This is a genomic window from Micromonospora lacuserhaii (assembly GCF_036902735.1).
GTDB lineage: Bacteria > Actinomycetota > Actinomycetes > Mycobacteriales > Micromonosporaceae > Micromonospora.
Window position 1 is genome coordinate 56683 of sequence record NZ_JBAKHO010000011.1, and the last position, 99201, is coordinate 155883.

General features: G+C 73.1%; 106 protein-coding genes, 1 tRNA gene and 5 pseudogenes. 43 read left to right on the plus strand and 69 right to left on the minus strand.

Annotated features, from left to right (window positions below):
- Positions 1–25: 25 nt before the first annotated feature.
- Positions 26–595, minus strand: coding sequence for a GNAT family N-acetyltransferase (locus V6U81_RS10450; protein ID WP_334487302.1), 570 nt, complete (start codon positions 593–595; stop codon positions 26–28).
- Complete coding sequence (locus V6U81_RS10455; RefSeq protein WP_334487304.1) at positions 592–1989, minus strand: cobyrinic acid a,c-diamide synthase CobB; 1398 nt, start codon at positions 1987–1989, stop codon at positions 592–594. The genes V6U81_RS10450 and V6U81_RS10455 overlap by 4 nt, the downstream gene beginning before the upstream one ends.
- A gap of 171 nt (positions 1990–2160) precedes the next feature.
- Between V6U81_RS10455 and V6U81_RS10460 the strand changes: the two genes are divergently transcribed.
- Positions 2161–2976, plus strand: a complete 816-nt coding sequence (locus V6U81_RS10460; protein ID WP_334487306.1) for an SURF1 family cytochrome oxidase biogenesis protein — start codon at positions 2161–2163, stop codon at positions 2974–2976.
- A gap of 69 nt (positions 2977–3045) precedes the next feature.
- Here V6U81_RS10460 and V6U81_RS10465 read toward each other — a convergent pair whose 3' ends face one another.
- From V6U81_RS10465 to V6U81_RS10485, 5 genes and pseudogenes are all read right to left on the minus strand, one after another.
- Entirely contained in the window at positions 3046–4629 is a 1584-nt protein-coding gene (locus V6U81_RS10465) for an ATP-dependent DNA ligase (RefSeq protein ID WP_334487308.1), read from the minus strand.
- Between the two features lie 77 nt (positions 4630–4706).
- Entirely contained in the window at positions 4707–4913 is a 207-nt protein-coding gene (locus tag V6U81_RS10470) for a hypothetical protein (protein WP_334487310.1), read from the minus strand.
- Between the two features lie 77 nt (positions 4914–4990).
- Entirely contained in the window at positions 4991–6343 is a 1353-nt protein-coding gene (locus V6U81_RS10475; RefSeq protein WP_334487541.1) for a dipeptidase, read from the minus strand.
- Positions 6344–6379: 36 nt separating this feature from the next.
- The gene (locus tag V6U81_RS10480) at positions 6380–7495 is read right to left on the minus strand and encodes a M48 family metallopeptidase (RefSeq protein ID WP_334487312.1); all 1116 of its coding nucleotides are present in this window, start codon (positions 7493–7495) and stop codon (positions 6380–6382) included.
- A 101-nt stretch (positions 7496–7596) separates the two neighbouring features.
- Positions 7597–8220, minus strand: a pseudogene (locus V6U81_RS10485) (uridine kinase family protein); the annotation flags it as partial.
- A 112-nt stretch (positions 8221–8332) separates the two neighbouring features.
- Here V6U81_RS10485 and V6U81_RS10490 point away from each other — a divergent pair.
- Positions 8333–8734 carry a rhodanese-like domain-containing protein gene (locus V6U81_RS10490; protein WP_334487544.1) on the plus strand — a complete coding sequence of 134 codons (402 nt, stop codon included), beginning with the start codon at positions 8333–8335 and terminating at the stop codon, positions 8732–8734.
- 69 nt (positions 8735–8803) lie between these two features.
- On the opposite strand, the gene V6U81_RS10495 is transcribed toward V6U81_RS10490, so the two are convergent.
- The 3 genes and pseudogenes from V6U81_RS10495 to ssb all read right to left on the minus strand — a co-directional run bounded on the left by V6U81_RS10495 (position 8804) and on the right by ssb (position 12368).
- Positions 8804–10348, minus strand: a complete 1545-nt coding sequence (locus V6U81_RS10495; RefSeq protein WP_334487316.1) for a cobyric acid synthase — start codon at positions 10346–10348, stop codon at positions 8804–8806.
- Between the two features lie 116 nt (positions 10349–10464).
- Positions 10465–11442 (minus strand): annotated as a pseudogene (locus V6U81_RS10500) (cobalamin biosynthesis protein); the annotation flags it as partial.
- 149 nt (positions 11443–11591) lie between these two features.
- The gene (ssb, locus tag V6U81_RS10505) at positions 11592–12368 is read right to left on the minus strand and encodes a single-stranded DNA-binding protein (RefSeq protein WP_334487320.1); all 777 of its coding nucleotides are present in this window, start codon (positions 12366–12368) and stop codon (positions 11592–11594) included.
- 338 nt (positions 12369–12706) lie between these two features.
- Between ssb and V6U81_RS10510 the strand changes: the two genes are divergently transcribed.
- Positions 12707–13129, plus strand: a complete 423-nt coding sequence (locus V6U81_RS10510; protein ID WP_334487322.1) for an HPF/RaiA family ribosome-associated protein — start codon at positions 12707–12709, stop codon at positions 13127–13129.
- Positions 13130–13222: 93 nt separating this feature from the next.
- Positions 13223–14281, plus strand: a complete 1059-nt coding sequence (locus V6U81_RS10515) for an alpha/beta hydrolase (RefSeq protein WP_334487324.1) — start codon at positions 13223–13225, stop codon at positions 14279–14281.
- Positions 14282–14336: 55 nt separating this feature from the next.
- Here the strand turns inward: V6U81_RS10515 and V6U81_RS10520 are convergent, their stop codons facing one another.
- Positions 14337–14999 carry a hypothetical protein gene (locus tag V6U81_RS10520; RefSeq protein ID WP_334487326.1) on the minus strand — a complete coding sequence of 221 codons (663 nt, stop codon included), beginning with the start codon at positions 14997–14999 and terminating at the stop codon, positions 14337–14339.
- 150 nt (positions 15000–15149) lie between these two features.
- Between V6U81_RS10520 and V6U81_RS10525 the strand changes: the two genes are divergently transcribed.
- Positions 15150–15225, plus strand: a tRNA-Arg gene (locus V6U81_RS10525).
- A gap of 4 nt (positions 15226–15229) precedes the next feature.
- On the opposite strand, the gene V6U81_RS10530 is transcribed toward V6U81_RS10525, so the two are convergent.
- A complete protein-coding gene (locus V6U81_RS10530; protein WP_334487328.1) occupies positions 15230–15601 on the minus strand; it encodes a hypothetical protein in 372 nt (123 codons plus the stop codon).
- 150 nt (positions 15602–15751) lie between these two features.
- Between V6U81_RS10530 and V6U81_RS10535 the strand changes: the two genes are divergently transcribed.
- On the plus strand, positions 15752–16468 hold the full coding sequence (locus V6U81_RS10535) for a TIGR02391 family protein (protein WP_334487329.1): 717 nt from the start codon (positions 15752–15754) through the stop codon (positions 16466–16468).
- A gap of 33 nt (positions 16469–16501) precedes the next feature.
- Entirely contained in the window at positions 16502–17110 is a 609-nt protein-coding gene (locus tag V6U81_RS10540; protein ID WP_334487331.1) for a hypothetical protein, read from the plus strand.
- Between the two features lie 195 nt (positions 17111–17305).
- On the opposite strand, the gene V6U81_RS10545 is transcribed toward V6U81_RS10540, so the two are convergent.
- From V6U81_RS10545 to V6U81_RS10635, 19 genes are all read right to left on the minus strand, one after another.
- Entirely contained in the window at positions 17306–17473 is a 168-nt protein-coding gene (locus V6U81_RS10545) for a hypothetical protein (RefSeq protein ID WP_334487333.1), read from the minus strand.
- A 605-nt stretch (positions 17474–18078) separates the two neighbouring features.
- Positions 18079–18321: a hypothetical protein gene (locus V6U81_RS10550; RefSeq protein WP_334487334.1), complete on the minus strand. Its 243-nt coding sequence runs from the start codon at positions 18319–18321 to the stop codon at positions 18079–18081.
- Complete coding sequence (locus tag V6U81_RS10555; RefSeq protein WP_334487336.1) at positions 18318–18578, minus strand: hypothetical protein; 261 nt, start codon at positions 18576–18578, stop codon at positions 18318–18320. Before V6U81_RS10555 ends, V6U81_RS10550 begins: the two co-directional genes overlap by 4 nt.
- Positions 18579–18749: 171 nt before the next feature.
- Positions 18750–19004 (minus strand): hypothetical protein, encoded by a 255-nt coding sequence (locus tag V6U81_RS10560; RefSeq protein ID WP_334487339.1) that lies wholly within the window; start codon positions 19002–19004, stop codon positions 18750–18752.
- Between the two features lie 14 nt (positions 19005–19018).
- A complete protein-coding gene (locus tag V6U81_RS10565) occupies positions 19019–20281 on the minus strand; it encodes a tyrosine-type recombinase/integrase (RefSeq protein WP_334487341.1) in 1263 nt (420 codons plus the stop codon).
- Positions 20281–20988, minus strand: coding sequence for a recombinase family protein (locus V6U81_RS10570; RefSeq protein WP_334487343.1), 708 nt, complete (start codon positions 20986–20988; stop codon positions 20281–20283). Before V6U81_RS10570 ends, V6U81_RS10565 begins: the two co-directional genes overlap by 1 nt.
- Entirely contained in the window at positions 20985–21257 is a 273-nt protein-coding gene (locus V6U81_RS10575; RefSeq protein WP_334487345.1) for a hypothetical protein, read from the minus strand. The genes V6U81_RS10570 and V6U81_RS10575 overlap by 4 nt, the downstream gene beginning before the upstream one ends.
- A complete protein-coding gene (locus V6U81_RS10580; RefSeq protein ID WP_334487348.1) occupies positions 21257–21832 on the minus strand; it encodes an HU family DNA-binding protein in 576 nt (191 codons plus the stop codon). The genes V6U81_RS10575 and V6U81_RS10580 overlap by 1 nt, the downstream gene beginning before the upstream one ends.
- Positions 21833–22335: 503 nt before the next feature.
- Entirely contained in the window at positions 22336–22887 is a 552-nt protein-coding gene (locus V6U81_RS10585; protein WP_334487350.1) for a hypothetical protein, read from the minus strand.
- A gap of 122 nt (positions 22888–23009) precedes the next feature.
- Positions 23010–24149, minus strand: a complete 1140-nt coding sequence (locus V6U81_RS10590) for an AAA family ATPase (protein WP_334487352.1) — start codon at positions 24147–24149, stop codon at positions 23010–23012.
- Positions 24146–24781: a hypothetical protein gene (locus tag V6U81_RS10595; protein WP_334487354.1), complete on the minus strand. Its 636-nt coding sequence runs from the start codon at positions 24779–24781 to the stop codon at positions 24146–24148. Before V6U81_RS10595 ends, V6U81_RS10590 begins: the two co-directional genes overlap by 4 nt.
- 119 nt (positions 24782–24900) lie before the next feature.
- Positions 24901–25071: a hypothetical protein gene (locus V6U81_RS10600; protein WP_334487356.1), complete on the minus strand. Its 171-nt coding sequence runs from the start codon at positions 25069–25071 to the stop codon at positions 24901–24903.
- Between the two features lie 226 nt (positions 25072–25297).
- The gene (locus V6U81_RS10605) at positions 25298–25648 is read right to left on the minus strand and encodes a hypothetical protein (RefSeq protein ID WP_334487358.1); all 351 of its coding nucleotides are present in this window, start codon (positions 25646–25648) and stop codon (positions 25298–25300) included.
- 85 nt (positions 25649–25733) lie between these two features.
- Positions 25734–26300, minus strand: a complete 567-nt coding sequence (locus tag V6U81_RS10610; RefSeq protein ID WP_334487360.1) for a hypothetical protein — start codon at positions 26298–26300, stop codon at positions 25734–25736.
- An 11-nt stretch (positions 26301–26311) separates the two neighbouring features.
- Positions 26312–26494, minus strand: a complete 183-nt coding sequence (locus V6U81_RS10615) for a hypothetical protein (protein WP_334487362.1) — start codon at positions 26492–26494, stop codon at positions 26312–26314.
- 161 nt (positions 26495–26655) lie between these two features.
- A complete protein-coding gene (locus V6U81_RS10620) occupies positions 26656–26880 on the minus strand; it encodes a hypothetical protein (RefSeq protein ID WP_334487364.1) in 225 nt (74 codons plus the stop codon).
- Between the two features lie 238 nt (positions 26881–27118).
- Positions 27119–27316, minus strand: coding sequence for a helix-turn-helix domain-containing protein (locus tag V6U81_RS10625; protein ID WP_334487366.1), 198 nt, complete (start codon positions 27314–27316; stop codon positions 27119–27121).
- Between the two features lie 513 nt (positions 27317–27829).
- Complete coding sequence (locus tag V6U81_RS10630; protein WP_334487368.1) at positions 27830–29035, minus strand: serine hydrolase domain-containing protein; 1206 nt, start codon at positions 29033–29035, stop codon at positions 27830–27832.
- Between the two features lie 545 nt (positions 29036–29580).
- The gene (locus V6U81_RS10635; protein WP_334487370.1) at positions 29581–30144 is read right to left on the minus strand and encodes a dihydrofolate reductase family protein; all 564 of its coding nucleotides are present in this window, start codon (positions 30142–30144) and stop codon (positions 29581–29583) included.
- Between the two features lie 1256 nt (positions 30145–31400).
- On the opposite strand from V6U81_RS10635, the gene V6U81_RS10640 reads away from it, so the two are divergent.
- Together V6U81_RS10640 and V6U81_RS10645 are read left to right on the plus strand one after the other, a co-directional pair.
- Positions 31401–31580: a hypothetical protein gene (locus tag V6U81_RS10640; RefSeq protein WP_334487372.1), complete on the plus strand. Its 180-nt coding sequence runs from the start codon at positions 31401–31403 to the stop codon at positions 31578–31580.
- 340 nt (positions 31581–31920) lie between these two features.
- Positions 31921–32229: a hypothetical protein gene (locus V6U81_RS10645; protein ID WP_334487374.1), complete on the plus strand. Its 309-nt coding sequence runs from the start codon at positions 31921–31923 to the stop codon at positions 32227–32229.
- A gap of 48 nt (positions 32230–32277) precedes the next feature.
- Here the strand turns inward: V6U81_RS10645 and V6U81_RS10650 are convergent, their stop codons facing one another.
- A complete protein-coding gene (locus V6U81_RS10650) occupies positions 32278–32916 on the minus strand; it encodes an SAM-dependent methyltransferase (protein ID WP_334487376.1) in 639 nt (212 codons plus the stop codon).
- Positions 32882–33460 carry an alpha/beta hydrolase gene (locus V6U81_RS10655; RefSeq protein ID WP_334487378.1) on the minus strand — a complete coding sequence of 193 codons (579 nt, stop codon included), beginning with the start codon at positions 33458–33460 and terminating at the stop codon, positions 32882–32884. Before V6U81_RS10655 ends, V6U81_RS10650 begins: the two co-directional genes overlap by 35 nt.
- Positions 33461–33642: 182 nt before the next feature.
- Between V6U81_RS10655 and V6U81_RS10660 the strand changes: the two genes are divergently transcribed.
- Entirely contained in the window at positions 33643–34029 is a 387-nt protein-coding gene (locus tag V6U81_RS10660; RefSeq protein WP_334487380.1) for a VOC family protein, read from the plus strand.
- Between the two features lie 152 nt (positions 34030–34181).
- Here the strand turns inward: V6U81_RS10660 and V6U81_RS10665 are convergent, their stop codons facing one another.
- Positions 34182–35075 (minus strand): aminoglycoside phosphotransferase family protein, encoded by an 894-nt coding sequence (locus V6U81_RS10665; RefSeq protein WP_334487382.1) that lies wholly within the window; start codon positions 35073–35075, stop codon positions 34182–34184.
- A 6-nt stretch (positions 35076–35081) separates the two neighbouring features.
- Positions 35082–35831, minus strand: coding sequence for an alpha/beta fold hydrolase (locus tag V6U81_RS10670; protein WP_334487384.1), 750 nt, complete (start codon positions 35829–35831; stop codon positions 35082–35084).
- A 152-nt stretch (positions 35832–35983) separates the two neighbouring features.
- Here V6U81_RS10670 and V6U81_RS10675 point away from each other — a divergent pair, with 152 nt between their 5' ends.
- Positions 35984–36523 (plus strand): DUF4240 domain-containing protein, encoded by a 540-nt coding sequence (locus V6U81_RS10675; RefSeq protein WP_334487385.1) that lies wholly within the window; start codon positions 35984–35986, stop codon positions 36521–36523.
- A gap of 187 nt (positions 36524–36710) precedes the next feature.
- Here V6U81_RS10675 and V6U81_RS10680 read toward each other — a convergent pair whose 3' ends face one another.
- Positions 36711–37238 carry a hypothetical protein gene (locus V6U81_RS10680; protein ID WP_334487387.1) on the minus strand — a complete coding sequence of 176 codons (528 nt, stop codon included), beginning with the start codon at positions 37236–37238 and terminating at the stop codon, positions 36711–36713.
- 294 nt (positions 37239–37532) lie between these two features.
- Here V6U81_RS10680 and V6U81_RS10685 point away from each other — a divergent pair, with 294 nt between their 5' ends.
- Positions 37533–38342, plus strand: coding sequence for a class I SAM-dependent methyltransferase (locus V6U81_RS10685; protein WP_334487389.1), 810 nt, complete (start codon positions 37533–37535; stop codon positions 38340–38342).
- 42 nt (positions 38343–38384) lie between these two features.
- On the opposite strand, the gene V6U81_RS10690 is transcribed toward V6U81_RS10685, so the two are convergent.
- Positions 38385–39263, minus strand: a complete 879-nt coding sequence (locus tag V6U81_RS10690; RefSeq protein WP_334487391.1) for an NAD(P)-dependent oxidoreductase — start codon at positions 39261–39263, stop codon at positions 38385–38387.
- A gap of 161 nt (positions 39264–39424) precedes the next feature.
- Between V6U81_RS10690 and V6U81_RS10695 the strand changes: the two genes are divergently transcribed.
- The 4 genes from V6U81_RS10695 to V6U81_RS10710 all read left to right on the plus strand — a co-directional run bounded on the left by V6U81_RS10695 (position 39425) and on the right by V6U81_RS10710 (position 43266).
- The gene (locus V6U81_RS10695; protein WP_334487393.1) at positions 39425–40603 is read left to right on the plus strand and encodes a sensor histidine kinase; all 1179 of its coding nucleotides are present in this window, start codon (positions 39425–39427) and stop codon (positions 40601–40603) included.
- Positions 40593–41789: a hypothetical protein gene (locus V6U81_RS10700; protein ID WP_334487395.1), complete on the plus strand. Its 1197-nt coding sequence runs from the start codon at positions 40593–40595 to the stop codon at positions 41787–41789. Before V6U81_RS10695 ends, V6U81_RS10700 begins: the two co-directional genes overlap by 11 nt.
- Positions 41759–42475 (plus strand): response regulator, encoded by a 717-nt coding sequence (locus tag V6U81_RS10705; RefSeq protein WP_334487397.1) that lies wholly within the window; start codon positions 41759–41761, stop codon positions 42473–42475. Before V6U81_RS10700 ends, V6U81_RS10705 begins: the two co-directional genes overlap by 31 nt.
- Before the next feature lie 74 nt (positions 42476–42549).
- Positions 42550–43266 carry a hypothetical protein gene (locus V6U81_RS10710; protein ID WP_334487398.1) on the plus strand — a complete coding sequence of 239 codons (717 nt, stop codon included), beginning with the start codon at positions 42550–42552 and terminating at the stop codon, positions 43264–43266.
- Here V6U81_RS10710 and V6U81_RS10715 read toward each other — a convergent pair.
- The 3 genes from V6U81_RS10715 to V6U81_RS10725 form a co-directional block, all read right to left on the minus strand.
- The gene (locus tag V6U81_RS10715; RefSeq protein WP_334487400.1) at positions 43221–44216 is read right to left on the minus strand and encodes a GlxA family transcriptional regulator; all 996 of its coding nucleotides are present in this window, start codon (positions 44214–44216) and stop codon (positions 43221–43223) included. The two genes, V6U81_RS10710 and V6U81_RS10715, sit on opposite strands and share 46 nt — an antisense overlap.
- A 5-nt stretch (positions 44217–44221) precedes the next feature.
- Complete coding sequence (locus V6U81_RS10720; protein WP_334487401.1) at positions 44222–44797, minus strand: isochorismatase family protein; 576 nt, start codon at positions 44795–44797, stop codon at positions 44222–44224.
- A 94-nt stretch (positions 44798–44891) separates the two neighbouring features.
- The gene (locus tag V6U81_RS10725) at positions 44892–45641 is read right to left on the minus strand and encodes a lysophospholipid acyltransferase family protein (RefSeq protein ID WP_334487402.1); all 750 of its coding nucleotides are present in this window, start codon (positions 45639–45641) and stop codon (positions 44892–44894) included.
- Between the two features lie 126 nt (positions 45642–45767).
- On the opposite strand from V6U81_RS10725, the gene V6U81_RS10730 reads away from it, so the two are divergent.
- Positions 45768–46415, plus strand: coding sequence for an alpha/beta hydrolase (locus tag V6U81_RS10730; protein WP_334487404.1), 648 nt, complete (start codon positions 45768–45770; stop codon positions 46413–46415).
- A 54-nt stretch (positions 46416–46469) separates the two neighbouring features.
- The gene (locus V6U81_RS10735) at positions 46470–46832 is read left to right on the plus strand and encodes a VOC family protein (RefSeq protein WP_334487406.1); all 363 of its coding nucleotides are present in this window, start codon (positions 46470–46472) and stop codon (positions 46830–46832) included.
- Between the two features lie 25 nt (positions 46833–46857).
- Here the strand turns inward: V6U81_RS10735 and V6U81_RS10740 are convergent, their stop codons facing one another.
- Together V6U81_RS10740 and V6U81_RS10745 are read right to left on the minus strand one after the other, a co-directional pair.
- Positions 46858–48918 carry an amylo-alpha-1,6-glucosidase gene (locus V6U81_RS10740; protein WP_334487409.1) on the minus strand — a complete coding sequence of 687 codons (2061 nt, stop codon included), beginning with the start codon at positions 48916–48918 and terminating at the stop codon, positions 46858–46860.
- Positions 48918–49289, minus strand: coding sequence for an SCP2 sterol-binding domain-containing protein (locus V6U81_RS10745; RefSeq protein WP_334487411.1), 372 nt, complete (start codon positions 49287–49289; stop codon positions 48918–48920). Before V6U81_RS10745 ends, V6U81_RS10740 begins: the two co-directional genes overlap by 1 nt.
- A 151-nt stretch (positions 49290–49440) precedes the next feature.
- Here V6U81_RS10745 and V6U81_RS10750 point away from each other — a divergent pair, with 151 nt between their 5' ends.
- Positions 49441–50547 (plus strand): DNA glycosylase AlkZ-like family protein, encoded by a 1107-nt coding sequence (locus V6U81_RS10750; RefSeq protein WP_334487413.1) that lies wholly within the window; start codon positions 49441–49443, stop codon positions 50545–50547.
- 78 nt (positions 50548–50625) lie between these two features.
- On the opposite strand, the gene V6U81_RS10755 is transcribed toward V6U81_RS10750, so the two are convergent.
- From V6U81_RS10755 to V6U81_RS10775, 5 genes are all read right to left on the minus strand, one after another.
- Positions 50626–51042, minus strand: coding sequence for a CBS domain-containing protein (locus V6U81_RS10755; RefSeq protein ID WP_334487415.1), 417 nt, complete (start codon positions 51040–51042; stop codon positions 50626–50628).
- Positions 51043–51149: 107 nt separating this feature from the next.
- Positions 51150–51590, minus strand: coding sequence for a PPOX class F420-dependent oxidoreductase (locus V6U81_RS10760; RefSeq protein ID WP_334487417.1), 441 nt, complete (start codon positions 51588–51590; stop codon positions 51150–51152).
- Between the two features lie 116 nt (positions 51591–51706).
- The gene (locus V6U81_RS10765) at positions 51707–52732 is read right to left on the minus strand and encodes an aspartate-semialdehyde dehydrogenase (protein ID WP_334487419.1); all 1026 of its coding nucleotides are present in this window, start codon (positions 52730–52732) and stop codon (positions 51707–51709) included.
- A gap of 72 nt (positions 52733–52804) precedes the next feature.
- The gene (locus V6U81_RS10770; protein WP_334487421.1) at positions 52805–54151 is read right to left on the minus strand and encodes a M16 family metallopeptidase; all 1347 of its coding nucleotides are present in this window, start codon (positions 54149–54151) and stop codon (positions 52805–52807) included.
- Positions 54148–55440 carry a M16 family metallopeptidase gene (locus V6U81_RS10775; RefSeq protein WP_334487423.1) on the minus strand — a complete coding sequence of 431 codons (1293 nt, stop codon included), beginning with the start codon at positions 55438–55440 and terminating at the stop codon, positions 54148–54150. Before V6U81_RS10775 ends, V6U81_RS10770 begins: the two co-directional genes overlap by 4 nt.
- 100 nt (positions 55441–55540) lie before the next feature.
- Between V6U81_RS10775 and V6U81_RS10780 the strand changes: the two genes are divergently transcribed.
- A complete protein-coding gene (locus V6U81_RS10780; RefSeq protein ID WP_334487425.1) occupies positions 55541–56281 on the plus strand; it encodes a phosphodiesterase in 741 nt (246 codons plus the stop codon).
- Here the strand turns inward: V6U81_RS10780 and V6U81_RS10785 are convergent.
- Both V6U81_RS10785 and V6U81_RS10790 read right to left on the minus strand, forming a co-directional pair.
- On the minus strand, positions 56248–56463 hold the full coding sequence (locus V6U81_RS10785) for a hypothetical protein (protein WP_334487427.1): 216 nt from the start codon (positions 56461–56463) through the stop codon (positions 56248–56250). The genes V6U81_RS10780 and V6U81_RS10785 overlap by 34 nt on opposite strands.
- Before the next feature lie 26 nt (positions 56464–56489).
- On the minus strand, positions 56490–57644 hold the full coding sequence (locus V6U81_RS10790) for an alkaline phosphatase PhoX (protein WP_334487429.1): 1155 nt from the start codon (positions 57642–57644) through the stop codon (positions 56490–56492).
- Between the two features lie 316 nt (positions 57645–57960).
- On the opposite strand from V6U81_RS10790, the gene V6U81_RS10795 reads away from it, so the two are divergent.
- Genes V6U81_RS10795 through V6U81_RS10805 form a run of 3 tightly spaced genes read left to right on the plus strand, consistent with a single transcriptional unit; the run spans position 57961 to position 59552 of the window.
- On the plus strand, positions 57961–59046 hold the full coding sequence (locus tag V6U81_RS10795; RefSeq protein ID WP_334487431.1) for a 3-deoxy-7-phosphoheptulonate synthase: 1086 nt from the start codon (positions 57961–57963) through the stop codon (positions 59044–59046).
- 29 nt (positions 59047–59075) lie between these two features.
- Positions 59076–59309, plus strand: coding sequence for a hypothetical protein (locus V6U81_RS10800; protein ID WP_420884008.1), 234 nt, complete (start codon positions 59076–59078; stop codon positions 59307–59309).
- A 30-nt stretch (positions 59310–59339) separates the two neighbouring features.
- Positions 59340–59552, plus strand: coding sequence for a hypothetical protein (locus V6U81_RS10805; RefSeq protein ID WP_334487436.1), 213 nt, complete (start codon positions 59340–59342; stop codon positions 59550–59552).
- A gap of 57 nt (positions 59553–59609) precedes the next feature.
- Here the strand turns inward: V6U81_RS10805 and V6U81_RS10810 are convergent, their stop codons facing one another.
- Genes V6U81_RS10810 through V6U81_RS10820 form a run of 3 tightly spaced genes read right to left on the minus strand, consistent with a single transcriptional unit; the run spans position 59610 to position 60827 of the window.
- Positions 59610–60152: a DUF1360 domain-containing protein gene (locus V6U81_RS10810; RefSeq protein ID WP_334487438.1), complete on the minus strand. Its 543-nt coding sequence runs from the start codon at positions 60150–60152 to the stop codon at positions 59610–59612.
- A gap of 40 nt (positions 60153–60192) precedes the next feature.
- Positions 60193–60507: a hypothetical protein gene (locus V6U81_RS10815; protein WP_334487439.1), complete on the minus strand. Its 315-nt coding sequence runs from the start codon at positions 60505–60507 to the stop codon at positions 60193–60195.
- Positions 60507–60827 (minus strand): DUF6158 family protein, encoded by a 321-nt coding sequence (locus tag V6U81_RS10820; RefSeq protein ID WP_334487440.1) that lies wholly within the window; start codon positions 60825–60827, stop codon positions 60507–60509. Before V6U81_RS10820 ends, V6U81_RS10815 begins: the two co-directional genes overlap by 1 nt.
- A 131-nt stretch (positions 60828–60958) precedes the next feature.
- On the opposite strand from V6U81_RS10820, the gene V6U81_RS10825 reads away from it, so the two are divergent.
- Positions 60959–61375, plus strand: a complete 417-nt coding sequence (locus tag V6U81_RS10825) for a hypothetical protein (RefSeq protein WP_334487442.1) — start codon at positions 60959–60961, stop codon at positions 61373–61375.
- A gap of 25 nt (positions 61376–61400) precedes the next feature.
- Positions 61401–61727 carry a DUF3817 domain-containing protein gene (locus tag V6U81_RS10830; RefSeq protein ID WP_334487444.1) on the plus strand — a complete coding sequence of 109 codons (327 nt, stop codon included), beginning with the start codon at positions 61401–61403 and terminating at the stop codon, positions 61725–61727.
- Between the two features lie 22 nt (positions 61728–61749).
- On the opposite strand, the gene V6U81_RS10835 is transcribed toward V6U81_RS10830, so the two are convergent.
- Positions 61750–62253, minus strand: coding sequence for a DUF6232 family protein (locus V6U81_RS10835; protein ID WP_334487446.1), 504 nt, complete (start codon positions 62251–62253; stop codon positions 61750–61752).
- A gap of 493 nt (positions 62254–62746) precedes the next feature.
- Between V6U81_RS10835 and V6U81_RS10840 the strand changes: the two genes are divergently transcribed.
- Positions 62747–63739, plus strand: coding sequence for a C40 family peptidase (locus V6U81_RS10840; RefSeq protein WP_334487448.1), 993 nt, complete (start codon positions 62747–62749; stop codon positions 63737–63739).
- An 83-nt stretch (positions 63740–63822) separates the two neighbouring features.
- On the opposite strand, the gene V6U81_RS10845 is transcribed toward V6U81_RS10840, so the two are convergent.
- The 3 genes from V6U81_RS10845 to V6U81_RS10855 all read right to left on the minus strand — a co-directional run bounded on the left by V6U81_RS10845 (position 63823) and on the right by V6U81_RS10855 (position 67144).
- On the minus strand, positions 63823–64812 hold the full coding sequence (locus tag V6U81_RS10845) for a sigma-70 family RNA polymerase sigma factor (protein WP_334487451.1): 990 nt from the start codon (positions 64810–64812) through the stop codon (positions 63823–63825).
- Positions 64813–65243: 431 nt separating this feature from the next.
- Complete coding sequence (gene murQ / locus V6U81_RS10850) at positions 65244–66233, minus strand: N-acetylmuramic acid 6-phosphate etherase (RefSeq protein ID WP_420884007.1); 990 nt, start codon at positions 66231–66233, stop codon at positions 65244–65246.
- Positions 66230–67144: a MurR/RpiR family transcriptional regulator gene (locus tag V6U81_RS10855; RefSeq protein WP_334487453.1), complete on the minus strand. Its 915-nt coding sequence runs from the start codon at positions 67142–67144 to the stop codon at positions 66230–66232. The genes murQ and V6U81_RS10855 overlap by 4 nt, the downstream gene beginning before the upstream one ends.
- 158 nt (positions 67145–67302) lie before the next feature.
- Here V6U81_RS10855 and V6U81_RS10860 point away from each other — a divergent pair, with 158 nt between their 5' ends.
- Positions 67303–67995 (plus strand): SDR family oxidoreductase, encoded by a 693-nt coding sequence (locus tag V6U81_RS10860; RefSeq protein WP_334487455.1) that lies wholly within the window; start codon positions 67303–67305, stop codon positions 67993–67995.
- On the opposite strand, the gene V6U81_RS10865 is transcribed toward V6U81_RS10860, so the two are convergent.
- Positions 67980–68744, minus strand: a complete 765-nt coding sequence (locus tag V6U81_RS10865; protein ID WP_334487457.1) for a dTMP kinase — start codon at positions 68742–68744, stop codon at positions 67980–67982. The two genes, V6U81_RS10860 and V6U81_RS10865, sit on opposite strands and share 16 nt — an antisense overlap.
- Positions 68745–68906: 162 nt before the next feature.
- Between V6U81_RS10865 and V6U81_RS10870 the strand changes: the two genes are divergently transcribed.
- The 5 genes and pseudogenes from V6U81_RS10870 to V6U81_RS10890 all read left to right on the plus strand — a co-directional run.
- Positions 68907–69512 carry a nucleotidyltransferase gene (locus V6U81_RS10870; RefSeq protein ID WP_334487459.1) on the plus strand — a complete coding sequence of 202 codons (606 nt, stop codon included), beginning with the start codon at positions 68907–68909 and terminating at the stop codon, positions 69510–69512.
- Positions 69509–69775, plus strand: a complete 267-nt coding sequence (locus tag V6U81_RS10875) for a hypothetical protein (protein WP_334487461.1) — start codon at positions 69509–69511, stop codon at positions 69773–69775. The genes V6U81_RS10870 and V6U81_RS10875 overlap by 4 nt, the downstream gene beginning before the upstream one ends.
- A gap of 13 nt (positions 69776–69788) precedes the next feature.
- A pseudogene (locus tag V6U81_RS10880) lies at positions 69789–70564 on the plus strand (metallophosphoesterase family protein).
- The gene (locus V6U81_RS10885) at positions 70555–70698 is read left to right on the plus strand and encodes a GPGG-motif small membrane protein (RefSeq protein ID WP_167179460.1); all 144 of its coding nucleotides are present in this window, start codon (positions 70555–70557) and stop codon (positions 70696–70698) included. The pseudogene V6U81_RS10880 and the gene V6U81_RS10885 overlap by 10 nt, the downstream one beginning before the upstream one ends.
- A gap of 117 nt (positions 70699–70815) precedes the next feature.
- A pseudogene (locus V6U81_RS10890) lies at positions 70816–70896 on the plus strand (tryptophan-rich sensory protein); the annotation flags it as partial.
- A 100-nt stretch (positions 70897–70996) separates the two neighbouring features.
- Here V6U81_RS10890 and V6U81_RS10895 read toward each other — a convergent pair.
- Positions 70997–71773 carry a peptidoglycan DD-metalloendopeptidase family protein gene (locus V6U81_RS10895; protein ID WP_334487470.1) on the minus strand — a complete coding sequence of 259 codons (777 nt, stop codon included), beginning with the start codon at positions 71771–71773 and terminating at the stop codon, positions 70997–70999.
- Between the two features lie 294 nt (positions 71774–72067).
- Here V6U81_RS10895 and V6U81_RS10900 point away from each other — a divergent pair, with 294 nt between their 5' ends.
- The 5 genes from V6U81_RS10900 to V6U81_RS10920 all read left to right on the plus strand — a co-directional run bounded on the left by V6U81_RS10900 (position 72068) and on the right by V6U81_RS10920 (position 78341).
- On the plus strand, positions 72068–73408 hold the full coding sequence (locus tag V6U81_RS10900; RefSeq protein WP_334487472.1) for an ABC transporter substrate-binding protein: 1341 nt from the start codon (positions 72068–72070) through the stop codon (positions 73406–73408).
- A gap of 71 nt (positions 73409–73479) precedes the next feature.
- The gene (locus V6U81_RS10905) at positions 73480–74529 is read left to right on the plus strand and encodes a carbohydrate ABC transporter permease (RefSeq protein WP_334487474.1); all 1050 of its coding nucleotides are present in this window, start codon (positions 73480–73482) and stop codon (positions 74527–74529) included.
- Between the two features lies 1 nt (position 74530).
- Entirely contained in the window at positions 74531–75496 is a 966-nt protein-coding gene (locus V6U81_RS10910; RefSeq protein ID WP_334487477.1) for a carbohydrate ABC transporter permease, read from the plus strand.
- 66 nt (positions 75497–75562) lie between these two features.
- A complete protein-coding gene (locus V6U81_RS10915) occupies positions 75563–76627 on the plus strand; it encodes a LacI family DNA-binding transcriptional regulator (RefSeq protein ID WP_334487479.1) in 1065 nt (354 codons plus the stop codon).
- 43 nt (positions 76628–76670) lie between these two features.
- Positions 76671–78341 (plus strand): glycoside hydrolase family 13 protein, encoded by a 1671-nt coding sequence (locus tag V6U81_RS10920; protein ID WP_334487550.1) that lies wholly within the window; start codon positions 76671–76673, stop codon positions 78339–78341.
- 386 nt (positions 78342–78727) lie between these two features.
- On the opposite strand, the gene V6U81_RS10925 is transcribed toward V6U81_RS10920, so the two are convergent.
- From V6U81_RS10925 to xylA, 3 genes are read right to left on the minus strand one after another with little or no spacing between them, the layout of a single operon-like run.
- Positions 78728–80158 carry an MFS transporter gene (locus tag V6U81_RS10925; RefSeq protein ID WP_334487481.1) on the minus strand — a complete coding sequence of 477 codons (1431 nt, stop codon included), beginning with the start codon at positions 80156–80158 and terminating at the stop codon, positions 78728–78730.
- Positions 80159–80207: 49 nt separating this feature from the next.
- Positions 80208–81710, minus strand: coding sequence for a xylulokinase (locus V6U81_RS10930; RefSeq protein WP_334487483.1), 1503 nt, complete (start codon positions 81708–81710; stop codon positions 80208–80210).
- Between the two features lie 11 nt (positions 81711–81721).
- On the minus strand, positions 81722–82909 hold the full coding sequence (gene xylA, locus V6U81_RS10935; RefSeq protein WP_334487486.1) for a xylose isomerase: 1188 nt from the start codon (positions 82907–82909) through the stop codon (positions 81722–81724).
- Positions 82910–82960: 51 nt separating this feature from the next.
- Here xylA and V6U81_RS10940 point away from each other — a divergent pair, with 51 nt between their 5' ends.
- The 3 genes from V6U81_RS10940 to V6U81_RS10950 all read left to right on the plus strand — a co-directional run bounded on the left by V6U81_RS10940 (position 82961) and on the right by V6U81_RS10950 (position 87052).
- On the plus strand, positions 82961–84223 hold the full coding sequence (locus V6U81_RS10940) for an ROK family protein (RefSeq protein ID WP_334487489.1): 1263 nt from the start codon (positions 82961–82963) through the stop codon (positions 84221–84223).
- A gap of 130 nt (positions 84224–84353) precedes the next feature.
- On the plus strand, positions 84354–86030 hold the full coding sequence (locus V6U81_RS10945) for a PP2C family protein-serine/threonine phosphatase (protein WP_334487491.1): 1677 nt from the start codon (positions 84354–84356) through the stop codon (positions 86028–86030).
- Entirely contained in the window at positions 86027–87052 is a 1026-nt protein-coding gene (locus V6U81_RS10950; RefSeq protein ID WP_334487496.1) for a cobalamin B12-binding domain-containing protein, read from the plus strand. Before V6U81_RS10945 ends, V6U81_RS10950 begins: the two co-directional genes overlap by 4 nt.
- Before the next feature lie 30 nt (positions 87053–87082).
- On the opposite strand, the gene V6U81_RS10955 is transcribed toward V6U81_RS10950, so the two are convergent.
- Positions 87083–87589, minus strand: a complete 507-nt coding sequence (locus V6U81_RS10955; RefSeq protein ID WP_334487553.1) for a MarR family winged helix-turn-helix transcriptional regulator — start codon at positions 87587–87589, stop codon at positions 87083–87085.
- 95 nt (positions 87590–87684) lie between these two features.
- Between V6U81_RS10955 and V6U81_RS10960 the strand changes: the two genes are divergently transcribed.
- Entirely contained in the window at positions 87685–88815 is a 1131-nt protein-coding gene (locus V6U81_RS10960) for a PP2C family protein-serine/threonine phosphatase (protein ID WP_334487498.1), read from the plus strand.
- 16 nt (positions 88816–88831) lie between these two features.
- On the opposite strand, the gene V6U81_RS10965 is transcribed toward V6U81_RS10960, so the two are convergent.
- The 7 genes from V6U81_RS10965 to V6U81_RS10995 form a co-directional block, all read right to left on the minus strand.
- A complete protein-coding gene (locus V6U81_RS10965) occupies positions 88832–90319 on the minus strand; it encodes a sugar transferase (protein WP_334487500.1) in 1488 nt (495 codons plus the stop codon).
- Positions 90320–90529: 210 nt separating this feature from the next.
- Positions 90530–92266 (minus strand): VWA domain-containing protein, encoded by a 1737-nt coding sequence (locus V6U81_RS10970; protein ID WP_334487503.1) that lies wholly within the window; start codon positions 92264–92266, stop codon positions 90530–90532.
- Positions 92267–92430: 164 nt separating this feature from the next.
- Entirely contained in the window at positions 92431–93471 is a 1041-nt protein-coding gene (locus tag V6U81_RS10975; protein WP_334487506.1) for a lactonase family protein, read from the minus strand.
- A gap of 138 nt (positions 93472–93609) precedes the next feature.
- A complete protein-coding gene (locus tag V6U81_RS10980) occupies positions 93610–94212 on the minus strand; it encodes a GTP-binding protein (RefSeq protein ID WP_334487508.1) in 603 nt (200 codons plus the stop codon).
- Complete coding sequence (locus V6U81_RS10985) at positions 94193–94582, minus strand: DUF742 domain-containing protein (protein ID WP_334487511.1); 390 nt, start codon at positions 94580–94582, stop codon at positions 94193–94195. The genes V6U81_RS10980 and V6U81_RS10985 overlap by 20 nt, the downstream gene beginning before the upstream one ends.
- On the minus strand, positions 94572–94994 hold the full coding sequence (locus V6U81_RS10990; RefSeq protein ID WP_334487514.1) for a roadblock/LC7 domain-containing protein: 423 nt from the start codon (positions 94992–94994) through the stop codon (positions 94572–94574). The genes V6U81_RS10985 and V6U81_RS10990 overlap by 11 nt, the downstream gene beginning before the upstream one ends.
- On the minus strand, positions 94994–97318 hold the full coding sequence (locus V6U81_RS10995; protein ID WP_334487517.1) for a sensor histidine kinase: 2325 nt from the start codon (positions 97316–97318) through the stop codon (positions 94994–94996). The genes V6U81_RS10990 and V6U81_RS10995 overlap by 1 nt, the downstream gene beginning before the upstream one ends.
- Positions 97319–97913: 595 nt before the next feature.
- Between V6U81_RS10995 and V6U81_RS11000 the strand changes: the two genes are divergently transcribed.
- Positions 97914–98507: a hypothetical protein gene (locus V6U81_RS11000; RefSeq protein ID WP_334487519.1), complete on the plus strand. Its 594-nt coding sequence runs from the start codon at positions 97914–97916 to the stop codon at positions 98505–98507.
- A gap of 13 nt (positions 98508–98520) precedes the next feature.
- Positions 98521–99201 (plus strand): annotated as a pseudogene (locus V6U81_RS29165) (hypothetical protein); the annotation flags it as partial.

The following is a 99201-nucleotide window of genomic DNA, read 5'->3' on the forward strand; positions in this document are numbered from 1 at the left end:
CGGGCGGTGGCCCCGGCCGGCCGGGCTAGTGCAGGTCGGCGGCGACCAGTGACCACAGCTCCAGGTCGACCCGGGCGCCCCGGACGTAGCCCGCGTTGCGCAGCAGGCCCTCGTAGCTGAAGCCGGCCTTCTCGGCGACCCGGCGGGACGCCACGTTGCCCGGCGCCACCCGCAGCTCGACCCGCTGGAAGCCGTGTTCCAGGATCAGCGCGATGGCCAGCGCGTCCACCGCCTCGGCGGCCAGCCCGAAGCCCCGCGCGTGCGGGGCCAGGGCGTACGACACCTCGGTGAGCCGGGCGCCCCAGTCGGTACGCCGGGTCCAGAGGCAGCCGACCACCCGGTCGTCCTCCCGGCGGAGCACCGCGTAGTGGTCGCCCTCACCGCTGTCGCGCCGCTGCCGGGCCAGCTCGGTGCACCAGGCGCGCCCCTCGATCCGCCCCGACGACTCGGCCAGCGGCAGCCAGCGCTGGGTCTGCCGGTCGGCGAAGATCTCGTCGACCGCCTTGGCGTCCCCGGCCGCCAGCGGACGCACCTCGGTCCGCGGGGTGGAGACGGTCAGCTGCGGGAAGCGACGTACCGCCACCTGTCCGATCACGCCGGGGCTCCCACGCCCTCGGCGCCCGCGGCCACCCCGGCCGCCGCGACCAGCCGGGTCGCGACCTCCGGGTGCGCCGCCCAGTGCAGGCCCAGCTGCGAGGCGTGCACGCCCCGCCAGACGAAGCCCTCGGGAGAGCCGCCGTCCCAGCTCCACGCCGGGCGCTGACCGGCCCGCGGGGTGAGCACCGCGGCGTGCTGCTTGTAGCCCACCGCCACCGCGCCGGCGTCCGCGAGCACGCTGTCGCTCACCGCGGTCGCCTCCCGGTAGCCGACCACCAGGCCGTCCCGGCTCTCCCCGATCGCGTCCAGCACCCCGCACATCGGCAGCCCGTCCAGCTCCCGGGCCAGCCAGAGCAGGCCGGCGCCCTCGACGAGCACCGGCCGGCCGGTGCGGGCCAGCTCCGCCACCGCGATGCAGAGCCGGCGGTTGGCGGAGAGCTCCCGGGCGTACGACTCGGGCAGGCCGGCGCCGACGACCAGCGCGCGGACCCCGGCCGGCAGCGCCTCGTCGCTCAGCGGGTCGACGGTGACCACCCGGGCCCCGGCGGCGCGGATCAGCTCGGCGGTCTCCGGGAAGCTGTAGCTGCCGCCCGGGCCGCCCGCCAGCGCGACCAGCGGCGCCTCCGCGGGCGGCGGCGCCTCACCCGGCGGGTTCGCGGCCGGCGACGGGGACCACGCCGGCACCGGCAGCGCGGGCGCGGAGCGGGCCAGGGCGAGCAGTCGGTCGAGGTCGACCGTGCCCGCGACCGCCTCGCCGAGGCGGCGCACCGCACGGACCGCCTCGCCGTCGCGGCGGAGCACCGGCACGACGCCGTGCCGCCGCGCGGGCAGCACCGGCGGCAGTTCGTGCCGGCGCAGGGCGCCGTAGACCGGGACGTCGACGTCGTCGAGCGCCTCACGCAGCATCGTCTCGTGCCGCTGCGAGGCGACCTGGGTGAGGATCACGCCGCCCAGCCAGAGCTGCTCGTCGTACGAGCGGAAGCCGTGCACCAGCGCGGCCACCGACTGGCCCATCGCGGCCACGTCCACCACCAGCACGACGGGGCTGCGCAGGGCGGTGGCGACGGCCGCCGTGGACTCCGCCTCGGGCCGGCCGGCCACCGAGTCGTAGAGGCCCATGGTGCCCTGCACCACGGCCAGCCCAACGCCCTCGGCGCCGTGCCCGAAGAGCGGTACGAGCCGGTCGGCGCCGACCAGCCGCGCGTCGAGGTTGCGACCGGGCCGACCGGCGGCCAGCCCGAGGTAGGCGGCGTCGATCTGGTCCGGGCCGACCTTGAAGCCGGCCACGTCCACCCCGCGGTCGGCGAGCGCGGCGAGCAGCCCGATGGACAGCGCATTGGTGCCGTGGCCGGAGGAGGGCGCGCTGAGCACGAGGCGCGGCACGGCGGTCATCATCGACTCCTCGCTGGCGGCGGTGGCGGCGCGCGGACCGACCGGGAGGAACGGGACGGCGATCCGCTCGCGTGACCATACCCGCCCCGACCGACGTCCGGCGGCCGCCGAGTGGTCGCTGCCCCGGGCCGTCGCGGTCAGTGGGCCCGGTCATACGGGTAGCCTCGTACCGTGTACCGGTTCCTGCTGACGCCACGCTGGCTGGGCTATCTCGCGCTGACCCTGGTCGCCGCCGCGGTGATGGTGCTGCTCGGCAACTGGCAGCTGGCCCGCTACCACGAGCGCACGGCGGTCAACGAGCGCATCGACGCCGGTAGCCAGGGCACACCCGCGCCGCTGCGCGACCGGCTCCCGGCCCCCACCGGCGCGGCCGGCTCGGTCGGCCCGGCCCCCGCAGAGCGCGACGAGTGGAGCCGGGTCACCGCCACCGGCCGGTACGACGCATCGAACGTGGCCCTGATCCGCGGCCGGACCGTCGACAGCCAGGTCGGCTTCGAGGTGGTCGCCCCCCTGGTGCTGGCCGACGGCACGGCCGTGCTGGTGGACCGGGGCTGGATCCCGCCCGCGCCGGGTGGTGCGGTGGCGGTTCCCCAGGTGCCCGCGCTGCCGACGGGCGACGTGACGGTGGTCGGCCGGGTGCGCCCGACGGAGTCCGGTGGCGGCGCCGTCGACCGGCGCGACGGCCGGCTGGAAGCCCGCCGGATCGTCGTCGGCAAGCTGGCCCGCGAGCTGCCGTACCCGGTGCACGGGGCGTACCTGCTGTTGGACGAGCAGACCCCGGCGAACGACCCGGCGTTCAGCGCGGTGCCGATCGGGCACACGAACAACTGGCAGAACTTCGGCTACATCGTGCAGTGGTGGCTCTTCGCGGGGATGTCGCTCTTCGGCTACGGCTGGGTGGCGCGGCGCGAGGCACGCCGGCTGGCCGGGGGCGACGCGCCGGCGAAGCCGCTGGACCGGGCCGCCGAGCCCGCCCCCTCCGCCTGACTGGCGACCACTGCCCGACCCTCGGCGGGGTCTGACCTGCTCGTCAGGTGCGACGCCTCCCGGGCCGGGTCAGCCGGGCGCCCGGCCGGCGTGGATGGCCCGGACCATGTCGATGGTGTCGGCCTCGGCCGCGGCCTTGTCGTCGCGGTAGCGGACCACCCGGGCGAAGCGCAGCGCCATCCCGCCCGGGTAGCGGGAGCTGGTCTGCACCCCGTCGAACGCGATCTCCACGACCTGCTCCGGGCGGACCCGGACCACCCAGTCGCCGCGCTCGACGGCGAGGGCGAGGAAGCGTTCGGTCTGCCAGCGCAGCAGCTCGTCGGTGAGGCCCTTGAAGGTCTTGCCGAGCATGACGAACTCGCCGGTGCGCGGATCACGGGCGCCGAGGTGCAGGTTGGAGAGCCAGCCCTGCCGCCGGCCGCTGCCCCACTCCACGGCCAGCACCACCAGGTCGAGGGTGTGCCGGGGTTTCACCTTGACCCAGGCGGCGCCGCGCCGGCCGGCGTCGTAGGGCGCGTCCGGGGCCTTCACCACGACCCCCTCCTGGCCGGCGTCGAGGGCGGCGGCGAACGCGGCCCCCGCCTGCTCGGGCCCGTCGACCTCCAGCCGGCCGACCAGCAGCGACTCGTCGACCGCGCCGGCCAGGGCGGCCCACCGCTCCCGGCCGGGCAGGTCGATCAGATCCGCGCCGTCGAGGTGCAGCAGGTCGAAGAAGTACGGCGTGAGCACCGTCGTGCCGGTGGTCTCGGCGGCGGCGAGCACGGCCGGGGCGACCGGGGCGCGGCCCGTGGTGCTGGGGGTGGTGCGCCGGGCCGCCCGGCTGGAGGTCTGCTGGAACGGCAGCGGCCGCCCGGTGGCGTCCAGCCCGATCGCCTCGCCGTCGAGCACCAGCTCCCGGCCGGGCAGCGCGCGCACCGCGGCGACCACCTCGGGCACCCGCGGGGTGATGTCGTCCAGGCTCCGGGTGAAGACCGCGATGTCGTCGCCCGAGCGGTGCACCTGGATCCGGATGCCGTCGAGCTTGACGTCGACCACCGCCGGTACGCCGGTGGCGTCGAGCGCCGCGTCCACCGACGGGGCGCTCTGCGCCAGCATCGGGGCGAGCGGCCGCCCCAGCTGGAGCCCGAAGGCGGTCAGCGCGGCGGCGCCCCCGGAGAGCGCGGCCACCGCCACCGCCCGCAGGTCGCCGGCGAGCAGCAGCGCCCGGCGCACGACCGCGACCGGCACCTCGGCGGCCCGGGCGATCGCGTCGGCGAGCAGCCCCGCCTGGGCGCCCTGCCGCAGCTCGCCGCTGAACAGGCCGACCAGCAACCGCTGCTCGTCGGCGGTGGCGGCGGCGAGGAGGGCGCCCAGCAGCTCCCGCCGGCGGGACTGCGAGCCGGGGCCGTGGACCGCCGCGATCCCGTCGATCGCCGCGTCGACGGCGGCCACGGTCAGGGTCGGCTCGGCCGCCGGCGGGGGTAGGTCACGCAGGCTGGCCCAGCCGACGCCGGTCTGCCGCTGGCGCAACTCACCGGCGAGGTAGCCGGAGCCGGCGGGCACCTCGGCCGGGTCGAGCGAGCGCAGGGCGGCGGCGAGCAGCTCCACCTTGGCTCGCCGGGCGCCGGTGGCGCCGACGGCCGCGGAGGTGGCTGCCAGGTCGAGGAACCGCACGGCCCCATCCTGCCAGCCACCCCCGACACCACCCGGACATTGCCGTGCCCGGGCCGCCGTCGGCCGCCACGCGGAGGTCAGGCGGAGACGGGCTCCTCGATGCGCAGGCCCCGGGCGCGCACCTCCTCGGCGACCCGGGAGAGCACGCCGTCGAGGGCGACCAGCGCGGCCGAGAGCTCGCCGAGCTGATCCTTGAGCGTGTCCTCGGGCCACGCGGAGACGTCGACGTCCCCCAGAGCACTCACGGCGGCCTCGAGCCGCGCCATCACGTCGTTCGTACGCATGTTCGAAAGGCTATAACACCCCTGCGCCCGACACATCGGAAACTCCGACATCGACCCCGAAGTTACGGTTCCGCGACCTAACCGACCTGGCGGCCGGCCTCGGCGACCTTCGCCAGCAGCAGCGCCTCGGCCAGGCAGACCCGGGCGAACTCCCCCAGGTGCAGGCTCTCGTTCGGGCCGTGCGCCCGGGCGTGCGGGTCCTCCACGCCGGTCACCAGGATCGCCGCCTGCGGAAACATCTCCTGGAAGGTGGCGATGAACGGGATCGAGCCGCCGACGCCGATGTCCACCGGGTCGGTGCCGTCCCAGGCGCCCCGAAAGGCGGCGCGCGCCGCGTCGAACATCGGCCCGGTGGCGTCGATGACGCAGGGGTCCCCGTCGTGCTCGAAGGTGACCGTCACCTGCGCGCCCCACGGGGCATGCTTCTCCACGTGGGTGCGGAGCGCGTCGTACGCGCGCGTCCGGTCGTCGCCCGGCGCCAGTCGTACGCTGAGCTTGGCCTTTGCCGCCGGCACCAGCGCGTTCGGCGCCTCGCCGGTGGCCGGGGCGTCGATGCCGAGGACGGCGAGCGCCGGCTTGGTCCAGAGCCGGTCGGTGATCCGGCCGGTGCCGAAGAGGGAGGCGCCCGCGACCAGGCCGGCCTCGGTGCGGAACCGGTCCTCCGGGTAGTCGACGCTGGCGCCCTCCCGGCCGACCAGCCCCTCGACGGCGACGTCACCGGCGTCGTCGTGCAGGGTGGCCAGCAGCCGGGCCAGCGCGGTCAGCGCGTCCGGCACCGCGCCGCCGAACATGCCGCTGTGCACGGCGTGGTCCAGGGTGCGCACCTCGACGAAGCAGTTCACGATGCCGCGCAGCGAGGTGGTCAGGGCGGGCACGCCGACGTCCCAGTTGGTGGAGTCGGCGATCACGATGACGTCGGAGGCGATGTCCTCCCGATGCTCGGCGAGCAGCCGCTCCAGCGAGTCGGAGCCGTACTCCTCCTCGCCCTCGATGAAGAGGACCACGCCGACCGGGAGCTGGTCGCCGAAGGCACGCAGCGCGGCGACGTGCGCCATGATGCCGGCCTTGTCGTCGGCGGCGCCCCGGCCGTAGAGGCGGCCGTCCCGCTCGACCGGCTCGAACGGGTCGGACTCCCACAGCGACAGGTCGCCGACGGGCTGCACGTCGTGGTGGGCGTAGAGCAGGACGGTCGGCGCGCCGGCGGGGGCGGCCCTCTTCCCGATCACCGCGGGCTGACCGCCCGAGCGCACAACTTTTGTGTCGAGGCCGCAGCCGCGCAGCAGCTCGGCCACCGCCTCGGCGGAGCGCTCCACGTGCGAGTGGTCGAAGCCCTCGAAGGCGATGCCGGGGATCCGGACGAGGCGTTCCAGGTCGGCACGGACACCGGGCAGTTCCCGCTCGACGGCGGCCCGTACCTCGGACTCGGACATGATCGGAGTGGTCATGACCGGCATCGTATGCCGGCCTTACCCCGGCGTACCCTCCGAGCCCGCGTCGGCGCCGTTCGGGCGGGCGGCGCCGGCCCGCCGGGCCCGGCCGGCGGCCTCGCTCGCCGCGCCCATCCAGGACCGGGCCCGGCCGGCAGTGCCGCCCACCCACTCGCCGACGTCGGCGGCGCCGTCGCCGAGCCGGCGCAACAGCCCGACCAGCGGGTCGGTGGAGTGCTCGAACGCCTCCCGGTACGACTCGGCCGCCGCTCTGATCTCCTCCGAGACGCTCGTCGTGGCGTCGTCGTCGCGGCGCGGGTACTCCCCGGCCAGCACCCGCCCGTACGCGCCGGAGTCGATCCACCGGCGCAACTCGGCGGCCCGGGCCACCGGCACCGGGTGGGTGCTCCACGCGGTCATCCGCAGCTTGTGCAGGCTGTCCCGCAGGTCGCCGCCGCCGGAGTACTCGGCGGCCTGTTCGAGGAAGGCGGCCGTGTCGGTCTGGGTGAGGTCACCGCCGCCGGCGAGCTTCATCAGCAGCCGCAGCGCGGCGGCCGGGTCCTGCCCGGCGAGCAGGCCGGCCCGGTCGGCGGAGAGTTCCGCCTTGCGCCACCACTCCAGCATCGCCGCGATGATCGCCCGCAGCGCGATCGCGCCCACCGGCAGCCAGCTCAGGTTGGCCGCCCAGCGGGTGACGATCATCAGGATGGTCTTGTACACCGCGTGCCCGCTGAGCACGTGACCCAGCTCGTGGCCGAGCAGGCAGCGCAGCTCGTCGTCGTCGAGCTGCTGCACGCAGGCCGAGCTGACCACCACGAACGGCTTTTCCAGTCCGATCGCCTCGGCGCGCAGCCACGGCGACTGGGTCACGTACAGCTCGGGCAGCTCGGCCACGTCGAGCGCGGCGGCGGCCTCCGCCCAGCGCTGGTGCACCGCCGGGTACTGCCGGTGGTCGACCCGGATGCCGGCGGCGAGGAACTGCAACCGGAAGGCGCGCTCGTTCCACATCCCGAAGAACGCCTTGACCACCTCGTCGAAGCCGCGCAGCTCGCGCAGCGCGACCAGGGCACCCCGGTCGGCCGGGTGTTCCCAGGCCCGGGAGCTGACGCCGGTCAACGTGATCCGGCGCCGCGCGGGCGTCTCCGCTGCTGCCATCTGGGCTCCCCGTTCCCCCGGTACCGGTGTTCCCGCATCGTGCCGCAGGCGCCGGCCCGCGTCCATGCCCCGTTCGCCCGGCCCGGCTCGGCGGTTCCGCCTCAGGGCCGCCGCATGTAGTAGCGCCGCGCGTCGTGCGGCAGGGTCGGCGCGCCGTCGACCACCAGGTCGACGTGGGCGGCGGTGTCGTCGGCGGCGAAGTGCGACCGCTCCCCGGCGTGCCAGCGGCGCAGCTCGGGCAGGATCTCCGGGCCGTCCCGGGCCACCGCGCGGGCCAGCCGCAGCGACGACGGCGCGGTGACGAGGACGGCGAGGCTCAGCTCGGGCCGGATCGCCGCCCGTGCCGCGCTCACCCCCTCGACCAGCAGCACCGGCGCGACCGGCACCGGCACGGCCCGGGGTAGGAATGCCTTCCGCACCCAGCTGTACCGCCGGTAGTCCCCCGGCCGGCCGGCCCGCAGGGGCGCGAGCACGCACTCCTCCAGCCGCGCCCAGAAGGTGAACTGGTCGTCCCAGCCGTCGAGCAGGTCGTCGGTGTGCACCACCGGCGGCGGTCCGTCACCGGCGAGGTCGCCGAGGGCCTCCGCGAGGCGCGCGGCGAAGACGCTCTTGCCCGCGCCGCTCGGCCCGTCGACAGCCACCAGTCGGGTACGCCCCAACCGCGCCGGCCCGGCCAGCACCCGCCGGGCCAGCGTCGCGTACGCCTCGACCAGCGCCACCGTCACGGGTGCGACGCTAGTGGGTGTCCCCCGTCAGCCTGGTTCCGGCACCGGAGCCGGCGTTCGCCGCGCGGTCGACCCTGGTGAGCGGCATGATCTGGACGTGCTCAATGACGTGATGAGTCCCGGGGTGGACGCCCTGCTGGAACAGGCCCGTTCCGGGCTGCGCCGGTTGACTCCGCAGGCGACGGTCGAGGCGGTGCGGGCCGGTGCCCTGCTGGTCGACACCCGTCCCGAGGCGCAGCGCCGCGAGCAGGGCAACCTGCCCGGCGCGATCGTCATCGACCGGACGGTGCTGGAGTGGCGCCTGGACCCGGCCAGCGAGTCGCGCATCCCCGAGGCGACCGGGTACGACCGCGCGATCGTGCTGATCTGCCGGCACGGGTACAGCTCCAGCCTCGCGGCGGCGAGCCTCCAGGCGCTGGGGCTGCGCAACGCCACCGACGTGATCGGCGGGGTGGAGGCGTGGCAGGAGGCGGGGCTGCCGTTCTCCGACGACCCTGCCGACATCCGCCCCTGACCCGCCCTGGCGCACGTCGGCCCGGCCCACGCCGCCCTGGCGCCCGGATCGAGCCCGGCAGGGGTGGGGTCAGCTCCCCGGCGGGGCGCCGGGCGGGATGAAGGGCAGGCCGGCGGGCGCGCCGCTCTCGATCAGCCGCCACAGCGCGTCGGTGTCCAGGTGCTCCTCGACCAGGTCGCCGAGCAGGTCCAGGGAGCGTTCGCGAGCGGCGGCGAAGGCGGTGTCCGGGGCGACGGTGAAGCCGGAGCGGCCGGCCCCCCGGGCCACCTCGGTGAGGAACCGGCGGCGGAACTCGTCGGACTCGAACGCGCCGTGCCAGTGGGTGCCGTGCACCGCGCCGAGCCGGACCCCCTCGCCGGTGCCGTCGGCGTAGGTGAGCAGCGGGACCAGGGTCGGGTCGGCGGTCGAGACGTACCCGTGGTGGATCTCGTAGCCGCGGACCGGGACGCCGTCGGCGGCCGTGCCGGCGGCCTGGCGGACGGTCTTGCGCGGGTCGAAGGTGATCTCGACGGGGAGCAGCCCGAGCCCGGGGACGCTGCCCCGCCGGCTCTCCACCGGGTCGTGGATGGCGCGGGCGAGCATCTGGAAGCCGCCGCAGATGCCGAGCAGCGGCCGGCCGGCGGCGGCGTGCGCGGTGACCGCGTCGGCGAGCCCGGTCTCCCGCAGCCAGGCCAGGTCGGCGACGGTGGACTTGGAGCCGGGGAGGACGACCAGGTCGGCGGCGGCCAGTTCGGCGGGTTCGACGGTGAGCCGGACCCGGACGCCGGGCTCGGTGGCCAGCGCCTCCACGTCGGTCGCGTTGCTGATCCGGGGTAGTCGGACCACGGCGACGTCCAGCCAGTCGGTGCCTCGCGGGGCCGCGGGCCGGCCGAGCACCCGGCCGTAGGCGAGGGAGTCCTCGGCGTCGAGCCAGAGGTCGAGGTGCCAGGGCAGCACGCCGTACGTGGGCCGCCCGGTGACCCCGCACAGCATCTCCAGCCCCGGCTGGAGCAGCCCCAGGTCACCCCGGAACTTGTTGATCACGAAGCCGGCGACCAGCGCCTGGTCGGCCGGGTCGAGCAGGGCGACGGTGCCGAACATCGAGGCGAAGACGCCGCCCCGGTCGATGTCACCGACGACGATGGTGGGCAGACGGGCGTGCCGGGCCAGCCCCATGTTGACGTAGTCGCCGGCCCGCAGGTTGATCTCGGCCGGGCTGCCAGCGCCCTCGCAGATCACCACGTCGTACGCGGCACGCAGCTCGGCCAGCGCCGCGTACGCGGTCTCGGCGAGCCGGGGCCGTAGCTGCCGGAAGTTGCCGGCGGTGACCGTGTCGACGGCCTCGCCGAGCAGCACCACCTGGCTGGCCAGGTCGCTGCCGGGCTTGAGCAGCACCGGATTGAAGCGCAGGTCCGCGGCGAGGCCACAGGCGGCGGCCTGCATCGCCTGCGCGCGACCGATCTCGCCGCCCCGGCCGTCGGCGCCGACCACCACAGCGGAGTTGTTGGACATGTTCTGCGCCTTGAACGGCGCCACCGAGACACCCTTGCGGTGCAGCCATCGGCAGATGCCGGCGGTGAGCACGCTCTTGCCGGCATCGGAGGTGGTGCCGGCGACCAGCAGCCCGCCGCTCACCGGGCCCGCCCGTCGCCGGCCCGGCCGCCGACCGACCCGGCCCGCCCGACAGCCCCGCCTCGACCGGTCGACCCGGCCCGACCGACCGACCCGCTCCGACCCGTCGGCGTGAGCGCGTTCAGGCCGCGCCGGCCGGCGGCGGAGACCAGCCGGCCGGCGGTCAGCGGCCAGGCCGCGGCCAGCCCGAGGGCGGCGAGTCCGACGGCGCCGGAGACCCGGGCGGCCCGCTTGAGGTGGCGTGCCTCGGGGCGGGGGCCGTCACCGAGGAACGGGCGCACCTCGGAACGTCCGAAGTAGACGTTGCGCCCGCCGAGGCGGACGCCGAGGACGCCGGCCATCGCCGCCTCGCACTGCCCGGCGTTGGGGCTGGGGTGGTCGGCCCGGTCCCGCCGCCAGACCCGCCAGGCGGCGGCCCGGTCGCCGGGCGCGGCGGGGGCGACCGCGATCGTGAGCAGCCCGGTGAGCCGCGCCGGCGCGAGGTTGAGCAGGTCGTCGAGGCGGGCGGACGGGGTGCCGAAGCGGGCGTAGCGCGGGGAGCGGTGCCCGACCATCGCGTCGAGGGTGTTCGCCGCGCGGTAGCCGAGCAGGCCGGGCAGCCCGGCGAGCGCGCCCCAGACCAGCGGCGCCACCACCGCGTCGGACGTGTTTTCGGCGACCGATTCGACGGTGGCCCGGGCCAGCTCGGGCTCGTCGAGGGTGGACGGGTCCCGCCCGCAGAGGTGGCCGAGGCGTCGCCGGGCGGCCGGCAGGTCGCCGCGGCGCAGGGCCCTACCCATCACCTCGGACTCGTGCCGCAGGGTGCGCCCGCCGAGCACCGTCCAGGTGCCGGCCGCCATCAGCGTGGCGCGGGCCGCCGGGTGGCGGCGGGTGGCCAGGGTGGCGGCCACGCCGAGCAGCACGGGCGCGCCGACCGCGAGGCTGGTGAAGAGCGCGCCGGCCGCCCGGTCGGGCCGGTAGACCCGCCGTTCCAGTGCCCCGGCAGCCCGGCCGAACCCGGCCACCGGGTGCCACCGGCGCGGGTCGCCGAGCAGGCTGTCCAGGGCGTATCCCGCCACCAGCCCTGCCGCATTCGCCACCGCGGTCGAGTGCCGCACCCGCACCACCTCCGGCCGGCCAGCCTAGCCGTACGGCGGGGTGGCCACATTCACCGTCGCCACCCCGCCCCCTCGTACGCTCACCCGGTCCTCCCCTCCCGGGCGGCCCGGCACCGCCTTCCTCGCCCTCGGCCGGCGCGGGCCGGACCTCAGGCCGGTACGGGCACCCGGCCGCGACCGCGCCGGCCCCGCCCGGACGGCGCGACGGCCGTCTCCTCCGAGGCCGGGTCCAGTTCGTCCGCCCCGCCGGGCGGGTCGGCGTCACCGTCCCCGCCGTCGCCGGGCAGCGGGGTGAGGTCGTCGCCCGCCTCGCCCCGGTCGTCGGTCTCCTCGTCGAACGGGTCGACGATCGGCGGGAGGTCGACGCCGGAGCCGGGCAGACCGGAGCCCGGCAGGCCGTGGCCGGCGCGCGGGTCGGTGAAGCCGGAGAACTCGAACTCCTCGTCGAACGGCCGGTCGTCGGGGGTGGCCGGGGCCTGCTCGTGTGGCACCGGCTCGGTCGGCTCGCCGTGCACCCGGGCCGCCGCCTCGGCGTCCTCGACGCTGCTGGTGGTCATGCTGGGCTTGTTGCGCAGGAACCGGGCCCGACCGCGGGACAGGTCGTGCCCGACCGCGACGGCCTCCAGCTCGTAGAGGGTGCGGTGGTTGCCGGCGTCGTCGGTCCAGTCCCGGGTGTAGAGGCGACCGGCCACCACCACCGGGTCGCCGACCATCACCGAGGCGGCCACCCCCTCGGCGAGCTTGCGCCAGCAGTTGACCCGTACGCGCAGGCTGTTGCCGTCGACCCAGCGCCCGCTGTCCCGGTCTAGCCGGCGGGCGGTCGAGGCGACCTTGAAGTTGGCGACGAGGGTGTTGCTCTGCGTGGTGCGCCGCCACTCCGGCGCGGTCAGCACGTTGCCGACGATCGTGACGTAGGTGTCGAACATCGTCCCCTCCCAGGGGTCCAGGGCCGGCCGTGGCGAGCCGACCTCGTGCCGAGACTGGCCGGGCGGCAGGGCCCGCCGCGACCGGTCGGGCCCGGCCTGTGGACGACGGGACCGGCTGTGGACGAACACCTGATCAAGGTCCCGGTGTGCTAGGGCCGGCCGGCCCTGGGACGGCGTACGGCCGACCACCACGATCGGAACCCGGGGTCACCCGGAGTGAGGACGACCCCGGCTGGGTACTGAATTGATCAACCGTCCCGACGAGAAAGGTCAGCGCTGATGACTCTCCGCTCGCTACCCATGATCGGCTCCGCCCGCACCGAGCGGGAGGTGCGGCGATGAGCGCGGTGACCAACCCGGCGACCGTGGCCGAGTGCCTGCGGGTCGGCACCGGCTTCTCCCAGGGCGACCGGAACTGGATCGTCGAGCAGTTCGCGACGCTGGACGCGCGGCTGGCCGCCTTCCACGCCGACGCCACCGAGCTGGAGGTGTCGGTCAAGGACCGCGAGGCGCGCGGACAGAAGGTCACGCTGGAGTGCTGGATCGCCGGGCGGCAGAAGCTCGTCACCACCTCCAGCGAGGAGGACCTGCGGGCGGCGCTCAACGACGCCCGCGACGACCTGCGGCGCAAGCTCAACGACGCCAAGACCCGGCAGGAGCCGCGGCACAACAAGCACGTCCGGGAGATGGGCCAGCCCGTGCCGGAGCAGCCCGCCGACGCCGAGACCGACGCCGATCGGGTCGACGCCGAGACGGCCTGACCACGTCCGGTTCGTCCCCGTCCGACCGGTGCGGTTGGACGGGGACGCGCCGGGGGCTACCGCCGGGTAGCGTCCGGGCGTACCGTCGCGGACGTGGAACAGGACGTGCTGGGGCCGCCCTACGAGCGGCAGACGATCGACCTGGGCACCGACGACGAGGGGCCGGTGGTCGCGACCCTGGTCCGGCGGCGCGCCGAGCGCCCCACCGGCCGGGCGGTGCTCTACGTGCACGGCTTCGTCGACTACTTCTTCCAGACCCACGTGGCGGACTTCTTCGCCGAACGGGGCTGGGACTTCTACGCCCTCGACCTGCGCAAGTACGGCCGCAGCCTGCTGCCGCACCAGACCCCGAACTTCTGCCGCGACCTCGGTGACTACTTTCCCGAGCTGGACGCCGCCGCGAAGATCATCCGCGAGGACGACGGGCACGACACCCTGCTCGCCATGGGCCACTCCACCGGCGGTCTGATCACCTCGCTGTGGGCGGACGCCCGTCGCGACGCCGGCCTGGTCGACGGGCTCTTCCTGAACAGCCCCTTCTTCGACATCAACGCTCCCTGGCTGGTCCGTCGACCCCTCGCGGCCGCCGTCTCCCGGCTGGGCCGCAGGGCGCCGCAGCGCATCCTCCCGTTCGGCCTGGGCACCGTGTACGGCGAGAGCCTGCACGCCGAGCACCGCGGCGAGTGGACGTACGACCTGGCCTGGAAGCCGCTCGCCGGGTTCCCCGTCCGGGCCGGCTGGCTGGGTGCGATCCGCAGCGGTCAGCAACGGCTGCGCGCCGGCCTGGACATTCCGGTGCCGGTGCTGCTGGCCTGCTCGACCCGGAGCTTCAAGGGCACCAGGTGGCACGACTCGGCCGCCCTCGCCGACGCCGTGCTGGACGTGGAGCACATGGTCCGCTGGGCGCCCCGGCTCGGCCGGCACGTCACCCTGACCCGCTTCGACGGCGGCATGCACGACCTGACACTCTCCGGCCCCGCCGTACGGGAGAAGGTCTTCGCCGAGGCCGGACGGTGGGCCGAGGCGTTCCTCGGCGCCGGCCCCACCTCGACCTCGACCTCGGCCGCCGCGGACGCTCCCGGGCGGGAATCGGCCATCCCCGCCGGCCGCACCCCCGCCGAGGCGGACGAGCCGGCGGCGCAGGGCACCTGAGGTCAGGTTCCGGCGGCAGGATCCGCCGGGTGAGCGACCGGCCCGGCGGGTCCGGTCAGGCGGGCAGGCCGGCGACGATCCGGTCGAGGGTGGCCAGTGGGTGGCTGCCCTCGCCGGGCAGCACCAGGCCGAGGCAGCGCAGGCCGACCTCGCCGGCGGCGTCCGGCCGCACGGCGAAGACCGGCGCTCCGACGTACCCCTCGGGCAACCCGGCGGTGATCCGCAGGCCGGCGTCGTCGCGGACGGCGCGCTCGACGGCCACCTCGAGTGGCCGTGACCCGTCGGGGCGGACGCCGAGGGCGAGCACGATCGCGGAGACCGGCTCCGCACCCAGCGCGTCGACCTCGTCGGGCCGGACGGCCACCGCGTCGGGCACCGGCTGGGTACGCCAGCGCCAACCCTGCTCGGCCGCGTCCGCGTGCAGGCCGGCGGAGGCCATGATCGCCGCACCCACCTCGGACCGGTGCGCCCAGCGCGCCGGGAAGTCCGGCAGGACCAGCTCGTCGGGGGCGACGCCGGAAGGCTCGGTGAGGCTGGGCCGCAACCCGATCCCGCCAACCTCGGCGGTGGTGACGGCGTCGGCGGTCAGCAGGTACTCGCCGGTCGGGTGCGCGAAGAAGAACGCCGTCCCGGACCTGCCGAGCGGCACGATCGCCCTCCCCAGGAGCTGGCACAGCTCGTAGGCGACCTCGTTCTCGGCATCCGGCTCCAGCAGCACGAACCCGAGGGTACGGGCCGCCCGGCACCGGAACCCGGGTGACCTCCGGACCGGTCGCGTGAGAACCTGATCATCGGCGTCGAGACGGCGACCCGTTCCCCCGCCACCGGCGGGGTCGGCGGTACCCTCTTGGCGCGACACGTACGCCGCGCGCCCGTAGCTCAGCGGATAGAGCAGGGGACTTCTAATCCCAAGGCCGCAGGTTCGAATCCTGCCGGGCGCACCACCTCCTAGCTGCAGAAACGCTGATCGGCGCTGTTGGGCGACCGGGGCCGGACCCACCCGGAGCCCACCGCGTCAGCCGCGGCCAACCGCAGCAAGCGCCGCAGCAGGTGCACGGTGATGGCGGCCTGCCGGGTGCTCAGCACCACCACCGACAGCGGGTTCGGGTCCTTGGTGGGGTCTTGGTCGTAGCCCTCGATTGTCAACACAGGCAGGGCTAGCGGGTGGCTCGTCCGGCTCATCAGCAGCCGTACGTGCATGGCCTCGCCGTCCTCCGGCCGCAGCAGCACGGGCCGTGAGTCGTGGGTGCCAGCGGGGTCCGCAGCGGCGGTGCACTTCTGGCGGTCGCACCACTGAGGATGCGCAGGTACGTTGGTCATGGGCCGGGGCTCCTTCCCGGTCAAGGCCCCGTCCGGTGCAGCCACACCGCGTGCGGGGCCGCTTACATTGCGTGACCGCACCGTAGTCGCGCCAGCCGACGGCGAGCAAGGAAAGCGGCACTGTCGCAGGTGGCCCGTAGACTCCCGTCCATGCGCCCTGCTGTTGCAATTGAGGAGCTGGAGAAGCTCAAGAAGGAAGCCGCCGAGGCTGACCACTTCGCTCGGCGTGCGGGCTTCGATGCATGGAAGGCGCGGACGCGTGCCATCTTCGTCCGCACCCTCGGAGCGGACAACAATCTTGTGCAGCGCTTCGACAAGATCCGTTACAGCCTGGGCATCGTCACCGAGCGCACCACTCAGTCCGCCTTCGACCAGGCGACCCGCAGCGGAGTGAGAAGGGCGTGCGAGCTCATTGACGCCGCGATCTGGGAGCTCGGCCTCGTGGGCGGGGATGAGCCGGTGGACGAGCACGCCTACGACCCGGAGCTGTGGGCGCACGTCAAGACCGAGGTGGAAGACGGGGAGTGGGGCAAGGTCGCCAGCCAGACGGCGATCTTCGTCGAGAACCACATCCGGACGTGGGCGGGCAACCCGCAGGACGGCAAGGGCAACAACCTCGTTGGCAAGAACCTGTATCTGGATGTGTTCGGGGACGCCAGCGACTACCGGCTAGGCCGACAGGCCAGTGAGCGTGAGGGCTGGCGGTACCTCGGGATGGGCTTCGCCCAGGCGCTGAGCAACGTTGATCGGCACCGGATTCAGACGCGGGACGACGCCAAGCGGTATGCACTCGGCGTGCTCGGTTTGGGAAGCCTGCTCCTGACGCAGCTCCGGTACGAGCACGGCGACATCCTCAAGACCGAGTAGCGGGCGCTTGACCGGGCCGGAGACCATGTCGGCATGTCGTCCGGAACGCCCGTGTGGGCGGTGCTCATCGTCGCGGCATTTGGCGTCCTGGGAACGCTGGCGGCTGCGGTCACTACTCAGATCCTGAGCGGACGCCGTGAGGCCCGGCAGTGGGAGCGGCAGCGCGCCCACGAGCGGGAGCGGTGGGACCGAGAGCGCGACGAGCGGCGAGAACAGTGGGAGCGAGAAGACCACGCCCGGTGGCATCAGGAGCGGCTCCCCCTGTACACCGAAATCCTCAAGCGCATCGAGGAGTGGGACGAGGTCGTGAATCACGTGCTGCCCCGGCTGGACCCCGGCCCAGCCGTCGTGTCGGAAGAAGACCAGCACCTGCTCGGCGCGGCGCTGGCCCGAGTTGCCGATGCCGACAGAAAGCTCAGTCTCTTCGCCTCCAAGGAAACCGACCAAGCGGCCAGTCGCTTCTTCATGGACGCGATGTTCTGCCACATGCAGATAGGCGCTGGTGGGCTAGACGATCCAGAGCGGCTAAAGCAGGTGCGCTTCGAGGTGCGAGCGTTAGCAGACAGGCAGAGTGAGCTCCTGACGTCGATCCGCCGCGACCTGGGACTGCCGCCAGGACTAGAGACACGAAAGGTTTCGTAGCGGTCGGGGCCGCCACCCGAAGGCAGACGGCCCCGATACCTGCGGTTCGCGGGCAGGCGGTGTGCGGCGGGTAGGTTCGAGCGGCTGGGACGACGCCGGCTCCGGCCCGACGGCAGTTCTACCGCCGCGAGCCGGAGCCGACTCTGACGCTGGGCGTCAGCAATCAGGACCGTGACCCGTTCAGGTCATCGATCGTCAGGCGAGGCGGGTGAGCTCCCACGTCACGGCCTGACCGTTGTACGGCGGCATGACGTTGCCCCGCGCGATGGGCGCGGTCGTGGTCGGGTACCCCACGACCTTCCAGACACCGCTCTCCGGGCAGCGCTCGCCCGTCCGCGCCTGCGTTCCGATAGCTGCCGTCATGGCAACCCCTCCTCTTAAACGTTTGCGCCAAACGCCGAGAAGGACCAATCGCCCACACGGGACGACCGAAGCCTGTTACCGTAGCCGCCTCACTGCCAATGAGAACGGACCCCGGCTCGACGTCCAGACCTTCGGTCACGGAACGTCCGTGCTCGGGGTCTGCTTTTTGCGCAGGCACCTCGCGTTGACGTGCCGGGATCAGAGTCTAGGCGACCAGGCGACACTGATCTTGCGGTCACGGTGAGCAATGTGGACCGGCCCCCTGGGTGCCCATATCGTGAGATGTGCCTGAATCGATCTTCCATTGTTTGGACATACGTTCTAACGATTGAGATGAATGGGCGCTCGGGGCGCACGGGGCCAGAGCGGAGCCCTGAACAGGGCGTTTGTCCTCTGTGCTGGCTCTAGCTGGATGGGGGGCGCACATTGGAGTCAGTGGATACCGCCCAGTAACCTTGCAGTTCTGGACCGAGTCCAGAAAAGGCTCTCATCTTTACCTACTGTTCGCCGGATCGAAATGGGATCGCTCCCGCGAGTTGGGGCTTTGCGGCGAGTGGCCGCCAGCCCCGTCCCTCCGATCTCGCGCATGCTCCGCCTTGATGGCGTTACCGGCCGCCGCTTGACCCGTATACGGGCGGTTCGGGGTCGCCGGTCTCTCGTGCGGCTTCGCGTTCGGCTCGCGCCTGGCGCTCGTACGGCGTGGGCACGCCCGGGTCGTACTCGCTGGCGTACGGCCGACCGAACCGCCCGACGGCTGCGGCTAGCTCCTGGTCGCGCTGGGGCTTGGTCAGCGCCGCGTACCGCTCAGGGTCGGCACCCTTGAGGGCCTCCAGCTCCTCCGGGGTCACGCCTTCACCGCCCAGCGACCCTGCTGCCCGGCCGTGCCCTGCGGCACGTTCTGGATGAAGTGGTTGGCGGTGCCCCGGAGCTGCACCCGCAGGTCCACGACGCCGCCGCCGTACTCGAACATGACGACCGCCGGGAGCTTGTCGCCGGCCTTCGGCAGGACGCCGGGCTGCTGGCCACGAGCCCCGCCCGGGTTCCTCAGAGTGACGTTGTACGCCTGCGCGTCGTCGAAGGTGTAGTGCACGATGTCGCCGATCACGGCTGTCCTCCTATGTCCTTGCGCTTAGTGCCCCTTGTGCGGCACGTATAGAAGGCTATGGATGAAATGGGGTCGTCCAGTCGTCTTTTCTGGGCAGCAAGAAGGCCGCCCACCAGCGGCGGACGGCCTCGATGCCAACCCTTCGGGCGCTAGCCCGCCCTGCGCCTGCGTTCACGACGCCGCTTTCGCTTGCGCGGCCTTCCTCCGGCGCACGACCTGCCGCCGGAACTCGTCCATCGTCTGGAGTGCTACTTCGGCACCGGCCAGCCAACCCTCGTCGTCGGGTAGTTGGCTTACCGGGATGCCGTCGAGCTCAACGATGCCGTTGTCGTACGCCACCAGGCGCAGGGTCAGCACTAGCCCCTTATCCTTCGCAGTGGGCTTCACGTCCATCGACTCGCGGATGCGCTTCAGGCTTGCTCCCATGGGCTTCCTCCTCACTAGCCAGCTTGGCGGGTGCGGCGGTACGCGGCAAGGTCAACGACGCCGCCCGCTGTGGTCGACGCTGCGGGCTGAACAGGCGTGGGCTCGGCCGTGGCTGCCTGGCGTCGCCCCTCAGCCCGCAGCGCGGCGAAGGCGGCCGACACGTCGCTGCCCTGGTGGTCGAGCACATGCCCGTACACCTTCAGCGTGACCGACGGGTCGGCGTGCCCTAGCCGCTTGGCCGTGCGGACCGCGTCGCCAGTCAGCAGCAGGTACGCGCTGGCGTGGTAGTGCCGCAGGTCGTGGAACCGCACGCCGACCAGCCCGAGCGCGTCCACTGTCGGTCGCCATACCCGGTTGTTCCACGCGTTGTGCCGGTACGGCGTAGCCCCGTCACCGAACACGTAGTCATCCGGCCCCGTGCCCGCGACGTGGGCGGCGAGGCGCTGGCACAGGTCGGCGTTCAGCCCGTCCACCGTGCGGAGCCCGGCCTTGCTCTTCGGCGTGCCGATCCGCATCTCCCCGTTGATCTCCTGCGCGGTGGCCTCCACCCGCAGCAGACGACCGGCCGTGTCCAGGCACCGCACCCGCAGCCCGGCAAGCTCACCGGCCCGGCAGCCGCTCTCCACCGCCAACTCGACCAGCAGCCGCCAGCGGTCCGGGCGCGACCCGCGCGCGTCGGGCATGGCGGTGATGATGCGCTCCACGTCCGGTGGCTGTAGGACCACCGCCTCCCGCTTGGCGCGGAGCTTCGGCTTGGCCACCTCTCGCGCCGGGTTCGCCCGCAGGTAGCCGCTCCGCACCGCGTGGTCCAGCACGCACCGCAGCACGTGGAGGATGTGCCCGACGGTGCTAGGCGCGCGGCCGTCCATCACCTGCCCGATGAGCGTGGAGCACTCGGCGTAGCCGAGCCGACCGACCTGCACCCGGTGGAACGGCGCGAGGTAGTTGTGCAGGATCCGCGTGTAGCCGTAGCGGGTGGACGGCTTCAGCCCCTGGACGCGCGGGCTGGCGAGCCACGCCTGACCCACCTCCAGGAACCGCACCTCCCCGGCGCTCTTGGCGACGTACGCCCCGGCCTGCACGGCTGCCCGCGCGTCGACGCTGGCTCGGCGGGCCTCGTCCTTCGCCTCGTACGTGCCGACGTTGTGCAGCTTGCCCAACGCGTCCTTGACGCGCACCTCCCACCGCACCACCTGGCGGCCGTCGTCGTAGCGGCGGATTACCTTGCGGACGCCAGGTATCTCGGTCCCCTCGCGGGACACCTTCGGTCGTGCCATCACTTCTCCTTCGAACGCGATCGGCCGCCCGAACGCGATTGGCTGGCATCGCGGGCGGCTGCGGTGGCCAGGTCGATGGCGTAGCTGTTCAGCAGGCGTCGGACGGTGCTGTGCCGCCACGGACCACCGCCCACGGTCGGCACAGCGCGCCTAGACAGCTCGGCCGCTGCCCGGCGGTGGCTTAGCCCCTCTACACCCACCAGATCGGCCACCAGGGCCACCACGTCGGCCGGGTACTGCCGGGGCCGCCCCAGCCGTACGCCGTTGGCCCGCGCTGCGGCCAGGGCCTCGCGGGTGCGCTGGGCGATGATCTCCCGCTCCCACTCCGCTATCTGGGCCATCAGGCCGGCGACGAGCTTGCCGTTGGGCGTGCTGGTGTCCACGCCTAGGTCGAGCAGCACCACCGACCAGCCCTGCCGTTTCGCTGTCGCGAGGGTGTCCGCGAAGTCCACGACGCTGCGGCTCAGGCGGTCCAGCTTGGCCACCGCGAGCCCGGCGTGGGTGTGGGCGGCGAGCAGGGCCAGGGCCTCCCGCAGCGCGGGCCGGTCGAGGGAGGCCGCGGAATACCCGTCGTCCACCATCCACGTCAGCGACCAGCCGTGCCGGTCGCCGTGGTCCTGTATGCGGTTGCGCTGCGCGTCGAGGCCAAGGCCGCTGTCCGCCTGGCGGTCGGTGCTCACCCGCAGGTAGCCGATCATCGGAGTCATCGGCCTTCCTCCTTCGGGCGGTACACGGGCGGGTCCTCCAGGTACAGCGGGGCCACCTCCCACAGCGGCTCGTCCAGGTCAGCGCGGGCCACCTCGATACGCACCAGCCCGGCCGGGCCGTGGTCGGCGTCGTACTGCGGGCGCAGCAGGTACACCGCCACGCCCTCCGCCGTCTGATACCGCTTGTGCAGTTCCAGCCGCTCCCCGTCCAGGAGGACCACCGCGCCCACCGGGTAGGCGGCCAGGTCGTTAGTGCTGACCGTTGGCATCAGGCGTCCTCCCCGTCCTCGGCGCCGAACACGATCTCGGTCACGTCCTCCGCGTACAGGTCGTCGTGCAGGCCGTCCGTGATCTCGTCTATGAGCGCCAGGGTGTTCAGCGCCCGGCGCACGGTGGCCTTGCTGGTGCCGCAGTCCTCGGCAACCTGCCGCACGGTCGCGCCCTGGTCGACGCGCAGCCGGTACCACTCGGCGGTCTCCAGGGCCTCGCCGGCGAGCCAGGGCAGCCGCCGCATCGTGCCGCTGGCCCGCAGGCGGAACAGCTTGACGGTGCCAGCCGCGCACGCGGCGGCGAGCGGGCTCGGGCCGGTGGTGTCCTCCTCGTCGTGCCAGGCGTCGATGGCCTCGGCCATCTCCTCAGCCGTGGGCAGGGGCAGAGCGGGGCCTTCCTCCTCCGGAGCCGTCACGTTCAGGTCGACGTGCCCGAACGCCTCAGCGGGCGCAGGGGCCTCGGCGGGTGCCTGCTCGGCCGCCAGGGCTACCGGGGCCGGTTCGGGCGTCTGCGTCGGGATGGGGTCGGTTGCCTCGGTAACCGGGGCGGTGGTGTGGTCGGTGCTGGTGGACATGCTGGGCTCCTTGGCCTCCGTGGCGCTTGGTCAGCGCCGTGCATGACCAGTACATAGACGAATGTCGATGATGTTCAGGACATCAGCGAGATCCAGTCGGGCAATCTCCGCAAGCGCCGATCACCGGGAGCTCTAGGTAGCAGGACGAACAGACCTGGCGGATCGGCCTCCGGCTGCGCTCACGCTTCGGCTTGCGGACCGGGATCGCCTTCGGCTTGGCCGGGGCCGGGTCGGGCTTCGGTCTTGGTTTGGCCGCCTGGCACTGCGTAGCGGTAGTCGGAGCAGGTGTGGCACCACACCCGCTCTCCGCCTCGTGGCGGCACCTCGGCCCGGAAGGCGTGACCGCACATGAGCGGCGTAGCCCTGAGCCCCATGCATCTCCTCCTGACTACGCTGCGTGTGCGCCCTGTCGAACGCGATACGTCGGACTCGTGGGCGAGGGCGGTGGGGGCGGGCCAAGGATCCACTCAAAACCCGCCCCCTGCCGCAGCGTATGGAGGCCGCTAGTCCTCCGGTTCGTCTTCCTCGGGCAGGGCGTAGCGGTTGCGCCGCCAGGCGGGCGGCTCCTCGCCCTCCTCGCTGATGAGCGACACTTCCTCGACCACGTCCTCCCACCGCTTCGCTTCCAGTTCGATCTTGGAGCTAGGCCCGAGGCCGGCTCGGTCGAGGACCCCGAACCCGGCGCGGATGTGGTCACGGGGGTCCAGGCTGTCGTTATCGACGATCTTCTCCAGCCGGTCCAGCACCGGATCGACCATCGCGAGCAGCCGCCGGGCCGCAGCCTTGCGCGCGTCGGTCGTGCTGCCGCCGTGGGTGGCGCAGACGCCGCCGCCGGGGATCGGCCAGCGACGGCACGGGTCGCCGGTCTGGGAACTGCTCGCGTAGCAGCGCCCGCAGGTCGGGCAGGGCTGGCCCTTGGCGACCTTCTGGTGGTCCGTGCACATCTCCCGGCCCTTGCTGTCCAAGGGGACGCCGGATCCATGGGTGGACGATTCTGCGGGCGGTGGCACGGCAGCGAGGCGGGTACGCCTGCGCTTCCTTCCCTCGGTGGTCATCGATGCTCCTTTGTTCGTTTCCCAAGGCCAGCCCGCAGCCTGTCTGTGTATAGACACAGACAGACAGGCTTGCGGCGGCTTGTCTGTCTGGCGGGCAGACAGGCCCAGACAGACCAGACAAGCTAGGGGTAGATGCGTGTTTGTCCCGGCTTTAGCTCCACCGGATAGTGATGCTTGCTGTTGTTCTTGCCTGGCTCCACGCGGATCAGTTCAAGATCGATCGCCTTCTGAATGGCCTCGTTCTTGTACTTCGTGTCACCCGGTAGCCGCTTCCGCAGCTCACCGCTGTTGATGCCTGGCTCCGCCTCCACGGCGTTGACCACACTGGACACCAGGCCGTTGGAGCGCCCCTGTGAGCGGCTGACCATCGCAGCGACGTGCAGGGAGTTGTCCTCCTGAGAAAACCCGATCTGCCGCTCTGCCAGCGCCACGCCCCGACCGTCCGCCCGCAGGTACCGCTGTCCGTACTTCCGGCCGTCCTCCTTCACCTCGAACTGCTTCGTGTACAGCCACCGCACGTCGGCCCAGTCATCTACCGAGCTCGCGCCGCGTACGTGTTCGCCGCCCTCCTCGGCCTCGCCGCGCCCGGTGTGGGCGGGCAGCCACAGGTCCTGGACGCCGGACGCCTCCTTCAGCGGGTCCACGCAGTCGAGTAACCACATACGCGCTTCGCTGTTGTCGTTCTCGTTGCGTAGGCGGGCAGCCGCGCCGAACGGATCCAGGATCAGCCCGGTGCAGTCCCGCTCCGCCAGCCAGTCCGCCGCCCAATCGAACGCTCGCGGGCTGCGCAGGTCGAACCGCTTGCCGCGCAGGTGCAGCACGCAGATCCGCTCGGGATGCCGTAGGCCCAACGGCCGGGCGTAGTCCAGGAACTGCTGCTCAGTCAGCTCGTAGTTGAAGATGGCCAGGTTGCCGCCATCCGTGCTCATCTCGAACTCGTCAAGGAACGGTTCGTCATCGGCCCAACTGCGGGCCAGGTTGAGGATGAGCGTGGTCTTGCCGACCTTGTACTGAGCCGCGATCAGTCCGTTACCGCCGCGCGGGTGCAGCTCCTTGATCGTGTACTGCAAGGGCTCCTGCGGCTTGGCCAGCATCTCGGCCAGCGTGCCGCCCGAGTCCGGCGGGGTGAACTCCGCATCGGCCTTCTTCTCGTCGTGCTTGCTCCGCGCCCACTCCCGCGCCTCCAGTTGCTCCAGGGCGGCCTGACGCATCTTCCGGACGTGCGCCCGGCGGTCGGTCTTCGGAGTGATGGGCCGGGTCACAGCGCACCGACCCAGCCGTAGCCGTGCTGTGCGGCAATCTGCGCGCTGTGCTTGGCTGCCTGCTCCCGGAGCCACTTCTCGTTGATCACACGCCAGTCCCTGCGCCCGAGCCCGGCCGCGTAGTGGTCAGCCAGGTCGTTACCGGCGGGGCTGTGCAGGACCTTGATCTGCTCGCGAGCGAGCCCGGCGTACAGCATCAGCCCGTCCAGGCGGCAGGCCGCGTCGTAGTAGCCGGGTACGTCTCGGTCGGCCACCACATACACGCGGGCTGCGCCCGTGAGCCAGCGGCACTGCTCGGGGAAGACCTTGCCCGCCCCGCCGTGGTGGCTGGTGGCGATGAGCCCGTGCCCGCGCGCTACCTCGGCGTCCTTCTCGCCCTCCACCCACCAGATCGCCCGACCCTGCCGGACCGCACGCAGCACGTCGGGCAGCCGGTACAGGTACGCGTCGGCGTTCCATGGCTTGCGCGGCGACCACGAGTACTCCCCGCGCGGCTGCCGGTAGAACAGCTCCTTGTCCCGGCCGTCGCCTTCGACCAGGCGGTACCGCAACTTCTGAAAGATCAGCTCGCCGTGCTCGTTGTGGAAGTCGTAGGCGCAGACGAACTCCAGCAGCCGCCCGCGTCGCTTCATCCTCTGGGGAGGGGCGAGGCGGGGAATTGGACCAGAGCCGCGCCACTCGGCGGCGCTATGCTGTGTCACGGATACCTTCTTTCTGTCCGGGCCGGTCCGCCACAGACCGGCCCTGACGCTTACTTGTCGCGGTCAGGTGAGCCCTGTTCGCTGCTGCGCTTGGCCCGAGCCCGACGCCGCCCCTCGGCCAGGGCGCGACCCTGTGCCGCACGCTGCTCCGGGGTGGCCTTAGCCCAGCGCTTCTGCGCGAGGTACCGACCAACGTCGCTCGGGTTGATCTGCTGTTCCATCGCTTCTCCTCAATGCGTGGAGCTTGCTGCAAATAGGCTATAGAGCCCGCAGCCCTGTTCTTCCGTCTATTCCTGCGAGCGCCATTCGCGGGATTCGCATTCTGATGGCCATTCGGGTTCACCACCCGGTTACGCTGCACCTGCACGGCAGCCCACCTTCCTTCCGTCTCCTGCCGTCGAGTCAGGGCGCGGTTTGCTCACAAGGCATTCCGCGCCCTGACGACGATTACTCGCAGGTGCCGCACTTATCGACGCGCACCACGACCAGGCCGTTGTTCGGGTCGTTCAGAACGTCGCAGAGGAAGCCGTCCACCACTTCCCAGCGCCGGTCGTTGTGGCGGGGCAGCTCGTCGAACGCGCGCCAGGCGACCTTGACCCGCAGGCTGTGGAACTCCATCACGCGGCCCCATCCCTTGCTGCGCTGGTCGTTGATCCAGCGCTGAATGGTGCGACCGTGGGAGCAGGCGCGGTCGGCGGTGGTGTTCACCGCCACGCCCCACTCGTGCTGCTCGGTGCGGATCTGTTCTGGGCTCCATTCGATCCGGTTGGTGGCCGGGCTCAGGGCTACAATGGACATTGCGTATCTCCTTGGGTGAGAACCGTGCCGGATAGGCGGGGAGAGTCGGGTGAGCCAGTCCCGGCCCTCTCCGCCTTTCTGCTGATCAGATGCCTTCGAAGACCGCCTTGCGCGGCAGCTTCCTGAACGCCTGGTGCGTGGTGTCCATGTACCGATGCGGGTGCGCGAGCTTGAGCTCGCTGAGCCGGGTGGCGGCGGCCAGTTCCGCGCGCCGCTGGCGCACCGCCGCGATCTGCTGGTGGATGGCGTCGAGCTTGCTCAGCGCCTGCGCGGTGGTGAGGTTGCGCGCCTTGATCTCGCCGGCCAGGCTGTCCAGCTTCCGGAGCATGGTGTGGGTGCCCTCGCGCAGCGTGTCGGCGGTGGCGCAGTGCTCCTCCACCTCGCGGGTCACGGCCTCGGTGACCTGCTTCTTCTCCCACGCGTTGTACTCGTCGCGCTGCTGCTCCAGCCACTTGACCGTCGCGGCCGGGTGCACGTTCTGCATCTGCCGGTCGAACTCCCGGTCCGCGTGGCTGCGGTAGTCCTCGGCCTCCGCCTCCACCCGGTCAACCGGCACGCCGAGGAGGACCTTGGCGCTCTGGTCCAGGTCGACTGCGGGGTTGATGTCCCTGGTGCTGTCTGCTCCCGTCGGAGCGGTTCCCTTGGTGAACATGCCTTGTCCTCTCAGATCGCTCGGCGGCCGTAGCGCGACAGCAGCTTGGCCGCGTCGGTGTCGGTCGTGGCCCGCAGTGCGCCGAGCTCCCGCTCCCGCTGGTGCAGTGCGATCAGCTCGTCCTCAACCTTCTTGGCCCGCTCCTCCAGCGCGGCCAGGTTGCTGTCCAGCGCCTCGATGTTCGGCTTCTTCATTCGCGTGATCCCTCCCTTGTGTCTGACGACGTAATAGCCGTCATCCCTGCCCCACGGGTCCCGGCCCTCTTCCAGGCACCGGCGGTGGTGCTGTAACCATTCCGAGTCGCGCCACGGGTCCCGGCCCTGCGCAAGGCACCGATCCCATATTTGGCGACTCATCAGCCCTCCCGCTGCGCGGCGTCGCGGGCCGCGAACTCCTCGAAGGCGAGCTTGGTGGCCTGGTCGAAGTGCTCGATGGACTTCTGGATGGCCCCGCGCGCCACGTCCTGCGGCTTGACGCCGAAGAACTCGGCCATCCGCATCAAGAACTCGTGCGAGTCGTCATCCAGCGACAGGAACATCTGATGCGGAAACTGCTTCGGCGGCCCCGGCCTGCGCCTCATTGCTGCCCTCCTTAATCGCCTATTTGGTTCCCTGTCAACTGCCTATGCGAATAGCTTGCAGAAGTTGGCGGCCTCTGGCGCATCTTTCTTTCCGGGCTGGAATTGGGCGTGCTTCATCGTCGCCCCACGGCCAATTAGCGACCGTGGGGACGGCGGTATAGGGAGGCGGTTCTATGGCGTAGACGGGCCAGCACCAAGGCCAGGGCCAGTGGCCCTATCTAGCCCGGTGGCCGAGCCCTCACGCTGCCTGTTGGCCCGCTGCGGCTGCCGCGCGCACCTGCGCCACGTAGGCGTCTAGGTCCTCGCGGGCGACCCGGATCTGATAGCCCACCTTGCAGCCGGGCAGGTCGCCGCGCCGGACGAGCCGGCGAGCGGTGGAAATGCTGACGTTGAGCTCGTCGGCTACCTGGCCGAGCTTGAGCATCACCCTTGCCATCTGTTCTCCTCCCGGCGGACGGGAGCCCAGAGACGACAAAGCACCGACGCAGGGCTCCTCCGCCAACGAATGACGGTTGACCCCGCTCGGTGCCCCCGCACATGATCCCGGTGCGGCCCAGCCGAGAGGACGCCAGCCATAGCCGGTTGTCGCTCGTGGCGACACTCTTCCTGGCGTCTCGGGTGTTGCTGCCACGAGGGTACGCGTGGCCACGGCTGCCGAACAAGTTGAAGAGAAGAGTGGACCCGCCGCGCTCGCCGGCCCCACCCCGGCCCCACCCGTGTCACTGGTAGCCGCCTGTGGTCAGGAGCGTTCAACCGCGCCGTTTCGCCTGGTCAGACGGCAGATTTGGTCACCGATGGTAACGGCTGACGCGGCTGAATTCCGCCTTCTAATCCCAAGGCCGCAGGTTCGAATCCTGCCGGGCGCACCTTCGTCACCGCAGGTCAGCGGCTTGGCGCGCACGGCCCCGTCGATCACCAGGATTCCCGTACAGCCATTCGTACAGCCAAGTCAGCCGAATAGGTGCTTCGCGGCCTCGTCCACGGCGGCCCGCTCGATATCTGGCAGGACGTGGGCGTACGTGTTCATCGTCAACCCGATCTGGCTGTGCCCGAGCAGCCTCTGGTCGCCCGCGTGCGCCCGCTGCATGATGAAGATCGTCGTCATGTCCTCGGCGGGATCGTTGTACCAGGCGGTGCCATAGAAGCCGGGCCATCCGTAGCTGCCGACCGAGGGGCCGAGGTGCGTGCGGCGGGTGCGGACCGACATTCCGAAACCCCAGCCCATGGCGTCGAAGTATCCGGGCCAGAACCCGGAGACCGTCTTCTGCGCCGGGGTCAGGTGGTCGCTCGTCATCAGGGTCACCGACGGCCGCGAGAGCACCCGCTCGCCACGGTGGGCGCCGCCTGCGAGCAGAGCCGAGGCGAAGGCGAGGTAGTCGTAGGCGGTCGAAACGAGCCCGCCGCCACCTGATTCGAACACTCGTGGCCGGCTGAACCGCCCGTCGGGGCCGTCCTCGACCACCTGCTCACCGGTGGCCGCGTTGTCGCGCTCGTACGCCGTCGCCAACCGGCCGATGCTCTCGCCGCCCACACTGAAGGCGGTGTCCTTCATCCCGAGCGGATCGCAGATCCGCTCGCGCAGGGCGTCCCCGAACGACATGCCGGCGGCCCGGGCGATGAGCACACCCGTCACGTTGGCGGCGGTGTCGTACATCCAGCGCTCACCGGGCTGGTGGACGAGCGGAAGCGCGCCGAGCTGGCGGATCCACTCGTCCGGCGACGGCGCACTGAGCGCGTCCAGCGCGTCGGCGATCGGGACCGTTCCCGGCTCGGCGGGGACCATGCCGGTGCCGAGGGTGCCGGTCAGCAGATCCCGTAGCGTTATCGGGCGTTTCGCCGGGACGGTGTCTTCCAGTGGCCCGTGGGGATCGGCGAGCACGGTCATGTCCGCCAGCTCCGGGAGGAGGTCATCGACCGGGTCATCGAGGCGGAGGGTGCAGTCCTCGACGAGCGTCATCGCACCCGCGGCGACGACCGGCTTCGTCATCGAGCCCATGCGACAGATCGTGTCGCCCGCCATCGGCGTCTGCGATCCTGCGCCCTCGAACGCGAGATTGCCCGTTGCTTCGATGTGCACCTCGCCGTGCCGGGCGAGGACAGCCACCACACCCGGGACGAAGCCGGACTCGACGTGACGCTCAAGCAGCTCCCGCACTCGAGCCAGCCGTTTCGACGAGAAGCCACCAGCAGTCACCTGTCTCCTCCTCATCTCGTCCGTTCGCAAGTTACACGTTGCGCGACGACCGCACGTTTCCCGAGGACGTCGAGGAAGAGACCCCGTCCGAGCAGTACCGGCACTTCACAGTTGAGGGTGCAGCGCGGGCTGGTGGGTCGGTGGCGGTGCAGCGGTCGAGGCCCCCTGAAGATGGCGCTGCCCGGTATTGTCCCCACGCACAGCATCAACGGCACTCGCTACATCAACGGTGGCGTGCGCTCCCCCCGACAACGCCAACCTTGCCTCGGGCTATGCGAACGTCGTGGTGCTCTCGCGGCCTGCGCAAGCAGGGCAGGCGCGTCGAGGTGATCACACCGGACGCCGATTCCCGAGCCGCAGCGAGGACACTCCAGGCCATCAGTGGCCGAGCGATCCCGCGAGAGGGGGAGGAATGGCGAGTCACACCTCATCGCAGCGAACAGCTCGACCTTGCTCCGGGGCATACTGCCGCTCCCTCAGACAAGCCCCTCGCGAAGGAATCGCGCTCAGCGCCTCGTCTCGTACCTGGTCAAGACCACGCCGCCGGGGAACGTCCGCGTCTCCACCAGGTTCAGGTTCACCCAGCTTTCCAGCGCGATGAAGAACGGTGTGCCGCCGCCCACGAGGACCGGATGGGTGACGATCTCGTACTCGTCGATCAGCCCGGCCCGCATGACCGCCCCGGCGAGCGTTGCGCCACCGACCCTCATCGGCCCGCCGTCCTCGGCCTTGAGCCGGGTGATCTCGGCGATCGCGTCGCCGGTGACCAGGCGAGTGTTCCAGTCGACCTTGTCGATCGTTGAGGAGAACACCACCTTCGGGGTGTCCCGCCAGTTCCGCGCGAACTCGATCTGCGCCGGGGTGGCGCCCGGCTGCTGGTCGCCGGTCGGCCAGTAGGCGCTCATGGTCTCCCACAGTTGGCGCCCATACAGAAACAGGCTGATCACCCGCTCTTGATCGAGCCACCACTGGAACAGCTCATCGCTCGGCCCGCTCCAGCCGAGGTCGTCGCCGGGCGCGGAAATGTAGCCGTCCAGGGTCAGGTTCATGCCGTAGATCAGTTTCCGCATAGCGCCATGCCTTCCGTCAGTCGGTCTCGGAAGACTAGACCAGTCGAGCGGAGGAAACTGATCGGTGCGCAATCTGTTCATACGGACCGGCTCCTGACCCTCGCTCAAGACTTCCAAGCCGCTCGTCCCGTACACCTTGGTTCGTGCCATTAGCGTGCCATTAGGGCGGGTAAACCACGGTCACTCGCGGGCATTGGTCGAGGCACTTACACGCGGCGAAAGTGCCTTCATGATGGCTTCGTTCGATTTCCCAAGCTGACAGTTTGGGAGCCACGTGTGGGGGCCACCGGGCGGACTGGACCGAACGGGACGGGACCGATCGAGTTGCCGAGGGGTCGAGGACCAGGACCAACCAGGACCAGGTGGATGGTGCCAGACGGCTTAGACATGGTCTTGGGAATCTACGGATCAGATGGCCAGCGCCGGCCCGTCGTACAGCCATCCGTACAGCCAAGCCCGCCCGCTGACGCCGACGCTGCTCGACAACGACGGAGGGGCTGACCAGGAGCGTCATCACGTGACCAGCCATCCGCGATCTTCTTCTAAGAGGCGCACCCACGTCGGCCGCAGCACGTCCGTCCGCAACCCTGCTACGCAGACGGTCTCTCCGTACTTCTCTGACGGGTTCGGTGCAGCCTTGACAGTGATCAGGAGTTGTAGCCGGGCGGTGCGGTTGTCGGCAGGTTTCGGGTCGGGTCCGGCCTCACTGGATCCGAAGAGCGACATCTGGGCCACGCGCGCCTCCAGCCAAGATAGCTATAAGTAGTCGTCAGATCACACAAGGGATTCAGGTTCTCATGGAATCGACGGGCACGCATAGAGGCCAAGTGCGTGGCACGTGGCGCGAAGTGCAGGCTGGCTCTCACCAACAAAGCTGAGAGGGTGACGAATGTGATCGCGTCACCAGCTTCGCCGACGTCGGCGATCGACGGCATTGACATCGGCCCGCGCCGCTCCGATCATGACTGCCGTGCCGAGTGACCTCTGGGTGTCCATGACCTCACTTGGCGGGGTGGTCCTGGGCGGTGGCCTGTCCTTCTGGGTGCAACGGGCCACCCAACGCTCGGCGGAGCGGGCGGAGGAACGCCGGCAGGAGTTGGCGCTCACCGAGGTCGCCGTGCGGAACGGCTGGCCCAGGTGCAGAGCTTTGTGGAGGTCACCGCCGAGGCCGAGCGGTGTGCCTTCAACCGTCCCGCGACGTGGTCCGCCGGCGACGAGTGGGAGGTCCGGACGCAGGCGGTCATGAACGCGTCTGGGTGGCGGAGCGCATGATCCGCCTGATGTTCCCGCTCCCGGTACACGCCGCGGCGCGGGCGTACTTCTTGGATTTGAACCTGGTTGTCTGGGAAGGGCTGCCGGACGGCGAGAGCGTCCGGGACTACCTGGAGGACAACCGGCTCGCCTTCCTGGATGCCGCGCGGGCAGCAGTGGACTGACCATCGGCGCGGCCGGCGGGCGCGCCCGCAAAGCGGGCGACTCCGTCGGGCGGCGGTCTCGTGCCAGAGTTCTTCCCGGCCGGGGTGGCACCCTTCTCCGGCCACGACCTCTCAGCCGGTGAACCGCTGGAGGATCGCGACGATGGCATAGACCATTCCCACCCAGGCGGCCACCTGACCGACGCGGAAGAATGCGGTCCCGGCCTAAAAAAATGTGATCCTCGCGCGCTGCTCAGCCTCGTCTGGGTTCATAACGACGCGCCTCCACGTCTCGGTGCCCCGGTCTGACGCTGATCTTGCCGGATCATGTCCAGTGGATGCCGGTCCCGAAGGAGGTCAGATGGAGACCTGGCGTTTCCTGGCCGCTGTCCTCATGAGCCTGACCCTGAGCCTCGTAGGGGTCGGCCTGGCCGCCAACTTTCGCGGCGTGACGCAGTGGCACGTGCGGCGGTCGATGTCCGTCGCGAGCGTGCTGCGACGCATTCCGCCGTGGCGCTGGCTACCGGATGCCCGGTACGACCAGCGCCTGGCACGTTTCGTCCTGTTGGAACGGGCGATCGGCGTAGCCTTCGCCGCAGTGGGGATCATGTTCTTGATTCTTCTCGGCTACGGCGTTCTGTCCGGTGAGCCGATGCCGTCGAGCCGATGACGAGGCAGCGCCCGGACGGAGTGAGCGGCCAGGGCGACATCCTTGCCGTCAGTGGACGAACTCGAAGACCGTTCCCGTGGCATCCAGGGGACGCGGTGCGCCGTCGAATCGGTGAACGCCCACGGAGAAGCGCACATCGTCCGGGGCATGGAACGCCTCCTCCACGAAACCGGCATCGCGAAACCATGCCCGGATCCTCGGCGTCAGGTCCGGCGCTCGCCGCGCCCGGGTCCAGATCACGGTGGCGCCCTCCGTACACAGCTGGGGCAGGGCGACGACGGTGCGCTCCACGTCGGCGTCGGAGATGTTGCCGAAGACCCCGACCATGAGCACCAGATCGGCCGGAACCGTTCCGACGTATGACGAGAGCCGGCCCGCGTCCGCCTGCCGCACCACGAGGTTGGCGAGCCCCGCCTGGTCGGCCGCGGCCCGGGCGGCGGCCACGTTGCCCGGGTCGTACTCGAGCAGCGTCCCGCGTACCCGCTGGGCGTCGGGCCGTGCGGCGAGGACTCCGATGAGGTCATGGCCCTGCCCGGCGCAGGCGCTCACCACAGTCAACCGCTCGTCCGAGCGCTGGTCGAGCCACGAGGCGATGTGCTGCTGCACCAGCCGGAGCCGGCGGGACAACGGAGAGCTTTCATCGGCGTACGCCTCATGCCACGCCTGCCAGTGCGTCCGGGTGGTCATCAGGAGCATCCTGCCAGAGAACCCGGTCGAGGAAGTCCTCCACCGCCGTAGCCATCTCGCCCAGCACCGCCGCTGACCTCGCGAGCGGCCCCGGCAGGCGAAGCCCGTGATCGGCACCCTCCACTTCGTACACGTGCGGCGACAGCTCGCGGGCCAGACCCGGGCGCCAACTGCTGTCCGCCGTACCGCCGATCAGAAGGCGGGGCGCGCTGGCCCGGCGAAGTCCCTCGACCACCTCCGGGCGGTGCAGCAACGGCGTGATCCAGATTGCGGGCAGTCCGTGATCGGCGGCGAGAGCAGCGGCGAGGGTGCCCAGCGAACTGGCGATGATCAACGGCTGGGGCAGGCCCCGCAGCGCCGCCGCTATCTGCGCGACCGCCCACGGACCACGCGCCTGCGGCTCCGGTGGCACCTCGCCGCTCCACGACACGTGGTGCAGCCGGGCGCCGCGCGCCCGCGCCGCATCGACAGCGAAGAACTGGTGGGGCAGGTGCCAGCAGCCACCGCTGCCCGGAATCACCAGGGCCGTTCGTTGCGCCGACATGACATCCTCCCCGCGGCGGGAACCCTGCCGACGACCCCCTCGTCGGGCCGTCGCCCTGGGATCCATCGCCGACGGCAACCTACCCGGCGCCGTGGCCGGCGGGTGCCCCTTGGCTGCGCACGGGCCACGGGGGCTGCGCGCACGGGCCCACGAGCGCCTGATCCCCCGCTACATTGATGGGCATGTTCGTCACGGGGTTGGTCAATCTCTACACCGCCGACATCGAGGCCGGGGTCCGCTTCTACCGCGATCTCCTCGGCTTCGAGGAGACCTTCCGCACCCCGCGCGAGGGCGTTGCCGCGCACGTCGAGCTTCGCCTGAACGGGTTCACCATCGGTCTCGGCACGGTCGAGGCGGCCAGGAACGTGCACGGGGTGGAGGCCGCACCGGGCAGCCCGGCGATGGCCCTGGTGGTGTGGACCGACGACGTCGACGAGGCCTACCGCCGACTGGTGGCCGCCGGCGTTTCCGCGCTCCAACCCCCGCACGACTCCGGCAACAACAACCGCAACGCCCTGCTGCGCGACCCCGACGGAAATCTCGTGGAGATCGTCGCCAAGCTCTCGTGAGCCCGGGCGCTCCCCGGTCACCTGGCACCATGGCCTGGTGGAGGTCCACTCCGTCACGGCACCCGAGGGGGCCGGCTGGCAGCGCGTGCCGCCCGGCACCTCGGTCGAGTCGAGCCTGGCCGCCGCCGAGGCCCGCTGAGCCGCGCGGGCCGTCAGTCGTCGGCGAGGACCTGCGCGAGAGCGTGCGACACCTGGCGGATCATGCCCGGATTGGTGTCCCAGTAGTACGGCATGGCCATGACGGCCTGGAAAAGCGCCCAGCCGCGCCCGCGCAGCCAGGACGCGTCGTCGGCGCCGACCTCCGCGCGGAACCGCTCGCGGCTGCGGCCCGCGAAGACGTTCCAGGCGGGTTGCAGGTCGCAGGCGGGATCACCCACGTTCAGCCCACCGAAGTCGATCACCGCCGAGAGGCGCCCGTCCACCACGAGCAGGTTGCCCGGCAGCAGGTCACCGTGCAGCCATACCTCCGGGCCGTCCCAGGCCGGCGCGTCGAGCGACTCCTGCCAGGAACGGAGGGCGCGGTCGCCGTCGATCCGGTCGCCGAGCTGCGCTACCGAGCGGCGTACGGACTCGTCGAACTCGGCCAGCGGCGATCCCCTGCCGCCGGGCCGGCGGGGAAAGGCGCCGGCCGTGTCGATCCGGCGCAGCGCGAGCACGAACCCGGCCAGGTCCACGGCGGCCCGGTCCAGGTCGGTGATGGTGCCGTTGGCGTTCTCGCCGGGCAGCCACTCGCACACCGACCAGGCGAACGGGTAGCCCTCCCCGGCACGCCCCATCGCCACGGGTACGGGCACCGCGAGCGGCAGGTGCGGGGCGAGCTTCGGCAGCCACTCCGCCTCTTTGGCCGCCTGCCCGGTCGCCCAGCCGATCCGGGGTAGCCGGGCGGCGAGGTGCTCGCCGAGTCGGTAGATGTCGTGGTCGGTGCCGTACGAGTCGACCTGACGGATCGGCAGGCCGGCCCAGTGCGGGAACTGCCCGGCCAGCAGGCGACGGACCAGTTCGGCGTCGGTCTGGACCTCGTCGGCGTGCATCTTCATCGCGGCCATCGCCGGTCAGGCTCCCAGGAACTCGACGAGTAGCCGGTTCACCTCGTCGGGGCGTTCCAGGCTGGGCAGGTGACCGGCCCAGTCCAGTTCGAGATGACGGGCGCCGGCGATCCGCTCCGCCAGCCCGACGGCCATCTGGCGGAAGTCCACCAGGTCGTGCGCGCCGGAGACGAGCAGGGTACGCGCCGTGATGGTGGCGACGTCGAACTCGGGCCTGAGCTGCGGGAACTCCTCGGTGGCGGCGAGCTGCACCTCGAAGGCCCGCTGCTGCATCCGGCGTACCTGCTCCCGGGTCGCCTCGTCGGCGTACGGCCCGAGCCAGGTGTCCACGTTGAGTGCGGTCGCGCCCGCGACGTCGCCGGCCTCGAGCAGTGCGTCCTCCCGCTCGCCGACGGCCCGGAGTTCGGCGCTCGGCTCGTGCCCCGTCGACGCGGTGCAGAGCAGCGCCAGCGCGGTCACCCGCCCGGGCCAGCGGGCGGCGACCTCCAGCGCGACCCGGCCGCCGCCGGACGCGCCGACCAGCGCGGCCTCCTCGACTCCCAGTTGGTCCAGCAGGTCGACGACGTCCTGGGCGTTGTTGTAGGGGCCGTCGGGCACCGGCGTTTCACCGAAGCCGCGCAGGTCGCCGCGCACCACCCGCCAGCCGGCCTGGACCAGGGCGGGCACCTGCGGCTCCCACATCCTCCGGTCGCAGACCGTGGAGTGCAGCAGAACAACCGTCGGGCCGCTCCCGGCCACGTCATGTGAAATCGTCATCGCGGCCAGGGTAGAGATCGGGCGTTCGGCGCTCATCCGAATTTCCGGCGCCGTGCGCGGGGAGGGTCGGGACAGGCCGTGGCTGGACGGGCCGCAGCACCCCGACACATTTCCCTACGGCGATGTCGGACGCTCCCGCTACGGTCGCCGCCATGACGGGAACGGACGAGATGACCAGGATGCCGACGGCCCAGGACGAGGAGCGGTTCTGGGCTCTGGTGGAGGCGGCGTGGGCGCGGCTCGGCCCCGAGGCGGCGACGCAGCGCCGCGCGCTGGCCGAGCGGGATCCCGACGATGACGGTGACGACGAGTACGCCGTCGACGCCTGGCTCGATCCGTTCCTGGGTCAGCTGCGCGAGCTCTGCGTCGACCTCTCCGCGCGGGAGTTGACCGACCTCGACCGGGTGGTGGAGCGCAAGCTGTACGACATCGACCGGGCCGACGTCCAGGAGGTCACCGACGGCTCCGACGACGGCTTCCTGTACGCCCGGGGCTGGATCGTCGCGCTCGGCCGCGACTACTACGAGGCGGTACGGGCCGACCCGGCCATGGCGGTGCTGGACGCCGACTGCGAGCAGATGTGCTACTTCTTCGCCCACCTGCACGAGGAGCGCTTCGGCGGGTGGCCGGAGACCGGCTCGGGCATCTCCCGGGAGACCGGCGACAATGCGGCCGGCTGGGCTGAGGACTGAACGCCGGAGAACCCGGCAGAGCGGCGGCCGTTGGGGGGTACGGCCGCCGCTCTGGCGCGCTCCCGAAGGGGGCGCGGGTTCGGCGCGCGTCGCGCGGACGGCGGGGGGGGTGTCGTCCGTACGACGCGGCCGGGCCGACGCGGGGCGGGAACGGGGGGGTGGGAGGGTGCCCCGCCCGGCGTCGGAGTCAGCGGGTGGTCGGCGTGCTGGTCGGCTTGTGGCCGCCACCGGGGGCGTCGGTGTGCGTGCCCGCCGTCGGGAGGGTCTCCGGCTTGCCGGCGGAACGGCTCGGCACCGCGGTCGGGCGGGTCGACGGCCGGGTGGAGGGCTTGCCCTTGGCGGTGGCCAGCAGGGCGTCGCAGTAGGCGGCAACCTTGTCGGTGCCGCCGGCGGTGGTGATCAGCACGGTGAAGGCGGGGTTCTCCAGCGCCTTGCCCGGGTTGTCAGTGGCCTTCGCGGCGTACGCCCGGCACAGGCCGACCAGCGACGGCGAGGGCGTGCCCTTCCCGCCCGGAGCGGCGGACTCCCCGCCCTTGTGGTCCTTGTCGGCGGGGGCGCCGGTGGCGTGCGCGGACGACGTGGCGCTCGTCGTGGTCAGCGGGTTGGGCAGGGCGCCGTTCGCGGCGGCGAGCGCAACTCCGCCGGTGGCGGTCACGGCGAGCACCGTGGCACCGGCCTTGAGGGTGAGCAGTTTCGCCAGGGCGGTCTGAATCATCGATATCTCCGGTCGTGGGGGGCGAGACGCGGAGCTGCTGATCGGGGCGCCTTCCGATCAACAACCTTCCGTGCCCCTCAGCGCCGTGCCCCCGTGAGATGTCACACGGGCCGGCGAGCGCCGGTCAGGTCACCGACGCCGGCAGCCCGAAGGCGCGAAACACCGCCGAGACGGGGGTCGGCGGTCGAGGTTCGCCACAACTGCCCGGCGCGACGGGGCCGGTACCGCCCGCACCGGCGGGCGGGGCCGGTAAACCGGGTGACGGTCCGGCCCGGCTCGGTCCAGCATCGACGGATGATCGCGATCCGACCGCCCGAACCCGATGTCCGCCGCTACTACACGGAGGTGTTCGACGAGGCCGGGCGGCTGGGCCGCAGCCCGCAGGGGCGGCTGGAGGAGCTGCGTACCCGGGAACTACTGGCCCGGCTGCTGCCCCCGCCCCCGGCGACGGTCCTCGACCTCGGCGGCGGTCCCGGCGCGTACGCCGGCTGGCTGGCCGCCGCCGGGCACCCGGTGCACCTGGTCGACCTGGTCCCGGCGCACGCCGTGGCGGCTCGCCGCGACCACCCGGTGGCCAGCGCCAGCGTCGGCGACGCCCGGCGGCTGCCGTTCACCGCCGACGCCGTGGACGCCGCCGTGCTGCTCGGGCCGCTGTACCACCTGACCAGCCGGGCCGAGCGGGTCGCCGCGCTGCGGGAGGCCGCCCGGGTCACCCGCCCCGGCGGCCCGGTGCTGGCCGCCGCGATCAGCCGGAACGCCCCGCTGATCGACATGGTCGGCAAGGGCCGGGTGGACGACCTCACCCGCCCGACGCTGCTGGACTCCTACGCCACGGGAGTGAACGACTCGGTCAACGGCTTCACCACCGCCTACTTCCACCGGCCCGAGCAGCTCGTCGACGAGTTCACCGCCGCCGGGCTGCCACGGCCCACCGTGTACGGCATCGAGGGTCCACTCTGGCCGGTGCTGAACGCGCTCGACGTCGGCGAGGAGACCCCGCTGTTCCGGGAGGCGCTCGGGTGCGCGCGGGCGTTCGAGACGGACCCGGCGGTGCTCGGCGCCAGCTCCCACCTGCTCGCCGTGTCCACGGTGGTCGCCGGCTGACCGGTCAGGCCGGTCGCGGGCAAGGGCGGGCCGGCGGATCGATCAGGCGTCGCGCATCCATACCGGCAGGGCCCGGGTGTCGTCCTGGCCGCGCCCTGCCGCGTGCGCCGACTCGCCGACGGCCCGCGCGGCGTCGACCAGCGGCAGCCGGGGTTCCACGTCGAGGCAGAGCCGCAGGTCCTTGGTGAGCATGTCGACGGTGAAACCGGCCCTCTCCGGCGGCCCCTGGTCGAGGATCGGGCGTACGGCCGGGAACGCCGCGCCGAGCGGGCCGTCGCCGACCAGTTCGGCCACCACGTCGGCGGGCAGGTCGAGGCGGTCGGCGAGCCGCAGCGCGTCGCCGATGCCGGCCAGCGCCAGGCCCAGGGTGAGGTTGCGGACCAGCTTCGCGGCGCTGCCCGCCCCGGTGGGGCCGACGTGCCGCACCTTCGCCGGGTCGCCCCAGAGCTCCAGCAGGGGGCGGGCCGCCTCGACATCCTCGGCCGCGCCCCCGGCGAGCACCCCGAGGGTGCCCTCGGTGGCCGGGCCGACCGAGCCGTAGACCGGCGCGTCGACGTGCCGCAGCCCGCGCCCGCGCAGCGCCTCGGCGGCGCGTTTCGAGGCGTCCGGGCCGACGGTGCTGGCGTCCACCACGAGGGTGCCGGGGGCGGCGCCGGCGACCACCCCGTCGGGGCCGAGCAGCACGGCCTCCACCGCGGCCGGGTCGGCGAGCATCAGCACCACCACGTCCCGGTCGGCGGCGGCCTCGGCCGGCGTACCGGCCACGGTGGCGCCCGCGGCGGCGAGCGGGTCGGCTTTGCCGGCGCTCCGGTTCCAGACGGTCAGGTCGTGGCCGGCGTCGAGGACGTGCCGGGCCATCGGGGTGCCCATCCGGCCGAGTCCGAGGAAGGCGACCCGTGGCCGCCGCGCTGCGTTGGTCATCCTCGCAGTCAACCGCACCCGGCGGCCGCCCGTCGGGCAGAACCGCCAGCGACGCGCCGCGTACCGAGGGTGATCGCCGTGCGGCTTTCGTGCTATTCTCCGGCGTCGATGCACCGCCGTGCGGACCCGGACGGGTCGCTGCCCGAAGGACACCCTCCCCGATGTCGGCCGTACCCGCCCCGACCTCGTCGCCGTCGCTGCTGGATCGGCCGGCCGGCGGCGCGTTCCACCGCATCTTCACCACCCTGCCGGCGCTGCTCCGGCTCACCTGCGGGCTGGTCGGCGCGGCGGCCGCGCTGGCGGTGCGTACCCCGCCGGTCCGAGCCGGCCTGCTGCTGGCCACGGTCGCCGCGCTCACCGGCTGGTCGGTGCTCTACGCCGTCCGGGCGCTGCGCCGCGGCATCGGCCCGGCGCTGATCGCCGGGGACGTCACGCTCACCACGGCGGCCTGCCTGCTGATCCCGTGGCTGGTCGCGCCGGAGGTGCTGCCCGGCGAGGGGAGCTGGATCGCGGTGCTGGCCAGCACCACCGTGATCAACGCACAGGCGACCGCGCCGGCCCGCTGGTCGGTGCCGTTGGGGCTGGCCGTCACCGCGGCCTACGTGACCGGTGCGCGAGCCGCCGGCAACCCGGTCGAGGCGGGCGCCCACGCGGCGACCCTGCTCGGGCAGACCGCTCTGGCGGCGCTGATGACCGGGGTGATGCGCCGCTGGATCGGGCGGGCCGACCGGGCCTTCGCCGACTACCAGGTGCTGCGCCGGGACGCGCTGGTCGCTCGGGCGGCCCGCGCGGCGGAACGCCGGCAGAACCGGGACCTGCACGACACCGTGCTGGCCACGCTCACCATGGTGGGGCTGGGCGCGGTACCCGACGGATCGTCCGCGCTGCGCGCGCGGGCCGCCGCCGACCTGCGTACCCTCGTCGGTCTCGCCGACGCCCGGTCCACTCCGGACGACGGTCCGGTCGCGGTCGAGGAGCGGTTGCGGGAGGTGCTCGCCGGCCACCCGGAGCTGCCGGTCGCCGCCGAGCTGACGCCCTGCACGGCGCCCGCCGAGGTGGCCACGGCGCTGGCCGACGCCACCGCCGCCGCGCTGGCCAACGTGGCCCGGCACGCGGCGGGATCGACCTGCGTGCTGCGCCTGCGGCCAGACGCCGGCGCCCTGGTGGTCGAGATCGTCGACGACGGCCCGGGCTTCGACCCGGCCACCGTCCCGGCCCACCGGTACGGGCTGCGCGAGTCGATCCGTGCCCGACTGGCGGAGGTGGGTGGACGCGCGGAGGTGACCTCCGCCCCTGGCGCCGGCACCCGGATCAGGCTGGACTGGCCGAATGTCGGCTGACCTCGGCGCGGCGCGGGTGGTCGTACCCCGGGCCGGGCCGGCCCGGACGAGCGGTGAGCGGCCCGCGACCGGTGCCGGCCCGGCGGTGGACGTGGCCCGCGCCTCCGACCGGGGCGCCCGCATCGCGGCCGTCGTGATCGCGCTGGTGTGGCACCTCGCGATCGGCCTGCCGGCGCTGCTCGGCGCCGGGGCCGCGCTGGCCGCGCCGGCGGTGGTCGGTGCCGGCTGGCTGGTCGCGGCCGCGGCCGGCGGGTACGCCGGGGCCCGGCTGCTGCGCGGTCCCCCGCTGCCGGTCGGGCCGCTGGTCGCCGTGCTGCTGGCGGTCGACGCGGCGGTCTTCGCGGCGGCCGGGGAGCGGCAGCTCTTCACCGCGGCGAACTGGGTGTGGAGCGGGCTGGGCTGGTTCTTCGTGGTGGCGCTCTGGGGGCGCCGGATCCGCTGGCTGGTGGCCCTGCTCGCCGCTCACTCGCTGATCGCGCTCGCCGCAGTGGTGGGCCTGGGCGCCACCGCCCCCGCCGACCTGACCCGGTACGCGATGTACGCCTACGGCGTCTCGTCCCTGCCGGTGGCGGTCTTCACCGGCGCGGTGGCCATCTCCGCGCTCGCCCGGCAGCGCGCCGACACCGCCGCGGCGGCCCTGGCGGTGGCCGCCGAGCGGGACGCCGCCGAACGGGCCCGGGAGGAGCGGCGGGCCCGGCTGGCCGCCGTCGGCGGGGACGCCGAGGCCGTGTTGGCCGAGCTGGCCGACGGGCACGCCGACCCGGCGGACCCTCGGGTGCAGCGGCGCTGCGTGCTGGCCGCGGCCCGGCTGCGCCGGTTGATCGCCGAGTCGGACGACGTGCCGGACCCACTGCTGCACGAGCTGCGCGCCGCCGCCGATCTGGCCGAGCGGAACGGCCTGCCGATCGAGCTGGTCGCGATCGGCGCTCCCCCGCCGCTGCCGGTGCCGGTCCGCCGTCGGTTGGCCGACCCGCTCACCGCCGCCCTGGCCGACGCGACCGGGTGGGCCCGGCTCACCGTGGTCGCCGGCTCGGACGAGGTGACGGTCAGTCTGGTGACCCCCGAGGTGGACGGCCCGGAGGCGACCGGGCCGCCGGTGCCCGCCGGCGCGGACGGTCAGGTCGAGTACGTGCACGAGCGGGACGGGGAGATCAGGTGGACGCAGACCCGGTGGCGCAGGACGTGAGCGCGGAGCGCCCGGTCGGGGTGTCGATCGTGGACGACCATCCGGTGGTCGTCGACGGGGTACGGGCCTGGCTGTCCACCGAGCCCCGGCTGCGGGTGCTGGCCACCGGCGACGACCCGGACGCCGTGCTGCGGGCCGCGCCGGACGCCGACGTGATCCTGCTCGACCTGCGGCTGCACGGGCGGATGGTGATCGACAAGCTGGCCGAGCTGAGCGCCGCCGGCCGGCGGGTGGTGGTCTACTCGGAGCACACCGATCCGGCCACCATGCTCGCCGCGCTGGACGCCGGGGCGGCGGCGTTCCTGGCCAAGCACGAGGGGCGGGAGCACTGCGTGGCCACCGTCCTGGCGGCGGCCAGCGACCGCCCGTACGTGCCGCCGGCGCTGGCCGGGGCGATGGTGGGCGACCCGCGGCCGGACCGGCCGGCGCTGTCGGACAAGGAGCGCGAGGCGCTGCTGCTGTGGTTCCAGTCCATGTCCAAGGCGTCGGTGGCGCGCCGGATGCGGATCAGCGAGCACACCGTGAAGCAGTACGTGGACCGGGCGCGGATCAAGTACACCCGGGCCGGGCGACCGGCGGCCACCAAGGCGGCGCTGCTGGCCCGGGCGATCGAGGACGGACTCGTCCGTCCGGAGGAGATCGGCATCTACCGGTCGCAGGCGGCTGCCGACCGGCCGACCCCCTAACGGGTGTCATGACAGCCCCGGCGGGGTCGGCGAGGCTTACCGGCAGGAGACCAACTGCCCGGGAGGTCGTGCCGATGCGCGAGGACGCGTCCCCGTTCTTCATCGCACCGCACCGCTTCGACGCGCCGGACGACGAGCTGCGGCCCGTGCTGGACCGGAGCCATGAGCTGGTCCCGGAGCCGGGTGAGCGGGTGCTCGGTCGGCTCCGGGTTCCGGTGGCGGGGTGCCTGCTCAGCCTCACCGGCGCGCGCCGGCACTGGGCGCTGCCGGTGCCGGCGACGGTGACCGTCACCGACCGGCGGCTCGCGTACGCCTGCACCGGCGGGGAGCTCTCCGTGGTCGCCGGGCGGGGCGACCGGACGTACGCCCGGCACCGGCGCGCGGTCCGGCTGCCCCGCCTGGTCAGCGGCCAGGTCCGCTGGCAGTGGCCGTCCCGGCTGGAGCTGTCGGCCGACGCGCCGGCGGAGGAGGGCGACGCGGAACTGCTGATCGTCTGCGACGCGCTGCGCACCATCCAGCAGCCGACCCTCGCGCTGGCCGGCCCGGCCGGGACGATCACCGAGCTGGCCCGGCTGGTCCGCCGGTCGGTGGCCTGGTTCCGGTTGGCCCATCCGGAGCTGGTGGAGCTGGCGCCGCCGGAGCGGGACGTGCTGATCCGGCGAACCAACGCCGCGCCGCTGAGCGGTGAGGCACGGGTGACGCTGCCCGGCTCGCTGCCGGTGGAGTTCCTCTCCCGGGAGGACTACTACCGGACCCCGGAGCCGTCGACCCGCGGCGTGGTCGGCGGCTGAGTCGGCGGCGGGGCCGCAGGCGCGGCCGACGACCCGGTCGGCGGCCGGGTCCGGGCCCGGAGCCGGCGCAGCATCCGCGCGTCGGTGAAGCCGACCGCGCGGGCGGCGGACTCGACGGTGGCACCGTGCCCGATCAGGTGCTCGGCCCGCTCGACCCGGAGCAGCTGCTGGTAGCCGAGCGGCGTCAGCCCGGTGGCCTGCCGGAACAGCCGGGTCAGGGTGCGTTCGGCGACGCCCACGGTGGCGGCCAGGTCGGCCAGCGGCAACGGCTCGACGAACCGGCTGTCGATCAGGTCCTGGGCCCGGTGGATCGCGTCGGACAGGTGCGAACGGTGCCGCATCATCGCGCTGGCCTGCTGCTCGTGGCCGTTGCGCCGGGCGTAGACGACCAGGGTGCGGGCGACCCGGGCGGCGGCGGCCGGGCCGTGCCGGGTGGCCACCAGGTGCAGCGCCACGTCGATGCCGCTGGCGATGCCGGCCGAGGTGACCACCCGGTCGTCGACCACGTGCAGCACATCCCGGACCACCTGCGCGGCGGGGAAGGCCCGGGCCAGGTTGTCCTGCACGTCGTGGTGGGTGGTGCAGCGCCGCCCGTCGAGCAGGCCGGCACGGCCGAGCGCGAACGCGCCCGCGCAGACGCTGGCCACGGTGCCGCCGCGGGCGTGGTGGTCGGCCAGCCGCCGTAGGTCGACCGGGCCGACCGGCCCCGCCGGGCCGTGCGCCCGCAGCCGCCAGCCGGGTACGACCACCAGGTCGCCCTGGTCGAGTTCGGGCCACTCGGTGGCCGCGCCCAGCGCCACGCCCTGCACGGTCGGCACGGTCGGCCGGTCGGCGACGTAATGCAGTTGGTAGTCGTACCCGTCGTCGGCGGCGGCGGAGAAGACCTGCGCCGGGCCGGCCAGGTCCAGCAGGTGCAGCTGCGGGACCAGCAGGAAGACGACCCGGGCCACCGCGGTCAGGCGTCGACGGTACGGACGGTGGCGAACCGGCCGGCCAGCGCGTACTCGGTCCGGGCGATCATCTCGTCGGTGCCGAGCGTGCGCGGGTCGGCGAGGATCTCCGCCCAGGTGGCCGAGGCCGGCAGGTCCCGGTGCGGGGTCGGGAAGGTGACCGTCGCGTCGGTCACGAAGGTCATCTCGTAGCCGAGGTCGCAGCCGACCCGGGTGGTGGTCTCCACGCACTGCTCGGTCCGGATGCCGCAGACGGTCAGCTCGCGGATGCCCGCCATGGTGAGCAGCTGCTGCAGGTGGGTGGTGGTGAAGGCGTTGTGCGAGGTCTTGGTCAGCGTCGGCTCCCCGGCGCCCGGGACCAGCCCGTCGATCAGCCGGACGTGGCCGAGCGCTGGGTCGAAGACGTCATCGGTGCCGGGCTCGGCGTGCAGGACCCAGACCACCAGGTCGCCGCGCCGCCGGGCCGCGTCCACCAGCCGGTTGACGTCGTCGACGATGTCGGGGTTCGAGGCGTACGCCCAGCTCGGGCGGTGGCGGAAGGACTCCTGGACGTCGATCACGATCAGTGCTGCTCTGCTCATGCGGTAGATCCTGGCCGGGTGGACGCCGGGGCGGCAGACACCATCCTGCCCGGATGCGGAACGATCCGGCCACCCGCGCCGCTCGACCGGCTGGTCAGGAGGCGGCGGGCCGGCGGGGGCGCCGGTCCAGCTCGGCGGCCTCCTCCAGGGTCGGCGCGGTGCCCCCCAGGTGGACCGGGAGCCACCAGGAGTCCTCGGGGCCAGCCGGCTTGTCCGGGTACTCCTGCTGCGCCCGGTCGACCAGCGCGGTGAGGCGGCTCTTCAGCTCGGCGGTCATGGCGTTGGCGTCCGGGTACGCCGCCGGGTCCATCGGGTCGCCGATCAGGATGGTGATCGGGGTGTGCCGACGGGTCAGCGTCTTCGGGCGGCCCTTGGTCCAGAGCCGCTGGGTGCCCCAGATCGCCACCGGCAGCAGCGGCACCTCGGCCTCCTGCGCCATCCGGGCCGCCCCGTTCTTGAGCTCCTTCACGGTGAACGACCGGCTGATCGTCGCCTCAGGAAAGAGGCCGACCACTTCGCCGCGCCGCAGCGCGCCCACCGCGGAGCTGTACGAGCCGGCGCCGGCCCGGCGGTCCACCGCGATGTGCTTCATGCCGCGCATCAGCGGGCCGGAGATCCGGTGCGCGAAGACCTCGTGCTTGGCCATGAACCGGACCAGCCGGCCGGACTCCTGCGCGCCGTAGCCGCAGAAGATGAAGTCGAGGTAGCTGACGTGGTTGCTGGCCATCACCGCACCGCCGGTACGGGGGACGTGGTGGGTGCCCTCGATGGTCAGGCGCAGGTCGAGGACCCGGAACATGGTCTTGGCGGCGGCGATCACGGGCGGGTACACGAGTTCCGGCATCTGCCAACTTTACCCCGCGTAGGTTACGCAACCGTAGGGGCGATCGTTGCCTGGCTCGACCGCCCGGCTTCTGCCCGTGGCAGAGCGGGCTTCCGGAGCGCCGGCACCCGCCGGCACGATGGCGCCATGACGGCACGCGGGGTACTGCTCTGGATCCACGGCGGCGGATGGCGGGGACGGTCGGCGGAGGACGGCGCGGCGCTGACCCGGCTCGGGCTGCGGGTGGTGGCGGCCCGTTACCGCTTCGTCGACGAGGCCCGCTGGCCGGCCCAGCTCGACGACGTACGCGCGGCGGCCCGGGCGGCCCGGGACGCGGCGGGCGGAGGTCCGCTGCTGGTGGGCGGCGACTCGGCCGGCGGCACCCTGGCCCTGCACCTGGCGCTGCGCGGGATCGACCGGCCGGACGACGTGACGGCCGGGCTGGCGTACTGGCCGGCGGCCGACCCACTGGCCGACGACTGGCGCCAGCTTCGGGCCGACGACGACCCGTGGGCCGGGCTGATCGGTCACCCGCCGACCGCCGGGGACCCGGCGACCGTCGACTCGACCGTCGCCACCCACCTCGGCAACCGGGTGCCCGTGCTGCTGGTGCAGGGCGCCGGCGACACGGCCGTTCCGGTCAGCCAGGCGGTGGCCCTCACCGGCGCGCTGCTCGCGGCCGGGCATCCCACCCACACCTGGATCACCCACGGCGGGCACGCCCTGCCGCTGGACCGGCCGGACGTCCTGGCGGCCACCGCCGCCTTCCTCGACACCGTGCTCCCGCCCGGCTGACCTGCTCCGTCATCACCCAGTCGACGGGCCGGACGGGCCGCTACCGTCAGTGCCATGCCGGAGCTGCACGCCATCGTGATCCACTGCCGTGACCCCTACGTCATGGCACCGTTCTGGAGCGTGGTCACCGACCTGCCGGTGGCGGCGGAGGACGAGCCGAAGCTGGCCGACCGCTCGCTCGCCCCGGGTGAGTCGGTGCTGCTGCGCGACCCGCACCGGCACCGGCCGGACGTCTGGATCTCGCCCGTCGACGACCTGCCCGCGCCGGGCCGGATCCACCTCGACCTGATGGGCGACGCCGAGGAGCGGGCCGCCGTGCTGGAGGCCGGCGCCACGGTGGTCCGGGAGCTGCCCGACTGGACCGTCTTCGCCGACCCCGAGGGGAACGAGTTCTGCCTGCTCCCCCGCCGGCCGTGAGGCCGGCGGGAGAGCAGGCGTCCGTTCAGTCGCCCAGCCGGTGCAGGTCGAGCCGGCCCCGGGCGAAGGCGTCCACCCGGCCCCACCGGCCCGGGATGTCCAGCATCTCGATCCGGCCCATGCCCACCGGCAGCACCGGCTCGACCGCCAGGTGCCCCTCGTGCGGCTCCAGCCCGAGCATGGTCCGCAGCAGCAGCAGCGGAGTGCCGGTCGACCAGGCCTGCGGGCTGCACGCCGTCGGGTACTCCACCGGGAACTTGGTCTGCTCCCGGGGGTACCCGCCGAACGCCTCCGGCAGCCGCCCGTCGAAGTACGTCGCGGCGTCCAGGATGCCGCTGGCGATGGTGGCCGCCTGCTCGGTGAAGCCGTACCGGCGCAGGCCCCAGGCGATGAACGAGTTGTCGAAGGGCCAGATCGTGCCGTTGTGGTAGCCGATGGGGTTGTACCGGACCTCCCCCTCGGCGAGGGTGCGCACCCCCCAGCCGGTGAAGAGCCGCGGGCCGACCAGGTGCTGGGCGATCTTCTCCGCCCGGTCGTGGTCGACGATGCCGCTCCACAGCAGGTGGCCGATGTTGGAGCTGAGCACGGCGCACTGCCGGCCGTCCGGGTCCAGGGCGAGGGCGTAGTACTCCCCGTCCTCCACCCACCAGTCCCGGTTGAACCGCTCCTTGAGCAGCGCCGCCTCCCGCTCCAGCTGCTCGGCGTAGCCGGGGTCGTCCCAGAACTCCCGGGCCATCCGGGCGGCCCGCCGCTTCGCGTCGTACGCGTACCCCTGCACCTCGCAGGTGGCCCGGGGGAACGGCGGCAGGGTGCCGTCGGAGTAGGAGATCGAGTCCCAGGAGTCCTTCCAGCACTGGTTCTCCAGGCCGGTGTCGGTGTTGCGCCGCTCGTACCAGATGTAGCCGTTGCCGACCAGGTCCGCGTAGTCGTCGATCCACTTCAGCGCGGCCCGGCATTCCCGTTCCAGCTCCCGGACCAGCGCGACGTCGCCGCTCCACTTCTCGTACTCGTCGAGCAGGATCACGAAGAGCGGGGTCGCGTCCACCGAGCCGTAGTACGGCGAGTGCGGCTGCTCCTCGAACGCGGCCGTCTCGCCGTAGCGCATCTCGTGCAGGATCCGGCCGGGGTCCTCGTCCCGGAAGTCGTCGAACCGGGTGCCCTGCAACGCGGCCAGGATCCGCAGCGTGGTCTTGGACAGTTCCGGGGCGAAGGGCAGCGCCTGCAGGCAGGTGAGGACGCTGTCCCGGCCGAACATGGTCATGAACCAGGGCAGGCCGGCAGCGGGCAGCGTCTGGCCGCCGAGGGAGAGCGGCGAGAAGCGCAGCGCCGCGAGGTCCACCAGGCTGCGCCGGTAGGTGGAGGCGATCCGGCCGTGCTCGCTGTTCACCTTGGGGGCCTTGGCGATCCACTCCTCCAGGTCGTGCTGGAGGGCGAGGCGCTCGGTGCCGTGCACCCGCAGCCCCATCCGCAGGTCGCGGCCGCCCGGACCGACCGCGTGCGTCTGCACGTCGATCCCGGTCTCCCACTGCTCGTTCGGTTCCAGGTGCACCGTGTACGCGAAGCCGTTCCGGTCGTACCGGGCCGGCACGGACGAGCCGATCACCGTCTCCCGGACGAAGTTGCCCCGGCGGTAGCCCAGTCGCAGCCGGTCCGCCTCGACCTCGGTGTAGATCTCGCCCTTCTTGTTCAGGATCTCGTCCTTGACCTGGAACAGGTCGGCGAAGTCGGACCCGACGTCCATCCGGATCTCCAGGTCCACCGCCTTCTCGTCGTGGTTGAGGATGGTCAGCGTCTCCCGGAAGCTCCCGCCCACCGCACGCTCCCGGATGACCGACAGCTTGGCGTCGATGTAGTGGGTGGCCACTCCCGGCACCAGGAAGAACCGGGCCTCGTAGTACTGGAGGTCGTCGTAGGACAGGGCGTTGAGGCGACCACCGTTCACGGTGAGCACCCACCGGGACAGGAACCGGGTGTCGATGGAGAAGAGTCCGGTCGGCTCGCTCGGGGTCGCCTCGATGTCACCGGTGTCCTCGGAGACGACGAAGGTGTTGCCGTCCAGGATCCGAACCGTGTTGGTCTGCGCCATCACCGCACCTCCCGCTGGAAATGCCGGCGCGGCCCGTGCGAGTGGGGCGGACTTGGGAAGATCCGCTCCACCTGGACGACCAGCCGGGCGTCACCGGTCACCGTCATGTCCCCGCGCAGCAGCGCCGCCAGGCCGTGCTCCCGTCCGGCGACGAGGTCGTCGAAGAGCGTCGGGCTGGTCCCGATGACGGTGTCCGCCTCTCGGTCCTCCTGGCTCACCTGCAGCCGCCCCCGGTCGATTTCGAGCAGCCAGTGGGTGGTCTGTGCCCCCTCGTGCAGGTCGAACCGGAGCGTCCCGGAGGTCTTCGCCAGCAGCGGCTCGTAGCCCCGCCGGTCGAGATCCTCGAAGAATCTCGTGGTCGCGTCCACCATCGGAGCCTCTCCCCCCGTCGATCCATGGCACTGCCAGGTAGCGGGGTCCCCACCGGGCACCCGGTCAACCTCGCCCGAATCGGGTGAGGCGACGCCGCCGACCGTCGTACCGGCGCGGTAGCGTGCCGGGACAGGGCGGAAAGGAGGGCACATGGCGGACGCTACGCCGCAGGTCCACCGGGGTCAGGTGCTCGCCCACCGGGCGCGGGCCCAGCAGCTCCACCGCCCGGGCGGGCTGCGCCCGGCCGAGCTGACGGTGCTCGACATCGGCGTGCAGGACACCCCGTACGGCTCGGCCCGGCAGGCACTGGCCGCCCGCGGGGTCATCGACCTCGACGACGACCGCCTGACGCTGGTCTGGTCCACCCGGGGAGCGCCGCACCTGCACCGCACGGCCGAGCTGGCGACGCTGACCGCCGCGCTCTGGCCGCTGAGCGACGCCGACGCGACCCGCCGCATCGCCGGGCAGATCCGCGACGGCGCGCGGCTGGGGCGCGCCGCGTTCCACGCCGCGGCGGAGGCGTTCCGCGCGGTGGTCACCGCCCCGATGGCCCGGGGCGAGGTGAGCCGGGCGGTCAGCGCGCGGATTCCCGACGCGTTGAACTTCGACTGTCGCGCCTGCGCGTCCCGGCACGTCTCGGGGGGGCTGTTCCAGCAGGCCGGCCTGGCCGGCGGGGTACGCCTCGCGGTGGCCGGGCGGGCCGCCGCCCTGCTGCCGCGCGACGAGCGGCCGGCGCCGCCGGAGCGGGCCGCCGGCACCGACGAGCTGGTCCTGGCCTGCCTGCGGCTGCTCGGCCCGGCCACCGTCGCCGACATCGCCGGTTTCCTCGGCACGTCCCCGACCGAGCTGCGCACGGTGTGGCCGGCCGACCGGCTCACCGAGGTGCGGGTGGACGACCGGAGGGCCTGGGTCCCCGGCGACCAGCTCGACGCGCTGCGGGCGGCGACGCCGCTCGACGGGGTGCGGCTGCTGCCGCCCGGCGACCCCTTCCTCCAGGCCCGCGACCGCGACGTCCTGGTGCCCGAGCCGGCCCACCGGGCCGAGCTCTGGCGGGTGCTCGGCAACCCGGGAGCCGTGCTGGTCGACGGCGAGATCCGGGGCACCTGGCGGGTTAAGCAGGCCGCCCGGGGCCGGTTGGAGCTCACGGTCGCCCCGTTCACCGACCTCCCGAAGCGCGCCGTCTCGCAGCTCGAGGCCGAGGCGGAGACGGTACGGGTCGCCCGCGCCGCGTCCGAGGTGACCGTCAGGTTCGACTGAGCCGGCGCTCCCGGCCCGCTGGACGAGCGACGCCGGCCCCGGGAATCCAGGGGCCGGCGTCGTACCGCGGCGGACAGGTCAGTTGTTCGGTTCGTCGGCGCTGATGTCCGCCAGCACCGACTGGGGTTCGCGCTCCACCGCGAGGTCGCCCATCGACACCAGGCCGACCAGGCGGCCGTCGTCGATCACCGGCAACCGGCGTACGGCGTAGGTGCGCATCAGGTCGGCCGCGGCGACCGCGTCGTCGTACTGGCTGACCGTCTTCACGTCCTTGGTGGTGACCTGGTTGAGTCGGGTGGTGTTCGGGTCCATGCCGTCGGCGACGCCCCGGACCGTGATGTCCCGGTCCGTCACGATGCCGACGATGCTGTCCCCGTCGGTCACCACCACGTCGCCGATCGCACTGTCCCGCATCTCCTGCGCCGCCGCGGTGAGCGTGTCGTTGCCGTCCATCGTCACCAACCGGGTCGTCATGAATTCTCCGACCGTTGTCATGGTGCTCCCCTCTCGGTGTCGGCACGCCCCGTCTACCCGCCGCCCCCGAGCAGGTAACGCCGACCTGTGTGGCGGTGCGGCCGCTGGCGCGGGTCACCCCGTCCGGGTCAGCCGCGCGGCGGCATGCCGTAGACCCGCTCGACGTGCAACCGCAGCACCAGCCGCCCCTCGGCGACCATCGCGGCCCGGAAGTCGTCCCAGTCGGGGTGCTCGCCCTGGACCGTCCGGTACAGCCCGACGAGTTCCTCCACGGTCGGGTCGTCCGGGCGCTGCGCGACCGGGGTCAGCTCCGCCCGCGCCTCCGCCACCGCGTACGCCCAGCCGTCGTCGCTGCTGACGTGGAAGCTGGCGCGGGGGTCGCGGCGCAGGTTGGCGGTCTTGGCCCGGCCGTCGGTCACCGAGACCCGGATCAGCCCGTGCTCCCGGTCGAAGGAGTAGACCACGTTGGACAGTTGCGGGCGCCCGTCCCGCTTGATGGTGGCCAGCACGCCCAGCCAGCGGCCGGCGATCAGGTCGGTCAGCGCCTGGGTGGTCTCGTCGTCCGCCATGTCGTCCTCCAACTCGTCGGTCCCGGTGGCTCCATCCCACCGCACCGGCGCCGCGGCGCGACGCTGCCGCGCGGCGCGGCGGACGACGCATCCGTCACGGACGGCGACTGCGCGGGTCAGCGGCGCTCGGCCGCCACCAGCTCGGCGAGCTGCACGGCGTTGAGCGCGGCCCCCTTGCGCAGGTTGTCGTTGGCGCAGAAGAGCGCCAGACCGTGCTCGACGGTCTCGTCGGCGCGGATCCGGCCCACATAGGTGGGGTCCTGGCCGGCCGCCTCCAGCGGCGTCGGCACGTCCGACAGCGCCACGCCGGGCGCGCCGTCGAGCAGCTCACGGGCCCGCTGCGGGGTGATCGGCCGGGCGAAGCGGGCGTTGATCTGGAGCGAGTGACCGGTGAAGACCGGTACCCGGACGCAGGTGCCGGAGACCTTGAGCCCGGGGATTTCGAGGATCTTGCGGCTCTCGTTGCGCAGCTTCTGCTCCTCGTCGGTCTCGAACGAGCCGTCGTCGACGATCGAGCCGGCCAGCGGGAGCACGTTGAACGCGATCGGCCGGGCGAAGGAGCGCGGCGCGGGGAACTGCACGGCCGCGCCGTCGAAGGCCAGCGCGGCGGCGTCCTCGGCGACCTTGCGGACCTGCTCGTCCAGCTCGGCGACGCCGGCCAGGCCGGCGCCGGAGACCGCCTGGTACGTGGCGACGACCAGGCTGACCAGCTCCGCCTCGGCGTGCAGCGGGCGCAGCACCGGCATGGCGGCCATGGTGGTGCAGTTCGGGTTGGCGATGATGCCCTTCGGGCGCTCGGCGATGGCGTGCGGGTTCACCTCGGCCACCACCAGCGGCACGTCCGGGTCCATCCGGTACGCCGAGGAGTTGTCGATCACCACCGCGCCGGCCGCGGCGACCCGGGGTGCGAGCTCCCTGGAGGTGCCCTTACCGGCGGAGAAGAGCACGATGTCGAGCCCGGAGAAGTCAGCCGTGGCCGCGTCCTCGACGGTCACCTCGCCGCCCCGCCAGGGCAGGGTGCGCCCGGCCGACCGCGCGGAGGCGAAGAGCCTCACCTGCTCCGCCGGGAACTCCCGCTCCGCCAGCACCTGCCGCATCACGCCACCGACCTGGCCGGTGGCACCCACAATGCCGATCCTCATGCCCGCGAGGCTACCCAGCCGGCCGGCCCGGACGGGAACGCTTTCCCACCGCCCGGACCGGTTTCCGCCCGTCTACAGCGTGGCGTCGGTCACCTCGCCGAGCCCGGTCGCGGTGAGTTCGTCGCGGATCACCGCGGCGTCACCCTCCACCACCAGGGTCAGCGACTCCGGGCGCAGGTGGCTGGCCGCGGCCGCCGAGACGTCCGCCACGTCGGCGGCGAGCAGCGACTCGCGCAGCCGGGCGTGGTAGTCGTCCGGCAGGTCGTGCACCACCAGGGTGGTCAGCGCCGACGCGATCGCCCGGGGGCTCTGCAGCTCGACCGAGAGCTGGCCGGCCCGCCAGAACCGGGCCACCGCCAGCTCGTCCTCGGTCACCCCGGAGACCTGGGTACGGGTGATCTCCCCGACCGCCTCCACCAGGGCCGGCGCGGTCACCGCCGTCTGCACCCCCGAGCTGACCGCGAAGCGGCCGAACCGGCGGGACGAGGCGAAGTCGCCCCGGATGCCGTACGTGTAGCCGCGCACCTCGCGGATCAGGTGATTCAGCCGGGAGGTGAACGCGCCGCCGAGGACCGTGCCGGCGAGCGTCATCGGCACGTGATCCGGGTGGGCCCGGTGCGGCGACGGGTGCCCCAGCCGCAGCGTGGACTGCACCGAGCCGGGGCGGTCCACCAGGATGATCCGCCGGCCGGCCGGCATCGGCACCTCGATCGGGCCGCCCCGCTCGACCTGCCCGCCACCGGTCCCGGCGAACGCGGTCGCGCCCAGCGCGTCCAGGTCGAGGCGGTCCAGGTCCCCGGCGACGATCAACGTGCCGGGGCGGATGAACCACTCCGAGTGAAAGACGGTGACGTCCTCGACGTCCAGCGCGGCCACCGAGTCGGGGTCGCCGTACAGCGGGCGGCCCCAGCGGTTGTCGGCGCCGAAGAGATCGGCGCGGAGCACCGCGTCGGCGCGCGGGCCGGGGTTGGCCCAGTCCATCCGCAGTGCGGTCGCCTCGTCGTCGCGGACCCGGCGCACGTCGTCCGGGTCGAGCCGGGGCGTGCGGACGGCCTCGGCGAGCAGCTCCACCGCCGCGCCCAGCCGGTCCACCGGCACCTGCACGCTGACCTGGAAGGAGTCCCAGTCCAGCCCGGTCACCAGCTCCGCGCCCAGCCCCTCGACGGCGAGCGCGTACGTGGTGGCGTCCCGCTGCGCAGTGCCCTCCTCCAGGGCCTTGGCCAGCACCGCGCCGAGCCCCTCCTTGCCCACCTGCTCCCGTCCCGCGCCGGCGTCGAGCAGCAGCAGCGCGACGGCGAGGTTCTGCCCGGGCAGGTGCGCGGCGACCACCCGGCCGCCGGCGACGTCCCGCCGGACCACCGTCGGGAACCGGTACGGGCGGGCGGCGCCCGGCCCGGGGCGGGCGGCGATCAACGTCATGAGGTCTCCTCCGGCAGGTAGATCAGGGTCGCCCGGTCGGCGGCGCCGAGCACCTCGGCGGCCAGTTCGGCGATCTGCTCGGCGGTCACCGCCTGCCAGGCGGGCAGCCGCTCGGCGGCCCTCGCCGGGTCGCCGAACTGGGTGGCGTACCGGCCGAGGGTGTCGGCCCGGCCGTCCACGGTGGCCATCTGCCGCCACCAGGCGGTGCTGAGCAGCGCCTTGGCCCGGTCCAGCTCGGCCGCGGTCACCGGCACGGTGGCCAGCTCGTCGACCACCTCGGCCACCCCGCTGCCGAGCCGTTCGGCGGTCACCCCGGGGCGGGCGGTGGCGGTGGCGATCAGCGGTGCCGGGCCGTGCGCCAGGTCCACCCCGTACGCCCCGACCAGGTCCGGCTGGGCGAGCCGCTCACCGTCGGCGAGCCGCTGGTAGAGCCGGCTGCCCCGGCCGCTGCCGAGCACCGTGGCGGCCACGGTGGCGACGTCGTACCCGGGGGTGCCGAACGGGTGGGTGCGGTGCGCGACGTAGACGCGGGGGGCGGGCACGTCGGCGGTGACCGTCTCGACGGCGGCCGTGCCGGTGGCCGGCACGATCATTCCGGCCGGCGCGGCGGGGATGTCCCCGCGCGGCGGCAGCGCGCCGAAGTACTTGTCGGCGAGCGCGAAGACCTCGGCGGCCGGGGCGTCGCCCACGACGGTGAGCACCGCGTTGTTCGGCGCGTAGTACGTGCGGTGGAAGTCCTGGAAGGTGCCCAGGTCGGCGGCGTTCAGGTCGGCCATCGAGCCGATCGTCGCGTGGTGGTACGGATGCCCCGGCGGGTAGAGCAGCGGAAGCAGCCGCAGCCACGCGTCGCCGTACGGGACGTTCTCGTAGCGCTGCCGGCGCTCGTTCTTGACCACCTCGCGCTGGTTGTCCAGGGTCTCCTGGGTCAGCGCGGGGACCAGGCCGCCCATCCGGTCGGCCTCCAGCCAGAGCGCCAGCTCCAGGTGCTCGGCGGGCACGGTCTCGAAGTAGTTCGTCCGGTCCGGGTTGGTGGTGGCGTTGAGCGAGCCACCGGAGCCCTGGATCAGCTTCATGTGCTCGGTCTTGGCGACGTTGACCGAGCCCTCGAACATCAGGTGTTCGAAGAGGTGGGCGAAGCCGGTCTGCCCGTGCGGCTCGTGCCGGGAGCCCACGTCGTACCAGAGGTTGACCGCGACCGCCGGCGCGGTGCGGTCCTCGCTCACGACCACGCGCAGGCCGTTGTCCAGTCGGGTGGTCTCGATGGGCCAGGGGTAACCGCTGTCGGGCATGACCCGACGCTATCCGATCTCCCGGGCGCAAAGGTGACGTGTCGGGGGTCGGCGTCGGGACGGGGGCATCGACCGGCCGGCGCGGGGTACCGGAGGGGTCATGCGCGTCCCCTCCACCGTCGCCCGGGCGGCCGTCGTCGCCGCCGGCGCGGCCGCCGTCCTGACCCGGCTGCGCGGTGCCCGCCTGCTACATCCGGCCGGCCGCTCGTTCGCCGCCGAGGTGATGATCTGGGGTACGCCCGGACCGCCGACCGGCGTCGCGCTGCTCGACGAGCCGGGCCGCTACCCGGCGACGGTGCGGCTCTCGAAGGGCGTGCCCACGCCCGGCGGCTGGCCGGACGTGCTGGGCCTGGCGGTCCGCCTGCGCCTGCCGCAGGGGCGCCCGTTCGACCTGCTGGTCAGCTCCAGCGGTGCGGCGCCGGTGCTGCGGAACCTGCCGCTGCCCCGGCGGGACTTCACCGGGACGTACAGCACGATCATGTCGTACCGGGTGGGCGGGCGGCGGCTCTGGCTGGCTGCGCTGGCCGACCCGGACTCGCCGGACCTGGGCCGGAGCCTGCCCGAGGTGGCCGCCGCGGTCGGGGCGGACGCGCCGCGGCTGGTGCTCGCGGTCGCGTCCGCCGTCGGTCCGTGGCGGCCCTTCGGCCAGGTCACCCTCGGTGACCAGCTCGACGCCCGCACCGACGCCGCGCTGGCCTTCGACCCGGTCGGCAACCTGCCGCCGGGCCTGCGGGTCGAGGGGCCGCTCGCCTGGCTGCGCGAGCAGACCTACGCCGGTTCCCGGCGGGCCCGGGGCGCGGCCGGCAGTCAGTCGGGGGGCTCGTTGGGGGTCACCGTCTGATCGGAGGTGCGGTGCTCCAGCACGGTGTCCGGGGCGACGTTCCGGTCTTCCTCCCGGATGTCCGACTCGGTGAGGATGGCGTCGGCCTGGGCCTGCGGGTCGTCGCTGCCCACCGCCGCCTCCTCGGGCAGCAGGTGGGCACGGGACTCCACCCGCTCCTGGTCGCTCTGTTCGTGACTCATGCCGAGCCACTTACCCCGCGCGGGGCTCAGCGGAACGGACCGCGCACCTCGTAGGTGATCCCGCCGGAGGACGAGCCGGTGGTGCCGCGCTGCGACGAGAAGTAGAGCCGGCTGCCGTCGGGTGAGAACGCCGGCCCGGTGATCTCCGACGACGACTGCCCGTTGATCCGGAGGAAGGGCGTGACCACGGCGTCCGGGGTGATGAGATTGATTTCCATGTTGCCCCCGTCCTCGGCGATGTAGAGGTCGCCGTAGCGGGATCCGGTGATGTTGTCCACGCCGGTCAGCGGGGCGGTGCCGGTGGTCACCAGTGAGTCGTCGTAGGCCAGGTCGATGCGCTGGTTGACGGCGTCGTACGCCCAGACCCGGTTGTCGCCCTTGGTGGTGAACCAGCAGGTGCCGTTGGCGTACCAGCAGCCCTCGCCACCGTTGAACTTCTTCGCCCCGGAGACCTGCTGCCGGGTGTAGGTCGGCGAGCCGTCCGGGTCGGGCACCCGGGTCCAGCTGACCGGGCCGCTGGTGGCGGTGCCGGCCACCAGCACCTCCAGGGTGCCGCTGGACAGGTCACCCCAGACGGTCGGCCGGAACCGGTAGAAGCAGCCGCTCGTCTCGTCCTCGGTCAGGTAGATCACCTTGCGGTCCGGGTCGGCCGCCGCGGCCTCGTGGTTGAACCGGCCCAGCGCCGGGCGGCGTACCGCGGCGACACCGCCCTGCGGGTAGGTCTCGTAGACGTACCCCCGGCTGACCTCCTCACAGGAGAGCCAGGTCCCCCACGGGGTGGCGCCGCCGGCGCAGTTACGGTTGGTGTTGGCGAGGATCCGGTACGCCGAGGCGATCGTCCCGTCGGCGTTGAACCGGACCGCCGAGGCCCCGCCGGCGGTGGAGATCTCCGAGTTGGAGACGTAGATCCAGCCGGTGCCGGTGGGGAAGCAGGCGCCGCCGTCGGGGGCGTCGTGCCAGGCGTACGACGTCCCGGCCACCGTCTGCCGGGAGCGCGCGATGATCCGGCTGGTGAAGCCGGCGGGGAGCTGGATGCCGCGGGCGTCGGCGGTGCCGAGCGACCCGTACGGGCCGACGCCGGGCTGGGCCGGGGCGGCCGACGCGGCGCCGGACCAGAGGCTGCCGGCGAAGGCGGCGGCCCCACCGGCGACGGTGGCGCGCAGGACGGTACGACGATCCATCGATGACCTCCGGGAGGATGCGGGCGGTGGTGGTGACGTTACCGCCGGTTCCATCGACATAGGTGAACATCGAGCGGGGCTTTCCGGAACACCCGGTGAGCCCTCCCCGGCCGGTCGGGTACGCTTACCGGCGTGACGCGTGCGTATCGATGGTTTAGGCAGCCGGCTCCGATGCCGGTGACCTCACCATGAGCTGACGTCACCTGAGATCGAGCCGGCCGGGCAGGAGCTTGAAGTTCCTGCCCTTCTGCATACGAGCAGCCGGCTCGACCTGGGCACCGGCCCCGGGTCACGGTCGGCGGAAGGAAAGCCCACCGTGACGACCTCGGAGACCGGCGCGGTCATCGACCAGCGGATCGACCGCGTCGTGCCGTTGACCACCCCGGCCCTGCTCCTGCACGAGCTGCCGCTGGAGGCCCCGCTCGCCTCGACCGTGCTCGACGGCCGGCGCGCCGCCGCGCGGGTGCTGGACCGCGACGACGACCGGCTGCTGGTGGTCGTCGGCCCGTGCTCGGTGCACGACCCGGCCGCCGCGTTGGAGTACGCCCACCGGCTGCGCGAGACCGCCGAGCGGCACGCCGACGACCTGCTGGTGGTGATGCGGGTCTACTTCGAGAAGCCGCGGTCGACGGTCGGCTGGAAGGGTCTGATCATGGACCCGGCGCTGGACGGCTCCGGGGACGTCAACACCGGCCTGCGGACCGCCCGCGCGCTCCTGCTCGACGTGCTGCGCCTGGGCCTGCCGGTGGGCTGCGAGTTCCTCGACCCGATCACCCCGCAGTACATCGCCGACACCGTCGCCTGGGGCGCGATCGGCGCCCGTACCGTGGAGAGCCAGGTGCACCGCCAGCTCGCCTCCGGGCTGTCCATGCCGATCGGCATGAAGAACCGGCCCGACGGCAGCATCGCCACCGCGGTGGACGCGATCCGGGCGGCCGGCGTGCCGCACGTCTTCCCCGGCATCGACGTCTCCGGCACCCCGGCGATCATGCACACCCGGGGCAACGCCGACGGGCACCTGGTGCTGCGCGGCGGGGGTGGCCGGCCGAACTACGACGCGGAGTCGGTGGCCGGCGCGCTGGACCTGCTGCGGGCCGCCGGGCTGCCGGAGCGGCTGGTGGTCGACGCCAGCCACGCCAACAGCGGCAAGGACCACCGCAACCAGCCGCGGGTCGCCGCCGACGTGGCCGACCAGCTCGCCGCCGGCCAGCGCGGCATCGTCGGCATCATGCTGGAGAGCTTCCTGCTCGACGGCCGGCAGGACCTGGACCCGACCCGGGAGCTGACCTACGGCCGCTCGGTGACCGACGCCTGCATCGGCTGGGACACCACGGCCGAGGTGCTGGAGCACCTCGCGTCGGCGGTGCGCGCCCGGCGGGCCACCCTGCCCACCCCCGCCTGAGGTGGTTTGACCGTTTCGGGCCCGGGTAGCTGACCGGGGTGACCGACGACGCACCAGTGACCGAGCAGCCGGACACCCGGCAGCTCGACGAGCTGCTCGACGACATCTACCACGGCCAGGAGCGGATCAGCCAGGCCGACATCTACCGCCGGGCGGTCGCCGCCGAACTCCCGGCCGAGCTGCTCACCCGGATCGCCGCGCTCCCGCAGGGCGAGTACGCGGTCGACGAGGCGGCGGACCTGCTGGGTGGGTCGGTGGCCTGACCGGCCACCGAGGGACGAGAGGACGGTGCGATGAGCCAGCACCAGGAGCACGAGCACGAGGCGTTGCCGGCGCTCGGCCAGCCCCCGGAGGGCGTGGACACCCTCCCCGAGCCGGACTTCGCCAACGAGCACGACCGCACCGCGGTCGACCGGGAGATCATCACCGGGGAGGACGAGGACGAGCGGGAGCCCGAGGCGCCGCGCGGCTGGGCCGGCGAGAACCACGGCACCACCCCCACCTGACGGGCGACGAGAAGGGGGCCGGCGGATCGCATCCGCCGGCCCCCTTTCGCGTACGGGTCACTTCTCGTCGTGGTGCCCGCCCTCGGCGGCCTGCTGCGCCACCGCGTACCCCATCTGGAGGAAGTCGGAGGCGGCCACCGCGGTCAGCGCGGTCGCCACCAGCCGGGTCAGCCGGGGAGCCAGCACCAGGCCGCCGGTGAGGCCGGTGGCCACCCAGACGGCCAGGCAGAACGGGCAGCTGAGCAGCTCACCGATGGCGTGCCGGGTGGGGCTGCCCTGGTCCCGGACCTGCTCCATCACCTCACCGCTGCCGATCGGGTGGTCGTAGCGGGTGAACGGCGCCCGCAGCGGGCTGGTCACCGCGTCCTTGGCGAGCAGTCGGCTCAGCTTGTGCGTGGCGACGGAGAGCAGCACCACGTCGGCGGTGGCCGGCCGTTCGGGCACCGGTCGGCCGCTCGCCTTCACCAGGCCGGCCAGGGACGCGGCGACGGCGGCGTACGTGCCCATCGCCTTGAGGTAGCCGTCCAGCGGCCGCTGCTCGTGCGGCGCGTACGCCTGGCGCAGTCGCGCCACCTTCTGCTTCAGGCCACTCTCGGCCACCGGCATCTCCTCCTTCTCGTCGCGGATCGGGCGGGGGTGCTCAGCCCGCGGTAAGGTTCTCGGCTACCTCGCGCGCGAGGTTGGTCAGCGTCTCGTCGGCCAGCCCGGGGTCACCCTCGGGCAGTTCGAGGCGGACCCGGGAGCCGCCGGCGTCCGCCGGCTCGACCCGCAGCTCGGCCGCGCCGGCGTCGCCCTCCCAGCGGGCGCGCAGTTGCTCGCCGTCGGTCTCCGCCGGCCCGTCGCCGTTGCGGCGCAGCGAGTTTGGCAGCCAGGCCGACACCCGGTCCGGGTCGGTGGCGGTGCTGAAGACCACCTCGGGCGGGGCGGACATGCCGCGTTCGGCGTGCGTCCCCATCAGGAGTCCCGCAGCCGGTGCGGGTCGACCTCGCGCCCGGGGTGCCGCGCCAGGTACTCGGTCTCCAGCTCGGCGGTGCGCCGCAGGTGGTTGGCGAGCGCGGAGTCGGCGGCGTGCCGCAGCGTGTCGAGCCGGGTCCGGTGCAGGCTCTGCAGCTCGCGGATCAGGTCCTCGTCGCTGAGTTCGGCCGGGTCGATCCCCAGCAGGTCGCCGTCGAGGTCCGTCCCGGAGGCCCGGGTGTCGTGGACGTGGTCGCCGTCCCACTCGGGCATCCGCTGCTCCGGGCTGGCGTCGCCGGACTGGCGTACTGATTCGGTCATGTCGCCCCCCTGGTCTCGTTTGGGCTGGCGTCTAGACGGATGCCCACACCGGGTGTCACCAAACCCTCCGACGCGCCGGTGACTACGACGCCGCGTCGGAGACCGCCGGTCGTCCCGGTACCCTCGATGGCATGAAGCGGCTCTGGACACCGGCGTGGATCGCCCGCCACGTGGCCATGGTCGTGCTGGTGGTGGGGTTCCTGGCGCTGGGCTGGTGGCAGATCAGCCGGGCCGCCTCGGGCAACACGCTCAGCTGGGCGTACGCGGTGGAGTGGCCGATCTTCGCCGGCTTCGTGGTCTTCGTCTGGTGGCGTGAGGTGCGGCACTCCCTGCGCGGGCCGCAGGCCGCGCCGGAGCGGGCCGACGGCGAGTCGGCCGTCACGCCCCGTGACGGCACGCCGTCGTCGGGGGTACGCCGCCCGGTCCGGGTGGCCCGGGTGCCGGTGGCCCCGGACGGCTCGGACGACACCGACCTGGCCGAGTACAACCGCTACCTGACATGGTTGAACGCCAATCCGGGCGCGAGGCCCGGCGACTATCCCGGCTGAGGCCGGTGCGGAAGGACGGACGACGGTGGGCGGAGCCCTTACCCGGTACCGCGTGATCGCCTGGATCGTGGGCGTGGCGCTGGCCGTGCTGGTGCTGATCGGCATGCCGCTGAAGTACGCGTTCGACCAGCCGGCCGTGGTGGCCGTGGTCGGCACCGCGCACGGCTGGCTCTACATGCTCTACCTGGCCGCCACGTTCGACCTGGGCCGCCGGGTGAACTGGCCGCTGAAGCGGATGCTGCTGGTGATGCTCGCCGGCACGATCCCGTTCGTGTCGTTCGTGGCCGAGCGCAAGGTCACCCGGGAGCTGACCGCGCCGCAGCCGCGTACCCCGGAGCCCGTCTCGCTCTGAGCGGATCTTCGCTGGCCGGCCCTCAGCGGCGCGGTCGCCAGTAGCCGGCGGTCGTCAACGGGTCCTCCGCGTCGTCCCGCCCCAGTTCCCGGGCCTTGGCAAGGGCCTCGGCCACCTGGCCGAACTGCTCCGGGTCGTCGCTGCTGAACAGGAGCACCTCGGTGCCGTGGAGGTGCCCCCACAGCTCGTACGCCGGCGGGCGCCACCGGTCGCCAGCGAGCACCAGCAGCACCGGCAGGAGCGAGACCACCCCCAGCGTCAGGTACGCCCCGGCGGTGAGCCGCTCCAGGCCCCCGGTGAAGCCGAGCAGGACGCCGGACCCGCCGATCATGCCGGCGGTGACCGCCACGACGCGGATCGCCAGCCGATCGTGCGGCCCCCGGTCGGTGCGCAGGTGGGTCAGGTCGGCGATCGCGAAGGTGTTCCGCCCGACGGTGAACCGCTCGCTGGTCACCACGATCCCGGGTCGGGCGTGCAGGAGCGTGGGCCGGCGCGGCGGTCGAGTGGTGGAGCTGTCGGTCTGCACGGCGTCCTCCCCAGGGCCGCGGGCCGGGCCGCTCCCGCCGTGACGCACCTGCTCAGGACGGGATTCCCGGCTCAGGGCTCCATTCTGTTGCCGCCCCGCCAGCGCCGCGCCGTCAATTTCCGGGCACCCGCGAGCGAAGGCCGGATGACAGCGTCGGCATCGGTGCACCGTTTCGGATTTATCGGTCTTTTCTGCTCGACTCCGCGCCGGCATCCGCCCGGAACGACGAATGCCTCCATTTCGCCACTAACGCCCATCCGGCGACGACACGCCGACATCAGCGGCACCAGGGGTGTCACCCGGAGTCACGGTGCGCAGCGGCACTTGCTGCCTCTTTGTCAACATTCGCCCCTGCTTCCACTGCGATCCACTTCCGTCACGGGTTAGGTTGGGGGGCCGGCTCGGTCGGCGCCGTCCATCCGGACGGCCCTGAGCCGGTGTCGCCGGAGGCGTCAGCATCCTCCGACGGCCGTGGGAGAGGAGCCTTCCGCTCTTGTCGTCCTCACGGATGCTGCTGCGCACGCTCGCGATCATCGGCCTCTCGGCCGCGCTGATCGCCCCGCCGGCGGTGGCTCGGGCCGAGCCGTCCGTCGCCGAGCTGACCGCGCGGATAGAGAAGTCCTCGACCGAGCTGGAACGGGTCGTCGAGTCCTACAACAAGCTCAACGAGGAGATCAAGGCGAACCAGAAGACGGCGGCCGGCCTCCAGGCCCGGATCGGCCCGCTGGAGGCACAGACCGCCCAGAGCCGCGCGGACGTCGGCGAGCTGGCGGCCATGGCGTACAAGGCCGGTGAGCTGCGTACCGTCGAGGCGCTGCTCGAACCGGGCGGCGGATCGCTGATGGACAAGCTGGGCACGCTCGACCAGCTCACCCGGCAACGCCAGGCGCGGATCGCCGGGTTCACCAGCAACCAGCGCCGACTGCTCGACGAGAAGGCCCGGCTGGACACCACGCTGGCCCGGCAGGCGCTCCAGTCCCGCACCATCGTCGCCACGAAGAAGAAGATCGAGGGCGACCTGGCGAAGCTGTACGAGATGCGCAAGGAGGCGTACGGCCGGGCCACCGAGGCGCCCCCGCCCCGACCGGCCTCGTCGACCTCCCCCGCCGCCAGCACCACCACCACCGCGCCGGCGATCTCCGGCGACGCCGGCACCGCGGTGCGGTACGCGTACGGGGCGATCGGCAAGCCGTACATCTGGGGCGCCGACGGTCCCGACGGCTACGACTGCTCGGGGCTGACCCTCGCCGCGTGGCGGGCGGCCGGCAAGTCGCTGCCGCACAACGCGGCGATGCAGTGGAGCGCCACGTCGCGGATCAGCCGCAGCGCGCTGCGCCCCGGCGACCTGGTCTTCTACTCGGGCCTCGGGCACGTTTCCCTCTACGTCGGCAGCGGCCAGGTGATCGACGCGCCGAGCGCGGGTCGCAACGTGCTCAAGCGCGACATGGGCATGATGCCGATCGCCGGCTACGGCCGGGTCGGCTGAGCCGCCGCGCCACGGCGCGGAACACGGCGAACGGCCGGCGTCCCCCTATCGGACGCCGGCCGTTCGCCGTCATTACTACCAGGTCAGGCCGCTTGCAGCCCCTCGGCCCGAGCCAGCTCACGGAGCCGGCCGAGGGCCTGGATCTCGAGCTGGCGGATCCGCTCGCGGGAGAGCGAGAAGCGCGACGCGACCTCGGTCAGCGAGTGCTCCCGCCCGTCCTCCAGCCCGTACCGGGCCCGCATGATGCCGGCGGACCGGTCGTCGAGGTGGTTGAGCAGGCCCTCGATGCGCTGCCGCTCCAGGCCGGTGAGGACGATGTCCTCCGGCGAGGGGGCGTCGCTGTCGGCGACCAGGTCACCCAGGTTGGTGTCGCCGTCGTCGCCCACCGGGGTGTCCAGCGAGACGGTGTCCTGCGACCAGCGGCGAAGCTCGTTGACCCGCTCGACGGTGACCCCGAGGGCCGCCGCGATCTGCTCCGGCTCCGGGTCGCCGCCCAGCTCACGGGTGAGCTGCCGGGCCACGTTGCGCATCCGGTTGACGTCCTCCACCAGGTGCACGGGGAGCCGCACCGTGCGCTCCTGCTGGGCGATCGCCCGGCTGATCGCCTGACGGATCCACCAGGTGGCGTAGGTGGAGAACTTGTAGCCGCGCTCGTAGTCGAACTTCTCGACCGCGCGCACCAGGCCGGTGTTGCCCTCCTGGATCAGATCCAGCATGGGCATCCCGGACCGCACGTAGCGGCGGGCGATGGAGACGACCAGCCGCAGGTTGGCCCGGATGAAGAGATCCTTGGCCCGCTCGCCCTCGACGACCAGGCGCTGCAGGTCGTCCGAGTCGACGCCGGCCGGGACGCGGTCCTCGCCCAGCAGGTGCTCGGCGTAGAGGCCGGCCTCGATCGCCTTGGAGAGTTCGACCTCCTTGGCGGCGTCGAGCAGCGGCGTCCGGGAGATCTCGTGCAGGTAGACGCCGACCAGGTCGCGCTCCTCGGCAACCTCGTCGGTTCGCATGCCGATGTTCTTGTCCACGTTGCCCACGGTCCCCTCGCTCGCGCCGGTTGCCCGGTTCCTTGCCATCCCCACGTCCATCAGCCCTTACCCGTAACTTCTGCTGTGTCCGTCGGTGCTGACACCTGCACAACAGATGAGACGTGTCGGGGATTCCATGTCGTGAGTCGAAAGTGTCACGAATGCCTGAGTATCAGCTGAAAGCTCGGTCCACGTTTGCTGTCAGCGCCCCGCCTGGCGGCCTGTCGACGGCACCACGAACGGGCTGGTGGGGACGGAAATCGCTCGTCCGCTCTCAGGGCATCGCACCATTGCGCGCCCCAAGAACACAGCGACCCTCGTCACCGTCCCGCTGCGATCCTGGTCACTGCTGGATACGCGTCATCGGACCGGTCGGTTCATCCATGGAACCTTGATTACCCCACGCCCTGGACAACAATCCGAGGCGTCGCGCACGTCCCGTCCGCTACGTGTTCCGCGTCACGCGGGTGCGGCGGGGGTCAGGAGGCGAGTAGGGCGATCGCGCCGCGTACCTGGTGGGCAGAGCGGGCCAGCGCGGCCCGGGCGGCGGAGACTCCGGCCCCGGAGAGCAGCGAGACCAGGGCGGTCTTCAGGTCACCGTCGGACTCGTGCAGGGCCCGCCGGGAGATCTCCTCGGAGCAGCCGGTGGCCTCCATCAGGATGGAGATCATCCGGCCGCGCAGCTTGGCGTTGGTGGCCACCATGTCGATCATCAGGTTGGAGTAGACCCGGCCGAGCCGCACCATCACGGCGGTGGAGAAGGTGTTCAGCACCAGCTTCTGCGCCGTGCCCGCCTTCATCCGGGTCGACCCGGCGACCACCTCGGGTCCGGTGTCCACCCCGATGAACACGTCGACCGCGGACGCGGCCACCGCCTCCGGGTTCGCGCAGAGCAGCACCGTCGACGCGCCCCGTGCCCGGGCCGCGCCGAGCGCCCCCAGCACGTACGGGGTACGACCGCTGGCCGCCAGGCCGACGACCAGGTCGCCGGGGCGTACGCAGCGGTCGGCCTCGGCGGCGCCGCCGCGGGTGTCGTCCTCGGCGTCCTCGACGGCGCGCCACATCGCGTCGGGGCCACCGGCGAGGTGGGCGCAGAACCAGTCGCGCGGGGAGTTGAAGGTGGGCGCGAGCTCGGCGGCGTCGATCACGCCCAGCCGGCCCGAGGTGCCGGCGCCGAAGTAGTGCACCCGGTGCCCGCCGCGCAGCGCCGTCACGGCGAGGTCGACGGTGGCGGCGATCTCGTCCAGCACCGCGGCGACCGCGGCCGGCACCCGGCGGTCGGCGTCGTTGATCACGGTGAGCACGTCGCGGGTGGACATCAGGTCGAGGTCGACGCTTTGCGGGTTGCGCCGCTCGGTGGGTGCGCCCACCCGGACCACGGGCCGCAGGTCGACGACGGCCTCGGGCGCCTCGGCACCGGTCGATCGGTGCTCCACGACGTCGTCCGGCCCGACCCGGCCGGCGGTCATCCCCGCCTCCGGCCGGTGCCGACCCGATGGCTCTGCACCGCCTCGGCGGTCGCCTCCAGCGCCTTGCGGGCCCGCGCCCGATTGCGTGCGGCCACCCCGACGAAGAGACAGTCGACCACGGTGAGCTGGGCCAGCCGGCTGGCCATCGCGCCGGAGCGGTACGTCGTCTCGCGGGCGGCCGTGGTGAGCACGAAGTCGGCCACCTCGGTGATCGGCGAGCGGGGGAAGTTGGTCAGCGCCACGGTCGAGGCGCCCCGGGCCCGTGCCTGCTCCAGCACCTCGATCACGTCGGAGGTGGTGCCGGTGTGCGAGATGCCCACCGCCACGTCGCCCCGGCCGAGCAGCGCGGCCGAGGTCAGCGCGGTGTGCACGTCCGGGAAGTAGAAGGCGATCCGGCCGATGCGGTGCAGCTTCTGCTGGAAGTCGGAGGCGACGAAGCCGCTGGCCCCGGCCCCGTAGACGTCGATCCGGCCGGCGGCGACGAGGGCCTCCACCACCTGCTCGCAGACCGCCGGGTCGAGCTGCTCGGCGGTCTCCTCGACCGCCCGGGCGTCGTTGAAGGCGATGGTGGCGATGATCTGGGCGAGGTCGGCGCCGGGCGGGATGTCACCGCCGACCACCCGGGCGTCCGGCGGCTCGACCCGGCGGGCGGCCTCGGCGGCGAGCCTGATGCGCAGCTGCGGATAGCCGTCCATGCCGACCGAGCGGCAGAACCGGATGACGGTGGCCTCCGAGGTCTCCGCGGCGGTGGCGAGGTCGGTGATGGTCCGCCGGGCGGCGTCGGCCGGGTTGGCGACGACCAACCGGGCGACCCGCTGCTCGGCGGGCGACAGCGAGGGCAGGAGGCCACTGATGTGGACGATCAGCCCACCGGACTCGTGACTCGCAGAAATCTTCGGACTCTTCGCCACGGATGAAACTTACTTTCATGAGGCGCGAGCGTCAACCATGACCACGGCATCCGACAGAAGTATCCCCCGCCCCGGGCCCCTCCCCGCACAGACTGCCATTCCGGCAGGCCGGACGCCTCATCCGGCCAGGTCGAAAGGACCACGCTACGGTGTGGCCCATGGCGGAACGCAGTGTGCTGGTCGCCGGCGGCACGGGCGGGCTGGGCGGCGCGGTCACCGCGGCCTTCGTCCAGGCCGGCTGGCGGGTGGTCGTACCCCAGCGGGAGAGCGGGCCCGCGACGCGGCCGGCGGGGCCGGCCCTGGTCCGGCCGACCGCGGACCTGCTGGATCCGGCCGGCGTGGCCCGCGCCGTCGAGGCGGCCACCGACGACCCGACGGCGCCGCTGCGCGCCGTGGTCAACCTCGTCGGCGGGTACGCCAGCGGCGGCCGGGTGCACGAGACCCCGGTCGAGGAGTTCGAGCGGATGCTGTCGATCAACCTGCGCCCCACCTACCTCGTGACCCAGGCGGCCCTGCCGCACCTGATGGCGGCCGGCGGCGGCGCGGTGGTCTGCGTGTCCGCCCGCGCGGCCCTCGCCCCCTTCCCCGGCGCCGCCGGCTACGCCACCGCCAAGGCCGCGGTGCTGGCCTTCGCGAACGCGGTCGCGGTCGAGTACCGGGCGTCCGGGGTGCGCTGCAACACCGTGCTGCCCAGCGTCATCGACACCCCGGCGAACCGGGCCGCCCAACCGAACGCCGACCACCGGCGCTGGGTCACCCCGGCCGAGATCGCCCCGGTGATCCGGTTCCTCGCCTCCGACGAGTCCGCGCCGACCAGCGGCGCGGCCGTCCCGGTCTACGGCAGGGCCTGAGCCGGCGCCCGGTCCGGAGCCGACGCGTCGACGTCGACCTGGACGACCGGCGTGACGTCGACGGCCGGCGCGACGTCGACGGCCGGCATGACGTCGACGGGCGGCGTGGCGTCGGCGGCCGGCAGCCAGTCGGCCAACCGGGCCCGGATCCGCCCGGCCACCTCCTCCGCCGACCCGCCCGCGTCGACCAGCACGAAGCTCGGGTACTCCGGCAACGCCCGGTACGCGGTGTCCGCCGCGGTCAACCAGCCCATCGTCTCGTGGTCGTCGCCGCGCCGCTCGATGCGCCGGTACGCCTCGGCCGGGTCGACCGTGAGCAGGAAGGTCACCTGCGGCGGCGGAAAGATCCGGTAGCCGGCCCGGGCCAGCCGCTCCCAGCGGTGCCCGCCGTGCGCCCGGATGCTCGCGTACTGGCAGGCGGCGTAGCGGTCCATCACCGCGGTACGGCCGGTGACCAGGCAACTGAGCAGGGCCGCCGCGATGGCCAGCCAACGCAGTACCGACTCCACGGCGAGCAGGCCGTCGCGACCCACCAGGCGCTGCGCGTCCGGGCGGCCGAGCCGGTTGGCGAGCCGGCCGAGCCAGCGCCGGCCGCCGGCGTTGCGGTGGTAGGTGGCCGGCCTCCCGGCCGCAGTGAGCGCGTCGGCGAGCCGGTGCGCCTGGGTGGTCTTGCCCGAGCCGTCGATGCCGATCAGGGCGACCCGGCGCAGACGGGCCCCGCTGCCGGTCGCACGCAGTGATCTGGCCACCTTGCACAGATTATCCGACCCCCGCTCATCACTCGGCGAAATGTCCGGTTGACGGCGGGCGGAGGCCCGGCTGCGCGGCGACGCCGAGGTGTGGGTGGCGGACCTGCCGGGTACGCAAAGTCATTTCCGACCCTCTGTCCACCTTCACGACGGGAGAACCAGATGGCCGAGCGCGGGGACGAGAGCCTGTTGCACACCCTCAAGCGGGTCGCCGCCGTGCTCAAGCAGAACGACATCCCCTTCGCGCTCGGCGGCAGCTTCGCGGTGTACGCGCACGGCGGCCACTCCAGCGAGCACGACGTGGACTTCCTGCTCCGCGAGGAGGACGTCGAGCGGGCGCTGGAGGCGCTGGTGGCCGAGGGCTTCTCCGCCGAGCGCCCGCCGGAGGACTGGCTGGTGAAGGTCTACGACGAGGGTCGGATGGTGGACCTGATCCACCGGCCCATCGAGACCCCGGTGACCCAGGAGACCTTCGACGACACCGTGATCCGCTCGGTGGACGCGATCCACATGCCGGTGGCGTCGGCCACCCGGCTGATGGTGCACAAGCTGCTCAGCTTCTCCCAGCACTACTGCGACTTCGCCCGCGGCCTGCCGTTGGCCCGCTCGCTGCGGGAACAGATCGACTGGGAACGGGTACGCAAGGAAACCCAGCACTCGCCGTACGCGGAGGCGTTCCTGGTGCTGCTGGACCGGCTGGACGTGGTCCCGTACGGGGGCACGCCCGTGCCGTACGACCGCACCCCCGAAGGGAAGGAGACACCGTGACCGAGCATGGCGCCGGCCCGCCGGACGAGTACGTCGAGGCGGAGATCCACCGGCTGCTCGCCGAGGACCCGGACGTCGCCGAGCAGGGGATCACCGTGGTGCGCCGGGAGCGCGGACTGGTCCTCTACGGCGAGGTGGAGAGCCCCCACCGGCGGGAGGAGATCCTGCGCCGGGTGGCCGAGCGCTTTCCCGACGTGCCGATCACCAGCGACATCGGGGTGATCCGCGCCCAGGCGCCGACCCAGGTGGAGGAGCTGCCATGAGGAGGACCCGACGATGATCCGGATCGCCGCCGTCGGCGACGTGCACGTGGACCAGGACGTGGTCGGCCGGTTCCGGCCGGCCCTGGAGGAACTGCCCGACTGCGCCGACGTGCTGCTGCTGGCCGGCGACCTGACCCGGCACGGCACCGAGTCGGAGGCGCGCTGCGTGGCGCAGGAGTTCGGTGGGCTGGGCGTACCGGTGATCACCGTGCTCGGCAACCACGACCACCAGTGCGACCAGGTGTCGCAGGTGGTCAAGGTGCTGGAGGACGCCGGCATCACCGTGCTGGAGGGGACCGGGATGGTGCTGGAGTTCCCCGGGGGCCGGCTCGGCGTGGCCGGGGTGAAGGGTTTCGGCGGCGGCTTCGCCGGCCGGTGCGCCAGCGACTTCGGAGAGCCGGAGATGAAGGCCTTCGTCCAGACCACGAACGAGAGCGCCGAGGCGCTGGGGAAGGCGCTGCGCGGGCTCGACTGCGACCTGCTGGTCGCGCTCACCCACTACTCCCCCGTGCCGGACACGCTGGCCGGCGAGCCGCTGGAGATCTACCCGTTCCTCGGGTCGTACCAGCTGGGGCAGGCGATCGACTCGGCGCCGACCGCGCTGGCCCTGCACGGGCACGCGCACGCCGGCACCGAGCGGGGCACCACGCCGGGCGGGGTACGGGTCCGCAACGTCGCCCACCCGGTCATCAAACAGGCGTACAGCATCTTCCACCTGGGAGATCAAATCGACTGAGAACCTGGGTTTCCGGGATCGGCGGCTCGGGTATTCAGCCGCCATGGAGCTGATTCTCTGGATTCTCGCAGTCGTACTCGTGGTCGCCGGCATCCTCGCGCTGTTCCGCCGGCAGATCCTGTGGGGCGTCGTCCTCATCGTGGTCGGCCTGCTGGTCGGCCCGGGTGGTGTCAGCATCTTCAGTTAACTGACACCGGTTCTCATCACCGGACCCGCCGGGGTCGTCGGCACCGGGATCCCCGTCCTCCCAGACAGGGGCCCCCGGAGCCGACGGCCTCGGCGTCGTGCTTTTCAGGGCCGGTTTGCCCTGCTGATGCTCCCGTACTGGGCCTGGGTCACCTTCGCCGCCGCGCTGAACTTCTCGATCTGGCAGCTCAACAGCTGACCGTCAGGGTGGTCCCGGCGGACCGCCCGGCCGGCAACCCGCACCGCCGGGCCGGCCGCATCGGGGCCCCGCGGGCGGGGCCCCTCGCTGCGAGCGGCCCTCAGCAGCGCGGCACGTTCGGGATGTAGCCGTCGTAGCCGGTGAGCACGTACGCGTCGGCGATGTACCGCCCGGTGCCGATCCGGTCCCAGATCGAGCTGGTGCCGTAGGTGCCGGTGACCGAGGTGCCGCTGGTCTGGCAGTAGATGGTGACCCTGGTGCCGTCGGCGACCGAGCCGACCGCGTCGTACCCGGTCCCCGGGCCGGACCGGACGGTCAGGTCGGCTCCGGCGGTGTTCACCGTCCCCGATCCGGTCGTGCCGGAGCAGCCGTTGTCGCTGGTGTACGTCTTCGTCCCCCAGTAGAGGGCCAGCGTGCCGTTGAACCGGACCTGGATGTCGTTGCCGCTGAGGCGCTGTTCGTAGTGCAGGTGCGGCCCGGTCGACCCGCCGGTGCTGCCGACCCAGCCGATCACCTTGCCGTAGCCGACGGTCTGACCGACGGAGACGTTGAAGCCGTTGAGGTGGGCGTAGTAGGTGGTGTACCCGCCGCCGTGGTCGATCCGGACGTACTTGCCGTAGCTGGTGCCGCCGAGGTCGGTCACCCGGTCGACGGTGCCCGGCGCGCTGGCCACCACCGGGTCGCCGAGGTCGTCGGTGCGGTTGAAGTCGACCGCGTACGCCGGGCTGTGGTCGGACCGGGTCTGGCCGGACCACGACTGGTTGCAGGGGAACGGCACCTTGAACGTCGGCGCGGCCAGGGCCGGGCTCGCCGGAACCACCAGGGCCCCCACGGCGAGCAGGGTGGCGCCCGCCAGCTTCCACCATCTGGAACGCATTGGTTTCCTCCGATGTCGAGATCCTTCAATGCCTTGGGGTCAGGGTGGCAGAAACTTCCATCGATGGGAAGTGGGCCGACATCGCCGGACGCCCTGTTCACGGCCCGGTCGCCCGTCATTCGGCGGACGGAACGTGGGAGCGCACCCACTGCCGGTGAGCGGGTTTCGGGATTGTTACCGGGCCGTGTCCGCAAGGGGGTGGACCGGACGGGATGCAAGCGCTTACATGTGGGGACGACCATCGGACCGGCGCCGGGCCCCACCCGTACCGCGCCGGCAAGGAAGGAGATCGGCATGGCGTTTGCCAGATCACGCCAGGCTCTCGCGATCGCCGGCGTCCTGGGGCTGGCGCTCGGCGCCAGCGCCTGCGGCACCGGCAACGACAAGAAGAGCGACAGCGCGAGCAAGCCGGAGTGCGCCGCATACGAGAAGTACCAGGGTCACGACGGCAAGAAGGTCACGATCTACTCGTCGATCCGGGACATCGAGGCCGACCGCCTGGAGCAGTCCTGGAAGCAGTTCGAGGACTGCACCGGCATCAAGATCGACCACGAGGGCAGCGGCGAGTTCGAGGCCCAGCTGGGCGTCCGCGTCGACGGTGGCAACGCCCCCGACCTGGCCTTCATCCCCCAGCCGGGTCTGCTCAAGCGGTTCGTCGACTCGGGCAAGATCAAGACGGTCGGCGCCGACACCAAGGCGATGGCCGAGGAGAACTTCACCCCCGACTGGCTGAAGTACAGCACCGTCGACGGCAAGCTCTACGGCGTTCCGCTCGGCTCGAACGTCAAGTCGTACGTCTGGTACTCGCCGAAGACCTTCAAGGAGAAGGGCTGGCAGGTCCCCACCACCTGGGACGACCTGATCAAGCTCAGCGACCAGATCGCGACGAGCGGCACCAAGCCGTGGTGCGCCGGCATCGAGTCCGGTGACGCCACCGGCTGGCCGGCCACCGACTGGATCGAGGACGTGCTGCTGCGGACGGCCGGCCCCGAGGTCTACGACCAGTGGACCACCCACGGCATCCCGTTCAACGACCCGAAGGTCGTCGACGCGGTCAACAAGGCCGGCACCATCCTCAAGAACGAGAAGTACATGAACGGCGGCTTCGGCGGGGTGAAGAGCATCGCCACCACCTCCTTCCAGGAGGGCGGCACGCCGATCACCACCGGCAAGTGCGCCATGCACCGCCAGGCGTCCTTCTACGCCAACCAGTGGCCCGAGGGCACCAAGGTGGCTGAGGACGGCGACGTCTTCGCGTTCTACTTCCCGGCCATCGACCCGGCCAAGGGCAAGCCGGTGCTGGGCGCCGGCGAGTTCGTCTCGGCCTTCGCCGACCGTCCCGAGGTCCAGGCGGTGCAGACCTACCTGGCCTCCGGCGAGTACGTCAACAGCCGCGCCAAGATCGGCGACTGGCTGTCGGCGAACAAGAAGCTCGACATCAACAACGTGCCGAACCCGGTGGACAAGCTCTCCGTCCAGGTCCTGCAGGACCCGAAGACCGTCTTCCGTTTCGACGGCTCGGACCTGATGCCGGCCGCCGTCGGCGCGGGCACCTTCTGGAAGGGCATGGTCGACTGGATCAACGGCAAGGACACCGCCACGGTGCTGAACGGCATCGAGGGCAGCTGGAAGTGATCTGAGTCGGTGGTCCGGCCCGCGCCGCGGGCCGGACCACCGACTTAATCCGAACCCTTGAAGGAGGGTCGATGGAGTTCGACTTCGCGGAGGAACAGCCGAAGTTCCTCATGCTGATGTACGGGCTGATCGCTTTCGTCGCGGTGGTGGGCGGTCTGCTCCTGCTCCTCGACGTGGTGCCGGCCTGGTTCGCCCGACGCCGCGAGGCCCAGCTGATCGCCGCCTCGGCGAGCGGCGCCCCGCTGCCTCGACGACGCAAGCCGCGGGAAGGACTGTTCGCGTTCTTCTTCCTGCTGCCGACGGTGCTACTGCTCATGATCGGGCTGGTCGTACCGGCGATCCGCACCACGCTGCTCTCCTTCATGGACGCCGGCAGCAACAACTGGGTGGGCTTCCAGAACTACGGCTGGATGTTCTCCGAGGACTCGATCGTCCGAGTGCTGGTCAACACGCTGATCTGGGTGCTGCTGGTCCCGCTGGTGGCCACCTCGTTCGGCCTGCTCTACGCCGTGATGGTGGACAAGGCCCGGTTCGAGGCGGTCGCCAAGTCGCTGATCTTCCTGCCGATGGCGATCTCGTTCGTCGGCGCCAGCATCATCTGGAAGTTCGTCTACGCGTACCGGGGTGACGGGCAGGAACAGATCGGCCTGCTCAACCAGATCGTGGTCAGCCTCGGCGGGGAGCCGAAGCAGTGGCTGCTCGAGTCGCCGCTGAACACGTTCCTGCTCATCGTGATCATGGTGTGGATCCAGGCCGGCTTCGCGATGGTGGTGCTCTCCGCCGCCATCAAGGCCATCCCCGCCGACATCGTCGAGGCCGCCCGCCTGGACGGGGTCACCCCGTGGCAGATGTTCTGGCGGATCACCATGCCGAGCATCCGGCCCGCGCTGATCGTGGTGGTGGTGACGCTGTCGATCGCCACGCTCAAGGTCTTCGACATCGTCCGTACCGCGACCAACGGCAACTACGACACCAGCGTCATCGCCAACGAGATGTACAACCAGGCGTTCCGGTACGCCCAGAACGGGCAGGGCTCCGCCCTGGCGGTCTTCCTCTTCGTCCTGGTCATTCCGATCGTGATCTACCAGATCCGCAACCTGCGTCAGCAGCGGGAGGGCTGAGATGACCACCGCCACGCCCACCGTCCCGGCGGGCACCCAGGCCACCGGGAAGGGCCCCTCCGTCGCCGGCCGGGTCCGCAAGCGCCTCAACACCCGTACCGCGACGCTGGTCTCCATCGTCATCGCGGTGCTCTGGACGATCCCCACCTTCGGCCTGCTGATCTCGTCGCTCCGGCCGGAGGACCAGATCAAGAGCAGCGGCTGGTGGACGGCCTTCAGCGACCCGCAGTTCACCCTGGAGAACTACCAGGAGGTGCTCTTCGGCGGCTCCTCCTCGTCGGGGCAGCTGGCCAGCTACTTCATCAACTCGCTGGCGATCACCATCCCGTCGGTGCTCTTCCCGCTCGCCTTCGCGTCGCTCGCCGCGTACGCCCTGGCCTGGATCAACTTCCGTGGGCGGGACTGGCTCTACATCGCGATCTTCGCGATGCAGATCGTGCCGCTCCAGATGGCCCTCGTGCCGCTGCTGAAGTTCTTCTCCACCGGCGTCACCCTCGGCGGTGTCACCCTGATGCCGGCGTGGGACCTGGTAGACGAGCAGAAGTTCGCCCAGGTGTGGTTCGCGCACACCTGCTTCGCGCTGCCCTTCGCCGTGTTCCTGCTGCACAACTTCATCGCGCAGCTGCCCAGGGACCTGATGGAGGCGGCCCGGGTCGACGGGGCCACCCACCCCAAGATCTTCCGCACCATCGTCCTGCCGCTGGTCGCCCCGGCGCTGGCCGCGTTCGGCATCTTCCAGTTCCTCTGGGTCTGGAACGACCTGCTGGTGGCGCTGATCTTCGCCGGTGGCGGCAACGAGACCGCCCCGCTCACCGTCCGGCTGGCCGAGATGGCCGGCACCCGGGGCAACGAGTGGCAGCGGCTCACCGCGGGCGCATTCGTCTCGATCGTCGTACCGCTGACCGTGTTCCTCTCCCTCCAGCGCTACTTCGTGCGAGGCCTGCTCGCCGGCAGCGTCAAGGGCTGACCCGGGTACCGCCGCCGCCCGGCATCACCGGGCGGCGGCGGGGGTCGGGCGCGGAGCGGGGGTACCGTGACCAGAATTGATGACGTGGCCCGGCTCGCCGGGGTCTCGACCGCCACCGTCTCCCGTGCGCTGCGCGGGCTGCCGACGGTCTCGGCGGCGACGCGCCGCCGGGTGCTCGCCGCCGCCGAACAGCTGGAATACGCGGTCTCACCCAGCGCCTCCCGGCTGGCCGGCGGCCGGACCGGCACGGTCGCGGTGGTGGTCCCCCGGATCACCCGGTGGTTCTTCGGCACCGTCGTCGAGGCCGTGGAGGACTTCCTCCACCAGTCCGGGTACGACCTGCTCCTCTACAACCTCGGCGGGCGCGAGCAGGTCCGCCAGCGGGTGCTGCGCACCGCCAACCTGCACAAGCGGGTGGACGCCATCATGCTGGTCGCCACCCCGCTGCGGCCGGCCGACCTGACCGCGCTGGCCACCCTGGAACTGCCCGGCATCACCATCAGCTCCGGCACGGTGGTGCCCGGCTGGCCCTGCGTCCGGATCGACGACGTGGCCGCCGCCCGCACCGCCACCCGGCACCTGCTCGACCTGGGGCACCGGCGGATCGCCCACATCTCCGGCGACCCGGACGACGAGCTGGCCTTCACCACCCACCTGGACCGCCGCCGCGGCTACCAGGACGCCCTGCGGCAGGCCGGGGTGCGCCCCGACCCGAGCCTGGACATCGAGTCGCAGTTCACCATCGACGGCGGCACCCGGGCCACCGCCGAACTGCTGGCCCGGGGCGAGCCACCCACCGCGATCTTCGCGGCCTGCGACGAGATGGCGATGGGCGCGATGACCGCGCTGCGCGACGCCGGGCTGCGGGTGCCGCAGGACGTCAGCGTGATCGGCGTCGACGACCACGACCTGGCCGGCGTGCTCGGGCTGAGCACCATCGCCCAGCCCGCCGCCGAGCAGGGGCGACTCGCCGCCCGGCTGCTGCTCGACCCGCTCGGCGCGCGCACCGCCGAGGCGTACCCCCGGCGGGTCCCCGACCCCCGCGGCGGCGCCGACACGCCCGGCGGCCCGGTGATCCTGCCCACTCGCCTGGTGGTGCGTGAATCGACCGCGCCGCCCCGGGAACACTGAACGGATTCGACCGCCCGCACCGGCTCGACACAGGGAGAAGGCTCTGAACACCGACGCGACGCAGCAGGACCAGCCCGGGGGCGTGACGCCCGGGTGGTGGACCGAGGCCGTCATCTACCAGATCTACCCGCGCTCCTTCGCCGACTCGAACGGCGACGGCATCGGCGACCTGCCCGGCATCACCGCCCGGCTCGGCCACCTCACCGAGCTGGGCGTCGACGCGGTCTGGCTGTCGCCGTTCTACCCGTCGCCCCAGGCTGACGCGGGGTACGACGTGGCCGACTACCGGGACGTCGACCCGCTCTTCGGGCGGTTGGAGGACGCCGACAAGCTGATCGCCGAGGCCCGCGCGAAGGGGCTCCGGGTGATCGTCGACCTGGTGCCGAACCACACCTCCTCGGCGCACCGGTGGTTCACCGCGGCCCTGGCCGCGGCCCCGGGCAGCCCGGAGCGGGCCCGGTACGTCTTCCGCGACGGCCTCGGCCCGGACGGCGACCAGCCGCCGAACGACTGGCAGAGCGTCTTCGGCGGCCCCGCCTGGACCCGGGTCACCGACCCCGACGGCCGGCCCGGCCAGTGGTACCTGCACCTGTTCGACACCGGCCAGCCCGACCTGAACTGGGACAACCCGGAGGTCCGGGCGGAGTTCCTGGACGTGCTGCGGTTCTGGCTGGACCGCGGCGTCGACGGCTTCCGGGTGGACGTGGCGCACGGCCTGATCAAGCAGGCGGACCTGGCCGACTGGCAGGAGCCGCAGGAGATCCTCTCCGGCAACGAGGTGGCGAAGCCCCGGCCGCCGATGTGGGACCAGGACGGCGTGCACGAGATCTACCGGGAGTGGCGCCGGGTGCTCGACTCCTACGACGGCGAGCGGGTCCTGGTCGCCGAGGCGTGGGTGGAGCCGGCCGAACGGCTGGTCCGCTACGTCCGCCCCGACGAGATGCACCAGGCTTTCAACTTCGAGTACCTGCTCGCCTCGTGGACGGCGCCCGCCCAGTACGCGGTGATCACCCGCTCGCTGGAGGCCACCGACGGGGTCGGCGCGCCGACCACCTGGGTGCTCTCCAACCACGACGTGGTGCGGCACGCCTCCCGGCTGGGCCTGACCATCGGCGGCGGCCGACCCAACGGCATCGGCATCGGCGACCCGCAGCCGGACGCCGCGCTCGGCCTGCGCCGGGCCCGAGCGGCCACCCTGCTGATGCTGGCCCTGCCCGGCTCCGCGTACCTCTACCAGGGCGAGGAGCTGGGCCTGCCCGAGCACACCACGCTGCCGGACGAGGCCCGGCAGGATCCGACCTGGGAGCGCAGCGGGCACACCCAGCGCGGCCGGGACGGCTGCCGGGTGCCGATCCCGTGGGAGGCCGACGCGCCGTCGTACGGCTTCGGGCCGACCGACGCCAGCTGGCTGCCGCAGCCGCCGCTCTGGGCCGAGTACGCCCTGGACCGGCAGCGCGGGGTGGCCGGCTCCACGTACGAGATGTACCGCACCGCGCTGGCGCTGCGGCACGAGCACGGGCTGGGGCGGGGCACCCTGAAGTGGCTCGCCTCGGGCGACGAGGTGCTGACCTTCCGCAACGGCGCGCTGACCGTGCTGACCAACTTCGGCGACGCGCCCGTGCCGGCGCCGACCGGCGAGGTGCTGCACAGCAGCGCCCCGCTGGACGCCAACGGCCGGGTGCCGACCGATGTGACTGTCTGGGTCCGCGCCTGACGACCGCCCGAGCCGGTCCCCGCCACGAGGCGGAGGCCGGCTCGCGGCGTCTCCCGGGGGCGGCTCGCGGCGTGTTCGGGGTAGCTCGCGGCGTGTCCGGAGGTGGCTGGCGGCGCTTTGGAGCACGCCCGGCACGCTCAGCAGTGGGCACCGACCAGGCTGACGATCCAGACGAGCACGACCAGCCCGGCGGAGCCACCGTTCCGTCGCTACGAACTTGATGCCGTGCACGTCATCGGGCGGCACGACCGCCGCGGGCCGAGCGGTGATACATCCACGACATCAAGTTCGTAGCGCACGCACCACCTCCCCCGCCGCCCGCTGGTCGAAACCGCAACGGTTCCGGCCGAACGGCACGGGTCACGCCGGAGGGCACCCGGCCGGCGTCAGAGGCGATCGGCGTGGGCATGGCGGTCGGCGCGGGCGTGCAGCAGCTCGTGCACGGACTCGATGTCGCCGGCCGAGGTCCGCGACGCCAGCCAGTACATCAGCCCGGTCGGGATGAAGAAGAGCTGGAAGGCGGCCAGCCCGACCGCGTAGTTCAGCGGCGGCGGGAACGCCGCCCGCAGCGCGTGGAAGGCCACCCCGACCAGCCCATTGCCGGCCGCCCGGCCGACCCCGTTGACCAGATTGCCCAGGCTGTAGACGGTGCCGCGGTGCTCGGGCGGGTTGACGTCGGCGATCAGGGCGAACCAGTTCGGCGAGTTCGCTGAGGTCAGCGCCAGCGCGACGACCGCGGTGAGCAGGCTCAGCCCGACCGTCGGTTCGGTCACCACGCTGGCCAGCACCGCCCGGACGATCGTCCCCGCGCCGGCGCCGTCGGGCACCACGATGCGTACCGGGACGAGGAACAGGACCAGGTAGAACGGCAGCGCCGCGAGGATGCCCACCGCCGCGACCAGCGCCCGGCCCCGCCGGGTACGCCGTTGCAGCGCGTCGCCGACCAGCCCGCCGACGATGGAGAGCACCCCGCCGAGCTGGAACAGGGTCGCGAAGACGCTGCCCACCACGACGGCGGTGGCCGACGAGTAGCCCTGCGCCTGGGCCCGCTCGGCGAAGAGCACCGGCAGCCAGACCAGCGACCCGAACGCCGCCTGCGCGGTCAGCCCCTGGAGGATCAGCCACCGGTTGGTCCGCCGGGCCAGGATCCGGGGCAGGTCGGCCCGGGTTATCCGGTAGTCGTACTCGACGCCGGCGTCGAGTGCCGCGGCCAGCTCCGGCTCGCTCTGCCCGCGCCGGATGTCGTACGTGAAGAGGTAGGCCACGGTGGCGACCAGCCCGACCACGCTGAGCACCAGGAACGGGCGGCGCCAGTCCGTCGCGCCGAGGATGCCGCCGGTGAGCGTGCCGGCCAGCGTGCCGACCCCCTGCGACAGCCCCCAGAAGCTCATCACCAGGCCCCGCCGGCGAGGCGAGATCAGGTCGGTGACCACGGAAAAGCCGACCGAGCCGACCGCGCCGAGCCCCACCGCGGCCAGCAGCTGCGCGGCCAGGAAGGTGGGGTAGTTCTCGGCGAGCGCGCCGCCGCCCGTGCCGGCCGCCCAGATCAGGGTGCCCACCATGAGCAGCGGCTTGCGGTTGGTCCGGTCGCCGACGTACGCCCAGGCCACCGCCGCCACCGCGCTGACCAGGAAGCTCACGGCGGTGACCAGGCCGAGCCACCGCTGCGGTACCCCCAGCGCCCCGGAGATCGGCCCGTACAGCGGCGGCACCAGGCCGATCGCCACGTTGTCCAGCGAGGCGAGCACCACGAACACCACGACGCTGTAGAACCGGTGCGCCGCGTTCCCGCGCCCGGAGATCCTGGTGCTGGTCATGACCGGCAGCCAACCAGGGACAGATCACGGACCGGTGACCACCCCCGACTCAGCGGTGGCCGCACCGGTCGAGGGTGTGGTCGCGGGCGGCGGCGTACCGCTCGCGGATGGTGGGGGCGGGCTCGGCGGCGTACTCCTCGGTGCCGGTGAGCGGCCACCCGGGTGGCGCCGCGCCACCCAGGGCGACCCAGGCGGCCTGGCGGGCCGCCCCGTCGGCGACGTACTCCCCCGGCGGCGGCACGACCACCGGCCGGCCGAAGACCTGCGGCGCGATCCGGCGCACCGCCGCCGAGCGGGCCCCGCCGCCGACCAGGATCACCCGGTCGGCGGTGGCCCCCTGGGCGGTGAGCGCGTCCAGCCCGTCGGCGAGCGCGCAGAGCATCCCCTCCACCGCCGCCCGGGCCAGGTGGGCCGGGGTGGAGGTGCGCAGGGTGAGCCCGTGCACCGCGCCGGTGGCGAGCGGCCGGTCCGGGGTCCGCTCCCCCTCCAGGTAGGGGACCATGACCAGCCCGTCCGCGCCGGGCGGGGCGGCGAGCGCCAGGTCGCTCAGCTCGTCGAGGCCGACCCCGAGCAGGACCGCGGCGGCGTCGAGCACCCGGGCCGCGTTGAGGGTGCAGACCAGCAGCAGGTACCGCCCGGTGGCGTCGGCGAAGCCGGCCACGATGCCGGTGGGGTCGGCGGCCGGCGCGTCGGCCACCGCGAAGACCGTGCCGGAGGTACCGATCGAGACGACCACGTCCCCGGGTCCGGCGCCGACGCCGAGCGCGGCGGCGGCGTTGTCCCCGGTGCCCGGGCCGAGCACGATCCCGCCGGGTCCGGCACCCGTCGGCCCGGCCCCGGAGCCCGGGACCGCGCCCGGCCGGGCTGCCGCCGACCGGTCGCCCAGCACGGCCGGGTCCAGGACCCCGGCGGCCTCGGCCGGGCCGAGCACCGTCGGCACCGCCACGACCCGCCCGAAGGCCCGTTCCAGCAGGTCGAGGCGGTACCCACCGGTCTGCGGCGACCAGTACCCGGTGCCGCTGGCGTCGCCCCGGTCGGTGCGCAGCGCGTCGAGGCCGGGTGCGCCGGCCAGGCGCCAGGTCAGCCAGTCGTGCGGCAGGCAGACCGCCGCCACCCGGGCGGCGTCGGCCGGTTCGTGCCGGGCCAGCCAGCGCAGCTTGGTGCCGGTGAAGCTGGCCACCGGCACGCTGCCCGTCGCCTCGGCCCAGAACCGGCGGCCCGCCTCCCCGCCGCCCGCCTCGGCGATCAGGTCCCGGGCCGCGCCGGCGGAGCGGGTGTCGTTCCACAGCAGCGCGGGACGGACCACCTCCCCCGCCTCGTCCAGGCAGACCATGCCGTGCTGCTGGCCGGCCACCGAGACGGCCGCCACGTCGGCCAGCCCGCCGGCCGCGTCGACCGCCGTCCGTAGCGCCGCCCACCAGGCGGCCGGGTCGACCTCGGTGCCGTCCGGGTGCGGCGCCCGGCCCTGGCGGACCAGCGCGCCGGTCGCCGCGTCCCGGACCACCACCTTGCAGGACTGGGTCGACGAGTCGACCCCCGCGACCAACGGCATGACGGCCCGCCTCAGCGCGCGCCGAGCAGGTGCTCGACGGCGAGCTGGTTGAGCCGGACGAAGCCGAAGCCCCTCGCCCCGGCAGCCTCCGGGTCGAACGTCTCGAACGCGGAGGTGTCGGCCAGCAGCCCGGCGTGCCCCTCCCCGGGGTTCAGCGTCGGGGTCGCCAGGTCGGCCACCCGACTCGCGGCCAACGCCTCGGCCACCTCCGGATCGGCGCGGAACGCCGCGGCCCGCTCCCGGAGCAGGAGGTAGGTGCGCATGTTCGCCGCCGCCGACTCCCACACCCCGGCGATGTCCTCGGTGCGGGAGGGCTTGTAGTCGAAGTGCCGGGGCCCGTCGTACGCCGGAGTGCCGCTCGGGCCGCCGTGCTCCAACAGGTCGACCAGGGCGAACGCGTTGAGCAGGTCACCGTGGCCGAAGACCAGGTCCTGGTCGTACTTGATGCCGCGCTGGCCGTTGAGGTCGATGTGGAACAGCTTGCCCTGCCAGAGCGCCTGGGCGATGCCGTGCGCGAAGTTCAGCCCGGCCATCTGCTCGTGCCCGACCTCCGGGTTGAGCCCGACCAGCTCGGGGCGGGCCAGGGTGGAGATGAACGCCAGCGCGTGCCCGACGGTGGGCAGCAGGATGTCGCCGCGCGGCTCGTTCGGCTTCGGTTCGAGGGCGAAGCGCAGGTCGTAACCCTGATCCACGACGTACTGGCAGAGCAGGTCGACGGCCTCCCGGTAGCGGTCCAGGGCGGCCCGGACGTCCTTGGCCAGGTCGTACTCGGCCCCCTCCCGGCCACCCCACATCACGAAGGTGCGGGCGCCGAGCTCCGCGGCGAGGTCGACGTTGCGCAGCACCTTGCGCAGCGCGTACCGCCGGACGTCGCGGTCGTTGCTGGTGAAGCCGCCGTCCTTGAAGACGGGGTGGGTGAAGAGGTTCGTGGTGACCATCGGAACCACCAGGCCGGTCTCGTCGAGGGCCTTGCGGAACCGGGCCAGCCGGGCGTCGCGGGTGGCCGTGTCCGCGCCGAAGGGGACCAGGTCGTCGTCGTGAAAGGTGATCCCGTACGCGCCGAGCTCGGCGAGCCGGTGCACCGCCTCCACCGCGTCCAGCTCCGGGCGGGTGGCGTCGCCGAACGGGTCGCGGGCCTGCCAGCCCACCGTCCAGAGACCGAAGGAGAACTTGTCGGCGGGGGTGGGACGGGGTGCCATGGCAGACCTCCGGGGTGGTGTCGTCCGCAATTTGTTCAGTGATTGAATTAAATGACCCGGCTGTGGCACTGTCAAGGAGTGACCAGCACCCGCACCGACGGCGCGGTCCGACAGGGCAGCCTGCGCGAACTCAACCTCGCCGTGGTGCTCGGCCGGATCGCCGCCGCCGACCGGCCGCCCTCCCGGGCCGGCATCGCCGCCGAGACCGGCCTGACCCGGGCCACCGTCTCGGCGGTGGTCGACGGCCTGATCAACGGCCGGCTGGTGACCGAGGCCGACCCGCCGCCCCGGGCCGGCGCCGGTCGTCCCGCCCGCGGCCTGCTGCTCGCCCCCGACGGCCCGGCCGGGCTCGGGCTGGAGATCAACGTCGACTACCTGGCCGCCTGCGTGGTGGACCTCACCGGCGCCGTCCGGCACCACGAGGTGCACCGGGCCGACCTGCGACCGCTCTCCCCCGCCGACGCGCTCGCCCGACTGGTCGAGCTGGCCCGGCGGGCCCGGGCCGCCGCCGACGACACCGGGCTCACCCTGGCCGGGGCCGCCCTCGCCGTACCGGGCCTGGTCGACGCGCACGGACTGGTCCGGCTCGCGCCCAACCTGGGCTGGCGGGACGTCGACGTACCCGCCCTGCTCGCCGCACACCCGACGCTCACCGCGACGGTCGACGGCGTGCCGGCCCTGATGGTGGAGAACGAGGCCAACCTCGCCGCCCTCGGCGAGCTGCACGCCACACCCGCCGGGCCACGCAGCTTCCTGCACGTCTCCGGTGAGATCGGCATCGGGGCCGGGATCGTCCTCGACGGCGCGCTCTTCCGCGGCGTCCGGGGCTGGAGCGGGGAACTCGGTCACATGCCGGTGGAACCCGCCGGCCGGCCGTGTCGGTGCGGCGGGCGAGGCTGCCTCGAGACGTACGCCGGCCAGGAGGCCGTGCTGGCCGCGGCCGGGCTGGCCGGCGCGGACCTGCCGGCCGACACCGCCGCCCGGCGCCTCGCCGACCTGGCCGGGGCGGGCGACCCGGCGGCCCTCGCGGCGCTGCGCGCCGCCGGCACCGCGCTCGGCGTGGCCGTGGCCGGCGTGGTGAACCTGCTGGACCTGGACACCGTGGTCCTCGGCGGTGGATACGCCACCCTCGCGCCCTGGCTGCGCCCGCCGGTCGTCGCCGAGCTCGCCGACCGGGTGTTGACCGCGGCCTGGTCGCCGGTCACCGTCCGCGCCGCTGCGCTCGGCCCGGCCTCCGCCGCGGTCGGCGGGGCCGGATCGGTGGTTCGCCGGATCATCGCCCGTCCGTCCGGTTGGCTGGCCCGCACGGGGTGAGCCGGGGTTCCTCGATGGGCGATCCCGATCCGGCGTCGGTACCCTTTCCGTCAGGCAACCATCCCCCACCCGAGGAGTGCACGACCAGCATGCGCAGAGGTCGACAGGCCGAGGCGCCCGGCGACCGGCGGTGACGACGACCCGCCGGGGTGGGCAGGCCGGCCCGGTCAGCGGCGGTGGACGGGTGTCCCGTCCGCTGCCCCGACCGGCCCCGGAACCGCTGCTGCCCGCCGACTCCCGGCTCGCCCGCGAGCTGCTGGACGGCCTGGCCGAGGCGGTGGTGACCACCGACCGGTCGGGTGTGGTCACCCTCGTCAACGCGATGACCGGTGAGCTCCTCCCCGAGCTGACGCCCGGGACCGACCTCGCCCGCTGCGCCGTGCCGGCGCTCGCCCGGGCGGTCGGCCACGGCGCGGAGACCTTCGACACCGAACACCGCGGTCGGCGGCTGCGCGGCGTCCGGCGCCCGCTCGCCGGCGGCCGGTGCGCCTGGTACGTGCGGGACGTCACCGAGGAACAGGCCCGCACCGACGCCCTGCTGGCCGAGCGGTCCCGGACCGCCTTCCTGGCCCAGGCCGGCAGCCGGCTCGGCCTCTCCCTGCACCGCGAGCAGACGCTCCGGGCCACCGCCACCCTGCCGGTTCCCTACCTCGCCGACGCGGCCCTGGTCATCCACCACGCGCCGCCGCCCTCCGACGACCTGCCGCACTGGATCCGGTACGCCGACGGCGAGCCGGGCCCGGTCGCGGGCGTCGGCAGCCACGAGCTGACCGGTTCGGTGCCCGGGCTGGCGGAGGCGCTGGAGGGCGACAGCACCGACCCCAGCCCCTGGCTCGACGCCGAGCTGGCCGACCTGGCCACCGTGCTGCCCGAGTCCTTCGGCCAGCCCGGCACCCTGCTGATCAGCCCGATGCTCAGCGCCGGTGGGCCGGCCGGGGCACTGATCCTGATCCGCCGCGCCGGGCGTGCCGGCTTCGACCAGCGCGACATCGAGCTGGCCCGGGAGTTCTCCGCCCGGGCCGGCGCCGCGGTCGCCACCGCCGAGCTCTACGGCGAGCAGGCCCACCTGGCCCGGGTGCTCCAGCAGAGCCTCCTGCCGCCGCAACTGCCGCCGGTACCCGGGGTCACCCTGGCCGGCGGCTACCGCGCGGCCGGCGACAGCCTGCGCATCGGCGGTGACTTCTACGAGGTCTTCCCCACCGCGTCCGGCGGGATGTTCGCCCTCGGCGACGTCTGCGGCAAGGGCGTCGGCGCGGCGGTCCTCACCGGGCGGGTCCGCCAGTCGTTGCAGACCCTCCGGCTGGTCGAACAGCGCCCGCTGGAGCTGATCCGGCTGCTCAACCGGGCGCTCTTCGACGCGCCCGACGCAGCCCGGCGCGGCCAGTTCACCACCCTGCTGCTCGGCGTGACGGCCCAGGATCCGGACGGTGGGGTCCGGATCCGGATCGCCGGGGGCGGCCATCCGTCCCCGCTGCTGGTCCGCCCCGACGGCGGGATCGTTTCGGTTCAGGTCGGCGGGATGCCGATCGGCGCATTCACCGACGCCCGCTTCGTCGAGGCGGAGGTCCGCCTCGCCCCCGGTGAGCTGCTGCTGGCGTACACCGACGGGGTGACCGAGGCGCGCGGCGGCCCGGCGGCGGTGGAGATGTTCGGCGAGACCCGGCTGCGCCAGGCGCTCGCCTCGGTCGCCGGCCTGCCGCCCGGAGCGGTGGTGGACCGGCTGCTCCAACTGGTCGACGAGTGGCTGGACGGGCAGGGCCACGACGACATCGCCATGCTGGCGGTCTGCGCGGCGGACCAGGCGTGACCGGAGACGACCCGGAGCCGGCCGGCCCGCCGCGACGGGTCGACCAGACCGCGGTCGAGGCGTACCTCGACTCGCTGGACCGGGCCGATCCCGGCGGTGCCACCCGCATCGCGCTGGACCTGCTCGACGCCGGCTGCTCGGTCGCGGACGTCCTGGTCGACCTGGTCGCCGTCGTGCAACGGGAGGTCGGCCTGCGCTGGCTGACCGGCCGCTGGAGCGTCGCCCAGGAACACGCGGCGACCCACGTCAGCGAGCTGGTGGTCGGCGCGGTGGCGGGCCGGACCCCTCGCCGGGCCAGCCGGGGGCACACGGTGATGGCCTGCGTCGAGGGCGAATGGCACGCGCTCGCGGCCCGGATCGTCGCCGAGGTGGTCCGCGCCGCCGGCTGGCGGGTGACCTTCCTCGGCGCCAGCGTGCCGGCCCGGCACCTCGTCTCCTACCTGCACCAGACCGGTCCGGACGCGGTGCTGCTCAGCTGCGTGCAGCCCAGCTGGCTGATCCGCGCCGGTCGGATGATCGAGGCGTGCCGGTCGGCCGGGGTGCCGGTGGTCGCCGGCGGCCCCGGGTTCGGCCCCGCGGGCCGCTGGGCGGCGGCGGTCGGGGCGGCGGCATGGGGGGAGACCGCCCGGGACGCCGCCCGGCTGCTCGACGGGCCGCTCTTCGGGGCCGTCAACACCGGCCCCGCTCCGGTGCCCGGCAGCGACGAGTACGTGGCGGTGCTGCGCCGCCGCCGGGAGATCGTCCAGCTCGCCGTCCGCGACCTCGACCCGCCCGAGGAACGCGCCGAGGACTTCGCCACCGCCGTGGCGCACCTGGTGGACGCGCTGGCGGCGGCGATCCGGGTGAGCGACCCGCGGCTCCTGGTCGACTTCGCCGGCTGGCAGGAAGAGGTCCTCACCGCCCGGGGCGGCCGGCCGCTGCTCGACACCGTGCTCGCCAGCTGCGTCGCCGCGCTGGCCGAGCACCCGCACTCCTGCGACTACCTGCGGCTGACCCGGGAGGCGCTGGCCGGACGGGCCTGACCGCCATCGGGCCGCACCCGCCACGCGGGGTCAGGCCGAACGGGCCACCGAGCCGTCCTGCCGTCCGTCGCGGGCCGACGGGGGCAGCACGGCCGGCCACTCCAGCCGGTTCCCGACGGCGCCCTCCCGCTCCCGGGCGACCCGGTCGAACTCGCGGAGCCCCCGCAGCAGCGCCGCGCGGTCCTCGCCGGCCATGCCGGCGAGCACCTCGGTCAGCCGCCGCCGGCGGTCCTGCCGCAGCTCGGCGAGGAGCCGGTGGGCCTCCGGGGTCAGGTGCAGGGAGATCTCCCGCCGGTCCGCCCGGCCGGGCTCGCGTTCTAGCATGCCGGCGGCGACCAGCCGGTCGCACAGCCGGCTGGCCGAGGAGAGGAGCATGTCCAGGAGCGTGGCGAGCCGGCGCAGGTTGATCCCGTCGTGCCGCTCCACGACCATCACCGCGCGCAGCTGGGCGCTGGAGAGGCGACTGGTGGTGCCCTCCCGCGCAGCCTCCCAGACGGCAAGCAGGGCCCCCGCCGCGGCATCCAGCTCGGCGACCATACTCACTTCTGGTCCCGCGGGACCCTGTTCTTCGGCCATGGTGGGCTGAAGACTACCCGGCGTACCAGGTCGACGGCCTGTCTGAAGGAGTGACGATGAGTGGACCCGAGGACCGGGCACGGCGGGTGCTGATCGACGCACCGGCTGATCTGCTGCTCGACCGGCTCGGTGCGGAGCTGGCCCGGGACTACCAGGTCACCGAGGTGGAGCTGTACCAGGTCGACTACCGGCTATCGGTGCTGCTCCCGTTCGGCGACGGCGAGGGGCTCACCGGCCCGGGCCACCCGGCGTGGCGCTGCTTCGACCACCAGGAGCCGGTGCTGGCCAACGGCGCCGGTTGGTTCCCGGTGGGGATGCGCGGCGAGCGGCGCGGCGTGCTACGGCTGGCCCCGGTGCCGGACGACGCCACCGTGCTCGCCGAGCTGGACGGCATCGCCACCGCGCTCGGGCACGAGCTCGCCGCGGTCTCCGAGGGCACCGACGTCTACCGGGCGGCCCGGCGGACCCACCGGCTCACCCTCGCCGCCGAGATGCAGTGGGAGCTGCTGCCCGGGCGCAGCCGGATCCGCCCCTCGTTCAGCCTGGCCGGCCAGCTGGAGCCGGCGTACGCGGTGCGGGGCGACAGCTTCGACTGGTCCGACGACGGGAACCGGCTCTGGCTCTCCACGATCAACGGGACGGGCGAGGGGGTGGCCGCGTCGATGCTGACCTCGCTGGCCACTCACGCCCTGCGCAACGCGCGCCGGGCCGGGCTGGCCCTGGCCGACCAGGCGGCCCTCGCCGACCAGGCGATCTACGCCCTGCACCGGGGCGAGCAGCACCTCTCCGTTCTGCTGCTGGACCTCGACCTGGCCTCGGGCGAGCTGACCGTGGTCGACGCGGGCTCACCCCGGCTGGTGCTGCTGCGCGACGGCGAGGTCAGCGAGCAGGAGCTCGAGAAGCAGTTCCCGCTCGGCATGTTCGAGGGCACCGACTACCAGGAGCAGCGGTTCACGCTGCGCCGGGGGGACCGGCTCTTCGTGGTCAGCGACGGCGTGATCGACGCGACCGGTCAGAACGTCCGGTACGGGGAGACCGCGCTGGACCGCTTCCTGCGCCGGACCGGGCCGATGGAGCCGCTGGACGCCGTCCGGTCGCTGATCGGCGACCTGCGGGCGTTCGTCGCCGGTGACCTGGTCGACGACGCGGTGGTGGTCTGCTTCGACTGGACCGGCCCGCAGCCGTGACCGCCGCCCGGCCGGGTCAGTAGGCGCCGCGGCTGCGCAGCACCGCGCCGAAGGTCTTCCAGAGGATGGTCAGGTCGGCGGCGAGCGACCAGTTCTCGACGTAGTAGAGGTCGAGCCGGATGCCGTCCTCCCAGCTCAGGTCGGATCGGCCGCTGACCTGCCAGAGGCCGGTCATGCCCGGCTTGACCAGCAGCCGGCGGGCCACGTCGCCGTCGTAGCGGGCCACCTCCGACGGCAGCGGCGGGCGGGGGCCGACCAGGCTCATCTGACCGAGCAGCACGTTGACCAGCTGGGGCAGCTCGTCCAGCGACCACTTGCGCAGCAGCCGGCCGACCCGGGTGACCCGCGGGTCGTCGCGCATCTTGAACATCAGGCCGTCGCTCTCGTTGCGCGCGGCCAGCTCGGCGAGCAGGGCGTCGGCGTTGGCCACCATGGTCCGGAACTTGAGCACCCCGAACTCCTGGCCGCCCTGCCCGACCCGGACCTGGCGGAACAGCACCGGGCCCCGGCTGTCCAGCCGGATCGCCAGCGCGACCATCCCCAGCACGGGCAGCAGCACCAGCAGCGCCAGCGCGGCGGCGGTGCGGTCGACGAACTCCTTGACCAGTTTGCGGGCGCCCCGGAACTCGGGCGCCTCGACGTGGATCAGCGGGAGGCCGGCCACCGGGCGGGTGTGGATGCGCGGCCCCGCCACGTCGGTGAGCGCGGGGGCGACGACCAGGTCGACGCCGGTGCCCTCCAACTGCCAGCCGAGCCGGCGCAACCGGGCCGCGGTCAGCTCGCCGGAGGCGGTGACCGCGACGGTGTCCGCGCCGATCGCGACGGCCGCCTCCGGTATGCCTCGCAGCGAGCCCACCACGGGCACGTCGCTGAGCCGCTGCGGCACCGGCGCGAGCAGCGCGTCCGGGATGCAGGCGCCGACGACGTGGTAGCCGGCGTACGGCTCGCGGCGCAGGGTGTGTACGAGTTCCAGCACGTGTGCGGTGTCGCCGACCACGAGCACCCGGCGGGACCAGCCCGCGCCCTTGCAGCGGGCCAGGTGCAGGCGCTTGCGGGCGGCGAACCGGGTCACCACCAGGGCCACCGTGCCGACCGCGAAGGAGATGCCCAGGAAGCCACGGGAGACCCCGACGTCGGCGATGTAGCCGACGATGGCGATCGCACCGGCCAGCCGGAGGCTGGCGGAGCTGACCCGGCGGTACTCGTCGGCGCCGTAGCCGAGCACCCGGTCGTCGTAGCAGCGCAGCGCCTTGAGCGAGACCAGCCAGACGAGCACCAGACCGGGGGCCACCAGGACGTACGGGATCTTGGAGCCGACCGCCACCCCCTCGCCGAAACGGGCGGCGTAGCCGACGAGGACCGCCAGGGAGAGAACGGTGGTGTCCAGCACCACCAGGGTGCGGACGTAGGCCCGCTGCTCGGTGCGGGAGAAGCTGCTCGGCGGGCGCGCACCACCCGACGCCGGTGCGATGCGGGCGGGCGTGGACAGCGTCGCCGAGGTCACCGAACCTCCCTACTTCGATACGGGCCGCTCCGGGCTCCCGCCACCCGGTCGGGCGCCGGCGCCGGAGCACTCCCGACATCCTGTCTTGAAATGATGCTCACCGATTGCTTCGGACGTATTACCGTCAGTTTCCTATCCCGCTCGGGGCCGGAATGCGAACCGCCGCACCGGTTCTACCGATGCGGCGGTATTTTCGCACTGTGCCGCGACTCAGCGCGGTGCGTTCGGTCGCAGGGCGATCGCCCGCAGGAAGATGTCGCCGATCTTGGTCGGATCCGCGGTGACGAAGGGCGCCCCACCGGTGACGTCGGTGATCGACTGGAGCTCGGCCCTGGAGACCTCGTTACCGATACCGATGATGACCACCTGCACCGGACGCTCCGGGTCGTTGAGCTTCTTCAACTGGCTGACCAGCTGGGCCTGGGTGATGCCGTTCTTGTCGTCGTTCTTGCCGTCGGTGAAGAGCACCACCGAGTTGACCTTGCCGGGCTCCCAGTCCTGCTGCACCCGCTTGTACGCCTCCAGCATGGTGTCGTACAGGCCGGTGTTGCCCTTGGACGGCCGGATGCTGGCCAGCCCCTGCTCCAGCAGGCTGCGGTTCGTCGAGAGCGGCTTGATCGGCACCACCTGCACCCAGTCCTGCGCACCGCGCAGCTCGGTGGAGAAGGTCCAGAGGCCGATCGACCAGGAGTCGTCGAAGAGTCCCAGCCCTCGGGTGGCCGCCTCCACGGTGACCTGCTCGCGGCTGAGGCCACCGGCCGTGGGGACCACCGTCTTCATCGAGCCGGAGACGTCGATGACGCAGAGCATCCGACCGGACTGGGTGGCGATCGACCAGCCGGAGACCGCACGCTCTATGACGACGGGGTCCAGGCCACCCGCAGCGGTCCCGCCCCCCGGCGGCACCGTCGCGCCGCCCCCGGCCGGGCTCGGCGCGCCCTGCGGGGCCTTGAAGCCCTCGGCCCAGTTGCCGTCCGGGGCGCGCAGCGACTGGGCGGCCAGCCGGTTGCGGAAGTCCTGTCTGGTGAGCAGCTCGAAGAGGACCTTGGCGGCGGACGCCTTGGCCGGCTCGACGCCGGGCAGCACCGCGTACGGGTAGTCCAACGGCATCGGCGACGGTTCGAGGTAGAGCGCGGCCAGCTTGATCGGCGGCTTGGTCGCGTTGTACGCGATCACGTCTTCCTCGGAGAGCGCGGCGGCACCCAGCCCGGCGGCGATCGCCGTCGGGTCGTTGGACCGCGGGAAGCGGGCGAGCAGGTCCTGCCGCAGCGCGGACCGGCCGGTGGCCAGGGCCCGCAGCGCGCCGGTGGTCGCCTTCTGCGCGTCGACGCCGGACCCGCTCGCCGCCGCGGTCAGCGAGAGCAGCCCGGAGAGGCCGGCCGCGTCCTGGGTCGGCTCGACGATCCCGGCCCGCAGCGGCTTGTCGCTGCTCACCGCGCGCAGCATGTCGGTCCAGGCCAGCTTCTTGTCCGGCCAGCCCAGCCGGGAGGCGACCGGCTCCGGCATCGCCACCACCACCGGGCTGCGGGCGATCGAGGCGCCGTTGGCCGGCGCGAACGCGGCGGCGCCGTTCTTCAGCCGCAGCAGCCAGGTGGAGGAGTCCGGGATCCAGATGTCCGGGGTCACCGCCGTGCCGCTGGCCTGACCGACGCCGGCGAGGCTGGCGCCGTGCTTGCTGGCCACTGCGGCGGCCACGTCCACCGGCTCGGAGGCCGCCACGTTCACCCCGATGCAGGTGCCACCGACCGCCGCGCCGCCCTCGACCCACTGCGCCGCGGCGGCCTGCACGGCCGGGGCGATCTCCGGGGCCGCCGCTACCGAGAGCTGGACCTGGCCCGTGCAGGACGGCCCCGCCAGCTGCTGGTAGCCGAACCAGGAACCGGCGACCACGACGGCGAGAGCAGTCGCCGCTGCGGCGGCTCCTGCTCCACGGATACTTGAACGCATGCGATGGCGGCCAGACACGCTGACCATCTTGCGTATCCGGTCCGGTTCGTGCCACAACCGTTCGGACGAAAGTTACGCAGGAGAAACAGATGATCTCACTTTTCGCACTGTGAGTAGTCAGTCAGTGTCGCGCCGTCGCTGCTGTCCACTTCGGACAGCACGGGTCAGGGCAGGACGCAGGTTGGGCTGAATACCGGCACCGGCTCACCGACCGGCACCGGCACGCCCGACGACGGGTCGACCCGGAACACCCGGACCATGTCGGCCCGCTCGTCGGCGACGTAGAGGTGCGGCCCGGTCAGCACGAAGTGCCGGGGCCACTCCCCGCCGGTCTCCACCTCGGCGACCAGCCGGGGCAGCTCCCCGTCGAGCGCGAAGACGGAGACCGTCCCCACCCCCCGGTTGCCGACGTAGAGGAACCGGCCGTCCGGCCCCACGGTGATCTCCGAGGGCTGGACGTGCCCGGCCCGCTCGCTGGCGTCCACCCGGCCCCGCTGGTGCAACGCCCCCTCCGGGGTGAGGTCGTACGCGGTGACCGTCGCGTCCAGCTCGCCGGCGAGCCAGCAGCGCCGCCCGTCCGGGTGCCGGGCCAGGTGCCGCGGCCCGGTCCCCGACCCGGTACGGACCCGGGGCGCCCGGGGCACCAGCCGGCCCGAGGCGGCGTCGAGGTCGTACCGGTAGACCGAGTCGGTGCCGAGGTCGACCGCGAGCAGCGGGCCCCGCCCCGGGTCGGGCGAGACCATGTGGGCGTGCGCCTTCTCCTGGCGCTCCGGGTCCGGGCCGTGCCCCTCGTGCACGACCAGGTCGCTGCGCTCCCCCGGCACGCCCCGCTCGTCCAGCGGGAGAACCGCCACGCTGCCGCCGCCGTAGTTGGCGACGAAGAGGTGCCGGCCGTCCGGGGCGACCGCCAGGTGGGCCGGCTCGGCGCCCCCGGTCGCCCGGACGGCCAGCGGGCTCAGCTCGCCCCGCTCGCCGACGGCGAAGGCGCTGACCTCCCCCTCCGGCAGCTCGTTGACCGCGTACAGCACCGGCAGGGTGGGATGCCGGACGAGGAAGGACGGGTTCGCGGTGACCGCGACCGTGCCGAGCGGGGTGAGCTCTCCCGAGTCGGGATCCCGGCGGGCGGCGACGATGCCGTCGCCCCGTCCGCCGCCCTCCGCCGTGTAGCCGCCGATGTGGACGATCGTGCCGGTCACCCGCGCCACCCCTCTGCCGAATCCTGTCCCGATCACACCAGAGGCTTCCCGGTCGACCGGACGGTTAGGCCTCTTTTCCCGGAATTCCCCGGCCGGTCGACCCGGCCGCGGCGGCGCGCGGGCGGCGACGCCGGCCCGCGCCGGGGGTCAGGCGACCGGGACCGGCTCGCCGCGCTGCCGGGCGACGTGCTCGACCAGGGAGATCAACACCAGCTTGCCGGACTGCCGCTCGCGCGCGTCGCAGAGCACCACCGGGACGTCCGGGTCGAGGTCCAGGGCCTGCCGGACGGCCTCCGTGCCGAACCGGCGGGCGTCGTCGAAGCAGTTCACCCCGACCACGAACGGCACCCCGCGCTGCTCGAAGTAGTCGATCGAGGGGAAGCAGTCGGCCAACCGTCGGGTGTCGGCCAGCACCACCGCACCGAGCGCGCCGAACGCCAGCTCGTCCCAGAGGAACCAGAACCGGTCCTGCCCCGGGGTACCGAAGAGATAGACCTGGAGGTCCTCGTTGATCGTGATCCGGCCGAAGTCCATCGCGACCGTGGTGGTGGACTTCTCCTCCACCCCGGAGAGGTCGTCGGTGCCGACGCCGGCCCCGGTCAGCACCTCCTCGGTCTGTAGTGGGCGGACCTCGCTGAGCGCGCTCACCAGGGTCGTCTTGCCGGCGCCGAAGCCGCCCGCGATGAGGATCTTGAGGGCCAGCGGGGCCCGCGTGGCGATCGCCCCCCGATCAGAGCGCACGTAGTCCACTGACCACCGCCTTGAGGATGTCGTTGTCGGGAAGTCCGGCGGCGGCCGGCGGCTGCTGCACCGAGACCAGGCCCCGGGCGAGCAGGTCGCCGAGGAGGACCCGGACCACGCCCACCGCGAGGTCCAGGTCCGCGGCGAGGTCCGCCACCGCGACCGGCCGCCGGGCCAGCTCGACCAGCCGACGGTGCTCCGGTTGCAGGCCCGGCAGGGCGGACGGGTCGACGTCGGCGGTCGCCCGCACGAAGGCGACCAGGTCGAAGCCCTCGACGCTGGGCCGGACCCGACCGCCGGTGAGCGTGTACGGGCGGACGACCGGCCCGGCGGCGGCGTCCATCCACTCGTGCTGGGGGCCCGGCGGCTCAGCCCGCATCGGCGGCTTCCACCGTCGCCCGGGCCGGCGCGGTGAGGTTCTCCCCCACCCGGACGACCAGCATGGCCATCTCGTACGCCACCAGACCGATGTCCGCGTCCGCCGCGGCGACCACGGCCAGGCACGCGCCCTGGCCGGCGGCCGTCACGAACAGGTACGCCGACGCCATCTCCACCACCGTCTGCCGCACCCCGCCGGCCGCCAGGTGCCGGCTGGCGCCCTTGGCCAGGCTGGAGAAGCCGGAGGCCAGGGCACAGAGGTGCTCGGCGTCGGCGCGGTCCAGCTCGGCGGAGGCGCCGAGCAGCAGGCCGTCGGCGGAGAGCACCACCGCCTCCCGGGCCTCAGGCACGCGTCCCACCAGCTCGTCGAGCAACCAGCCGAGATCGGCGCTCTGCCTCGTCGTGTGCACCACTAGGCGTCCCTCTCAATCGCGGTCGGGGATTCGGGGGCCGGCGCGGGCCGGTCGGGAGGGCCGGTCGACTCGTCGGTGCGGGCGCCGGCCTGAACGTCGGGGCCCTCCGCCGGCACGGGCCGGACCGCCCCGCCCTCGCGGCGCCCGCGCGCCGTGCCCGCCTGGAGGGCGGACATCTGCCGGCGCATCTCCTCCGGCGAGCGGGGCGCCGGCTCGGCGGTCACCGGCGGGCGGGGGCGGACGGGCGTGCCGCGCCGACGGACCCGACGGGGCAGGCCGTCGCCGTCCGGGGCCGCCTCGACCGTGGAGGCGCGAGCCGGCGCGAACGGCAGCACGGTCTGGTCGGGCCGTTCCCGGGTCCGGGCGGCTCGCGGCGGCCGGGGCAGCGTGGCCAGCCGGGCGACCGGGGCGTCGGGGCGGGACGCGGCCGGCGGGGCGGTCGGCTCGTCGGTGACCAGGTCCGCCGGTACGAGCACCACGGCGGTCACCCCACCAGGTTGCTCGGAACGCAGGGTGACCCGGACCCCGTGCCGGTCGGCCAGTCGGGCCACCACGAAGAGGCCGAGCCGCGCGCTGTCGGCCGGGTCGAACTCGGGGGCGCGGGCCAGCCGCCGGTTGGCGTCCTCGACCGCCGGCGCGGACATGCCCAGCCCGTGGTCGGTGACCTCGACGACGTACCCCCGGGGCACCCGCTGGCCGTTGATCTCGACCCGGCTCTCCGGCGGGGAGAAGACGGTGGCGTTCTCGACCAGCTCGGCGAGCAGGTGGATGACGTCGGCGACGGCCCGGCCGAGGACGCCGGCCGGCTGCACCGTCCCGATGTCCACCCGGTCGTACGCCTCGACCTCGGAGACCGCGCCGCGGATCACGTCGAGCACGGCGACCGGCTGGCGCCAGCCGCGGCCGGGCGCCGCTCCGGCGAGGATGACCAGGTCCTCGGCGTGCCGGCGGAGCCGGGTGGCCAGGTGGTCGACCCGGAACAGCTCGGCCAGCTCGTCCGGGTCCTCGACCCGGCGTTCCATCCCGTCCAGCAGCGCGAGCTGCCGGTGCACCAGGCCCTGGGTACGCCGGGCGATGTTGAGGAACACCTCGTTGAGCCCCCGGCGGAGGGTGACCTCGTCGACCGCGGCCCGCACCGCCGTCCGGCGGACCTCGTTGAAGGCCCGCCCGACCTCGCCGATCTCGTCGCCGCCGTACTCCAGTGGCGGCGCCTCCCGGGCGACGTCGACCTGCTCGCCCCGGCGCAGTCGGGCGACCACGTCGGGCAGCCGGTGCTCGGCCATCTCCAGCGCCGCGCTGCGCACGCCGGTCAGCCGGCGGGCCAGCGTCCGCCCGACCCGAACGGCGACCAGGACCGACACCGCGATCGCGGCGAGCCCGAGCACCCCGGCGACGCCGAGCCGGACGAGGATCCCCACGGCGACCGGCACGGACCGGTCGGCCAGCCCGTCGGCCTCGCTCAGCTCGAAGTCCCGCAGGCCCTGCTGGACGGCGTCGTGGCTGGTCTGCCAGGCCCGGGCGTCCACCGGCGGGCGGCCCGACGGGCTCCCCCGCAGCAGCGCCTCCTGCATGCTGCGCAGCCGGACGAAGTCGTCCCGCTCGATCAGCCGCTGGTAGGCGCTGCGGTCGGTGGCGGGGAGGTCGGCCACGGCGGAGTCGGCCAGGAACCGCTCGTTGCCGATGGTCTGCACCAGCCGCAGGTGCTCGCCCTCGGCGAACCGCCCGGTGGTCAACGCGCCGGTCAGCAGCGCGTCGGTCTGGCCGAGCAGCTCGCGGGAGCGGCCGAGCGCGGTGAGCGCGAGGGCCTCCCGGTTCAGATCCGCGTCCGGCAGCATCGCCATCGCGGCGAAGGTCTGGAAGGCGGAGGAGATCATGCCGGTGTAGAGCCCGATCGCCCCGGCCCGGTCGACCTGGCGTCGGTCGATGAAACCGCGACCGGCGGGCAGCGCGTCGAGGGCCGAGCCGAGCGCGTCGAGCCGGGCGTCCAGCCGGTCGTCGGCGGCGTCGCGCAGCCGCTGGCCGTCCATCCGCCGGCGCAGCTCGGCGACCGCCCCGTCGGTCCGGCGGCGCTGGTCGGCCAGCGTCGGCAGCGCGCCCGGGGTGGAGAGCTGCACCACCGAGGCCCGGCGCTCGCGCTGGAGTTCGGCGACCACCCGCTCCCCGGGCCGGCCCAGGTCGTAGAGGAGGGTGCGCGCGGAGAGCAGGTCGATCGCGGGACCGAAGGTGAGCGTGGTGGCGAAGATCCAGAGCGCCAGCAGGGCGGCCACCGGGGTGACGACCAGGGCGGTCAGCTTGGCGCGGATCGGCCAGTCGCGGGTGTTCATGAGTCCTCGCCCGGAAGGGGTGTCAGCGGGGGCGCCGGCACCGGCCGGGCAGCTTCCCGGCCGATGACCGGGCACCGGCACGGGCGCCTTGGGCAGGATACGTAATCCTTGGCCTCAGCACTACCGTCCGTCGCGCTGGTCACTACTGTGGACTGATCTTGGGCCGGGCCCGTCGGCGAACGGACGGTACTTCGGCAGGAGTCGTCGGCCTCCCGGGAGACCGGCCACGGAGGAGGTCGCCGCTCCGGTCGTCCACTCCGTACGACGCTGGGGGTCCGGGTAGGAGAACGACCAGCATCTTGTCGTCGGAGAAGTCGATGCCGTCGACCGGCACGCCGGTGCCGAGGCCTGCGGTGAGGGCGTGCAGGACGGCGTAGACCGCCTGGCCGGAGACCCGCCCCAGGCGGCCCCGGCTGAGCCGGGCCCGCTCGCTTTCTGGGACCAGTCAAGTTCTGGTGACGATCCCTGCTGTGGTTCCCGACATGCCGACCGGCGTTCCGGGTAAGCGCTACCGCACGGAATCGGTCAGGAAAGTCGCCGGGATCGGGATTGGCGATCAGTGGGCAGCGGGAATACCGGTGGCGAAGGAGGAGCCATGTCGCCCACGCAGGTAGTCATTCTGGTTCTCGTCGTACTGGTGCTGGCCGCGGTGGTCGCCGCGGCGGTGGTGGCCGGCCGTCGCCGGTCGCTGCGGCGGCGCTTCGGCCCGGAGTACGACCGGGTCGTCGCCGAGCAGGACAACCGCTCCGCCGCCGAGCGGGAGCTGCGGGACCGGGAACGCCGGCACGCCGAGCTCGAACTCACCCCGCTGGCCCCGGAGGCGCGGGCCCGCTACGCCGCGGCCTGGGAGGATCTCCAGGTCCGCTTCGTCGACTCACCGGCCGAGACCGTGGGCGACGCCGACGAACTGGTCGGCCGGCTGATCACCGAGCGCGGCTACCCCACCGGGGACTTCTCCGACCAGATCGCCCATCTCTCCGTCGAGCACGCCCGCACGCTGACCCACTACCGCGACGCGCACGAGATCCGGCTGCGCAACGAGCGGGGCGAGGCCAGCACCGAGGAGCTCCGCCAGGCCGTCGTCCACTACCGCGCCCTCTTCGCCGACCTGCTCGGCGCGGACCCGGTCCGGGGGGTCACGCCGGAGCAGCACCACCCCGACAGCCCCCACGACGTCACCAGCCGCTGAGGAGACCGCCACCATGCGCCAGGAAGAGCAGCAGCTGAACAACGACCACCCGGAGGCCGTCCGCTCCACGCCGGTGGCGGTACCGCCGCCCGGCGCGGTGGACGCCGCCGACACCCGGCACGACCCGGACGGGCGTGCCGACGTGCCCGAGGACGCGCTCGACGACCGCGGCACCTTCGACGACCCGTCGGTGACCGACCGGCGCGGCGACGACCTCGACGACACCCGCCCGTACGCCGTGCGGGACGCCGACCGTGACGCGGACGACGACCGGGACGACGCGGCCGACCCCGACGGCGACGGCCGACCGGAGTTCCACGAGCCCGCCCCGCTGCCGACCACCTTCGGGGCGACCTCGGTGGGCGACGCGGTGGCCGCCTCGGCGCTGGCTGGCGGCCGGCCGGAGGACGAACGGGACGCCCGGGGCGAGGACACCGCCCAGCCGGGCGACGGCGCGCCGGGGCGGACCGAGCCGTTCGACGACGAGCGGGCCGACCCGACCGCCGCCGACCGGATCCACGACCGGGACCGCTGGACGGCCGACGGCGACGGTCCGGAGACCGCGTCGCGCCACGACGACGCGCCCTCGGCCGGCGCGGCCGGCTACGGCGGCGCCACGCCGGCCATGGTCGACCCGGACGCCGAGGCGCCCGAGGGCGGCGCGGCAGCCGCCGCGGCGGGCGTCGGCGCGGTG

Excerpts from the sequence above, each read along its gene's own strand:
- V6U81_RS10455 (WP_334487304.1), bottom strand. The coding sequence starts at position 1,989 with ATGACCGCCGTGCCGCGCCTCGTGCTCAGCGCGCCCTCCTCCGGCCAC.
- V6U81_RS10470 (WP_334487310.1), bottom strand. The coding sequence starts at position 4,913 with ATGCGTACGAACGACGTGATGGCGCGGCTCGAGGCCGCCGTGAGTGCT.
- V6U81_RS10475 (WP_334487541.1), bottom strand. The coding sequence starts at position 6,343 with ATGTCCGAGTCCGAGGTACGGGCCGCCGTCGAGCGGGAACTGCCCGGT.
- V6U81_RS10480 (WP_334487312.1), bottom strand. The coding sequence starts at position 7,495 with ATGGCAGCAGCGGAGACGCCCGCGCGGCGCCGGATCACGTTGACCGGC.
- V6U81_RS10490 (WP_334487544.1), top strand. The coding sequence starts at position 8,333 with ATGAGTCCCGGGGTGGACGCCCTGCTGGAACAGGCCCGTTCCGGGCTG.
- ssb (WP_334487320.1), bottom strand. The coding sequence starts at position 12,368 with ATGTTCGACACCTACGTCACGATCGTCGGCAACGTGCTGACCGCGCCG.
- V6U81_RS10510 (WP_334487322.1), top strand. The coding sequence starts at position 12,707 with ATGAGCGCGGTGACCAACCCGGCGACCGTGGCCGAGTGCCTGCGGGTC.
- V6U81_RS10530 (WP_334487328.1), bottom strand. The coding sequence starts at position 15,601 with ATGACCAACGTACCTGCGCATCCTCAGTGGTGCGACCGCCAGAAGTGC.
- V6U81_RS10535 (WP_334487329.1), top strand. The coding sequence starts at position 15,752 with ATGCGCCCTGCTGTTGCAATTGAGGAGCTGGAGAAGCTCAAGAAGGAA.
- V6U81_RS10540 (WP_334487331.1), top strand. The coding sequence starts at position 16,502 with ATGTCGTCCGGAACGCCCGTGTGGGCGGTGCTCATCGTCGCGGCATTT.
- V6U81_RS10545 (WP_334487333.1), bottom strand. The coding sequence starts at position 17,473 with ATGACGGCAGCTATCGGAACGCAGGCGCGGACGGGCGAGCGCTGCCCG.
- V6U81_RS10560 (WP_334487339.1), bottom strand. The coding sequence starts at position 19,004 with ATGGGAGCAAGCCTGAAGCGCATCCGCGAGTCGATGGACGTGAAGCCC.
- V6U81_RS10565 (WP_334487341.1), bottom strand. The coding sequence starts at position 20,281 with ATGGCACGACCGAAGGTGTCCCGCGAGGGGACCGAGATACCTGGCGTC.
- V6U81_RS10570 (WP_334487343.1), bottom strand. The coding sequence starts at position 20,988 with ATGACTCCGATGATCGGCTACCTGCGGGTGAGCACCGACCGCCAGGCG.
- V6U81_RS10575 (WP_334487345.1), bottom strand. The coding sequence starts at position 21,257 with ATGCCAACGGTCAGCACTAACGACCTGGCCGCCTACCCGGTGGGCGCG.
- V6U81_RS10580 (WP_334487348.1), bottom strand. The coding sequence starts at position 21,832 with ATGTCCACCAGCACCGACCACACCACCGCCCCGGTTACCGAGGCAACC.
- V6U81_RS10585 (WP_334487350.1), bottom strand. The coding sequence starts at position 22,887 with ATGACCACCGAGGGAAGGAAGCGCAGGCGTACCCGCCTCGCTGCCGTG.
- V6U81_RS10595 (WP_334487354.1), bottom strand. The coding sequence starts at position 24,781 with ATGAAGCGACGCGGGCGGCTGCTGGAGTTCGTCTGCGCCTACGACTTC.
- V6U81_RS10600 (WP_334487356.1), bottom strand. The coding sequence starts at position 25,071 with ATGGAACAGCAGATCAACCCGAGCGACGTTGGTCGGTACCTCGCGCAG.
- V6U81_RS10605 (WP_334487358.1), bottom strand. The coding sequence starts at position 25,648 with ATGTCCATTGTAGCCCTGAGCCCGGCCACCAACCGGATCGAATGGAGC.
- V6U81_RS10610 (WP_334487360.1), bottom strand. The coding sequence starts at position 26,300 with ATGTTCACCAAGGGAACCGCTCCGACGGGAGCAGACAGCACCAGGGAC.
- V6U81_RS10615 (WP_334487362.1), bottom strand. The coding sequence starts at position 26,494 with ATGAAGAAGCCGAACATCGAGGCGCTGGACAGCAACCTGGCCGCGCTG.
- V6U81_RS10620 (WP_334487364.1), bottom strand. The coding sequence starts at position 26,880 with ATGAGGCGCAGGCCGGGGCCGCCGAAGCAGTTTCCGCATCAGATGTTC.
- V6U81_RS10625 (WP_334487366.1), bottom strand. The coding sequence starts at position 27,316 with ATGGCAAGGGTGATGCTCAAGCTCGGCCAGGTAGCCGACGAGCTCAAC.
- V6U81_RS10635 (WP_334487370.1), bottom strand. The coding sequence starts at position 30,144 with ATGCGGAAACTGATCTACGGCATGAACCTGACCCTGGACGGCTACATT.
- V6U81_RS10645 (WP_334487374.1), top strand. The coding sequence starts at position 31,921 with ATGGAGACCTGGCGTTTCCTGGCCGCTGTCCTCATGAGCCTGACCCTG.
- V6U81_RS10650 (WP_334487376.1), bottom strand. The coding sequence starts at position 32,916 with ATGACCACCCGGACGCACTGGCAGGCGTGGCATGAGGCGTACGCCGAT.
- V6U81_RS10655 (WP_334487378.1), bottom strand. The coding sequence starts at position 33,460 with ATGTCGGCGCAACGAACGGCCCTGGTGATTCCGGGCAGCGGTGGCTGC.
- V6U81_RS10660 (WP_334487380.1), top strand. The coding sequence starts at position 33,643 with ATGTTCGTCACGGGGTTGGTCAATCTCTACACCGCCGACATCGAGGCC.
- V6U81_RS10665 (WP_334487382.1), bottom strand. The coding sequence starts at position 35,075 with ATGGCCGCGATGAAGATGCACGCCGACGAGGTCCAGACCGACGCCGAA.
- V6U81_RS10670 (WP_334487384.1), bottom strand. The coding sequence starts at position 35,831 with ATGACGATTTCACATGACGTGGCCGGGAGCGGCCCGACGGTTGTTCTG.
- V6U81_RS10675 (WP_334487385.1), top strand. The coding sequence starts at position 35,984 with ATGACGGGAACGGACGAGATGACCAGGATGCCGACGGCCCAGGACGAG.
- V6U81_RS10680 (WP_334487387.1), bottom strand. The coding sequence starts at position 37,238 with ATGATTCAGACCGCCCTGGCGAAACTGCTCACCCTCAAGGCCGGTGCC.
- V6U81_RS10685 (WP_334487389.1), top strand. The coding sequence starts at position 37,533 with ATGATCGCGATCCGACCGCCCGAACCCGATGTCCGCCGCTACTACACG.
- V6U81_RS10690 (WP_334487391.1), bottom strand. The coding sequence starts at position 39,263 with ATGACCAACGCAGCGCGGCGGCCACGGGTCGCCTTCCTCGGACTCGGC.
- V6U81_RS10695 (WP_334487393.1), top strand. The coding sequence starts at position 39,425 with ATGTCGGCCGTACCCGCCCCGACCTCGTCGCCGTCGCTGCTGGATCGG.
- V6U81_RS10700 (WP_334487395.1), top strand. The coding sequence starts at position 40,593 with ATGTCGGCTGACCTCGGCGCGGCGCGGGTGGTCGTACCCCGGGCCGGG.
- V6U81_RS10710 (WP_334487398.1), top strand. The coding sequence starts at position 42,550 with ATGCGCGAGGACGCGTCCCCGTTCTTCATCGCACCGCACCGCTTCGAC.
- V6U81_RS10720 (WP_334487401.1), bottom strand. The coding sequence starts at position 44,797 with ATGAGCAGAGCAGCACTGATCGTGATCGACGTCCAGGAGTCCTTCCGC.
- V6U81_RS10725 (WP_334487402.1), bottom strand. The coding sequence starts at position 45,641 with ATGCCGGAACTCGTGTACCCGCCCGTGATCGCCGCCGCCAAGACCATG.
- V6U81_RS10730 (WP_334487404.1), top strand. The coding sequence starts at position 45,768 with ATGACGGCACGCGGGGTACTGCTCTGGATCCACGGCGGCGGATGGCGG.
- V6U81_RS10735 (WP_334487406.1), top strand. The coding sequence starts at position 46,470 with ATGCCGGAGCTGCACGCCATCGTGATCCACTGCCGTGACCCCTACGTC.
- V6U81_RS10740 (WP_334487409.1), bottom strand. The coding sequence starts at position 48,918 with ATGGCGCAGACCAACACGGTTCGGATCCTGGACGGCAACACCTTCGTC.
- V6U81_RS10745 (WP_334487411.1), bottom strand. The coding sequence starts at position 49,289 with ATGGTGGACGCGACCACGAGATTCTTCGAGGATCTCGACCGGCGGGGC.
- V6U81_RS10750 (WP_334487413.1), top strand. The coding sequence starts at position 49,441 with ATGGCGGACGCTACGCCGCAGGTCCACCGGGGTCAGGTGCTCGCCCAC.
- V6U81_RS10755 (WP_334487415.1), bottom strand. The coding sequence starts at position 51,042 with ATGACAACGGTCGGAGAATTCATGACGACCCGGTTGGTGACGATGGAC.
- V6U81_RS10760 (WP_334487417.1), bottom strand. The coding sequence starts at position 51,590 with ATGGCGGACGACGAGACCACCCAGGCGCTGACCGACCTGATCGCCGGC.
- V6U81_RS10765 (WP_334487419.1), bottom strand. The coding sequence starts at position 52,732 with ATGAGGATCGGCATTGTGGGTGCCACCGGCCAGGTCGGTGGCGTGATG.
- V6U81_RS10770 (WP_334487421.1), bottom strand. The coding sequence starts at position 54,151 with ATGACGTTGATCGCCGCCCGCCCCGGGCCGGGCGCCGCCCGCCCGTAC.
- V6U81_RS10775 (WP_334487423.1), bottom strand. The coding sequence starts at position 55,440 with ATGCCCGACAGCGGTTACCCCTGGCCCATCGAGACCACCCGACTGGAC.
- V6U81_RS10780 (WP_334487425.1), top strand. The coding sequence starts at position 55,541 with ATGCGCGTCCCCTCCACCGTCGCCCGGGCGGCCGTCGTCGCCGCCGGC.
- V6U81_RS10785 (WP_334487427.1), bottom strand. The coding sequence starts at position 56,463 with ATGAGTCACGAACAGAGCGACCAGGAGCGGGTGGAGTCCCGTGCCCAC.
- V6U81_RS10790 (WP_334487429.1), bottom strand. The coding sequence starts at position 57,644 with ATGGATCGTCGTACCGTCCTGCGCGCCACCGTCGCCGGTGGGGCCGCC.
- V6U81_RS10805 (WP_334487436.1), top strand. The coding sequence starts at position 59,340 with ATGAGCCAGCACCAGGAGCACGAGCACGAGGCGTTGCCGGCGCTCGGC.
- V6U81_RS10815 (WP_334487439.1), bottom strand. The coding sequence starts at position 60,507 with ATGGGGACGCACGCCGAACGCGGCATGTCCGCCCCGCCCGAGGTGGTC.
- V6U81_RS10820 (WP_334487440.1), bottom strand. The coding sequence starts at position 60,827 with ATGACCGAATCAGTACGCCAGTCCGGCGACGCCAGCCCGGAGCAGCGG.
- V6U81_RS10825 (WP_334487442.1), top strand. The coding sequence starts at position 60,959 with ATGAAGCGGCTCTGGACACCGGCGTGGATCGCCCGCCACGTGGCCATG.
- V6U81_RS10845 (WP_334487451.1), bottom strand. The coding sequence starts at position 64,812 with ATGGCAAGGAACCGGGCAACCGGCGCGAGCGAGGGGACCGTGGGCAAC.
- murQ (WP_420884007.1), bottom strand. The coding sequence starts at position 66,233 with ATGACCGCCGGCCGGGTCGGGCCGGACGACGTCGTGGAGCACCGATCG.
- V6U81_RS10860 (WP_334487455.1), top strand. The coding sequence starts at position 67,303 with ATGGCGGAACGCAGTGTGCTGGTCGCCGGCGGCACGGGCGGGCTGGGC.
- V6U81_RS10870 (WP_334487459.1), top strand. The coding sequence starts at position 68,907 with ATGGCCGAGCGCGGGGACGAGAGCCTGTTGCACACCCTCAAGCGGGTC.
- V6U81_RS10885 (WP_167179460.1), top strand. The coding sequence starts at position 70,555 with ATGGAGCTGATTCTCTGGATTCTCGCAGTCGTACTCGTGGTCGCCGGC.
- V6U81_RS10895 (WP_334487470.1), bottom strand. The coding sequence starts at position 71,773 with ATGCGTTCCAGATGGTGGAAGCTGGCGGGCGCCACCCTGCTCGCCGTG.
- V6U81_RS10900 (WP_334487472.1), top strand. The coding sequence starts at position 72,068 with ATGGCGTTTGCCAGATCACGCCAGGCTCTCGCGATCGCCGGCGTCCTG.
- V6U81_RS10905 (WP_334487474.1), top strand. The coding sequence starts at position 73,480 with ATGGAGTTCGACTTCGCGGAGGAACAGCCGAAGTTCCTCATGCTGATG.
- V6U81_RS10910 (WP_334487477.1), top strand. The coding sequence starts at position 74,531 with ATGACCACCGCCACGCCCACCGTCCCGGCGGGCACCCAGGCCACCGGG.
- V6U81_RS10925 (WP_334487481.1), bottom strand. The coding sequence starts at position 80,158 with ATGACCAGCACCAGGATCTCCGGGCGCGGGAACGCGGCGCACCGGTTC.
- V6U81_RS10930 (WP_334487483.1), bottom strand. The coding sequence starts at position 81,710 with ATGCCGTTGGTCGCGGGGGTCGACTCGTCGACCCAGTCCTGCAAGGTG.
- xylA (WP_334487486.1), bottom strand. The coding sequence starts at position 82,909 with ATGGCACCCCGTCCCACCCCCGCCGACAAGTTCTCCTTCGGTCTCTGG.
- V6U81_RS10940 (WP_334487489.1), top strand. The coding sequence starts at position 82,961 with ATGACCCGGCTGTGGCACTGTCAAGGAGTGACCAGCACCCGCACCGAC.
- V6U81_RS10955 (WP_334487553.1), bottom strand. The coding sequence starts at position 87,589 with ATGGTCGCCGAGCTGGATGCCGCGGCGGGGGCCCTGCTTGCCGTCTGG.
- V6U81_RS10960 (WP_334487498.1), top strand. The coding sequence starts at position 87,685 with ATGAGTGGACCCGAGGACCGGGCACGGCGGGTGCTGATCGACGCACCG.
- V6U81_RS10970 (WP_334487503.1), bottom strand. The coding sequence starts at position 92,266 with ATGCGTTCAAGTATCCGTGGAGCAGGAGCCGCCGCAGCGGCGACTGCT.
- V6U81_RS10985 (WP_334487511.1), bottom strand. The coding sequence starts at position 94,582 with ATGCGGGCTGAGCCGCCGGGCCCCCAGCACGAGTGGATGGACGCCGCC.
- V6U81_RS10995 (WP_334487517.1), bottom strand. The coding sequence starts at position 97,318 with ATGAACACCCGCGACTGGCCGATCCGCGCCAAGCTGACCGCCCTGGTC.
- V6U81_RS11000 (WP_334487519.1), top strand. The coding sequence starts at position 97,914 with ATGTCGCCCACGCAGGTAGTCATTCTGGTTCTCGTCGTACTGGTGCTG.